We start from the raw sequence: 114,288 nt of genomic DNA on the forward strand, positions 1-114,288 counted from the left end.
TCGGAATGACGCGATGCTTCAGCAGCTCTTCAATCGTCATGGAGGCGTTATGAATGCGCTGGCGGTTCGAGAAGTCCGAGCGCGTCAGCAAAATTTGCGCGACGCCGACGCTGTGGGAAGCGAAGGCTTCGTGGTACGCCTGCATCAGCAGCGCCTGGCCGACGGAAGCGGAAGCCTGCTTTTCATGCAGCAGCTTCGGCCTGCTTATGTATCCCATCTCGCGAAAGCCCGCCGCTACCGCCCCGGATGTGACGAGCAGCACTTGATAGCCTTTATGATGCAGCTTCGATAGCTCCGAAGCGAAAAAAGCGATTTTATTGCGGTTCAGTCCGCCCTCGTCGGAGGTCAAGGAGCTGCTGCCGATTTTGATCACGATGGTTTGCTGCATGGATGAATCACTTCTTTCTCCCATTTTCAAAAATATTTCGCATGAAAGCACAAAAAGCTCCCGTCCTCTAAGGACGAAAGCTTTAATCTTCCGCGGTACCACCTTAATTGATGATAAACATCCAACTCAATCCAGACCTTATTAACGGCAAGGCAGAGCCGTCCAACTCGTCGTTGGCCGTTCCGGGGCGGGTTCGGACAGTGTTCGCGGTAAATTCTCGCAGCCGGTGGAATTTACTCTCTGAGCGCGTATGGACTTCCTACTGTTCCCATCATCACGTTTCGATTTCTTATTAGCATAGCACGGAAACGGCGGTTTTGTAAAGGTCGCGGCGCGCGGCGTCTAGCCGAATAAATTCAGCTTGGCTACGCGTTCCACCGCTTCCTGCAGGCGCGCTTCCGGCGTCAGCAGCCCGAGGCGCACGTAGCCTTCGCCATGCTCGCCGAAGCCGATCCCCGGCGCTACGACAATTTTCGCTTCCTCCAGCAGCAGGTCGGCCAGCGTCGCGGAGGTGTGTCCCTTGGGCACCGGAAGCCAAGTAAAGAAAGAGCCCTGGGAACGGTTCGCCTTCCACCCGATCCGGTCAAGCGCCGCAAAGAGGGCGTCCCGGCGGCCCTGATACATGGCGAGGAGCTCCTGCACGCAGTCCTGCGGTCCTGTCAGCGCGGCCGCGGCCGCCTCCTGGATGCCTCCGAACAAGCTGCAGTAGTAATGATCCTGAATCAGATTGATCATCCGCACGATTTCCTTGTTGCCGAGGGCGAAGCCGACGCGCCATCCGGCCATATTGTACGTCTTGGACAGCGTGTAAAACTCGACGCCGACTTCTTTGGCTCCCGGCTGCTGCAGGAAGCTGACCGGCTTCTGGCCGTCGAAGCCAAGGGCGCCGTATGCGAAGTCGCTCGCTACCACGATGCCGTTTTTGGCGGCGAAGCGGATCGTCTCTTCATAGAAAGAAGCCGGAGCCGAAACGGCGGTCGGATTGTTCGGATAATTGATGAACATCAGCTTGGCCTTGTTCAAGTCTTCCTGAGGGATGGAGCTGTAGTCGGGCAAAAACGCGTTCGCCTCCCGCAGCGGCATGAACGACATGCGCGCGCCGGCCAGCGCGACGCCGGACCAGTAATCCGGATAGCCCGGATCGGGGACGAGGCAGACGTCGCCCGGATTCAGCAGACATTGGCTGATTTCGACGAGCCCCGTTTTTCCCCCGAACAAGATGGCGACCTCGGTCTCGGGATCGAGATCCACATTGTAATCCTCCTTGTAACGCCGGGCTACGGCTTGTTTCAGAAACAAAAACCCGTTGAACGGAGGATAGCGATGATACAGCGGATTTTCGGCCGCTTCCTGCAGCTTCTTGACGATATGGGCAGGCGTAGGCTGATCGGGATTGCCTTGACCGAGGTTGATGACGTCATGTCCGGCGGCGATCTGCACGTTCGCTTTGCCTACCAGCTTGGCGAAAAATTGCGTCGGCAGCTCCTGCATACGCTCGGCAGGCTGAATGGGAAATGCGGAAATACTGGATGATGAAGCAGAACTCATCTATGTGTCACACTCCAATGATAGTTTGTAATAGCCGGGCAATCTCAAAACGGACTAGAATTAATGGTATCACGAATCGATTGGAGTGTATAGAACGCCGATCGTTTTACTTTTATTTATTGAAAAAGAATGGTAATATAAAGAAAGCAGGTTTCATTTAATGGTTCATGGTTTTATTGTATGAAACAAAAGAGCCGTTTAAATCTGGAACATCGTAAGCGTGAAAGAGGAGGCGTATTGCAATGACGATGAATTTTCACGCCCGCAGCAACCGGGAGATGTACACGGGACGGCAAGCGGACCCAGGCTGGGTGGAGCTTATCGGATCGCACGTGAAGCTGACGGGAGCAAGAGCGGCCGATATCGGCTGCGGAGGGGGCATCTACACGGCGGCGCTGTCGCTGCTTGGGGCGGAGTCGGTCGTCGGCATCGATTTCTCCGCGGCTATGCTGGAAGGAGCTTCGGCGGCTTGCGCAAAGCTGACGAATGTGCAGTTTCAACAAGGGAACGCGCTTGCTTTGGGCTTGCCGGATGCATCGTTGGACGTCGTGCTGGAACGTGCGCTGATTCACCATTTAACGAAGGAAGAGCTTGCGGACTGTTGTCGCGAGGCTTACCGGATTCTAGCGCCGGGCGGCACGCTGATCGTGCAAGACCGCACTCCGCAGGATAGTTTGATTGAGGGCAGTACGGAGCATGTCCGGGGCTATTTCTTTGAGAAATTTCCTAAGCTGATAGCCAAAGAAACCGGTCGTCGGCACGAATCGTCTGCCGTCGTTCAAGCGCTCGAAGCGGGAGGCTTCTCCGCCGTCCAAGAGCTTCCGTTGTGGGAGACGCGCCGGCGTTTCGAAAGGTTCGATCAGTTTGCCGCGGATATCCGCAAGAGAACGGGAAGAACGATCCTCCACGAGCTGTCGGACGAGGAATTGGTTCAACTGACGGATTACATCCGGGAGCGGACGGGTTGCGAGGACGAACAGCCGATAGAGGACAAGGATCGCTGGACGGTCTGGATCGCCCGGAAGCATTGAAGTTCACGCCCGCATCGTCTATGATTGGGATACCGAACTAATGAAAGGTGATTGGGTATGACGCAAAAACGTTGGCATATCGCGCTGCTGCAGATGGACATCGCCATCGGAGAGCCGGAGAACAATTTCGCCAAGCTGGAAACTTTATTGAACGAAGCGGTGGGAGGAACGGCGAAGCCCGATGTGATCGTGTTCCCCGAAATGTGGAATACGGGCTACGCGCTGGACCGCATTCACGAGTTGGCCGATCCCGCCGGAGAAAGGACGATTGAGCTGCTGTCCGCTTTCAGCCGCAAGCATGGCGTGAACATCGTCGGAGGCTCGATTGCCGAGAAGAAGGGCGACGCTATTTACAATACGATCTATGCCTTTGACCGCGAAGGCCGCCAAGTCGGAGACTACTCGAAAATCCATTTGTTCCGGTTGATGGATGAGGAGAAATATTTGAAGGAAGGCGGACATATCGGACAGCTGGAGCTGGACGGCGTGCCTGCCGGTATGATGATCTGTTACGACATCCGCTTCCCCGAGCTAAGCCGCAAGCTGGCGCTGGGCGGCGCGCAAATGCTGTTCGTTCCGGCGGAATGGCCGAACCCGCGTCTGCATCATTGGCGTACGCTGCTGACCGCGCGCGCTATCGAGAATCAGATGTTCGTCATCTCCTGCAACCGGGTCGGCGTCAGCGGGACGACGGAGTTTTTCGGCCATTCGATGGTGATCGATCCATGGGGAGAAGTGCTGGTGGAAGGCGATGAATCCGAAGCGATTCTTCGGGCCGAAATCGATTTGGACCTGGTGAGCCAGGTGCGCGGCAAAATTCCTGTGTTCGAAGACCGCAGGCCTGCGTTGTATTAACAAGTCAGGAAGCTACAATATCGGAAGCAGCTCTTAAAGGGCTGCTTTTTGGTTATCAAGGGGAGCGATATTCATCCGTTTCCAGCGAATGACCGATGACAGGGCTCCCTGTTTTCATTTTTTGCCGATTCCTGTTAATGTTACTTTATGACAACAAAGGAGGAGACGTCGCATGCGAATGGAGCTGCATCCGATATCTTATGAGGAGAAGTCGATACTGCAGCATTTGATGGAGCTGTATCAGCATGATATGAGCGAGTTCGAGGAAGGAGGCGATGTCAACGAGCACGGACTGTTTGGTTACCGCTATATCGATCATTACTGGACGGAAGAGGGGAGGCACGCTTATTTTCTGAAAGCGGACGGCAAGCTGGCGGGCTTCGCGCTGGTGCGAAAGCTGGAGGAAACGGCGGGTGAGGAGCTTCATAGCTCGATCGCCGAGTTTTTCGTCATGCGCGCTTACCGCGGCCGGGGAATCGGACGGTTTGCGGCGCATAAGCTGTTTACCGCGTTTCCGGGACGATGGAAGGTAGCTCATTTGGAGAAAAATCACGGAGCGGCGGCTTTTTGGCGGTCGGTCATCGAGGCTTCCGCTTCGGGAGAAGTAGCTTATGACATCCATGGCGGGATGCCGACCTTTACGTTTCGGACTTAAACGGGCCGCACTCGTCAGACGCAGTACCATTAAGCCGATTGGAGGATCAAATGAGCACCGCAGCTAACTTTTTCGCCACACTTTTCAGAAAGCAGGGAGATCTATGCGTCAAACCGATATCCGGCCGTGGACGCCGGAATGGGCGGCTCGTTATGCCGAGGCAGCCGAGTTTTTGAAGAGCGTACTGGGAGAGGAAGCGGTCGCCGTCTATCATATCGGCAGCACCTCCGTTCCCGACATCGGTTATGCCAAGCCGATCGTCGATATTCTGGTTGTCCTCCGGCGGATTGAAGCGGCGGATGCGTGTCATGAACGGCTGAAGGCTTACGGGTTCGAACCCAAAGGAGAGAACGGCATACCGGGAAGACGCTATTTTACGAAAGGCGGAGACCGGCGTACGCATCATGTGCATATGTTCGAGGAAGGACATCCGGCGGTGCAAGCGCATCTTGATTTCAAGGCTTACTTGTCGGCGCACCCGCAGGATGCGGCCGCGTACGGCGAGCTCAAGCTGCGGCTGGCCGAGCAATTTCCGCACGATACGAAGCTGTACCAGGAGGGAAAGCAGGAGTTCGTGAACGGGCTAGCGCAAAAAGCCGCCTCATGGGCGGCGCGCAGCCGGAAGTAGACCATGCGTCTTGTGCCGCATTCCGGAATGCGTATCGTATCGTGCACACGCAGGCCTGTCCGGAACCGGCGTCACTGCTGCTCCACCACCTCGCGGAACGTCCCCATGAACGCTTCGACCGCTTTGGAGATGTAACGCCCTTTGCGGTAAGCGATGACGAGCGTTCGGGTAGGCCGGTGCGACAGCTTCAAGTAGCCCGGCGCCAGCTGGCTCCATGCTCCCCGCGATACCATATGGGGCACGAACGCTATCCCCATGCCAGAGGCGACGAGCGACTGCACGGTTTCGATATTGCTGCTTTCGAAGACGATCCGCGGGGTGAACCCGGAGCGCTGGCACAGCTCCAGCGTGATCTGGCGAAAGCCCTGGCCTTTCTTCAACGCGATGAAAGGCTCGTTCTGCAGCTCCTCGATAGGCACGGTTCCATCGACTTCCTTCGCTGCCTTGGCCAGCCGATGCTGGGGCGGAACGGCCAGCACGATCTCCTCTTCGATCAACGGTTCATAGGTCAGCGCATCGTCCATTAGCGGCAGCGACAGCAGACTGATATCGATCTGGCCGCTCGCTGTCATATGCTCCAGATTCGCCGTCGTTTCCTCGACCAGCATAATCTCGATCTCGGGATATCGCGCCTGGAAGACGGGAAGCACCAGCGGCAGCACGTGAGCGCCCGTAATAGGGAGGCTGCCGACGACGAGCTTGCCCTTGCGCATTTGCGAGATATCCTCCATTTCGCGCTTGAGCTGCTCGACCATGTCGAGAATGGCCTGGGCCTTTTCGACGAACAGGGAGCCGGCATAGGTGACCTCGACCGAGTTGGTCGTCCGCTGAAAGAGCAGGATGCCGATTTCCTTTTCCAGCTTGGACAGCTGTTGGCTGAGCGAGGGCTGGGCGATATGCAGCTTTTCGGCCGCTCTCGAAAAATTTTTGTCAATGGCGATCTGCAGCGCGTATTGCAGCTGTCTGAGTTCCATTATTTTATGGCTCCTTTTCATATGGTGGCGAATGCTATAATAGAAGATAGAGTAAGATGAATTTATGTTTTCACAATTATAACATTTTCCTATCAAGCTTATAGATATTATATCTTGGATCAATGAATAAAGAAATGCTAGTATATGTAACATGAGATGAATTGATTCGCATTCATGACAATGAGGTGAAACTGATGGCAAAAACAATGTTTGAAAAAATTTGGGACAATCATGTCATTCATCAGGAAGCAGGCAAACCTAGCATCATCTATATCGACCTGCAGCTGGTGCATGAAGTGACATCCCCTCAGGCGTTCGAGGGTCTTCGTTTGACAGGCCGCAAAGTGCGCCGTCCTGATCTGACGTACGCTACAATGGACCACAACGTTCCTACCAAAGACCGCTACAATATTACGGACCCTATCTCCAAGCAGCAGATCGACACGTTGTCGCAAAACTGTAAAGATTTCGGCGTTACATTGTTTGATTTGGACAGCATCGATCAAGGCGTTGTTCACGTTATGGGCCCTGAGCTTGGTTTGACGCATCCCGGCAAAACGATCGTGTGCGGCGACAGCCATACTTCCACTCACGGCGCATTCGGCGCTTTGGCATTCGGTATCGGCACTAGCGAAGTAGAACACGTTCTGGCTACTCAATGCTTGCAGCAATCGAAAGCCAAAACGCTGGAAGTTCGCATCAACGGCAAGCTGAACCCAGGCATTACGGCTAAAGACTTGATTTTGGGCGTTATCGCCAAATACGGTACGGACTTTGCTACCGGTTATGTCATCGAGTATACAGGCGAAGCGATCCGCAACCTGTCTATGGAAGAGCGCATGACGGTTTGTAACATGTCCATCGAAGCAGGCGCCAGAGCAGGCTTGATCGCTCCGGATGAGACGACTTTCGAATACCTGCGCGGACGCGAATACGTTCCTCAAGGCGCTGCATTCGACGAAGCGGTTGCCGAGTGGAAGAAATTGACTACAGACGAAGGCGCTGTATACGACCGTGTGGTTGATTTCGACGCCGACAGCCTGATTCCGCAAGTAACCTGGGGAACTAGCCCTGGTATGGGTACCGATGTGACTGCGCTTGTTCCGGACCCACAAAGCTTCGCAACGGAGAACGAACGTAAAGCCGCTGAAAAAGCGATCGAATATATGGGCATCACTCCAGGTACTCCGATGACGGATTTGGCCGTTGATTATGTATTTATCGGTTCCTGTACGAACGGCCGCATCGAGGACCTTCGCGCTGCCGCAAAAGTAGCTCAAGGTCATCAAGTATCCTCGAATGTGACCGCAATCGTAGTTCCGGGCTCCGGACGCGTTAAAATTCAAGCGGAAAAAGAAGGCTTGGATAAAATCTTCACCGAAGCTGGCTTCGAGTGGCGCGATGCGGGCTGCAGCATGTGCCTGGCGATGAACCCGGACGTATTGAAACCAGGTCAACGCTGCGCATCGACATCCAACCGTAACTTTGAAGGACGTCAAGGCCGCGACGGACGTACGCACCTTGTATCCCCTGCTATGGCAGCGGCCGCAGCGATCAAAGGACATTTCTATGATGTTCGCGAGTGGGATTTCAAAGTGAAGCAGGAAGCTTAATTCAATTTATTTGAGTGAGGAGAATAACGACATGGAAGCTTTTAGCAAGCATACAGGCCTCGTAGGTCCGGTTGACCGCGTAAACGTAGATACAGATGCCATTATTCCTAAACAATTTTTGAAACGGATCGAGCGTTCCGGTTTCGGCCAATTTCTATTCTTTGAATGGCGTTTTGACAAGCAGGGCGAAGTGATCAAGGAGTTCTCCTTGAACCAGCCGCGCTACCAAGGCGCGTCCGTATTGATTTCCCGCGCCAACTTCGGTTGCGGATCTTCCCGCGAGCACGCTCCTTGGGCGATCCAGGATTACGGCTTCAAAGTCATTATCGCTCCGTCTTATGCGGACATTTTCTATAACAACTGCTTTAAGAACGGCATTTTGCCGATCAAGCTGAGCGAGGAGCAAGTGGAAGAGCTGTTCCAACGCACGGCCAAAACCGAAGGCTACCAACTGACCGTCGATCTGGAAAACAAAAAGATTACCGACGATCAAGGCCTGAGCATCGATTTCGATCTGGATGAGCACCGCCGCCAGTTCCTGCTGCAAGGCTTGGACGACATCGGTTTGACGCTGCAGCATGCGGATAAAATTGCAGCTTACGAGGAAGCACATAAAGCCCGTTTGGCTTACAAATAAGCATTGCGCGACGACTGTCCGGTTCATGGAACCGGGCAGTTTTTTCGTTGTTTAGGAAATGAAGCGCAGCCGTATCCTGTGGATATCCTGTGGCTCCCCCGAAAGGAAAGTCTACCCATAGAACGAACCCAGAGGAAGGGTTAGACGCCGATCCAGCTTAGGCTGGATGCGGACGGAATAAGCTTCAGAGCATCACGTCACTTTTGGGCGATTTGTTCTTGCTTGGGGCAGCGCAGCGCAGCCGTTTCCGGAGGCTGGAATGAACGGAAGCTCTCTTCCTATCGCCAGTTTATGGTAAAATGGTCTTAAACGGCTGGCAATGCTATGCTGCATAAGGGGGGGCTGCTCTCGTGGAAGGGCAACTGGAACAGGCGAAAGCGATATTAAGTCAATACGGGCAAGAACATCTGCTTCGCTATTACGACACGCTGCCGGATGAATCGAAGCGAAAGCTGCTGAAGCAAGTGCTGCAGATCGACTACGCTCGTCTGAATGCGATTCGGGGCGCGATCAAGCCGGTCACGGAGGAGGGGCTTGCCGGGGAGCATATGGCGCCGATGGACGGTTTGAGCCTGGAAGAGCTTACGCAGGAGCAGAGGCGGAATATCGAAGAGCTCGGCTGGACGCTGCTGCGCGAAGGGAAGGTCGGAGCCATTGTGGTGGCGGGCGGGCAGGGCAGCCGGCTCGGCTATGACGGTCCCAAGGGAACGTACGATATCGGATTGCCTTCCGGCAAATCGCTGTTTCAACTGCAGGCGGAACGGCTGCTCAATTTGTCCGGCCGTGCGGGCAGGACGATTCCTTGGTATATCATGACGAGTCCGGAAAATCATGAGGAGACGGTCCGCTTTTTTGAAGCGTCCCGCTATTTCGGATTTCCGCGGGAGCACTGCCGTTTTTTTCAGCAGGAAGCGCTGCCCGCCCTGGATGAGGAAGGCAAAATCGTGATGGCGGCCCAAGATGAGATCATCCTTGCTCCTAGCGGCAACGGCGATTGCTTCGCGGCGTTGAAGCGTTCGGGCCTGCTGGCGGAGATGAAGCTCCGCGGCCTCCGGTGGCTGTTTTATTACAATGTCGACAATGCGCTCGTCAGGGTGGCGGACCCGTTGTTCGTCGGCGCGGCGGAGCGCGGAGGGCACCCGCTTGCGGCCAAGGCGGTGGAGAAGTCGCATCCGGGAGAGAAGGTCGGCATTCTGTGCTGGCGCGGAGGGCACCCGGCCGTCGTTGAGTATACCGTGATTCCGGAGCGCGTCATGAACGAGCGGGATCGCAGCGGCAAGCTGGTCTACGGTATGGGTAACGTGTCTATGCAGCTGTTTCGGATCGACTTTATCGAGAAGGCGGCTGATGCGGAGCTGCCCTTTGATATGGCGCATAAAGCGATACCTTGTATCGGCGGCGACGGCGAGCGGATCGTGCCGGATCGGCCGAATGCCTATAAATTCGAACGGTTTATCTTCGATGCGTTTCCGTTAGCAGACCGGATCACGGTGCTTAAAGTAAACCGGGAAGAAGAATTCGCCCCCGTCAAAAATAAAGAAGGGGCCGATAGTCCGGCGACGGCCAGAGAGCTGACGCTGGCTTTGCACCGCAAATGGCTGCTTCGGGCAGGCGCGGCCGAAGAGCTTCTGGCTTCCCGCAGCGTCGAAATTTCGCCGCTCGTCTCCTATGCCGGAGAAGGGCTGACCCCGCAGGTTCTCCGCTCTCTCGGGCTGTAAAGTGTAAAGCGCTCCTGTGCGGCGGGGGCGCTCAGGCTGCACCCGCCTGGCGGCAAATCGGCAGCGGCCGGGGACAAAGCAAAGGCTGCCTGACGGGAAGAAGAGCTGCCGTTCCTCTCCGGGGATTACGGCGCTCATTTGCCTTAAGACAGCCTTTCGCCGCAGTCGGCGCTTATTTGCCGCGGTGCTTTCGCTTTGCCTTCTGCACCTTCAGCGCATATTTGCGCTCCTGCATTTCTTCTTTTTGGCGCTTGGATTCGGTTTTACGCTCCTGATTCAAGTATACGGCAAGGGGGCCGGCTCCTTCAATAACCTGCTGCCGTCTTCACGCTTTGCGGATATGCCGCAAGCACCATAGCAGCAGTACGATCAGCAGCGGAACCCAGAGCAGGAGCACCGTCTGAATCGCATGCGAAACGCCGCCGCGATCGGCCAAAACGCCGAGGATGAGGAAGGTAGCCATCATCCCCGTCGAGATCATCATGCTGAATACGGAGAGCATGGTGGCGCGCAGCGAAGCGGGAACGAGGTCGTTCAAATAAGCTTCCAAGAGCGGCTCCAGATAGCTGATAAAGACCGAAAGCATGAAGAAGGACAAGACGACGGGCCAGGCGCCCGAGCTTCCCGCGAGCACAATCAGAAACACGGTAAAGCCGATTCCCGATGTGATGAGCGAAGCGGTTTTGCCGATGCGCCGTTCCACGAGATAAGCTGCGGCGGTAATGGCGGCGGACACCCACGTTTCGATGCCGTTGAAGGTCCCGATCGTTTTATTGGGAAACCCGACGTTTTGGAACAAGACCTGGCTGTAGAACGTAATCGACCATGCCATCGAATAGAGCAGCCCTCCGAACAAACTTAGCGTAAGAAACGGACGGTTGGAGCGGATGAATGAATAGCCGACCTTCAGCTGACCGGCAAACGTTAATTCGGTGACCCCTTGCAGGCGAATTCGGGTGGAGCCGCCCGCGGGTGACGGTTTGTTGGATAAGGTGACGGGATCGATGACCGGCAGCAAAATAAGCAGCGTGAGCAAATGAACGAGCGCTTTGCCTCCGTACACCCATTCCCAATTCATATCCGAGAGGAAGCCCCCGAAGCTTCCGCTGATGCCCATCGAGATCAGCATAATGGCCGAACCGTAAGACATCCGCTGCTTAAACCGGTGTTCCTGGCCTTGGGCCTGCAGCGTTTCGTAGAGCAGCGCGTTTGTCGCTCCCGACTGCAGCGTGCCGACGAACCCTCCGAGCAGAAACCCTGCGATAATAAAAGGAGCGCCGGATGAAAGCATCAGGCAGCCGGCGGACAGCATGCCGAGCAGTTGGGCGATAAGCAGACTCGATTTTTTGCCGTAACGGTCGGCCAGGTAGCCGGTAGGAATTTCGAACAGGAAGACGACGCCGTGGTACAGCGCTTCGATGACGCCGATTTCCGCCAGGGAAAATCCGCAGGATACGAGATACAGCATCCAGATGCCGCGATCGAGAATGAAGGAATTGCAGAGCTGATATAGGTAAAATAGAGGAATATTTCTTGACAAGCCATGCCCCTTAGGGCTGTTCTTCGAGGTTTGGTTACGATCCATTTTTATCATCCTTTTTTCGGGGTTACCCCGATTCATACTCGGGAAAAGGACGCATGTCGGATTCCCGGCAATAAAAAAAGCCCCGGATCGTTGCTCCGCGGCCCAAGGATGACAAAGGTTCGCTCATTGCATGGCAATGAAGCTCGTCATGTCCGTCCTGCAGGCTGAAGAAGACGCCGATCCGCACAACCGTTTATAGGCAGACTGATCCCGTTTAGCGCTGCAGTAAATTTGATGACGCGGACATGGCCCAGAAAACGATTCCAATCGTACACGGCTTCTCACCCTTTCAAGGCATAATGAGCAATTTCCGTTTAAGCATAACATAACGCCCCGCCGGGCTCCAAGGAAAATTTCGTTATAATTCTTCGGAGAATAAGCCCTTGGCCTGACGGAATCGGAAATCTTTGGGCGTCATCCCGTATTTGTCGCGGAACACGCGGTGAAAGTACGAATAGCTGCCGAAGCCGGACGTTTCGGCGATCTGCTCCAGCGTCATATCCGTATAATTCATTCGCTCGATCGAGGTGGACAGCCGTATTTCCAAAGCGTATTGAATCATCGTTTTGCCGAAGCATTCTTTGAAGAGATGAACGGCCCGCGATACGCTGAGCCCGACATGAGCCGCCACATCCTCCACTTTGAACGGCAATATCGCGTGCTCCTCGATAAAGCTTTTCATGCGCGAAGCAAGAAACGAGCTTCCGTGCAGCGTCCGCGTTTCGACGATAGCCCGGTCGATATGCAGACAGAGCGCCCTCAGCAAATAATCGGAGAGCTCCGGATTCTCGTCCTCGATCCGCCGTTTTTCCAGAACGATCTGGCGCCATAAGGTCAGCAGCCGTTCGTAGGCGGCGATCCGCACCTTCTGCGGCTTCTTGCTTTTTCTCCACCAGGCGGCAAGCCATTCTCCCTTGCACATAATGTAATAATCGCCGCTGGAGACGATCGTTTGCCCGAGCTTGTTCGCATGCTCCTCCACCCGCAAATCGTACACATCCCCCGGTTGATAGAGCAGCAGGTCGCCCGTCTCGATCCGCGTCATCGTTCCGTTAACGAGCGCCTGGCAGCATCCTTCGGTTTGCAGGCGGAACAAATAATGACGCATACTTTCCTTGTAGCCGGTTTGAAACCGTTGAGAATGATAGGAATAGCCGCTCGATAAAATTTGCGAGTGCATCAGCGTGGCTCCTTTTATGTTTTTATAGCCAAATAGTTCATGTTACAAGCACATCGTTCATAGTCATTATAGGGGATTTGCGATTAAAATGGTATCAAATAGATCACTTATTTGGAGGATGAAAACGAATGAGAAGAATGGGCATTGGTTTACAGCTTTTTACGCTTCGCGACGATATGGCGAGCGATTTTACCGGAACGCTGCGCAAAGTGGCCGAGCTCGGTTATGAAGGCGTTGAATTTGCGGGATACGGCGGACTGTCCGCCGAGGAGATGAAGCAGCTGCTGGACGAGCTGAACTTAAAGCCGATCGGAGCGCACGTCAGCTTGCAAAATATGCGCGCCGACCTGGACAAGGAAATCGATTATTTGCTCGCTATCGGAGCGGAATATTTGATTTGTCCGTACGTTGCGGCCGAAGAACGCGAAGATGCGGAAGCTTGGAAAAGCTTGTTCGGCTTCCTCGGTCAAGCCGCCCGCCGCGCTAACGAGAAAGGCTTGAAGTTCGCTTATCATAACCATGCCTTCGAGTTCGAGCTGAAAATCGGCGATCAATATGTGTTCGATGCGCTGTATGCGTCGGCGCCGGAGCATATTCTGGTGGAGATGGATGCAGGATGGGTGCAATATGCGGGCCTTGACACGCTGCAATACATTGCCGATTATGCCGGCCGTTTGCCGCTCCTGCACTTGAAAGATTTCAAAGGCATGATTAACAACCAGATCAATACCGTCGAATTGGGGCAAGGAGAGATCAATCTGCCGTCCACGATTCAAGCGGGGTCCGATGCCGGCGTCGAATGGCTGATCGTCGAGCAGGACCGCTGCCAAAATCCTCCTCTCGAAAGCGTTGCCACCAGCTTGAAATGGCTGCAAACGAACTACTTGAATCAATTTTAATCATAGAAACCGTTGATAAAGGAGCCAGATGACCATGAGTAAAATTAGAGTAGCCGTTGTTGGATGCGGATCGATTTCCAAACACAGACATATTCCGGAGTATGCGGGCAATCCGAATGTCGAGCTCGTCGCTTTCTGCGACGTGATCATGGAGCGTGCGGAGCATTACGCCGGGCAGTACGGCGCCAAAGCCTATACCGATTATAACGAGATGCTGAAAGCCGAGAAGCCGGATGCGGTGAGCGTTTGCACACCGAACGTACTCCATGCTCCGGTAGCCATCGCCGCAGTCAATGCAGGAGCGCATGTGCTCGTAGAGAAGCCTATGGCGACGACGGAGGCCGAGGGATTGGCGATGATCGAAGCGGCCCGTAAGAACGGCGTTTACTTAATGGTGGGGCATAATCAGCGCTTGATGCCTCCTCACGTCAAAGCCAAACAATTGCTGGAGTCCGGCAAAATGGGCAAAGTGCTGACGTTCCGCACATCTTTCGGACATCCCGGACCTGAGGGCTGGAGCATCGACGGACGCGATAGCTGGTTTTTCCGCAAGGAAGAAGCCATTATGGGCGCCATGGGAGACCTCGGCGTTCACAAGTCCGACCTGATCCGCTGGCTGCTTGACGACGAGGTGGTCGATGTGGCCGCATTCGTCAATACACTGCACAAGGAAGGAACCGATGTCGACGATAACGCTACCTGCGTGCTGCGCATGAAGAGCGGGACGATCGGCACGCTGGTCGCCAGCTGGACATACTATAAAGGCGGCGACAACAGCACGGTGCTCTGGTGCGAGAACGGCGTCATGAAGATCGGGACGGACCCGGACGATCAAGTCATCGTCGAGCTGCGCGACGGATCGGTCGAGAAGTACAAGGTCGGCGCTATGGCGACGAACGAGAAACAAACGACGAGCGGCGTGATCGACGAGTTCGTACAATGTCTCGTGACGAAGACGCCGCCGAGAATATCGGGAGAAGAAGGCTTGAAATCGCTGAACGTCATTTTGGCTGCGTTCGAGTCGCAAGACACGAAGAAGGTTATTTCCCTGTCATAAGCATGATCCGGAAGGCTCGGACCGCTAGAATGCGGTATCGGGCCTTTTTTGCGTCACAACAATGCCACATGAATATTTTTTCTTTTCCGCTTCCGGTTGTGTATAATATTTCTAACAGGTTGATTGATCATTATAGAGTAATTAACCGTTGATATACTATATCTTTCTGCAGCGAAAGCGGTTAAGGGGGAGAACGGCATGCATTGCAGCAGAGTCGGCGTCGTCGGCGCAGGCACAATGGGGCAAGGAATCGCGGAAATGTTGGCATGGCAAGGATTGGATGTGGTGCTGATCGAACGCTCCGCCGAGAAACTGGAGCAGGCTTTCGAACATATCGAAGCCAGCCTCGACAAGCAAATGGAGAAGTGGGCGATAACCGCTTCGGAGAAGAAGCTGATCTTGTCGAGAATCCACAAGGAAACCGATATGAACCGGCTTGCCGTATGCGAGCTGGTGATCGAATCGATAAATGAAGACTTGGAATTGAAAAAGCAGCTGTTCATGCAGCTGGATGCGATTTGCCCGCCTCATGTCATTTTGGCGAGCAATACGTCGACGCTCAGCTTGACGGAAATCGCTGCGGTGACGGAGAGGCCGGAGCGGGTCATCGGGCTCCATTTTCTATACCCGGTATCGAAAATACATTTGGTGGAAATTGTAAGGGGTCTGAAGACATCCGAGGAGACTTTTGCTTTTACCAAACGGTTTGCGGAGGACACGATTCAGAAGCGGGGAATCCAGGTTTATGAATCTCCCGGCTTCGTGACGACTAGACTTATCTGCGTCTTAATTAACGAGGCGATGCATACGCTGTCGGAGCGGGTAGCCAGCGCAGAGGATATCGATACGGCGATGCGCATCGGTTATTCGTTCCATTACGGCCCGCTCGAAATGGCCGACCGTTTCGGGCTCGATTCCGTGCTTGCGGCGATGGAGCGCATGTTCCGCGAATTCGGCGATGTCAAGTACCGGCCTGCCGTGCTGCTGAAGCAGATGGTGCGCGCGGGACAGCTCGGGACAAAGACGGGGCATGGCTTTTTCCGCTATGATAGGGACGGTGATCGGGTATGAATATTTTGGTCATTAACGCGGGAAGCTCGTCGCTCAAATTCCAGCTGTTCAATATGAACGACGAGTCGGTGCTTGCCAAAGGCAAGGTCGAGCGAATCGGCATGGATTCCTCTTTGGTCTGCTATGAACCGGCGGGGAAGCCGGAGGAGCAGGAAGTGGCGGAAATTTTGGAGCATACGACGGCGGTTCGCAAGGTGCTGCAGATGCTCGTGCACAAGCGGCACGGCGTGCTGGAATCGATTGATGAAATCGATGCCGTAGGCCATCGGGTCGTCCATGGAGGGGAATCGTTCCCAAGCTCCGTTATCGTCGACGAGGATGTCAAGCGTGAAATCCGGCGGTTGTTCGATCTGGCTCCGCTGCATAATCCGGCTCATATGCTCGGCATCAATGCGGTGGAGGAAAATTTGCCGCAGACGCCGCAAGTCGTCGTGTTCGATACGGCGTTCCATCAGTCGATGCCGGCCGCATCGTATTTGTATCCGATTCCGATGGTGCTGTACAGGAAGCATAAAATCCGCCGCTACGGCTTCCACGGGACGTCCCACGCGTATGTCAGCGACAGGGCGGCCAAGCTGCTGCAGAAGCCGCTCGATCAGCTGAAGCTGATTACTTGCCATATCGGCAACGGGGCGAGCTGCACCGCCGTATGGAACGGCAAATCCTACGATACGAGCATGGGAATGACGCCGCTGGAAGGTCTTATGATGGGCACACGCAGCGGAGACATCGATCCGGCGATCGTGCCTTATGCCATGGGCAAAGAGGACTTGACGCTCGGGGAAGTGAACTCGATGCTGAATAAACATAGCGGTTTGATTGCGATATCAGGTATTAGCAGCGACATGAGGGAAATACTGGAGGCTATGGAAGCGGGCGACCGGGGTGCCAAGCTGGCGTTTGATATGTACGAATACCGGCTGCGCAAATATATCGGCGCTTATGCGGCGGCGATGAACGGGGTGGACGCGATCGTATTCACCGCCGGCGTCGGGGAAAATTCGGCTGCGCTTCGAGGCGCCGTATGCGGCAATTTGACGTTTCTCGGCATCGAGTTTGACGAGGCGGCCAATCTTAGCCGGGACCGGGGGGAGCGGCGCATTACAACCGAGGCTTCCCGCGTACAGGTGCTGGTCATTCCGACGAACGAAGAGCTGGTCATCGCCCGCGATACGCATGAGCTCATATTAGCTCGCACCAATGTAGTATAATCATTTAAGTCCAAATAGAGGAAGGATGGTCTTGCAATGAGCCGACAATTATCGATGATTCGCGATGTCGACCGGCATAAAGACGGTACGGTCACTATCGGCTGCTGGCTGCATAATAAACGGTCGAGCGGGAAAATCCAGTTTTTGCAGCTGCGGGACGGCTCCGGATTTATTCAGGCTGTCGTCGTCAAGAGCGAGGTAGCGCCGGAAGTATGGGAAGCGGCGGGCAAGCTGACGCAGGAAAGCTCGCTGTACGTAACCGGCACCGTGAGGGAGGATTCGCGCAGCAAGAGCGGGTACGAGCTGACGGTAACCGGGGTCGAGATTATCCAGATTTCCTCGGATTATCCGATCACTCCCAAAGAGCACGGCGTCGATTATTTGATGGACCATCGTCATCTGTGGATTCGTTCGCCGCGGCAGCGGGCCATTCTCGTCATTCGGGCGCAAATTATCCGGGCGATCCAGCAGTTTTTCGATGAGCGCGGCTTTCATCTGGTCGATCCGCCGATTTTGACGCCTTCCTCCTGCGAAGGCACGACCAATTTGTTTCATACCAAATATTTTGACGAAGACGCCTATTTGACGCAAAGCGGTCAGCTCTATATGGAAGCGGCGGCGATGGCTTTGGGTCGGGTGTATTCCTTCGGACCGACCTTCCGCGCGGAAAAGTCGAAGACGAGGCGTCACCTGATCGAATTTTGGATGATTGAGCCTGAGATGGCTTTCGTCACTCATGAAGAAAATTTGGAAATACAGGAGCAATTCGTATCCTCGATCGTGCAATCCGTGCTTGCCCACTGCCGTAGGGAGCTGGAGGTGCTGGAGCGCGATACGTCGAAACTTGAGAAAATCCAGGCTCCGTTCCCGCGGATCACTTACGACGAAGCGGTCGAGTTTCTCCAAAAGAACGGCCACGAATTCGAATGGGGCGAAGATTTCGGCGCGCCGCATGAAACGGCCATCGCGGAGCAGTACGAGACGCCGGTATTTATTACCTGCTATCCTACGGAAATAAAGGCGTTCTATATGAAGCCCGATCCGGATCGTCCGGAAGTGGTGCTGTGCGCCGATATGATCGCTCCCGAAGGATACGGGGAAATTATCGGGGGGAGCCAGCGGATCGACGATCCGGAGTTGATGGAAGAACGGTTCGCGCAGCATGAGCTGTCCAAAGAAGCTTATCAATGGTATATGGATTTGCGCAAGTACGGCAGCGTTCCGCATTCGGGGTTTGGTCTCGGGCTGGAGCGTACGGTGGCGTGGATTTGCGGGCTGGATCATGTGCGGGAGACGATTCCATTCCCGAGATTATTGTACCGCCTGTACCCATAAGAGACTTCCTCCCGGTATGCGGATAAGCCGTGTTCGGCAGGTAAGCCGGCACTCAGCGGCATAGAACATCATGAATAGCATAGAACGGTTTAAGCTGTTGTTGGGAGAGGTGAAACGGATGAAGCAATACGGCAATGAAGCGCTGGAGCTGCAGGCCGCTTTTATGGCCGGCTGGCGCGCAGGCAGTATAGGGATACCCTATTTATTGTTGAAGCATTATCATCAGCTGAAGCTGACGGAAGTCGACGTGTTGTTGATGATTCACGTCATGGCGTTTATGGAGAAGGAGCATAAGGAGTTTCCTACGCTGGAAGAGCTGCAGGAGCGGATGAGCGTGTCCGCGGAGAAGGTTATCGCCTCATTGCAAAAGCTGCTGAAGGACGGACTGCTGGCGATTGACGAGGCCGTCGATCACCAGAACGGAATTCATTATGAGAAATACAATTTTAATCCGCTGTTCGAAAAACTGGCCGCTTGCTGGTACGAGCAGGAACAGCAGCGCAAGAAGCCCGAGGAGCCGGCGGTCCGCAACGATATTTTCTCGGTGTTCGAGAAAGAATTCGGGCGGCCGTTAACTCCGATGGAGCTGGAGTCGATCACGGGCTGGCTGGATAAGGACCGCTATCCGGAAGAACTGATTATGGCTGGACTAAAGGAAGCGGTGTTTGCGGGCAAGGTTCACTTCCGCTACATCGACCGCATTCTACTGGAATGGAGCCGCAACCGCATTACGACGGTGGAACAGGCGAAGGAGCATTCGCAGAAGTTCAGATCGATGCGGTAGCGGATTACGGATGCCGTTCGAAGCCGGCCGGGCATCCAGAGGATTGAAACGACATTGAAAAAAACCTTTCGGGCTTGCAGGCTCGAAAGGTTTTTTGCTGTTGTTTTAAAAAAAAGGGGGGAACGCCGACTGCGCATGCGAAAGCATCTTTCGGATCGCTCTTGTTCCCGGATTTCTTGAATAGGTAAGCCCGTGAAACGGGGGAAATCCGGGAACAAAGGCGAACGCTAAAGCTTCTCCAGATTGCTCTCGCTTAGCGAAGCCCGCTTTTTACCGGGCTTTTAAAAGCATCCGGCTCAGCGGCCTTTATTGCAGACTGAGTGTGATCGTACCGTTTTCTTCGGTTGAGGAAGCTTTTAAAATTTCCGTAAAGAAGGAGGCGGGAACGAGCAGGCTGCCTTCCTGGCTAATATACGGAGCCGCTCCTAAAGCTGCGGGGTCCGCTTTATCGGCCGCATATTTATCTTCCCCGACCGTAATTACGGCCAGTTGGTTTCCGCGGATCAGCTCCGCCCTCTGGTATTGGTCATACCAAGTGACCGTATAGCCCAATGCTTCGGCTATGCCGCGAAGCGGAGCCATCGCGACGTCGTCGCTGCCGGTGACGAGAGCAAACTCCTGACCGTTCGCAGCAGCCTTTGTCGGCTTCGCGCTTCCGGGTTGGCCGCCGGGGACGGCGATACGGAATTCCGGCGCTCCGGCCGCATAAGGAGCGATTTCGTATTGGCCGAACACGATAACGGCTTCGCCGTTTTCAATGTAAAACGTCTGCGTATCCGTGATCCCTTTAAACGCGTCCGCAAAATAATTTTCCGGAGCTTTGGCGATTTCCGCCTGAATGATCGGGTTGATGACGTCCTGGTATTTGTCCCCGAACAGATCCTTAAGCCCGATGCTTGATGCCGTCTCTTTGTCGGAGACGTTGTAGGTATCGATGCGGGTGCCTCCGTGAGCTCCGCCGGTATACACATAAGTGGACAGCTTGAGCGAAAACCGGTCGTTATTGGCGCTTCCGCCGTCCGATTTGATCTCGTATGTAACCGTTATGTCGTAAGGGCGGAACTCGTAGCCGTTTTGTTTGGCGTCGGCCGCGCCTTCCTTCGCTTGCGATGCGATGCTGTCCAAATCCTTCATCGCGGTTTGCTCCAGCAAGTCATTGAACTTCGCCTCATATTGCTTATCCTTCAACCCGGAGATGACGGGAATGCTTAGATCGGCGGTATATTCATCGGTTTCTTGCTGAACTTTTTTGGAGGTCACGCGGATCAGCGAGTCCGTTAGTCCCGCTTCGGCCGGAATGGCGATGCGGAATTCGGGGCTTCCCGACGCGTAAGGCGCAATTTCGTATTGGCTGAACACGATGACCGCTTCCCCGTTCTCAATGTAAAACGTCTGGTCATCCGCGATCCCCTTGAAAGGCTCGGAGAAATATTTACCCGGATCTTTGGCGATATCGGCCTGGATGCGCTCATTGATGATCGACTTATACTGATCGCCGAACAATGCCTTCAATTCGATAGCGTCCGCTTGGCTGCGGTCCGACACATTATAAGTATCGATTCGGGTCAGCCCATGCGCCCCTCCCGTGAATACGTAGGTGGACATTTTAATGGAGAGAACGCCGCTGCTGTTCGTTTTCACTTCGTAGCTGACATACAGCTCGTACGGATGAAACTCGTAGCCGCTTTGTTTGCTGTTCGCAGCGTCCTCGTGCGCTTTGGCTTTCAAGTCTTCGAGCTCTTTCAGCGCGCTTGCGGAAATGTCGTTGTTCAGCTTGGTTTGATAGGCGGTGTCCTTCATCCCCTCGATGACCGGAACGCTCAGATCGGCGGTATACTCGCTCGTATGCTCTTGGGTTGCATTCGGCTTGACCTGAATATGGGAAGCATTCGCAGGAACGGATGCGGAGACAACCGCCGGAGCGGATACGGGTACCGCGGCAGCGGGAGCGGCCAGTACGCTGGACGAATACGATGCAAGCAAGCATCCGGCAATGCTTAAAGACAATAATTTAAATGGCGTTTTCATGGTATATACCTCCTGTATGAATGAGATCGTCATACGGCCATTATAGCCAAAGACATCCTATATTTGGTTACGCGGAAGTTACAATTCCGGCACATCGGTTTTTCGAAAAATAAACTTTTTCATCGGAAAGTGTAACCTTTTGCGGTTATCCTTCGTCTATAATTTGGAAGTATTGGGTTTGATAGATACATAGAGTCGAGTTGACAATTAGTAGGAGGGTCATCATGCTTGGTTGGCTTCGCCCCAAAAACAAAAGCTTGCCGGCCGACGGCAGCGGCGAGGAACAGCCTCGGGCCGCCGCCGATGGCGAGCCGGACGCGCGGTTGATACATACTGAAGCAATTGCCGAGTCATCGCCGTCTTCATTCGAACGCAGCTTTGCGGAAGCGGAGGACTCCGCCGATTTAACGATACCGCTGCTGACGGTAACCGGAGTCGAGCGTTCCTTTCCGGTGGGAGGGCAGCAACTGCACGTGCTGAAGGGCATTAACATGTCGCTTTATCCGCGAAAGCTGATTATGCTGAAAGGGCGTTCCGGTTCCGGGAAAACGACGCTGCTGAACTTGATCGGAGGACTCGATCAGCCGAACAAAGGCGAAATCGTGTTCAAGGAACACCCGTTTCATTTGTGCAGCGACGATCAGCGGACGCAAATTCGCCGCAAGGAAATTGGCTTTATTTTCCAATCATTTGCTTTGATGCCGCTGCTTTCCGCTTGGGAGAACGTGGAGCTGGCGCTCCGTATGGCGGACGTGCCGCGATCCGAGTGGAAGCAGCGGGCTGCGCACTGCCTTGAACTTGTCGGCTTAAGCAGACGGATGCATCACCGTCCGTTCGAGCTGTCCGGCGGAGAGCAGCAGCGCGTCGCCATCGCCAAGGCGATAGCGCATCGGCCGAGTCTGCTGCTCGCCGACGAGCCGACGGCAGAGCTCGATTCGCAAATGGGAGCCCAGGTTATGTCGGTGTTTCGCGACATCATTGAGACCGAGAAGGTGACCATATGCATGACAACACACGATCCGACAATTATGGAGGTTGCTGACCATGTATTCGAAATGGTGGATGGAAAGTTCATCAACACGTAGGAGGAGGAGCAAGACGAAGCCGCTGCTGGTCGCATGCATGGCCGCGGCTTTGGCGGTCAGCTCGGGCTGCTCTTTGCTGCCGAAGGAGGCGGAAGAGGAGACGCTGCCTGTCGTAACTCCCCCGAAGCTGTCCAAGAAGCCGGAGTACGCGGTGAAGACCGAAACGCTGGAGACGAAGGTACGCGGGTCGGGAAGACTGATGGGGACCAAAGAGGAAGATTTGTATTTTACCGACGAAGAGAGCAGAAGAATCAAAGCGATTAATGTCAAAACGGGCGATCACGTCGAGCAGGGCCAAGTAATTGCCGAGCTGGACGTCACCGAGCTGGAAAGCCAGCTGAAGCAGAAAAGGCTGCAAACCCGCCGGGATGAGCTGACGATGATCGAGACGCTGCGCAAAGCCGACGAGATGAGCGCCGAGGATATCGAGAAGGCGAAGATCGATTTCGAGCTGAAGCGCGAGGATCTGAGCAAGCTGGAGAACACCATAGCCAACGCCAAGCTGACGGCGCCTTATGCCGGCACGATCGTATCCCTCTATTTGCAAAAGGGCGATACCGCCAAAGCCTACGACGCGGTAGCCACGATAGCCGACTTGAATCAGCTGACCGTGGTCGCGAGCTTGAGTGCGGACGACTTGAAGAAGGTCGCCATCGGCATGGAGGCGGTCGTCGATATCAACTCGGCTGGCCAGCATAAAGGCAAGGTGCTGCAGCTGCCGAATCCGAAGACGGACGACAACAACAATAACGGAAACAACGGGTATTACGGCGGGCAGAACGGCAGCGGTCAGCAAAAACAGCCGGATTCCATCGACAACTATTTGGTCGTTCAGCTCGATCCGTTTCCTGAAGGCCTGAACCGGGGGACGCCGCTCAGCGTGTCCATTATTACTCAACGCAAGGAAAATGCGGTCGTTATTCCGCTCTCGACCCTGCGATCGTACTCGGGCAGAAATTACGTGCAGGTTGTGGACGATCAAGGGAACAAGAAGGAAGTGGATGTCGAGATCGGCCAGCAAACGTCGACGGAAGTGGAAATCCTGAAAGGACTAACGCCGGGGCAGAAGGTTGTGGGACGCTAATGCCGATGCTGCGATTTTTATACCGGAAAATGTGGAATACGCGCTGGCTGACGTTAAGCTCCCTGATCGGGCTGATTATGGCCGTGGCGTTTACGACGAGCATCCCGATGTATTCCGACGGCTCCTTAAAGCGCGTCGTCTCCAAGTCATTGGAGGAGAAGAGCGGCGGACTGCCGGCAGGCTCCGTATTAATCCGGTACCAGGCGACCGGTTCGGATCGGGCCGATCTCGAATCGCTCAAGGATGCGGACCAATACATAACGAACGATTTACCCAAAGATATTGCATTCCCTTATGACGCATACGTAAGAAGCTATTCGATCCGCGCTTCCCAACTGACGCCCGAAGATCCGACGAAGGTCGACCCGAGCAAAAAACGGCAGATGACGCTGCTCGCGCAAAACGAGCTGAAGGAGCGAACGGAGCTGAAGCAGGGCGAGTGGTTTTCCGATAAGGTGCAAAGCGGCGTCGTCGAGGCGGTCATTTTGGAAGAAGCGATGTACCGCAACGACATTCATGTCGGGGACGTGTTCAATTATCCGATCTCCGGTGGGCTCGGCATTGCGCCGCTGAAGATCAAAGTGGTAGGTACCGTCGTTCCCAAGGACGATCAGGACCCTTACTGGTTTCAAGGGATGGAAGGCATTATTAATTCCTTTTTCATGAGCGAGACCGGATTTCAGGATTACATATTGAAGCAAAAAAATATTCCGCTTAATTTAGGCAACTGGTATTACGCCTTCGATTTGAAGGAAATACAAACGAGTCAGCTTTCTCCGCTCGAATCGAAGCTGGAGAGGCTGGACATTATTTTATATCAGAAGCTGAAAAACACGCGCGTGGATTTGTCGTTTATTCCGATTTTGCAGGAATTCAAAACGCAAAGCCTGCAGCTGCAAATTTTGCTGTTTACGCTGGCGGCGCCGATGATTGCGATGGTATTCTACTATATCGTTATGAATGCGCGGCAATCGCTGGAGCGGCAGCGAAGCGTCATCGCAGTGCTGCGCAGCCGGGGAGGCAGCACGAAGCAGATTATTTTCATCTACATATTGGAGGGCTTGCTGCTCGGCGCCATCGCCTTGGTCGTCGGCCCGATGCTCGGATGGTTTATGGCCAAAAGCATCGGTTCCTCCAGCGGCTTTCTGACTTTCGTCGACCGCAAGTCCGTTCCGGTAGGCGTTTCGGCCGAAGCGCTGATCTATGGAGGCGTTGCGGTGCTGATCGCGCTGATGGCCAGCGTCATCCCGGCCGTCGTGTACGCCAAGTCGTCGATCGTAAGCTACAAGCAGAAGCTTGCGCGCGCGGACCGCGCCCCGTTTTGGCAAAAATGGTTTTTGGATGTGCTGCTGCTCGGCGTCGTCGCTTACGGCTACTATTTGTTCGATCAGCGGCAGGTACTGTCCGTGCAAACCGGACTGACGACGGATCAGCTGCAGGTGCATCCGCTGCTGTTTTTCGTCCCGGCGCTGTCGATCATTGCGCTCGGCTTGTTCTTTCTGCGCTTGTTCCCATGGCTGCTGCGGCTGTGGAACTGGATAGGCAAACGATTTTTGCCGGTGCCGGTTTACTTGACGCTCACCCAGCTGTCCCGTTCGGCCATGGCTTATTATCCGCTCATGCTGCTGCTTATTCTTACGCTCGGTCTCGGAGTATATAATTCATCCGCGGCAAGAACGATCGATCTTAACTCAACGGACCGCATTCTTTACAGCTATGGTACGGACGTGATCATGCAGCCGGTATGGACTGCGGTGTCCGACGATTTGCCGCAAGATCAAACCGGAGGGCAAGGAGGCGGCAACGGCTCCGGCGCTGGCGGCAATACGGGAGGCGGCGGCTCCGGAAGCGGCGCAGGGGGAGGAGCTCAGGGCGGCGGACTCCCGGGCGGAGGCCAAGGCAGCGGCATGGAAGAGCCTCCGGGAAAGCAGCGGTATATCGAGCCTCCGTTCATCATTTTTCAACAGCTCGAAGGGGTTGAACAGGCGGCCCGCGTGCTGAAGACCAAAGGCAATGTGGTCATGTCCGGCAAATCGTTAGGGCAAGGCATGCTAATGGGGGTCGATAATGCCGACTTTTCCAAAGTGTTCTGGTACAGGAAGGATTTGTTTAAGATCCACCCGAATTATTATTTAAACCTGCTGGGCACGTATGAGCAAGCCGTTATTATCCCGACTTCGTTTGCCGAAAAGAATCATATCAAGGAAGGGGACATTATCAGCATATCCGTACAGCAGCAGCTGGTCGAGTTTGTCGTTGTGGCGACGGTGCCGTATTGGCCCAGTCAATATCCGGATCAGATGCCGTTTTTCATCGCGAATCTCGATTATATTTACGATCAGGCGCCGGTCACTCCTTACGAAGTATGGCTGAAGATGAAGGAAGGAGCCAAGGTCGCTCCGCTGCTCGAAGCGCTGAATCAAAAGCAGATCGACATCGCCAGCGTCAAGGACGTTCGCAACGAACTGATCATCCAGAAGAAGCATCCGGCCCGGGGCGGCGTATTCGGCATCTTAAGCTTGGGCTTCCTCGTATCCGTCTTTGTTTCGTTGATCGGTTATATCTTATATTGGTTCTTTAATTTATCCAGCCGCGTCGTTCAGTTCGGCGTCTTGCGGGCGATGGGACTGTCCCGCAGACAGCTGACGGGGATGCTGCTGCTGGAGCAGGGCTTTACCGCCGGATTATCGATCGCTCTGGGGATCGGAATCGGCAAGCTGACCAGCTACGTGTTTTTGCCTTTTCTGCAGACCGCGGAAAATGTGAAAACCCAGGTGCCTCCGTTCCGTGTCGTGTTCAATGCGCGGGATACGGATCAGCTCTACATTGTCGTAGCTTTTATGATGCTGACCGGGGCGACGCTGTTATTCCTGCATATCCGCAGATTGCGCGTCCATCAGGCCGTGAAGCTCGGAGAGGAGAAATAAACGATGATTTCATGCGAAGAGCTCGTCAAAATATACAAAACCGACGATATCGAGGTTGTCGCATTGAAGGGTCTCAATATCTCCGTCGCCCAAGGGGAAATGATGGCTATCATCGGCAACAGCGGAAGCGGGAAATCGACATTTCTTAACATTCTCGGAGGACTCGACAGGCCTTCGGCCGGTCAGGTCCGAGTCGGGGAATGGAACCTGCTCAAAATTACCGATGAGGAGCTGGTTCAATACAAACGCAATACGGTCGGCTTCATATGGCAAAATAACGCGCGCAATCTGGTGCCATATTTGACCGCGCTGGAAAATGTGGAAATGCCGATGATGCTGAGCGGACGGTACGACCGCGCTTACGCCAAGCAGCTGTTGGAATGGGTCGGTCTGAAGGAGCGCATGGGCAATAAGCTTCAGCAGCTGTCCGGCGGGGAGCAGCAGCGCGTGGCGATCGCGATCTCGCTGGCCAACCGGCCGTCGCTGCTGCTTGCCGACGAACCGACCGGTTCGGTCGACACGAAGACGTCCGACATGATCATGGACATCTTCCGCAAGCTGAACCGCGAGCTCGGCGTCACGATTGTGATCGTCACCCACGATATGGCGCTGGCCGCCAAGGTGGACCGGGTCGTTGCGATACGCGACGGAATGACGAGCACCGAATTCATTAAGCGCAATCCGAATTTGGACGGCGGCGAGGAGGAAGCGGCTGCAGGGCTTGCGAGGATGAGCGACGTCCATGAAGAGTACGTCGTTTTGGACCGGGCGGGTCGGCTGCAGATTCCGAAGGCTTATCTCCAGGCGCTGCAGATCGAATCCAAGGCTTCGATGGAATTCGACGGCGAGAAGATTATTATCCGTCCGCCGAAGGCGATCGATTGACCGGAGCGCGGCAGATCCGATAGCGGGAACCGGGGGGAGACCGTGATTGGAAGACGAACAGCAAGATATTATTTGGAGGGGTGCCACAATGAAACCATGGATGAAGAAAACGATGCTGCTTTCCGTCAGCGCGGGGCTGATAATCCCGACGCTGGCGGGGTGCACGAAAGCGAAAAGCGCAGATACGAATACGGAGCGGGTGTTGAGAATCGCTACCAGCATGGGCTACGGACCGGACGATGAATACTTCCGCCAGCAGTTCACCGAAATATTCGAATTTGCCAACCCGAATATTAAGATTGAAATTATCCCTACGATGGACGACAGCTACTATTACGGAAGAAGAGACCCGAATGAGAAGCCGGTCGACCCGATGGATAAGCTGAAGGAAGCGATGCAGGGGGATAATCCTCCCGACGTCGTGATGGTCGGCTACGAGCAGCTGCCCGACCTGATCAGCAACAATTTGCTGACCCAGCTCGACCCGATGATTACCAAGGATAAATTCGATACGTCGGATATGGTGCCGGCTGTTATCGAGGGCTTGAAGAAAGTCGGCGACGGCAAGCTGTATGCGATGACCCCGACCTTCAATTCATCGGCGCTCATTTATAATAAAGCGATGTTCGACGAAGCCGGGGTTCCTTATCCTACGGATAAGATGACTTGGGAGGAGGCGTTCGACCTGGGCAGAAGGCTTGCCAAGGGCGAGGGAGAAAACCGGAAATACGGGTTTTCCTTCAGCACGCAGTCGATGGGGGATATTTATTATTCGATGCAGATGTACACTGCGCCGCTGCAGCTCACCATGTTTGACGATAAGGGCGAGAAAATGACCGTTGACTCCGATCAATGGGAAAGAGTGTGGAAGACGATGCTCCAGCTGAAGCAGGATAAGATCATCCCCGAGCAGCAGGACCCCGCTGCGATGAAGAGCCGGATGATGGGAGGCGGAGAGGACTTTAATCCGTTTTCCTACGACGATTTCCTGTCCAGCCGCGTAGCGATGTCCATCATCAATTACGGGCAGATCAACCAAATTACGAACGCCAACAAAAACGCGCAAAATTACAAGGGCTTCACTCCGATCGACTGGGATGTCGTCACCCTTCCCGTTCATCCGGAAGCTCCGGACGTCGGCGGCTATATCGGAATGAACGGTATTATGGGCATTAACGCGAAGGCGCAAAATGTGGAAGATGCATGGAAGTTCATCAAATTCGTCAACGGCGAGGATTGGGCCCGTTTGAAGTCGAGCAGCTCCTACAATATCGTGACCCGCAAAAAGTTCATTAAACCGAAAGACGGCGTGCAGTTCCATATTGACGCTTTCACGACGTTGACGCCGGCTCCGCAGCAGGATTACCGCATTTACCGCGAGAAGCCGGACATCGGGCAGGTCCAAGAGATCGGTCATCAGTTGTTCAATGATGTAACGCAGGGCAAGATGCAGGTGAGGGATGCCCTCAAAAAATGGCAAACCGACGGCGACGCTTTACTGCAGAAAATCAAAGAAAGCCCTAACGGGCAGATCAACGGCAACGGCGGAGTCATTCAAGCCGTTCCGGCAGGCTAACGCCAAGCCGGGGGCGGCGCCGATTCCATAAGAGAGCATTTCTATAATTCTTCAGGAGGTTATAAGTCATCATGTTATTAAACAAGAAAACAACCCATATCCTGTTGCTCAGCGCTGCTTTGACCTGGAGTACGGCGGTTCCGGCCTTCGCCGACGACGGCAGTACCCCGTCCGCCAGCGTGCTATCGATGGGCTCGGCCCCTTCGCTGGGCGAGGTAAAGGTAACCGACAGCAGCTATTTCGAACTGAAAAATGTGACCATATTGCCGGAGAAAGGCAGCAAAACGGTTACCTTTACCGTCAGCGTCCATAACGAGGGCAGCAGCGATTTGCTGTTTATCGATTACTGGCCGCGCTTGAAGACGAAATCCGGCAACCAGATTTCCGTGAGGGTGCTTCCCCAGGATAAGGATAAAAACCGGATTACGCCGAAATCCGTCCAGGACATCAGCTTTTACGCTACGGTTAACGATACGACCAATTTGACGGACCTTATTTTTGAATTTATCAAATGGGATTTCAGCCAGCCTAATTTCGAGCGGAGCATCGGAGAAATCGCCGTTCCGGACGATTACACCGTTGTGACTCCGAAAGACGATTCCCATATTATCGATATGGACGGCACCGAGATCAAAACGACGATCAAGAAGGTGCTTTTGACTAAAAACGATAAAAATTACACGCCTACAGTCGTGCTGAAGATGGAAAATGTCGGCAATCGAAGCGCGGCCGTGCCTTCGTACCAATATTTAATCCGGACCAGCGAAGGGTATATGTATCCCCTCGACGCCAAAAATGTGAAGGATTTGACGATCAATCCGCAGGTCGACAAAGAGGTGCAGCTGACCGGCTCCGTGCCGATAGAAGTATCGCGCGAAGGCTGGCAGCTGGTCATTACGCAGAACGCTGCCGACTTGAAGCTGAACCTGCCGATCGCCTACTTCGAGCTGCCGCAGGTGACCGATCCGGATACGGTGGACACGGGCAAGGAGTATGAGTTCTCGAACAAGGAAGGCACTTATACGTCCAAGCTGCTGTCGTTCCAGAGGCTGCCGATGGAAGATCAGGATATTTTATCGGCGAACTTGATGCTCCTCAATAAAGGCTCCGATTCTTTGCCTCTTCCTGACTTGACGGGCTATTTTATGCTGGACGACAAGGTCAAGGTGGAAGCGAAGCTGATCCAGACCGATAAAGTAATCGGACTTCCGAGCGGGGGCTCGGCGAATTATCAATTTATCGGGAAAATGCCGTATACGTACCAGTTTTCAACCGTAAAGCTGGTGCTGCAAGAGAAGAAGGGCGAGAATGAGGCGGAGGATCTGCTTGAATTTCTGCATCGTTCCGAGCTGTTGAACATGACTTTCCTTAACGTAGGCGAGACGTACAAAAATATGAACATCGGCCGTAATACCAGCTACGCCGTTCGCGACGTAAAAACATATTCGGGCGATACCGCCGATATATTCACGGTACAGTTGGAAGCTACGAATCTGGAGAAGCGTTATACCGACGTGACGAAGCTGGTAGCCCAGTTCAAAACGTTCGACGGCGACGTGTACCCGGCTGCGGTGTCCGAAATCAAAAACAAAATCACTCCCGGCGGCAAGGCGCTGCTGATTTTGTCCAGCACATTGCCCAAAGGGTTCCCGACATCGAATATGAGCGCGATGATCGGAGAAGCGGTAACGGATAACAAGTTCTCGGCAAGCGCCGATACGCCTGACGCCTACGTCAACGCGGCGGGCTTCTGGCTTCCGCAGGAAAATTACCAAGTGAAGGATAAGCTGGCCGATATCGATTTGCTTCCTTACACGCTTTCGATCAGCAAGATCAATACATGGCTGGATAGCGAAAAATTAAAGCTGACGTTCAACTATGAATTGACCAAAAATCTGTTGATGGAAACAAATACGGAGGGCCGCAAGCTGGTCATCGGACTTGAAGACGAGAGCGGCAACAAGACGTTTATGAAGGAATTCGACTTCAAGGATTTCGATATCGTCGATTCCACGACATCCGATGCGTCGAAGGATACGAAAATTCGTCTGGGCAAGCGGGACGGCTTCGTCATCGAAGAGCAGGATCGCGATTTGATCTATCATCTGGAGACATTGAAGACGTATAAATTGAGTGTATACGATTCCTACCAAGGACAGAAGAAGCTGCTGGCTTCGCAAAAGATCGACTGGTTCTCGACAACGGACTAATTTATTTTATGCCCGCATACGAAACCGCCCGCGCAATGGTGCGTAATGCATCATGGAATAAGCCGGGCGGTTTTTTCTTCTTCGTACAGTAAGGCAGAAATGAATATTTGGTTAAATTTGTTTTGGGGCTATTGACATAATTTACAAAACATTTTATGTTATTATCGTTAACAACATTCTTAACGATAATAATCTACATATAGAGGAGAACGTTATGAAGCCACTGCAATCGCCTTTTGCCGACTTGAAACAAAACGTTACCGATCATATGTCCCTTTCCTTCGAGGCGGAAGGGTTCAGTCCTCTGGTCGGTAAAATCTTCGCTCATTTGTTATTTTCGCCCCAGCCTGTAAGCCTTCAAGAAATGGCGGAAGAGCTTGGCGTAACGAAAGCGGCGATTAGCGTGCAGGCGCGTACGCTTGAGAAGCATATGATGTGCCAGAAGCTTCCGACGAGCAACGACCGCAAAGATTATTATTACATATCCGATGATATCAGTATGACGGCTATGAGGAATAACATCCAGAAGATGAAACGCATTCAGCAGAAGGTCGAGCATACTTTGCAAATACTTAATCAATTGGAAGAGGTAAGGGACGAAGAGAGGACGTCCCGCGACGCTTTCCGCCGAAGATTCACCGAGATGCACGCGATGTACGATATGTTTTTAAGCCGCTTAGACGGGCTGGAGGAGGAGTGGAACCGAAGGAAGGCGCAATTGTTTCCTCAGAATGACGAGGATGCCTGATTGAAAAAAATGCCCGTAATTTTTCGGAAAATTGAAGGGGTATTTTCATGAGCCCCGTCTAAATGGTCAGTTAATGTGATGGAGGAGTAGAGAGATGAAACAATTAACCGATTTTTCGATGAAAAACATCACGGCTGTGATCATTATCATCTTGTTGCTGTTCGGCGCGGGAAGCTACGCCGCCACGACGCTGAAGGTGGAGAGTATGCCGGATATTTCGTTTCCGGTCGTCCTTGTCAACACGCAGTATACGGCGCCGCCCAAAGATGTGCTTGAGGATGTTACGAAACCGCTGGAGAAGGCGATCGCCGGGCTGGAGGGCATGAAGAATTTAACCTCCACCTCAAGCGACAACTTCTCATCCATCGTCATCGAGCTGGAGCAGGATAAGAAGCCCGACGATGTGAAGAAAGATGTGGAGAGCCTCATCGGCAATGTCGCCCTGCCCCAAAGCTCGGAGAAACCGAAGGTGCAGACATTCGGCTTCGCGTCCGAACCGGTCTATTATTTGTCGGCCTACGGAACGAACGGCATGAGTCAAGAGGAGCTCGACAAGGTTTATAAAGACGTCATTCTCCCCGGCTTCAACTCCTTGAAAGGGATCGATCACGTAGATTCCATCGGCAACCAGGAAGCGGTCCTTACCATGAAGATGGACATCAACGCCATCAACAACTACGGCCTGACTCCGGCCAGCGTATCCTCCAGCATTAAAGCTGCGCTGCTCACGAGCCCTGCAGGCTCCGTCGATTTCAACGGCAACACGCAGATGGTTCGCGTCAAGAGCGATTTGAACTCCGTCTACAATCTGGAAAATATGAAAATAACGACGGAGAACGGAGATACGCTGCTGCTGAAGCAAGTTGCCAAGGTTGAGGCGATCACCGAATCAACCTTCCTCTCCCGTTTGAACGGTCAGCCTGCCATCGGGATCAACTTGTACAAGACGAAAAACGCCAATGCGGTTGAATTCGGCGCCGACGCCGACAAAATGATGGCGCAATGGAAAGTCGATTTTCCCAACATTACCTTCCACACGATTTATAACAGCGCGACGGATATTAAGGAATCCGTCAACGGCATGGTCCGCGAAGGCGGACTCGGAGCGATTCTTGCTTCGATTATGATTTTGCTTTTCTTGCGAAATGTTCGTATGACGCTTATCGTATTGGTTTCCATTCCCTTATCGATATTAATTACATTACTTGTTATGGCGCCATTGGGCATATCGCTGAACATTATGACCTTGGGCGGTATGGCGATCGCCGTCGGGCGCGTCGTGGACGACAGTATCGTCGTTATCGAGAATATATACAGCCAGCTGCAGAGAGCGCAGGAACGCAGCGAATCGGTCATCAAGCTGGCAACGAGTCAGGTGGCCTCCGCCATTACTTCTTCGACGATTACGACCGTCGGCGTGTTCGGTCCGATCGCTTTCGTGAGCGGGGTGCTCGGAGAGGTTTTCCGGCCGTTCGCCATCACGCTCGTCGTGGCGCTCATGTCCTCGCTGCTGGTGGCACTGACAGTCATCCCGATGCTCGCCAAGCTGCTCGTTTTGCGAAGCAAGCAGTTTAAGCATCATGAAGAGGAACAGTTAGGCAGATTTTCTAAAATATATCGCAAAACATTGCTGTGGTCGCTCATTCACCGTAAAAAAACCGTATTGATGGCCATATTGCTGCTGATCGCCACGCTGATCGGCACGGTCCCGTTCCTGGCGGTTTCATTTATGCCGGAAAGCGAAACGGATAAATTGATGCAAATTACAATCAAGATGCCTCGCGAAACGACGATCGAAAGTATGGATGCCAAGGTCAAAGAAATCGAAGCGATGATGAAAGCTTCCAAAGATCCGGCGGGTCAGCCTACGTTCAAATATTTCGATGCGCTGATCGGCTACAACCAAAGTGAAGACCGCATTCCTTACCGCAGCTCCATGTTCGCCGAAGCTTCCGAAGCGACGGATGCGAAGCAGCTGGTCAAAGATTTGAAGCAAGACATTTTGTATATGCTGCCCAGAGGCTCCGAAGCGGAAGTGCAGCTTATTTCCGGGGGACCGCCGTCCGGAGGCGACGATTTCTCCTATATGCTGAAGGGAGACGATCTGGCGACCTTGACGCAAGGGGCGCAGCTGGTCAAAGACAAGATGAAGGAATTCCCGATGCTCTCGGACATTAAGGATTCGTTGAGCGAGTCGAAGACCGAGGTCGAGATTAGCGTAGATCAGAATAAAGCACGGATTTACGGACTGTCCTCCGCTCAAATTAACGATTCGGTCCGCAGCTGGCTGGCTGAGGAGAAAATCGGCGATTTGAAGTTCGACAACACGACGTTCAAAACGAAGGTGATGCTGGATTCGGCCTTCAAGGATTCCATCGATAAAGTCGGCCATTTCCTGATCAAAACGCCGACAGGAGCGACGATTAACTTGAATGAAGTGGCCAAAGTGCGGCAGATCGACGCTCCGGTTGCCATTACAAGAGAAATGCAGGAGCAATACGTCAAAGTAACCGCCAAAATCGACAGTGCGGATAAGGCGGGAGTCAGCAAGCAAGTATCCGATGCGCTCAAAACCGTCGAGCTGCCTTCGGGCGTAAGAACCCAGGTCAAAGGGGTTACCGACGATATTCAAGAAAGCTTCTCGCAAATGTTCGTGGCGATGGGCGCATCCATCTTCATCGTTTATCTGGTCATGGTTCTGGCATTCGGCAACGGCAGCGCGCCGTTTGCGATCTTGTTCTCCTTGCCGCTTGCAGCGATCGGCGGACTTCTGGGCCTTCTGGTCACTCACGAGTCCGTCAACATCACATCTCTGATCGGCTTCCTGATGCTGATCGGCGTCGTCGTCACGAATGCGATCGTACTGGTCGACCGCGTGCAGCAGCTGCGCGAGGCGGGGCATGACGTCAAAGAGGCTTTGGTGGAAGCGGGGATGACGCGTCTGAGACCGATCATCATGACGGCGGGCGCGACGATCATCGCGCTCCTGCCCCTGGGGCTGGGCTTATCCAAAGGCACCTTGATTTCCAAAGGACTGGCGGTCGTCGTCATCGGCGGGTTGACAACATCGACCCTGCTGACGCTGCTCGTCGTGCCGGTCGTGTACATGATGATCGACAATGTGAAAAAACGGGTAGGACGCATGTTTAAAAAAGAGAAAACGACGGTGGAAGCCGCTCCGGCGTCCGCGTCCAATTAATACAGGGTTAGGGGAAAAGGAGAATGGTCCAATGAATCCGACAATTGCAAAAACGATGAAACAGAGTACGAAAGTGATGGGTGCCGTAGTCATCAGCTCGGCGCTCATCGCCGGATGCAGCTCCCAGCCGGCGGCTCAGCCGCAAAATGCGGCGGAAGCGCAGATCAAAGCCGTCAAGGTGGCGAAAATCGAGAAAAATAAAATCGGCGACCCGCTGGAGCAGGTGGCGGATGTGGCCTCTTCCATCCAGCTTGATGTCATCACCAAAGCAGGCGGAGACGTAAAGGAAATATTGAAGAAACGCGGCGATCAAGTGGAGAAGGGGGAAGTCATCTTCCGTTTGGACCCTACCGACGTCCTGCTGCAGAAAGAAAAAGCGCAAATTGCGTTGACAGGCTCGCAGCAGCAGCTAACGAAGTCCAAGGAAGATTTGGCCAATTCCAGACAAGATTTGGAAAATGGAATTGCCAAGTTGGAAACTTCCATTAAAGACACGGAGAAAAATTATAATAAAATGCGCAACGACTATGATCTAGGCTTGGTCACCAAGTTCCAGCTGGAGCAGATGGAGAGCCAATTGAGCAATTTGAAGCTCGACTTGGAAAGCTCCAAAGCGAAGCTGAAGACGCTCGATACGACGAATTCGCTGTCGCAGGTGGAGCAGGCGCTGCAAAGCTCCGATCTGTCGATCCGCGAGGCGGACCGCACGCTGGAGAATATGGAAGTGAAAGCGCCGGTAAGCGGTGTGCTGACCGATCTGCCGATCGAGACGGGGATGACGCTGCAGGCCGGGTTCAGAGCGGCTCAGCTTCAGCAGCTGGACCCGATCAAGATTAAGGCGGAACTGACCGAGGATGCGGCGAAGATGATTCGCGGCAAAGAGGAGCTGACCTTCTACGTGCCGGGCGCCGTCGAAAACCAAAAAGCCAAAGTGAGCTACCTGGCCGATGTAATGAGCGGGCAGTCCAAATCGTACTCGCTGGAGCTGGAGGTGGCGAACCCCGACCGGAAGCTGAAGCCGGGGATGAAGGCGCAAATATTGCTTACCGAGGACAGCGATCAGAACGTCGTAACGGTACCTACACTCAGCGTCGTTCGCGAAGGCGGAGACACGTTCGTCTTCGTTCTGACGGGAGATACGGTCGAGAAGCGCAAAGTGCAGCTGGGCCGCTTGAACGAAACGATTCAGGAAGTGTTATCGGGAGTTAAAGAAGGAGAGCAGTTGGTCGTCTCCGGCCAAAATCAGTTAAAGGACAAAGAAAAAGTGCAGCTGGCGAAATAAACGGCTAACAGGAGGAGAACCCAGTGAAAATGAAATGGAAAAAGACCGTAACATCCGTCGTCATTACAACCTCTCTTATAACGACAACAGGCTATGCCGTCCTGGCTGCCGATCCGGTGCAGACAAGCGTGCAGCCCGCTTCGGCGGCCGTCTCCTATCCGTTGACGGATACGCTGCAGGTGGAAATCAAGAGCGTGCTGAACGAGCGGGTGGCGGAGGGCACGCGAATCGGCGTCGTCGTCCGCATGAAAAATTCCGGAGCAGGCATAACCCGTGTTCCGGAATATGAGCTTCGCGTCAAGACAAGCGACGGCATCGAATATACGCTGCAGCCGAGCGCATCGAATCCGAAGGCGATTCAGCCGCTGGCCAACACGGAGCTAAGTTATATGGCCGTCATCGACCGCACCGATAATGTAGCGCTGTCGGAAGTCAATTGGACGGATGTCGATTATTACGTCTATCCGAAGAAAGAGACGCTGATCGTAGCCGTACCTGTCAGCGGGCAATCTTGGAAGGGCAGCGATATGGCGATTACCGATCCGACTGCGGTGAAAAAATGGGGCGAGACGTTTACCATTCCGTCCCTCATTTCCCCGCTCGAATATACGCCGGTTAATATTGAAAAAGAATTGAGCGATAAAGGAACTGTACAGGTCGTTCAACTGCTGGTGACGAACCCGACCGATCAGCGGGAAACGCTGCCCGATTTCACGTTGGACGGCAAATCGGAGACGCAGGTATACGCAGGGAAACTTGTCGAGAACGGCGGACTTATCCTCGAAGCGAAGGAGCAGAAGTATATTCATTTCGCCATCCCGACCGATAACGATACCGTTCTGTCCAGTCTGAACGTACTCACTCCGGAGAAGTTCGCCGAGGGTGGAGCCGCAGCGGCCGCTGCGACGGTCAATTATAATGTAGGGCGATTGAATGTGCTGCTTCCGGCAGCCCAAGCTTCGCAAAGCTATCCGGTGTACGAGCTGAAATCTCCGATGAAGTTCGACAGCCTGAGCGATTTGATTCATCCGAATATGCAAGTATCTATGGTCGAATTCCATATGAACGATAATGAAGAGGAAGGCTCCAAGAACGTGACGGCCAAATTCAAGCTGTCCAACAAGAGCGATATGCCGATTGCGGTTCCGGCTTTCCAGACGGATTTGGTAAGCGCCGATGGCTACACATATAGCGGCAGCCGTCAAAATATTACGACGCCGACCGTTCTGCCGAACTCCAGCCTGGTCGTGAGCTATTCCTTCACGCTGCCAGTTTCCGAGACCGGATCGGGTCTGGCGCTGAAAATTCAGGACACGCAAAAAGCGGCTCCTTACAAAACGACGATTGCCGGCTATAAAGTCGCTTTGCAAGAGTCCGAACCGGGCGAGCAATTCGACCTGTATCCATTCAACGTTAAAGTGTCGTACTGGACGATTTCGCCGCTGTATAATCGTACGGGCAATAATACTTATTCATACAAAGCAAGATTCGATCTGGAGATTACCCGCGACGAGCAGGTACAGATCGATCAAAGCTTCTCGAAGCTGCAGTTTGAACTGTACGATTCGCTTGGCCGTCTGATCGGCACCACATCCGGGAAATTCATCGGTAACGGACGCTTGGTGACCGGCGAGAACAATATGTACTTCGATGCAACCACAGAGCAGCTTGACCGTCCTCTGACGATCAAAGCTTTCGAGGTATTCACGACACAGGCCGGAGATTCCAAACGATTGCTCGGCGTATTCAAACAATAATACCGGATACCGGACTTATTTTAACTTATAAGAAAATGGAACGGTAACGATTTAAGGACCTCTCCCCTGCTATATGGCAGAGTGGAGGTCCTTTTTGCGATTTTTCCCTTGAGCATCCAAGTGGAAAACATTTTATGCATGTTCGACATATGATATTCAATAGGACATTGTTTTCACGAAGGGGCGATTTCATATGAAGCGTCAGGTTCACAGTCATGAAGTGAGAGCCGCCGTACTCCGTAAGTTGGCGGAACGCGGCGTGCAAATGGAAGAGATCGCCGATATCGTCTATCAAATGCAAAGCCCCTATAATCCGGATTTACAGCTTGCGGCATGCGAGGAAGCGATACGCGCCGTCTTGCAAAAACGAGAGCTGCAGCACGCGATTTTAGTCGGTATCGAGCTGGATGAACTGGCCGAGAAAGGAATGTTATCCGAGCCTATCCAGTCCATCATCGAGTCGGATGAAGGATTGTTCGGCTGCGACGAAACGTTGGCTTTGGGGTCGGTATTCGGTTACGGAAGCATAGGAGTTACCACCTTCGGATATTTGGACAAACATAAGATCGGCGTCATTAAGCGGCTCGACACGAAGGCGGGATCGGGAGTTCATACGTTCTTGGATGATTTGGTGGCGAGCATAGCGGCGTCGGCTTCCAGCCGCATTGCCCATCATCAGAGGGACGACGACGAGCGCAGCGACGAAGCCTCTTTGCGCCCTTTGGAAGAGGACCATGAGGGCTGAACTTCCAATAAATCGGCAAGAAGCTTTCCTGGATCAAATAAGGAAGCTTCTTTTTGGTTATGCTACAAAGAGAAGATTGGAAGCAGCAACAATTTATAGTAATTTTATTAATCGGGGTGTGAGCGCAATGAACTGGATCTACTGGGCAAAATTATACGAAAGCAAGTTTCAAGCCGGCTGTCTGGCGAAACGGATGGAAGAAGACTGGTGGATATACGGGTACGAATGCCCGCAGGAAGTGGAAGTGTTTCGTTCCAAAAAGGGGCGGTTCGGGGTCCGGTATATCGTCTGAAAAATTTTTGTTATTTTTTTCTTGACAATTCTTAAAGGATTATTGTATTATTGAGTTCGTCGCTAAGACAAGTTAATCAACTGACGCGGGGTGGAGCAGCCCGGTAGCTCGTCGGGCTCATAACCCGAAGGCCGCAGGTTCAAATCCTGCCCCCGCAACCAAACACATAATTGTGGGCCCTTAGCTCAGTTGGTTAGAGCGGTCGGCTCATAACCGATTGGTCGGGGGTTCGAGTCCCTCAGGGCCCACCATATATGCACTACTGTGCAATTGCCGGAGTGGCGGAATTGGCAGACGCACAGGACTTAAAATCCTGCGGTAGGTGACTACCGTACCGGTTCGAGTCCGGTCTTCGGCACCATAACTATACAACATACAACAGTAAATCCTGTGAAGCTCATGAAGATCATGCTGCTTCACAGGATTTTTTGCTACTCCCGCATGGCCGGAATTGAAGGAATGCGGGAGCTGCGAAGATTATACTTTTTCGTTGCTGTAGGCCATTCTGGAGTCGACATGAAGCGTGCAGCGCCGGTTACCGGCATCATACTCGATGCGGGGTCTGTCTTTGTCGTAAAACCATGCCTTCTGTATCGGCTCCCCCGGCTGCTGTATGAAATAAAATAAATTGAGGTCCTGAGCGTTTTCCTCCAATAAAGCGGCGGTCGCCGAATCGACATCCTCGATTTGAAATGTCCATCCTGCCGAAGCTTCCTCCAGCGTAAACGGCTTGCCGTCTCCGCTTACGTCGAACAGCATGCGGCTCCCGACGGCGTGTTTAATGTACAGATGAGCTTGGCTGCTAGCAGTCATCATGCGTTCACTCTCCCAGATTACAAAATGGTAATAAAGCTTAAGGCAAATCCATTATCAGCAGCGTAGCCCCTTGCTCAGCGGATAGCGAGAGCTTCGACAGTCCGTGAATTCTCGCGGCATCCCGCCGCTGCAAAATATCGCCGCCGTTCAGCGCGACGGAGCCTTCAATAACGAATACATAAATTTTACGGCCTTCCTCTTGCCGGAAGTCAAGCGATTGTCCGGCCTCAAGCTCGGATAAGTACAAGGTAAGGTCCTGATGGATGTGAGCGATATTCGGGCCGGAATGATTGGACACAATCGGAAGCAGGCTGTTTTTCATTAAAGACGGATCGTAGCTGGTCGTTTCATAGGAGGGAGGGAGCTGGCGCTGATCGGGTTTAAACCAGATTTGCAGTAAGGCAACCTCTTCGTCCCCGGGATTGACTTCGGAGTGAATGATGCCCGTTCCTGCCGACATCCGCTGAATAGCTCCAAATCCGGAAACCGCTTTGTGGCCTGTGCTGTCTTCGTGCTGCAGCTGGCCTCTAAGCACGATCGAGACGATCTCCATTTCGCGGTGAGGATGGGCTCCGAAGCCGCGGTGTCCGGCTATGACGTCATCGTTAAACACAACGAGCGGTCCGAATTCGGTATTGTCCGGGTCGTAATAATCGCCGAACGAAAAGCTGAAATTGCTTTGGAGCCAGCCGTGGTCGGCCGAGTACCGGGAGGAAGCGGGATATACTTGAATCATGGCGGATCACTCCTTAATAAAATATAGTAGCTTATCTTTAGTATATAGAACAAGGGAGTTATTTTCAATCATTGTATTTCATTCTATTTTTCGTTAAGATGGACGATGGTATACATTACACTATATTCATAGAATCGGCATAATAAGTTGATGAAATGAGGAGGAAGCGGCGGATGGCTGTGAGGAAAATCGAGCACGTAGGCATTATGGTTTCGAACTTGGAGAATTCCATCGCCTTTTATGAAAAAGTGATCGGGTTGACATTAAAAGGGACACTGACGCATACGAACGGCGTCATGCGGCTCGCTTTTCTCGGCTTCAATGAAAGCGCGGAAACCGAGCTGGAGCTGATCGAAGGCTACAACGACGGCCTGCCGGTCGAGGGCAAGGTGCATCATATCGCATTTACGGTAGATCATGTCGAAGCGGAATTTGCCCGCATTCAAGCGCTGGACGTGAAGCTGATCGATAACGAAATTACGACGCTGCCTAACGGCTCCCGTTATTTCTTCTTCCACGGTCCGGACGGCGAATGGATCGAGATGTTCGAATCGACCCGCAGGAACGGATAAGCGGGATGAGGAGTGAACATTCTGGCTAAACGGGAACGAATAGAAGAGATTCAGTATTTGCGCGGTTTCGCTTTTCTGGCCGTAGTGTTGCAGCATGCGATCGGCCATTACGCTTATTTGCCGGAGGCGGGCGTTCAAGACGGCGCTATGCTGGGCATTTTGCTTATTGCAGCTAAGTTTGCCGTGCCTATGTTTATTTTTATAACGGGATTGGTGCTTTTTTATAACTATACGAGCGAAGTGAGTTTTTGGTCTTTCATCGGAAAGCGCTGTAAAGATATTCTTGTTCCTTATATTTTATGGTCAACGGTCTATGCGCTGTGGTTCCAGACGGGAGGAGAGGGGCTATGGTCAGGGCTTAAGATCGTCGTTGCGGATTGGTTTACGGGCAAAGCTTCGTATCATTTATGGTATGTCGTCATGAGCATACAGCTGTACTTATTGTTTCCGCCGATTCAAAGAGCGGTTCTGCCGCTGTGGAGACGATCCAAGCCTTGGACGCTGCGCGCCGGCTTTGCTCTGCTGTGCCTCGTTTACGTGCTGCTGACGACCAAAGTCGGAGTCATCGGCGAAGCGGCGTCCAAGCTGCACATACCGGTGCTGACTCCTTTATTTACGGAATATGCGGATCGTAATGCGCTGTATTTCTTTATTTACTTTGTTATGGGCGCGGCGGCCGGATTGAATCTGCAAGCGTGGAAACAATGGATGCTCAAGCGGCAGGGCGTCTTCCTAAGCCTCTACGCGATTTTATCGTGCATCTTGTTTTACAAGATCATGGCCAGCTTCCGGACGAAGGACGGGTACGTTATTCAATATAACGATACGCTGCTCGTGCAGCCGTTTATGGCGGTATTTCTGCTGCTGTCCGTTGTCACCATGTGTATTGCGGCCGTATGGCTGCACCAGTACGGGAACGGGCGGCTGAAGAAGCTGTTCAACCTCCTCGGCCAATATTCCTACGGGGCTTACCTGGCGCATGCGCTGATGCTGACGGCAGGAACCTTTGCGGCGGATGCTTTGCTCCCGGGCTGGAACGTATCGCTGCGCACGGTGATTGCTTTTATATTTTGCGCACTGCTGTCTGTACTGACTGCCGCGGCATTAGGCAAGTTTCGCCTGGGCCGGTTTATGACGGGAGCGCCTGCACCGCGTAAGCGCGACGTCTGATCGGGAGAGATGAACGCGGAGCGGTAACAAGTGCCGGGTCCTTGAGGGATCGCGGCTTTTTTTATCAGAGTTTATAAATTTCGGGGTTCCCCGCAAAGTACCTGAATCAGCTTCGAAGCCAAGGCCCCATTTTGTGGGGTTATTTTATACTATTTGTGCCCTCCAGATTATGGTACGATGAGAGGGCGATTCATAGAGAGGGGATGAAATGATGAGTCAGACTCAAGTGTTGTTGACCAAGCAAAGCGAACGTACCCGGATAGAGGTGCTGTGCTATGAGCAATTGGCGGGGAGCGACGATATCGGCAGCTCGGAAATGCTTTATTTTCTGCAGCAGAGCGGGAGCCGGCTGAAGCAGGTGAAAATAACGCTTCAAAACAGCAGCGTGCTGCTGGAATCCGGGGCGCTGCATTTTATGAAAGGGCGCATCGATGTGCAAAACAATGCGGGCGGCGTAGGCGGCATGCTCAAAAAATTCATCTCCAGCGGTTTAACGGGAGAATCGATGTTCAAGCCGGTATACAGCGGCAGCGGAGACATTTATTTGGAGCCCAGCTTCGGCCATTATTTGCTCGTGGAGCTGCATGATGAGGAGCTAGTCGCGGACAAAGGGATGTTCTACGCATGCGAAGCGTCCGTTAGCGTAGGCGTGGAGCGAATGAAAAACTTATCCTCTGCGATTGCAGGCGGCGAAGGCCTGTTTCAGACCAAGCTGTCGGGCAGCGGGTTATGCGTGCTATCGAGTCCTGTTCCGGACCATGAGATTGTGAAAATAAAGCTGAACAACGAGAAGCTTCAGGTCGACGGCAATTTTGCTTTGCTGCGTAAAGGAAATATTCAATATAGCGTGGAGAAATCGAGCAAATCGATCTTCGGTTCCTTAACGAGCGGCGAAGGGCTCTTGCAGACCTTTACCGGAACGGGAGAGGTATGGGTCGCGCCGACGCAATCCGTCTATGAGCAGCTAAAAACGCATCGCTTGGGCGGCCTGACCAAGGCAGGAGGATCGTCCAACACGAAAACGACATAGTTTTTTTCAAAAGGAAGTTATTCCCTCTTGAATAAAGAACATTTGTTCTGTATATAATAATTATAAGAACGAATGTTTGGTCGGGAGGCGACGATATGCTCAAGGAATTGGAACGATATGCAGGGCGGCAAGCGGAAATGATCTATATGGATAAAAGCGGCAAAATCACCCGGCGTAAAATTTTCATCCGTACGATCGGCGAAGCGAAGATTACGGCTTACTGCTATGAAAGACGGGCTCCCCGAGTATTCGACGCGAATCGGATTTTGGCCGTATTCCCTGTTTCCCAAGCAGGTGTCCAAGCCGGCAAATAATCTGCGAAAAGCGAGGCTTAGCGGCCTCTTGAGCAGGTACAATCGGGTCTTTGGCTACATAGTATACATCACCCTATTTCGTTGAGGTGAGAGCTATGAGTGGCAAAAAGGCTAAGAAGAAAACAACCCCGACTTCCAATGTGGACAAAAACCGGTTTAACATGAAAATGGTCACCTCTGATGTGTGCAGCCGCTGCAGAAAATGCGAGCGGGGCTTGCAATATTTGGAAAAAATGTCCCAACCCGGCGCTGTAGGCAAAGGGGTTCCGTGCATTTTGACGAGAGGCAAGGCGTATGTCTAGTCAGTCGTAAGTCGAGGAAGGTTCGCAAAGGGGCGGACCTTTTTTGTCGTTTAGGAAATGATGCGCAGCCATATCCTGTGGATATCCGTGGGCTCCCCCGAAAGTAATGTCTACCCATAGAACGATTCCAGCGGAATGGTTAGACGCCGATCCAGCTGAAGCCGGATGCGGACGGAATAAGCTTCAGAGCATTACGTCACTTTGGGGGGGGACTTGTTCCTGCTTAGGCTTCAAGTCGTTGACATGATTTAACAAGAGCAGGAGAGAGCATAATGATGAAAGGAAGGATGGATGTGCAGTGGAGCTGTTTTTAGGCATATTGGTGCTGTTGGCGCTGCTTGGCTTATCCAATGTCGTCAACCGGATCGTTCCGTTTGTGCCGGTGCCTCTGATTCAAATTGCGCTTGGGGTTTGTGTGGCCTTGCTTCCCGCGGGGGTGCATATTCCGCTAAATCCCGAATTGTTCTTCGTATTGTTCGTAGCGCCGCTTCTGTTTAACGACGGCAAGAGGACGCCGCTGAAGGAACTGTGGAAGCTGCGCGCTCCGATTTTGCTGCTCGCCGTGGGGCTTGTTTTCGTTACCGTCGCGGCGGCAGGCTATGTCATTCATTGGATGATTCCGGCGATTCCTCTGCCTGCCGCGTTCGCGCTGGCTGCAATTTTGTCGCCGACGGATGCGGTTTCCGTCAGCGCATTATCCGCGCGGATTCATCTGCCCAAACGGATATTGCGCCTGCTGGAAGGGGAGGCTCTGATGAACGACGCATCGGGTCTCGTCGCCTTTAAATTCGCTATTGCCGCTGCGGTGACGGGCGTGTTTTCGCTGCCGCAGGCGGCGCTGAGCTTCATGGTCATTGCTCTTGGAGGCCTGCTGCTCGGCGTGCTGCTGTCCTTGTTGATCGTAGGGCTGCAGCTGCTGCTCCGCCGATTCGGAATGGAAGATATTACGGTACATATGATCATCCAGATTCTGACGCCTTTTTTGCTGTACTTGATTGCGGAAGAATGCGGGGTTTCCGGCATTTTGGCCGCGGTAGCGGGAGGGATCGTACATGCGGTCAAGCAGGAATTGAACCAATCGGTGATGATCGAGCTGCAGATGGTTTCGACCCATACTTGGTCGGTCGTATTGTTCGTATTAAACGGGTTGGTTTTCGTCATACTCGGGCTGCAGATTCCCGCCGTAAGCAGCGTTATATTCCGGGATGCCGCCTACAGCAACTATGAGGCGCTAGGGTACATCGCGGTCATTTCGGTGCTGTTGATCGCGCTGCGCTTTGCGTGGATTCTCGCCTTTACGCGAGGGGCGGGTCTATTCTCCTCCGGCAAGGACACGCGCATCCTGAAGGACGTTCCCGGGATGAAATCGATTGTGCTGACCTCGCTGTCCGGAGTCCGCGGTACGGTCACATTGGCCGGCGCGTTTTCCATCCCGCTCGCGCTTAAGGACGGTAGTCCGTTTCCGGAGCGCAATTTGATCATCTTCCTGGCAGCCGGCGTCATTTTATTTTCATTGCTTGTGGCCAGCATTGTTCTTCCGCTGCTTACCAAGAGAAAGGAAGCGGACGTCAATATGCAAGAGGAAGAAAACGATACGCAAATCCGGACTATGACGGCTGCGCTGCACGCGATCAATCAGGAGAGGACGGAGCATAATGCGAAGGCGGCGGCCGCGGCGGCGGGGGATTATAAAAAGTGGATTCATCAAGTCCGTTCGGAAAAAATAAACCGGAAGCTCGGCCCGGGTGCGCGGGAGGTTGAAACGGAGCTGCGCCTCACCGCCTTGCGAAAAGAACGGGAGACGGTGGAGGAGATGGCCCAAAATCAAGAAATCAGCCCCGACATGGCGACGCTGATCGGCCAGCGGTTCGGGCAAACGGAACTGATCCTTGCCAACAGGCTTCATCTGTGGAGGATTATGCTGATGCTGCTGGTACAACGCATTCAAATGCTGATTCAATCGAAAGCGGACCCGGCGAAAGCGCCGATGAAGCTGGATGCAAAGGAGATCGACTCGTTAAGGGAAATGAAAATTCGTACATCGGAGGCGGCCGTAGACGAAATCAAACGGCGGATTCAAGACGATAACCGGGAAGTGGCTCTGGAAGTGATCTCCCACTACAACCATGTCATAGCCCGAATACGGCTGCAGAAGTCCGGAGGCTATCCGCATGACGAACGGTTCGGCGAACAAAAAAAGGAGCTTCATACGGTCGCCGTCCAGGCGGAGCGCGATGAAGTTCAAAAGCTGTACGAGCAGGGAACGATCTCGCGGCGAACCGCCAACAAAATAAGGCAGTATATCAGCTACCGTGAAGCGCTTATGTTCGAACAGGACGAGCTTGAATAAGGATGCTGCGCGAAATTCCGAAGTGTTCATAAATCCGGACTTTTTATTTTTTTGTAATCGTGAAGGAAGACGATCTTATCGTTTTTCTTGCGGCGGGAAAAGAGGAAATTGCCGATGTAAAAAAGCAAGGATAGCAAGCTTATGAAGCCGAGCACGGCCAAATCCTGATTCATTCTGACCACCTGCCGTTATCGTAATAGAATTAGTTCTCATCATAGCATAGCCTTGTTTATAAGTGAAATGCATAATGGAAATAAAATCATATGCATTTTTAGCATAAGATGAACTCTATGAAACTGTTGTTAATGATTGACTGCGAACAAATGTTTGGTATAATAGAAACAAGAACAAACGTTCCTAAATTGAGAGAGGGGTGCAAGCTATGAATTCGACGAAAGTTAGGTTTATTGAACGTGACTATTACAGAATGATGATGGTTAATAACAGCGATCATTTGACGGATAGCCAGATTGATAAAATACTGGATGCGGCTGATACGACCTGGTCGGATCTGACCTTCAAATTTTACGATAACGGTTCGCTAGTTATTATCGACAATCATACGGAGCTTAGCATCCCTCTCCATTCGCTGAAGGGGGCGGCTTACGATTTTTATGTAAAGCAACGAATCCGGATGATCAGATCCAATCTCGAGTCGAAGAATTTGCAGAGCGCCTAATCTATTTCCTTTCACGCGTGATGAACGATAAACGATGCGCGGCTTTTGTTGCAGGGAGCGTTATGAAGGCAGGAGCATGGGTGGCAGGCACTTCCGTTTTTGATGATCAGCGGCCGGATGTGCCCGGAAATATTGGGGAACAGGAGAACATTCATCTATGGAATTTCACGTTAAATTAAAGCAACTGCGCCAGCAACAAGATATTTCACTGCGGAAGCTAGGCGAGAAAGCCGGCGTCAGCTACTCGATTATGAATTCAATAGAAAACGGCAGATTTCATCCCACAAGGGAAGCGGTAATTTCTATTGCGAATGCTTTGAAGTATGAAGCGGTTGAAGAACTGCTATTCCTCGCAGGATATGGGCCGGAAATCTAAAATAAAATTTAGGTCAAATTACCTACATCATTCGACAAAATATACCAATGTATAGTATAATAGTATTACAAGGATAGAGAGGGAGTGTTACTATGTTACTGGTTTGGAATAGTATTGGCTTCATTCTATTATGTACGATTCTTTATTTGTCCATAAAGACACTCCTGCAAAAGGTGGAGTAGAGGCAGGATGCACACTGAGTTATACAAACAGCTTAAGAAGCCTGACGATCAGGAATCCAGAAGACTGCAAGAGCTTATGGTTGAAATCAAAAAAATTATGAGCGAAAAGCAAAATACAGGCATGTTCAAACGGCTCTTCAAATATAAGCAAAGACCTAAAACGAAGCCGAGGGCTTGGTAATCCGGCGATTTTTCCGAATAACCGGCGTTTACAGTGACTCAGTAGTTACGTTTATAGAAGCTTCCTGTTCTTGGGTATCGGCTGTCATATTTGTAAGCGGATGCTGAATAAGGCAAGTCGCTTTCCACAATTCAAAGGTTTCTTTTGGGATACCCAATTGAAGAATAATTTGTTCGCATTCTAAGTGATTCTTCATTTTCGACCTCCTGATTTGGTTAGATTGTCCTTATAAAAATAAAGACCACCTTTCAATAGAAGGGTGGTCGGGTTGCACTACTAGCTCCATCGAATCCAAGTGCCCACATACGGATTCGATATCATCGCTTACCATATTCCAATAATAACAAGTACTGTGATATGTTTCTGTTTGTTTTCACACACAATTAACAAAAAAAGACCACTCTTTTTCAAGAGAATGGTCTGTTTGGCGTTGAAACCTATGTACAGCCCCCGCATCGAGCGGGGGCCAAGTTATCTGAATCAGATAATCAAGGCAAAACCGACAATGATTAACAGGATAAAAAGAACCAGTATTGAAGCGGAAGAGCCGAACCCAAAACCGTCTACACCACCCATTTGATATGCCTCCTTCCATGGTCACATGACTATTGTATGTGGATAAACGCCAATGTGTATGGACTATGACCTATACGGCAGCTTAATCGGACGCCGCGCAAATGTAATGTACGGAATGAAACCTGCGCATCTTGTTTTTCGTATAAAGAATAGCGAAACCGGGGCGTAGGATTGTCATGAAAATTTGCCGGATGAGGGAGTTTTCTTCGGATGGAATTTTTGAAAAGTTTGTTTGCGCATGTTACTGTAAGAAGATTCTCTATTTTGTTTTTAATCGGGTTGGCCTTGTTTTTCCTCAAAGGAATGCTAAATTTAGTTCTCCTCACTTTCCTGCTCACCTACATTATTAACAGCCTCCAAACGTATATAACGAGCAGGTTAAACCGTTTTTTTCGATTAAATTACAGAGTTGTCGTAATTATTATTTATGTGTTTCTGATCGTGCTGATGAGCGCGGGAATATCTAATCTGTGGCCTAAGATTATCGGGCAGGCCAAGGAAGTATCGGAAAAAATCATTACGCTGTACTACTATCCTGACGACAATATCATATCCCAGTACGTTTCCTATGCGATCGACAGTTTGGATCTTCAAGCTTATACTAAAAATGGATTCGGTTATTTGCTCAAGCTGAGCGATTGGGGGAAAACGCTCTTTTTGTCCGTTTTGTTCAGTTTATTTTTTCTTTTGGAAAAAACGAGAATTATGCAATTTACGTCCAAATTTAAGACGAGTAAAATATCGTGGTTTTACAACGAGGTTGAATATTTCAGCAAAAAATTTATCGTATCGTTCGGAAAAGTCATTGAAGCTCAGTTTCTTATCGCTATCCTTAATACGGCATTGACGACGATCGGGTTATGGCTTTTAGGGTTTCCTTACTTATTTGCGCTTGCCATCATGGTCTTTGTGCTCAGTCTCATCCCTGTGGCGGGGGTTATCATTTCATTGATTCCCTTATGCTTGATTGCGCTGCAGATCGGCGGCTTGCTGATGATAGCGTATGTAATTATTATGATCATCCTGATTCATCTGGTAGAAAGCTACTTTTTGAATCCGAGGCTGATGTCGTCCAAGACAAAACTGCCGATGTTTTATTCGTTTCTTGTTCTTATTTTCTCAGAGCATTATTTGGGGATTTGGGGACTGATCATCGGGATTCCGATCTTCGTATTCATGCTGGATATATTGGGCGTTACGACCGAACCCGAAACGGATCAGACCGGTGCTTCGCCCAAATAAAAAGAGTCGGGAGGAGAGCGCCGCTCCCGCTCCCGGAACGGTTATTATCTGCCAGGAGCGACATCGGTGCGTACAACGCCGACGTCAGAAGCATTGATGGCAAACGCGTTGCCTCCTTGACCTGTTCTGGCGCTGGAGTGTTGTTTGACGACGACTGTGTTTTTACCTTCTTTTTTGGTTTTATGATGTCTTTTGTGCAAGGAACACACCTCCCGTTATTCATTTGTTTTTTGCCTGCTTATAGATCTTCACATTGACAGCGTTGCTTGCCAGGACATTCCCCGATTCGGCTTTAGCAACGGCGGATTGAAAAATTTGGATGACGAGGTATCGGTTTTTGCCGATTCGTTGCCTGAACGTTTTTATTTTGGTATGAAGCACAATGTCGTACCTCCCTTGGAATGTGAATTCCTATATCATATTATGCGAACCGTCGGACGAGACGGCGAATCATCTTGGCAAAACGCTTGTTTTACCCCATCACAATGTTTAATAACTACCGCTGAACGCGACTTTATGGAGGCGATCGATTATGAATACAGCTACGCTTGTTATCATCATCGTCGGTTTTTCGCTTTTGACGACGGCGATTACGTTGTTCACCGTTTTCTTAACGCTAAGGAATGCGCGCGGCGAAAGACAAAAGAAAAAGGATATCCTTGCAAACGGCATCTCCGCTTCGGCGATCATCCGGTCGATAGAACAAACGTCGTCGCAGCTGGATGACCAGCCAATCGTTCTGTTAAGCTTGACAGTGACTAGAGAAAATGGGGATACGTTCGATACGGTTATCAAAACGGCGATTCCTATCATTAGCATCCCGCAGTTTCAGCCTGGCCGGACGATTGAAGTAAAGTACATTACAGAGGAGGGGCGTTTACTGGTGGAGGCCGTAGGGGCTTATATCCCTTAAAGCGAGCTTAAGGGAAGCGCGATTTGCCATGGAAAGCTCCCGCAGTTTACTAGCCGTCCGATCGTAACGAACCCGGTGATTCGACACAAGGTTATCGATCCAGTGTAGATCATAGCTCTCTAGCAAATGAATCAGCAGCCTGAGCTGTGCCAAGTACTGATTATCGGTTTCCAAATCCGCTTTCCGTCCTTGGAGCCGCTTGAGCACGGAAGTGCGAAAGAAGCAGGGCCAAATGCACGGGTCGGCCAACAACAGCTCCCATGGATCGGAAAAACGGTCGCCCTTGATGATTTCTTTATGGTCGGCTTTGTCAATCCATATACGAACATTGCCGCAAAAACCGGCAACATGGTCGGGAAGCATGAGAGCCTTCCCCAGCATGTACTGCACTGCATCGGCTTCCAGCCATTCTTCGGCGTCATGCAGCAAAAAATACGGCGTTTTCGTTTTGGCAATCATCGTGTCAAGGCATTTGCCGTATCCTTGTCTTTCTTCGTTGCTGATCAGCCGGACCCGGCTATCTCTTAGATAGGGCCTAATTATGGCTTCGGTATGATCTGTTGAAGCGTCGTTAACAATGAACAGCTTCCAATTGGGAATGGTTTGCGTAATCACATTGTCGATCGCCTGTTTGATGGTGTGGGCTTGATTGTGCGCTACTATCGCTATCGTTACAATGCTCCTTTGCGCCGGACTTCTTTGGACTTGAGCGAAGGCTGAAGAGGAAGGCGGGCGTTCGAATGCCTCTCTTATACATGCTCTAAATTGATCCAGCCGGTGTTTGCGCATAACCTTTTGTTTCCCCGCTATGCCTAATTTCGTTTTTCTTAGTGGATCGGCCAGCAAATGTTGGATGGCTAGCGCAAATTGCTCCTCCTCAACCGAGGATCGGGGAATTAGGATGCCATCTTTTCCGTTCTGAATAAGCTCTTGCCATCCGGGAACGTCAAAGGCTATAACCGGCACTCCGGTCGCCATCGCTTCTAACCCGGTAATGGGTATTCCTTCGCTCGGGGAAGTCGAGATCAGAACATCCGATATTTTCAACATGTCAGGAATATCGTTGCGATACCCTAGGAATTTGACATTATGATCCAGGTTTTGCCGCCGGATCTCGTCGGCAAGTTCTTTTTTGCGTACACCGTCTCCGACGATCATACAGCAAACGCGGCGTTCAGGATCATAGCGCATCAAGTGTTTGACGATGGAAATCAATTTGAGCGGTTCTTTGTCATAGTCCAGACGGCTAATGAAGCTCACAATTTGCATATTTTCCTCCAGCTGCAGCTGGCGCTTAATTTTCGCGATTTTTTCCGCGTTTCCCGGGGCAAACAAAGCCGTATCGACGCCGCTGACAAAAACTTGTATTTTTTTCGGATTGACGCTGAAGATGGTTTCCATCGTCGCTTTTAATGATTGCTTGCTGACCAGATACTGATCAATGCAGGAGTCCGTTTCTACCGATTTTCGAACAAAATCCCAGGGAAGCTCGGGTACGTAACTGTGAAGTATTGCAAGGGCTTTAATATGCGGGAACAGCTCCTTTACGGTTGGGAGCATGTTGTATCCGACTAAGCTGTTGTTGATAAGGATAACCTCAATGTCCCGCGTCTGGATAATATGAAGCAGCAAGGCATCGATATGTTCAGGCTTGCTGAAGTAATTGGGCAAATAAAAAATATCGCGAATCAGCTCCAGCGAATATTCGAACCTGGGGGCCGGTGAGTCCAAGGTTGTAACGACCGTCACTTCAAATTGTTGGTCGGGCAGAGCTTGAACGAGTTCGCCGGTTATTTTCTCAGCCCCTCCAAATTCCAGCCAGCTGGTGACGATCAACACTTTTCTTTTAGCAGCGTCGCGCGGTTTTAAGGTATATGCGTCTGGGCCGTGAGGCCAGGCAAGCTCCAAAGGTAAATCCGGATCTCCGTCGGCATACTTGCATTTGAGCAGCTCCAGCTGCTTTTCTTCAAAAAGATGCGCATGATTGTTGCGGATAGCTTGTACGGTTTGATGATGCCGTTTGTTCGTTTGGCTGAGCAGCGACTCCCCGTGCTTGCGATAGTAAAACAGCGGTTCCTTTATTTGATGCGGCTTCCAACCGTGATCGAACAGCTTGATCCAGAAATCCCAATCCTCATACCCCTGAACCTCCTTGCTCTCGCTATATCCTCCGACCTGCTCCCATGCCATTTTCCGAAATAAAGAGTTTCCCACGACCATATTATTGAACAGCAGCTCGTAAAAATTGCAAGGAGGCAGCTCCGACACCTCTCTATATTCGCCAAAGGTTTGGAGCCAAGTCGTTACAAAGCCGACTTCCGGTCTAGTTTCTAGCACCCATATCCCTTTTTCGAGTAAAGTCGGATGAATCCGGTCGTCCGAATCAAGCGGGAATATATATTTACCGCGGGCTTCCCGTATGGCGCGATTTCTCGCCGCAGCGGGCCCTTGGTTGGCTTGGTGGATCACTCTCGTTCGCGGCTTGCGCAAGTTGCTCAATATATTTGTCGTACCGGCATCTGTAGAACCGTCGTTGACGACAATGATTTCAAAATCTTGAAAGCTGGAAGCCAGACAGGAATCAATCGCTTCTTCAATAAACTCACCGTAATTGTAACAAGGAATAACTATCGAAACCCACGGCTCTTTATACAAAGGGCTACAACTCCTTTTCATAAAAATAGCAGACCTCATGGGGGCGATCGCGAAGAGGGCTGCGGAAATCGTAGATCCGTAAATCGAATCTACCAATGAAAGCTTTCATATTCTATTGAATGTGAATGGGATGGATTTGGTGCAGGCGCTGTGCGCAAGAAATTAAAAATGCGCCGATGAATTTTGTTACGGAGGGGGAGGGAGGGCGGCGTGCGGATCCTGCGTTCGGCACCCAAACGGCACCCAATCACGCTCATTTCAAGTTGGAAAACGGCTCTTTAAACAGCAAAAAACCCTTGATTATCAAGGGTTTTTCTTTATGACCTGTGCTGGGTTCGAACCAGCGACCCCTACCCTGTCAAGATAGTGCTCTCCCGCTGAGCTAACAAGTCATGTTATGAAGTTCGTTCGTCGTTTTTGTTACTTCGTTCAGCGACAAGTAATAATATACCAAGCTCCAAGACATTTGTCAACAAAGTTTTTGAAAAAAGTTTTGTTATCCAAAGAATGAACTCTTTTCTCCGTCTCCAAAAGCTTTTTATGAAGATTCAACCTTCACTACTAGCGGCCATATGCTATAATACTAGCATATCAACCGAGCGAAAGAAGGTACAGGATGAAGGAGTTTCAGCGGTCTTTTCAACCTATTCAATTTCAGGTGCAGCAGGAACAGCAGGCCGGACGGGAAGAAACGGTAGATTGGGGAAGCGCGGAATGGGGGACTCATCGTCACCTGGTGCGCCAGCTAATGGAGCATTCCATGGAGCTGCTGTCTGTGAAAGATAAGGCCGTCGTATTGGGAGCAGGAACTCATGGGGATGTCGATTTGCCGGATTTGGCGAACCGGTTTGTCGAGGTTACGGTCCTCGACACGGAGGCCAACGCGATTGAGGAAGTGCTGGGTCCGGGCAGCAGCGCTCCGATTTCCGGCAAGCTGAATTCGTTAACGAATGTGGATTATACTTGTCTGGATCAAATTCAATTTTACGAGACGTGGGAGGAAATGCTGCTGAACGAGGCGCCTGCGGAGGAAGTGGCGGCGTATATTAAAGACTGCGCATTCCGCGTAAGGCATCGCGATGCGCTGCCGCAATGGAAGCGGAGCTTCTCGCTGGCGGTTTCCTCCTCTGTACATACACAGTTGTTTTATATCCATGCCTTGTCGCAATTTGCGGGGTATGCGGACCAGTACGGTCCGGACGGCGTTCCGCAGATCATCGGAGCGCTCCAGTTTCTGCGAAACAGCCTGGTGACCGGTTATAACCGGATGCTGACGTCTCTATTGAAGCCGGACGGCCGATTGGTAGTGTGGACGGATATGATCCGTCTCGAGGAGCACAACCGGGCGCTGCTGGAGCAATTGTACGGCATGCGCAGCGAAGAAGAGCGAACCCGATTTTTGTTCCGCGCTTTCGGGCAGTATGGCACGGAGGCGGCGGTGCTGGGAATGAAGGATCTTCAGGAGAAACTGAACCCGTTCGGACAGTTGTTCAAATGCTGGGTATGGTCGACCGAGACGGATAAACAGTATATAGCGGCGGGCTTTTCCAGCGGGATACGGGCATAAGCCGCAGCGTTTGCAGTTAGGCATATATAAGGAGTCGGTTGAATGACATCAGAGTTGGATTTACTTATCAATGAACTTTTGGCTCATTATTTCGAAGACGGGCAATGGCGGACAGAGGCCAAGGAGAGCGGGGTCAACAATACGACGCGATTCGTATACCGCGCTTCAGGCACTTATGTACTGCGAATTTACGACAATCATACGGATATGAACAAGATCGTCTACGAAACGGCGGTGCTGCAGCAACTGCAGCGCGTCAAGCTGAGCTATCAGGTGCCGAAGCCCGTAGCTACGATGAAGGGGGCTTCTTACGCCGTGGCCGCTTCCGGCAAAGTGGCCGTTCTCTTCGAATATATCGAAGGAGAACGGGCGGAGCTGGCGAGCCTCATCCATGCGGAAGCGGTCGGGCGCGCAATGGGAGAGCTGACGGAAGCGCTGGCTAAGGTGCAGGTCGATATGGAGGCGGCTTATGAGCCTTACTACGAGCTGTACGAGGTACATCCGCTAGTGACGAGGGATAAGCTGGACAATTGGCTGGAGGAGATGGCCGAAGGCCCCTTGTATGCGGAAATTCGGCTGCTGCGCGATGCGATCGACCGGCTGCTGGACGATATTACCTCGCTATGCCGTTTGCCTGTCCAGCTAACGCATTCCGATATTGTAGCCAGCAATGTGCTGGTAGCGTCGGACCGGGTGACGGGGATTCTCGATTTCGAATTCGTCACCCCGGATTTGCGGGCGATGGACGCAGCCGTATACATGTGCGAGCTGATTCGCTTCTACCCTGAAGAAGGAATGGAGCTGGCGCAGGCGTTTATTGCCGGCTACGGGCAATCCGTTCGCTTGGAGGACGATGAAATCGATACGCTGCCTCAGCTCATTTTGCTGCGCAGCATGGTGCTTGTGATTCATTTCCTGGGACGCTGCTGGGACGGAATTGACGCGGAGCAGGGGATCGATCGTTACATTATCAGCTTTGCGCAGGTTACCGTGTGGCTGGAGCAGCATGAAGAAGAACTGTTGGGACTGCTTCGCAAGCAATGGGAGGTGAGCTGATGAAGAAGCTGTACAGCCAAATGTCTCCGGTCGAGCTTGAAGCGGAAATGACGGAAATTGTGGCGGCCATGGAACATATTGAATTTCCGAGCCAGAAGGAGCTGCTAACGCGCAAGTATTATACGGCCAAAGCCTATTTGCTGGACCCCGCCGATTTCAAGCCGGGCCGCTACAAGGTCGAAGACTTCGAAGAGGAGTTCGAGCTGAAGTATATTAACGGCATTATGGGCTGGGGCCAAATGGGAAAAGACCCGGAAGCCAGCTTTCCTCTTTCGATGCTGACTTGGGTCTAAATACGGCACATATCTTTGGGGCAGTTTTCGCATTGGCAAATGTTGCGAAGGTAGTCGATATTTTCGATCACGATATTATTGTTTTCCATAGAAATGACGTTAAGCTTCTTTAAGTCGCTGAGCATCCGGTTGACGCTTTCGCGGGTTGCGCCGATCATGTCGGCCAGCTCGCTGTTCGTCAGCTTTTTGGTAATGAAAATCTGATTGTCCTGCCGAACCCCGTAGGAGTTGCTTAAACGGATCAAGGTGGAGCATAGAGCCCCCGGCTTGCCGAACATCATCAGATCGCGGAACTTGGTCTGCGTCATCCGATGCATCAGCCCCATCCATTTCATAAACTCGATTGCCAGATCGCCATGCTGCCACAGCAGCGTCTCCAGGTCTCTCTGCTGAATGATTCCGATGCTGCTGTCTTCCATCACTTCCGCGTTGAAGTTGTGCACCGATTGCTGGAACGGGTCGAGCTGCCCGAATAAATCCCCTTGTCCGTACATATACAAAATGAAGCTTTTTCCCTCATCGCTTGTTTTCGTAATTTTGACGCGTCCCTGATTCATAAAGTAAAGCTTATCCGCAGAATCTCCTTCCCAGAACAAGTAAGAACCCGCACTCACTTTATGATCGTACATAATTTCCTTTAATTTGGATAAATTCTCTTCCGAAAAACAATCCGTATTATGAACTCCTTCCATGCTTTTCCAACAACTGCGCATCAGGCGTTCCTCCTTTGTATCGTCCGTACCATGGCCGATTGCTTTGATATAACCATAATGGAAAGCGATGCGAAGCGATGTGATAAAAATCACGCCGGCGGTAAAATATCGCCTAAATCTGTGATTTTTGTAACATGCACGGCACACTTAAACCGTTATAGTAGAAATATAAGGATACGTTGTGCAGAAAGGAAGTGAAAGACCCATGATGAGCGGAGTCATATTAGCCGGAGGAGAGAAGGCGATCGCCCGGGCGCTGCGTCGAATCGATGGGGAAAGGGCAATTGAAGGAATGATTCGCGAAATGCAAACGGTATGCCAAGAGATTATCATTGTGACCGACGCACCTAAGCTATTATTGCCGATTGTGCCGCGTTCCACTAGAATTCTTACGGAGTATTTGCCCGGCTGCGGAACGATCAGCAGCTTGCATGCGGCGTTCGCCTTGAGCCGTAAGAATGCGCTTTGGGTGGTTGACAGCGAAGCGGAGACGGTGCAATTGCCGGCGGCCGCGGCGGTTACCTTGAATGAACGCAGGCGGATGCAAGGCGCCGATGCGGCCGTCGTATTGCGGAATAACGAGCCCTGTCCGCTATTCGGAGTTTATCGTCAAGGATGTCTGGAAGCGATTAACGAGCTCATACGAGCAGGGGAGAGCCGGGTTTCCGAGCTGCTGAATAAGATCGCGTGGGTAGGCATGGATGAAGCGGAATTGACCGCCTCGCAGCAAGTGCACGCCTATGAGCGCTCCATTCGGCATGATGATTGGAGTCACGGCTAACGGAGGCGACGGGCGCGGCATCCGGAAGTGAAAGGAAGCTACATGCGGCAAATATCGGGCGGGCAGTCCGGACACTGAACGATGGAACGCAGGTAAGCCAAATCGCGAATGATCAAATAACCGTCCTCATAAGCGATGGCGCCCCGGTCCTGATAAGCGCTTAGCGTTCGGCTGACGCCTTCCCGCGTCGTTCCGATCATATGAGCCAGCTCGGTTTTTGTGAATTTGACCTGAAGCCGAATGCCGCTCTCGCAGGGCTCCCCGTAAGTATTGCCCATCCGGATCAGAGTCGAGGCGATGGCGCCGCTTTTGCCGAATAACATAAGATCGCGAAACTTGGATTGCGTCGTCCGGTGCATGAGTCCCATCCATTTCATGAATTCAATGGCAAAGTCGCCGCGGCTTGAGATCAGCTCCTCCAGGGCGGTCGCAGGGATAACGCCGATTACGCTGTCCGCGGTCACTTCCGCATTGTAGCTGAACCGGGCGTCTACGGCTCCGAACTCGGTGTAGAAGTCGCCGGCTTGCAGCAAATGAAGAATAAGCTCCTGCCCGTCTTCGGTAATCTTATAAATTTTAAGGCCGCCTTTTTTTATATAGTAGCAGTTAGCTGCCGGATCTCCTTCCCAGAACAGATGCATTCCGGTTTCTTTGGATTCTGTCGTCATTTTTCGCTCCATCAGCGAGAAGTTAGTTTCGGACAAATAAGCCGCAATTTGCGCATGGCGATGAATTTCCCTAGTCATAGAAGATCAAAACCTTTCTTCAAAAATGGCCTTCACTTATTGTATCGGAAATGACGGGCAAATGATATATAAAAACTTTATACACGGGTCAAATAAATTGTGATATGATTATTTCCAAAGAACTTTGTAAGCGTTATCATGTTGCGATGGGGTTGATTGTACTGAAGAAATTTGCTGTGTTAGGGACTTTTATCGCAATCTGGTTGATCGGAGCAAGCATCGTCGGGGCACGAGAGGAGGAGCAGCCGAAGGCGGTGTATATTAGTTCCGAAGGGATTCAGTTTGAAAGCTATAGCCCGATGTGGGATACGGATAGGCTGAGAAGCCTCTATGAGCTGCTGATCCAATGCGAGCACGGTGAAGAGCTGCAGCATTTAAACAAGGTCTTGCTGTATCCGGAGAAGAGCGTGGGAAAAAGCGGCTCGCGGGTAGGTCTTTACGATCGGGAATCCGCCTCCATCAGCTTATACGAAGTGGAAAGCTTGCCCGTCGAACGCACGCTTATTCATGAGTACGGCCATCATTTTACCTATTACTGGCTTTATCGAAAAGATGGCGTCTATCCTAACCAGCTGACGGAGCATTCCGAATGGGCGGAGCTGAGGGAGCTGGACGGTTATCCTGTCCGGTGGGCCGGTTCGAAGCTGCCTTTTATTCATAAATGGGACCCCGATGAAATCATGGCAGAGGATTATGTGCAGCTATTCGGCGTCGGTGCGAAGCCGATTCCCGATGATCCTAAGGATGTCGTCTATTTGCTGCGTCATGAAAACGAATATATCCCTGCGGTGCAGACGCTGCCCGAAGTACGCCGCTACTGGGAGTCGGCGGCGGGGCTGGCCCCCCGGACGCCGCTGAAGCTGCCGCAAATTGAGCGTTGGGAGCCTATGGACGCTTCCGACGGCGAAGGCGAAGGCGGCTTATACCGTCTGGTATTCACATCTGCTGCCGCGGACGATGCTCAAACGGTGCAATACGGCATTCGCGTCGCAGGCTTCAGCGAGCAGGGAGGAATGCCTGTCATCCTCACCGCCGGGCTTGCCGTCCAAGGAAGCGGCTCCGTCGAAACGGTGTTGGATTTACAAGCTTTACAACAGCTGAACCGTTTCTATGCGCATATTCAAATATGGGCTTTGGAGCCCGAAAGCCATCAGCTTATGTATACGCCGTTTTATATGAATTGGTATGCGTACCATCCGGAATCGGGCGCATTGAGCGCGACGGGAATGCCTTTGGAAAAGCAGGGGCTGCCGCGGATGCTGAAGAGCGAAGGAATGGACCGATGGCCCATGGCCGTCGTGATTATGAACGGAAAGCCGGCTGCAGCCGTCAGAAAGTATGACGAGAACGGGATCGTCTACGTGCCGTTAAAAGTATTTTCCGACGATGCACCTCCGGATAGTTCGCTTGACCGGTCGCTTGATGGCGACGGCAAGCCGGTGCATCTCCGGTTTCACCGGCGAACCGTGCAGCTGCAGCTGAATGCCGAAGAGGCCGATGTAGACGGGCAAACCATCAAGCTCCGCCATCCCGCCAAAAAAATGGGCAAAGAGCCTGCCGTGCCGGTCGACGATCTGCCTGAGCTGTTCGGCGTAGCCGTCGGCTGGGACGAAGACGGAAGCGGCATGTACGTCCAAGCCGAGTAGACTTACGATGCATAAGACGGCCCTCGATTTAGGATGCTATAGCTAGGGGGGATAAGATGAACCGAGCGTTAACAACCGCCGTCTTTACGATCGGGCTGGCCCAGCTTGCGAAGGTTCCGCTGGCTTATCAGCAAACCGGGCGTTGGGATTGGTCGAATGCCTTTAGAACGGGAGGGATGCCGAGCTCTCATTCCGCAGGCGTCGCTTCGTTGGCCGCTTATGTCGGCTTGAAACGAGGGATCACCTCCGTTCATTTTGCTACGGCCAGCATGCTGGGCTTGATCGTCATGTTCGACGCAATGGGCATTCGCAGGCAGGCCGGTATTATTGCAACCGAAGTCAACGAGCTTGGCAATACGGTTGCGCAGTTAGCGGAAAGCGCTCCGCCTTATATTCAAGCGAAGCGGCAGAAGCGGCTGGAGGAACGATTGGGCCATCTGCCCGAGGAAGTTTTGGGAGGGGCGCTCATGGGGATGTTTACCGGCGCGTTCAGCTATGTGATGGAACCGCGTCCCCCTAAACGAAGATGGCTGCCATGGCCTTAGGGCAGACGCAAAAACAACCCTGCAGCGCTTTGCGCCAAGCGGCAGGGTTGTTTGCGTCCGGATTTTATACCGTCATCCGGTTGCTTCCCGGCATCATGGCGGAGGAGGATTCCGGCTGGGAAACGGGAACGGTGATCGTAAATTTGGTGCCTTTGCCCGCTTCGCTCTCCACTTCCATAGTCCCTTCATGATCTTGAACGATTTTATGGCAAATCGACAGTCCCAGTCCAGTCCCCGATTCTTTGGTCGTGTAGAAGGGCAGAAAGATTTTATCCAGCTCCGTTTCGGGAATGCCTTCTCCCGTATCGGAAATTTCGATTACCGCCTGCTGATCGGCCTGATATAACCGGATGCGCACCTGACCCTGCTCCGTCATGGCTTCGAATGCATTCTTGATAAGGTTTAGCAGCAGCTGAAGCATCTTATCTTGATCCATTAGCATATGTATCGGGGTCGGGGAAGCGTTAAACTCAATATGATGTCCAAGCCGCGCAGTCTCCGAATCCAGTAGCGAGATGACTCTATGTATACAGTCGTTAATCGAGTGTACTTTGAATTGAGAGGCGTGAGGCTTGGAGAATTGAAGAAACTCCGCGGTCAACATGCTCATGCGGGTAATTTCATCCATGATTAAATCGTACCAGGGACGGATATTATAATTATCCGACTTCGATATTTGCAGAAAGCCTTTGATCGTCGTCAGCGGATTGCGGATTTCATGCGCCATGCCGGAAGCAAGCTCGCCCACGACGCGCAGCTTTTCCGATCGGAGCATATGTTCCTCGCGCTTGAGCCACGATTCTCTCTTCATCGTGTACAGATTGCGCTCCGCATTAAAAAACAAATCGTCCTTGGACGTCCCGTCATCCGGATAAAACGCCATGCCGTAATTGATTTCGATGCCCGTTAGCTTGGGAAATTCCGAAGCAAGCATCTGAGTAATCGTATTCATCGCATGCTGAGAATTATCGTATTCCAGCACGATGGCGAATTCGTCGCCGCCGTAGCGGGAGATGGCCAGAGCTTCGGGAAACATGATCCGCAGCAGCTGCGCGGCCTGTTTCAAAATCCGGTTGACGCCGTGAAACCCGTTGATCGTATTAAGCGATTTCAAGTCTTTGCAATCGATCAGCACGATAACGACCGATTTGCCCGCCTGGACAAGCTGCTCCAGCTGCCGGTGACATTCCTCGTAGTTATACAGTCCGGTCAGCGCGTCGTGCGTGGTCAAACGTTTCTTTTCGTTGTCCAATGCCTGCGTTTGGTGCTCCATTACATGAATAAAGCGGTTGAATAGAAAAGCAAAGACGAGACAGCTGAACGTGCTGAACACCAGAGTGAAGATGCCGTATTCGGAGTAAGGAATGTAAGTGGCGGCCACCAGCGCGCAAGACACCGCGTACAGCAGGCTGATTGCCGTAACTGAGCGCATGTTATGGTTTTTCATCAGCTGCTTGCCCATCTGGGCAAGATAAAGCGGCAAGCATAAATCCATTTCGCTGACATAGTGAAAGGCGATAAGCAGCCCTATTTGCAGCAGCGAAGCGCCGGCAATTTTGTTCTCGATAACATGAACGCCGAAATAAGCAATTGCGATAACTATGAGCAGCAATGGATTTGACGTCGTCTCAAAAATGATGGAAGAGGTACAAATAACGGATGCGTATAGTAGCAGGATCCAATTATAGCTCATGCTTTCATACTCCTTATCACAATGTAGGAATGAAAGGTTATTAATGGAATTCTCTATCTTCCTTACAAATCCTGCTGCTTTAGGCGGAAAAACTGCTTTTCTTGCATAAATTCTTTTTAATGGACGCAAAATAGGAGATAAGCCTTTCCGAAAAAGCGGAGGGGTGCTTGAAACCAACGAATAGAGGAGGAAGAGAAGCATGCAGCGCGAGAGTTTTGTAGCTGTTCAGAAAAACGGCGACGGCGACATTACCGCCTTCAAAACGTCGAGTGGCCGTGTCCTGCAATACGAGCAGGCTCTTCATGAAGTCCGCGGCGGAAATATCGAAGGGGTAAACGTATTTAAAGGAAAAGACGGCGATTTCTATATTCGAGGCGATGCCGACGGCGATCCGACGAACAATTTGGATCAGCTCCCGATGTTTTAAAGCATAAAAACCTGACCTCCACAGTGAGGCCAGGTTTTTTGGTTGCTGCTTCAGCAATGCGGCGTGCCGGCTCTAGCGAATTAACGGGGTTTCTTCGAAACGGGGATGGTTCCATGCTCTTATGAAAATGTGTACCATTTATGCTGCTCTACGAACGTCATTTCCCCGGTCTTCCCTATGAATTGTTCCATCGTATCGTCATAGTGCATCAGGTGCACCGTTCGCTGCAGCTCGGGAGGCAGCGTCAGCAGTTCGTCCAAACTGGCGTGGACAAGACCGGGGGAGGAAAGCTGGCAATCGTGCATAATGTAGCGGCAGCCCCTATGTTCGTACAGCCGGGTCAACAATTCGGCGTCAAACTTGCAGTCGGCGCTGTAGAACAGCATGTCGTTAATAAACAAGGAGTAGCTGGGTTTCGCGGGAATATGCTCCGTACGAATCAGCTCCACTTGGAGATTGGGGAAGACGGCCGAAGCTTCGCCTTCGTCCAGAAGCACGACGTCAAAATAATCGTCCAAGCCGGACATGCCTTCGGCCAAATTTTCCAATCCGCCGCGAAGCGAATGATTCCATAAGGAATCTGCGATTGCGGAAGGCACGTACAGCCTTGTTTTCTTTTTATAAGCGTATTTGAGGCGAAAGGCGAACTCTTCCATCCCTCCGACATGATCCGCATGAATATGAGTAATCAGGATGGCGTCTATCCGATCCAAGGGTATATTCAGCTTATGTAAGGCTTGCGGAGCAGTCGCTCCGCAGTCGACCAGCAGCATGCTTCCGTCGACGGTTATCAAGGCATTGTTATTATAATACTTTTTGGAAAAAGCACTTCCCGTGCCGATCATCTGGATTTGCAGAGCCACGAACGATCCTCCACTCATTGTTGGAAAAGCACATGTGTCTTTTTTTAGACTACCATGCGGCGGAGCCTCATTACAAGGAAAAATTAACCTCGTAAAATGTTAATTATTTCACCTTTTTCTGCATCATTTGCTGCAAAATAACGCGATCCAGTGTCTGGCTGAGCGCAAGAACTTCAGGATGTCCGAAGTTATATTGATGTTTTAACGCGATTTGCTCCAGAAGTTGTTTGAGTCTCTCGATTTCCGATTCGATACGGATTGCGTCGGACATGCAGCCATCTCCTTAGGGAAGAATTCATGCCATAGATGAAATATACCATGTTTATTCGGATAAACCAAGCTTTACCAGCTTGATATGGGAACAAATGTTCTGTATAATCGAGTTAATACATTATCTTTTCGAGGTGCGGGTAAATGGGTATGCTGAATCCTTCTATAGAACATGGGGTCTATCAATATGTGGTGACGCTGCATCTGCTCAAAGCGCTGGAGCTGGATCGACGGCAGGCGGAGGGAATGAAGCTCTCCCGGATCTGGAACGGCGTGTTCGAGCATTTGTCGAAGGCGGCGGAGCGGGAGCATAGGGAAGCAAAGCGCAGCTTGAAGAAGCAAGGCTGCCGGATCGTTCTGGAGGAGTTAACGCCGGAGCGTAACTATCATGTTATGTATGTGGTTCGTGGTTACGAATTTCACTGCTCCATCATGCCTGTCGTCCTCAAGGGCAAGTGCGAGGAGAAGCTTCAAGAGCTGCTAAGCGGAGGAAGAGCGCAGCCGATCGGCCCGTAACCAATATCGGGCATCGATTGTTCCGTTAACGTCTCCGGTTGTCGAAGAAAGCTATATGTTGGCATATTTTGAGCAATGATCTTGTTTTTTTAATATATCTAGTAAATTCCGGTAAGCGAGTTTATGTTTTTTTAGGAAATGAGCGCAACTCTTTCCATTCGCCGGAGTATAAGCATATGAACAAAGTACAGGACACGATGGAGGTTGCAGGAATGTTTAAAGTGCCACGGATGTTAACGCTGGTGCTCTCGCTTTCGTTGTTTGGAGCTACGGGGGCAATGGCCAGCTCTGTTTGGGGCGAGTTTGAAGGCTACAGTAAAGTAAAAACGGTGATCAATGATGTGGAGAAGCAGTTCACGGATAGTGAAGTGCCTGCATTTTTAGTTAAAGGCAGTGCGGTACTCCCTGTACGCGCATTGTCGGAGTCGCTTCAAGCGCTCGTTCGCTGGGATAACAATACCAAGACGGTATCGGTTTACAAGCCGAACGTTCATATGTTCGTGGCGGAGAAGGTGAATGATGACTATTCGATCAAATCTCCTTTCGGAAGGGTGCCCAAAGGGAAGAAGATCGATTTTGCCGTATTTGCTCAGGTAGACAGTATGAAGACGCCTTTCTATTCTTTTAAAATCTCGATTGAAACGCCAAGCGGAGAGCAGGCGGTAGCGCCGCATGAGAAGGTCGTCAACGGACAGAAAGAAAACTTCTGGTATCCGTGGCCGTTCTCCGTATCGTTCGACGAGGCGGGAGACTACGTGATCAAGTTCTCTATTAAGCTGGACGAAGACGGAGACTATACGGTCGTATCGCAAAAAGTGATCGTTTCCGAATAATGGATATCCGGGCGCCGCGCTGCATTTGCGTTGACCTGTGTTCATGAAAATGTTACGATACGAGGGATGACTATTAAATTTAGGAAATGAGGTTTTCCCATGAGCGATCACGTACATGACGAATCATGTAATCATGACCACGACCACGAAGACGATATTTTTATTGTTACAGATAAAGATGGTGTTGAGCACGAAATGGTGATGGTATACACATTCGAAGCAGGCGAACAGCCTTATGCGGTTTTGCTGGATCGTAACGATCCTGAAGCTGACGGCGTTATTTTCCGGATTGAAGAAGAAGATGACGAAGCGTTCTTGGCCAGCATCGAGGACGAAGAAGAATGGGACCGCGTCGTTCAAATCTACAATCAAATCGTAGAAGAACAAGAGGCTGAATAAGCTAGCGGCGAACAAAAAAACCTTCCTGCAGGAAGGTTTTTTTATTGTACCGCCATAGGCAGAACCCTCTTATTTACGAGGATTAAAGTACATAATCCGGCCGTTGAACAAATGCAGCTCCGCCTTCCAAAGCTTGGCCAAATATTTGCAGAACTCGTTGCCTTTGGCCTTGTCCCCGTGCGTACAATCGTCGGGAAGCACCACTTGCACATAATTTCGCTCGATATCGCCGCTTTGTTCCTTGCCGGCCCCCATAACGATATATTTGTACAATGCGTTTTTACCTTTGAGGTAAAACCATGAGCCATCGGCTCCCGGTTTGGTTTCGATAGTATAGGGGAAACCTGCGTCGCCGTAATCCCAGCCTAACTGTTTGCCCGTGAGGTTCAGCTGTTCCTCGTAATGCAGCAGCTGTTCTTTGAGTTCATCCAAGGTCAAGGAAGAAAGAGTAGAGCCGTCAACAAACTTGATATAAGCGCTTTGAGCCATTACCTATACACCTGCCTGTATTGTGGACTGGAAAGGTTTTCATATACCGTATGACCATCATAGCATTTCGGGTATGGATTGACAATATGATGAGCGGTTGTATCATTATGGAGGGATGGTCTTCCGCGTTAACCGTCGGAAGAGTCAGGAGAGGGGAAGAGACGATGAACAAAAGATTCGCAGGATATATGCTCGTTACCGATATGGACGGAACGTTATTGAACAGCGGTAAAATGATTAGTCCGGAAAATAAGCGGGCTATCGAACGGTTTGTCGAGCAGGGGGGGATGTTTACCCTTGCGACCGGGAGAATCGCCGGTTCCGTAAGGCGTTTTGCGGACGTGCTGCCGCTGACCGCTCCGGCCATTTTATATAATGGGGCGATGATGTACGATTTTGCCAACAATGAGGTGGTGTGGCAGAGAACGCTGCCCGAAGCGGCGCGTCGTGCGCTGCAGCAGGTCATGGACCGCTTTCCCGGGCTGGGCGTGGAAATTTACTGCGGCAGCGAGCCGTATTATTTGCGCGAGAACGAAGTGACGGATCATCACCGCAGCATGGAAAATTTCAAAAGGCCGGCGACCGAGAGCATGGAACTGCTGCCGGAGCCTTGGATTAAAGTGCTGCTGGCCTGGAATCCGGCGAAGTTAGATGAGGTGGAGGCTTTTACCGAACAGTTCAAGGAGAAGCTGACATGGGTTCGCTCGGACGATAAATATTTGGAAATATTGCCGGAGAACGCGACGAAAGGGCATGCGTTGGAGGAATTGATGGCGGCGAAAGGAATTGAGCGGGCGAAGTGCATCGCGATGGGCGATCACCTCAATGATCTGGAAATGCTGCGCAGAGCCGGCGTCGGCATCGCCGTAGCCAATGCGCACGCCTCGCTAACGGATGTATGCGATCGCACATGCAAGCATCATGACGACCATGCGGTGGCCGATGTTATCGAATGGCTGGAGAGAGAAGCAAATTAATAAGGAAGAAGCCTCCCAGTCGCCTTGCCGGCGGATTTGAGAGGCTTTTTCATTGAAGGAAGCCGCCGTTTAGAAGATAGCGGGCGTCTCCACGATCACTTTCACATTCTCGATGCTGCGGTCTTCAGGGCCTTTCACCGGAAGGCCTACCTCGACATGCTCGGTAATGTAGTCGATCAAATCTTGCGAGATGACTTCCCCGGGAAGCAGAATCGGAATGCCCGGAGGATAGACGTAAATAAACTCGGCGATGATCCGGTCGGCCGATTCCTTGAAAGGAATGATTTCCGTATCTCCATAGAACGCGTCACGCGGTGTCAGCGTAAGCTGCGGAATTTTCGGAATTTTAATGACCAGTTCGTTCGCCTGACGGATATTGTAATTTTGCCGAGACAGCTCGCGCAGCGCCTCAAGCAATGTGTCCACATTCTCTTTCGTATCCCCGGGGGTAATCAGGCAAAGAATATTGTACAAATCGCTGAGCTCCACTTCGATGTTGTAATGCTCGCGCAGCCAGTTCTCCGCGTCGTACCCGGTAATGCCGAGATGACGCACATGGACGTTGATCTTGGTCGGATCATAATCGTAGGTAGCTTCCTTGCCGAGAATCTCTTCTCCGAAGCAGCTCATCCCGGCAATTTCGTTAATGGATCTGCGGGCGTAATGAGCCAGCTCGATCGCCTGTTCGGCCATCTGCTTGCCGTTTAAAGCCAGATGTCTCCTGGCCGTATCGAGGGAAGCGAGCAAAATATACGAGGTGGACGTCGTCGTCAGCATGCTGATGATCGTCTTCACCCGGCGCGCGTTGATGCGTCCTTCCTTCACATTCAAGACGGAGCTCTGCGTCATCGAGCCGCCGAGCTTGTGGACGCTGGTTGCGGCCATATCGGCGCCCGCTTCCATGGCGGACATCGGCAGCTTGTCGCTGAAATGAATCAGCACGCCGTGCGCTTCGTCTACGAGCACAGGCATGTTGTAGCTGTGAACCAGCTCGACGATTTCTTTCAGGTTGGCGCATACGCCGTAATAGGTCGGATTAATGACCAGCACGGCTTTGGCATCCGGATGTCTCTCCAGCGCCCTTCTTACGGAGCGGGTCGTAATCCCGTGATCGATCCCCAGATTCTCGTCGCGGACAGGAGAGATGAAGACTGGCTTCGCTCCGGCAAAAATAATGGCGGCCATAACCGATTTATGCACATTGCGGGGAACGATGATCTTATCGCCCTGGGAGCAGACGGTCAATATCATCGTCATGATCGCGCCGCTCGTGCCTTGAACGGAGAAGAACGTATGATCGGCGCCGAAGGCGTCGGCGGCCAGCCGCTGGGATTCCTCGATGACGCCGGTCGGCTGATGCAGATCATCGAGCGGTGCTATATTGATAAGGTCGATGGACAGTGCGTTGTCACCGATAAACTGCCGGTACTCCGGGTCCATCCCGACTCCTTTTTTATGGCCTGGAATATGGAATTGAATTGGATTGCGCTCTGCGTGCTGCTTCAGAGCAGAGAACAGAGGAGTGCGACTATGATCCACTGTCATGCCTACCTTTCATAGTAAAATAAAGATAATCAGGGTCAAAATTTGACCCCAATCTTAGATATACTAAACCATACGGGGGGCGGATGCAAGCGGATTTTGCAATACCGGGAAAAACGCTGCCGCGAAAGCCGTTTTGCAGGCGCAAATGCCCCCGGATTTGTCCATTTTGTTAATCTTGCGACCGCTCATTTCCTTATAGAAAAAAGTTATGATACGATAGCTATATACTTTGGACTGGGAGGCTTTGGATACACTATGAAAAAACAGCTGGCCATTATTATGGTGCTGCTGATGACGATATTTATCGGCTTCGGCATCATTATTCCGGTGCTTCCCGACGCGGTGACGGGATCAGGAGCCAGCAGCTTTCACCTAGGCATGCTGCTGTCGATCTATTCTCTGGCTTCATTTCTGATGTCTCCGATCTGGGGAGGCATCTCGGACCGGATCGGCAGAAGGCCCATTATTATGATCGGAACGCTCGGCTTCAGCGCCAGCTTCTTTGTGTTCGGCATCGCCGACGGAAACCTGGCGCTAATGTACGCTTCAAGAATTCTCGGGGGGCTGTTCTCCGGAGCGGCAACCGCCTGCGCCGTCGCTTACGTCGCCGACATTACGACGGAGGAAAACCGGACTAAAGGAATGGGACTCGTCGGCATGTCCATCGGTCTCGGCTTCATCTTCGGGCCGGCGGTCGGCGGCATTTTGAGCCAGTGGGGCTTCCAGGTGCCGTTCTTTGCTTCCTCGCTGCTGGCGCTGGCTACGTTCTTCTTCGCGCTGGTCATGCTGCCCGAATCGCTCAGCCGCGACAAGCGGCGTCAGCCTCAGGCGGACAAGCCGTCGCGCTGGAGCGCTTTTGTCGGCTCGCTCAAATACTTGTATACCCTTTCGTTCTTCGTATCGTTTACACTGGCGGGCCTGGAGGCAACGCTGCTGCTGTTCGAGAAGGACAAGATCGGGGCCAGCTCGCTGGATCTCGGCATCATGTTCGCCGTTAGCGGCGTTGTCGGCGCCTTAATTCAAGGGGGCGTCGTTCGCCGGTTCATCAAGAGGGGGGATGAAGCCAAGGTCGTCGGCCTCGGCCTCGTATTGTCGGCGGTCGGCTTCGTGCTCATTTTGTTCTCGATGAACCTCACCACGGCATCGATTTATTTGTCCGTATTCGGGGCGGGCAATGCGCTGATTCGTCCTTGCGTAACCTCGCTGATCACGCAGAAAACGAAGGTAGGACAAGGCGTAGCGTCGGGCCTCAGCTCGTCGATGGATAGCCTCGGGCGGATTACAGGGCCGCTGCTCGGAGCGGGCATCTATCAATACAGCCAGCAGCTGCCGTTTTATATCGGCGCCGTACTGTCGCTCGCTGCGTTGTACTTGCTGTACCGTTTCATCGTCGTCGACCGGGAAACGAATCCATTGTCGCAGCGAGCCTAAGCCATAGAAACGAGAGTAAGCCGTTCAAGCTCACATGATGAGCCTGGACGGCTTTTTCATTGTTTTTCCATCGGGAGGATTAACCGCTCGTGTCCGGCTGCTCGCGACTGAACAATCGGTAGATGACGGCGACCGCTTCGGCCCGCGTCATCTTCTGGTCCGGCCGGAACATCGCGGAACGCCGTTTCCTTGCCGGATTTCAGCATTTCGCTGCGCTCCAGAATGGCGGCGATTTCCGCCCGGCTGATCGTGGAATCGGGTCGGAACGTATGATCCGGATACCCGTTGACCAATCCGTAATCTACGGCCGTCATGATATAGGCTAGATCTTCCTTGTTCTTCCCGATGTCGGTTAGATCCGATTCGGTGCTGCCTGACAACGGGAGTTCCTTGGCTTTGACGAGATACCGCACGAATTCAGCTCTCGTAATCGGCTGATCCGGCTTGAAATCCAGTTGGCCCGTCGTTTCGTCACGATAGCCGTCAATGTAATTTTTGCGGAGCAGAGCGGTAATTTCCGCTTTCGCCCAATGGCTTGCGATATCGCGAAATTCGGGCAAAACGGCCGGACGGCCCGCAGCCTCCGTTGGAGAAGCGGCCTCCGCCGGAAGCGAGAGAGCGCCTAACCATACCGCAGCGCCTGTCAGAAGAGCAAAGATTAAATTGAAAGAGCGTTTCAAGGACATGAAAGCCGGCACCGCCTTAACATAGGTCGCTTTTTTTTCATTATAAACGAAAATAATGACGGAAGTGTGAAATATTTCGCATTTTTTGGCCGTATTTGCAGAAAAAAAGCCGTTCCCGTTTGAGCGGCGGAACGGCTACTGCATCTGTATCGTAAGCATCGGGCTTACTTGGCTTCCTTCTTCTTGTCCGGCGCCTCGCCGCGCTTATGTTCGACCATTTTCTCGATCCATGGCGTCATCTCATCCTTGATCTTGACGATAAGCTGATCTTTGCTGATCCCTTTGGCCGCGGCGATTTCTGCCAATGACTTACCTTCGTGGAGCTGGGTCTTGAGCTGCTCCTCCGTTATGCCCAGAATGGCCGCGATCTTCGCGGGTTCGGGCAGCGCGCGGTGCTTCATCCGGTGATGACCGTGCCAGAAACCGCCCTTATGATTGACCATAAACGCGAGATGCTTGTCCATGCTCGCTTTGATCTTCTCCGCTTGGTCCGCCTGCAGTTTGCCTGCTTTAACCGCTTCGTCGATCTTTTGGATGCGGACGGCTTTCAGCTTGGCGATAAGATCCGCTTCGCTGATTCCTTTTTCCTTCGCGATGTCGGCGAGCGTTTTCTCTTTAAGCGCCGCGGAGAGGGCGGACGGCTCCATCCCGAGAATCGTCGCCGCTTCATCCAGAATCGGCAGCGCTTTATGCGAGCCTTTCTCGCCGGGCTGCAGCTTCTCGCTGCGCTGGTCGGACGGAGCCTGCTGCTTCGCCGGAGCGTCGGCATATACCTGCAGCTTGGAGCCGTACAGCGCCATACCGCCGAGCAGCATCGTGAAGGTCAAACCGGTGACGATCACTTTTTTCGTAGGAAAGCTTCTCATACTCGTGTTCACCCTTTCGCAAATAAGATAGGTCAGCCTCAAATGAGATGGGCTAACTACCTATAGCCTGTGCCGGATGTCTTAAAGTTAGTTTAACGCAACCTTAGAATTACATAAATTTTCCGGCTCGCTGTGTCGCGCTACAAAGTTAATCGTGCGCAGTTTTGGCCGGGATTATACAAAAAGGAACTATATGGAAGCATTTCGGGCCGTTTGATACAAAGGCATTAGCGTTCGAATCGTTTGTCTGACCAGGTCGAGAAACTGCTCTCCATCCGCCAGTACGGGATCGGAAGACAAGAGGGTGCGGCCGATCAGCAGCTCGGCTTTCTTCACATCGCGGAACCTCTCCAGCTCAGCTTGCAGCTCGTTGTCGCTAAGCTCGCCGAAGGCGACGGCGTCTTTCTTCATATGATCGAACGACAGCTTATAATCGCTTGGAATAATGTCGCGGAGCCGATCCAGCTCGTTCAAATAAGCCCGCGCGATCGCCTGCTTCTCCGGCAGCTCGTAGATGAGAGCGAGCCAGACGAACACTCTATCGTCGAAGAGGCCGACTTGAAAATGCGGATGCTGCTTGTAGCCGCGTTTATTATGGCAAAGCGCCATCCATGTATCGACCGGCGCGTTGACGGTTCTTCTCGCGTGCTTGGCGATATGCAGGAACATTTCATCCCCGGCGAGCACGGCCGTTTCATCGCACAGCGCGTCGCCTATCGCCTTGAATTTCGGTTGAATGAGACCTTGAATGCCCTCCATTCGAGCCTCCAGCCCCGGAGTCGTAAATACGTCGAAATCTGCTTGAGTAAAGCCTTGGAATGCCATGGGAGGTCCTCCTGAACGTATGAAAAATAGTTGCTCTATGTATATGCATTTACTATACCATATGAGGATCGGAAGAGGCGAACGGGCTCATGCGGGCGACCTAAAAAAAACACAATTGCGATAAAAGGGATTCCATTGTTGAAAGCGGTTAAACACGGTAGGATAAAGCTGCACGATCGATCGCATCTGAAGAAACACTAAAAGGAGGGGCCGTATGGCTAGCAAAATTCAGGCGTCCGACAGGATCAGCTACAAGGCAATGACGCGGGCAAGCTTATCCAGCTACATGTGGAAGTATAAAACGCTGTATTTCATTACATTGCCGGCAATCGCTTACTTTATTATTTTCAAGTATATCCCGTTATTCGGATCGGTGATCGCTTTTCAGAACTACAATATTTTTCAAGGCATTTCCGGGAGCAAGTGGGTGGGACTGGCCCATTTCAAGCGGATGTTCGAGCATTACGATTTTTTGAACATTTTGAACAACACCTTGTTAATCGGCCTTTACGACCTGGTATTCGCCTTCCCGGCACCGATTATTTTGGCGCTGCTGCTCAATGAATTGCGAATCGTTTTTTACAAAAGAATACTGCAGACGATCGTGTACATGCCGCATTTTTTGTCTTGGGTTATCGTCAGCGGCATAGCGATCGGCATCTTGTCGCCGTCGACGGGGATCGTGAACCAGTTCATCTCATGGCTGGGCCATGAACCGGTTTACTTTCTCGGGGAGGAGTCCTACATCCGCTTGGTGCTGATAGGCTCGGGCATTTGGCGGGATTCGGGCTACGGCACGATCATTTATCTCGCTGCGCTCGCCGGCATTAATCCCGATCTGTACGAAGCGGCCGAGGTGGACGGGGCGAGCCGCTGGCGTCAGACGCTGTCCATTACGCTGCCTTCGCTGATGCCTACCATTATGATCATGTTTTTGCTGCATATCGGTAAATTCCTCGATTTCGGCTTTGAGCGCGTATACGTATTTTTGAATCCGCTGAATATCAACAACGGGGAAATACTGGATACGTACATTTATAAAGCGGGTCTGCAAAGCCAGCAGTACAGCTATACGACGGCAATCGGTCTGTTCAAATCGGTCGTAGGGCTGCTGCTTATCGTCATCGGAAACGTGCTCAGCAAAAAAACGACAGGCGAGAGCCTCTATTGATCCGCTAGGCGGATCGGCAAACAAGCGACGCTTACAGGTGAGGAGATGTTGGATATGAAAAAGACGGGCGTTGGCATGCAGCTGTTCGGCGGAGCCAATCTATTGTTTTTGACCGCGCTCGGTTTGGTAATGTTTCTTCCGTTTTTAAATGTGCTCGCACAATCGTTCAGCAGTTCCGAAGCGATTATTAGCGGGAAAGTCGTTTTTACTCCCGTCGATTTTACTTGGATTAACTATCAATATGTATTCAGCGACGCTTCGATCTGGAGATCGCTCGGCATTACCGTCTATATTACGGTCGCCGGAACGCTTATTAATTTGATCGCAACCGCTTCGCTCGCCTACCCGTTGTCGAGACAGGAATATGTGGGACGCAAATATGTCGTCTTCTTCGTGCTCATCACGATGGTGTTCTCGGCGCCGCTCATTCCGAATTTCATTTTGATGAAAAGCTTGAATTTGACGAATTCGCTGTGGGCGCTGCTGCTCCCGGGGGCGATCAACGCTTTTAATTTCTTCGTCATGCGCGCTTTCTTCATGCAAATACCCGTGGAAATTATCGATTCGGGGCGAATCGACGGCTGTTCGGAGCTGCGGATGATTTCCAGCATCGTGCTTCCGTTATCCAAGCCCGTTATGGCTTCGCTCGGCATCTTTTATGCCGTCAACCATTGGAACACGTACATGGCGGCGCTGTATTACGTGAACAAGCCGGCCTTGTGGCCGCTGCAGGTCAAGCTGCGTCAGCTTATCGAAGCCGACGATATCAATATCGATCCTTCGGCGTCCCAGTTCAGCGGGCTGGCCCATTCGAACCCGGAAGGGATCAAGATGGCGACGATTATGATCGCTACCATTCCGATCGTGCTCATTTATCCGTTTTTGCAGAAGCATTTCGTCAAAGGGATGATGATCGGCTCGATCAAGTCCTGATCGTTTCCGAAGAGCCGTTTCTAAAAAAATGACAATAGAAGCCAAAGCGATTCCATTGTTCGCTCGTGGCCGCTGCTTCTACAATGTAGCTATATTGAAAGCGCTGTTACAAAAGTTTCCGGCGCTGAATGTATACATCCTGACAGAAAAGGGGCAAACACAATGAAAACATGGATCAAGGCCGGAATGGCCTCCGTACTTGCGGCATCGGCATTGGCCGGCTGCGCGGGCAATAACGAACAAGCGCCGGCGGCGGAAGGCGGCCAACCGGCGGGAAAGGCGAAGTTCTCCATCTCGATGCGGACGCTCGCTTTTAACTACGTAGAGAAATCGCCCAATATTAACGAAGACAAGTGGGTCAAACGGCTGGAGGAGAAGACGAATACCGACCTGGACATCATTCTCGTCCCTCATAAGGAATTCGAAACGAAAATGACGCAAATGTTCGCGACCAACGATATTCCTGACGTCGTGCAAGGCAGCGGGGGCGTATCCGGGAAAGAAATGGCCGGTTCCGTACAGGCCGGCGTGTTCATGCCGCTCGACGATCTGCTGCAAAAATACGGTCAAAACCTGCTGAAAAAAATTCCGAAGGAAGCGTGGCAAAAGGAAACGTATCAAGGGAAAATTTATGCGATACCCGAATTTCTGTCCAATCCTTCTCGCCGGGCTACGGCGATCCGCAAAGATTTGCTCGACAAGGCCGGTCTGCCGATCCCGAAAACGGTGGACGACTATTTGAACGTCCTGCGCAAATTTAAGGAGATGGGAGTCGAGAATCCGTATCAAGGACGGGAAAACTTCAAATACGCCGATACGTTCTTCGGACCTTTCGACGCTTATCCGTATTTGTCGATGATGATGCAGCAGGGCGACCAGATCGTTCCGAAGTTTTTCAACAGCGACAACATGATGAAGGCTCTGCAAACGTACAAGACGATGTACGACGAAGGGTTGATCAACAAGGAGTTCGCTACGATTAACCCGACGACGTATAAAAACTCGATTTTGGCGGGCAAATCCGGCATCTGGACGATGAACGCCAATGAAGTGCTGCAATGGGAGCAGCAGCTTAAAGCGAACGTGCCGGACGCCAAGGTGGAATTGATTCCTTCCCCTGTCGGCCCTGACGGCAAGGGTGGGTATTACTTGTACAACTCCGTCACGAGGGCTTGGTTCATCAATAAAAATGTGAAAAATCCCGAGAGCATCATCAAGTTTTTCGATTGGATGTTGTCCGATGAAGCGGAGCAGTTTTTCACCTTCGGCGTAGAGGGCGAGAATTACACGATGGAGAACGGCAAAATCAACTATAAGGCGCCGACCGATCCGCAGGCTGTCGATGAAGAGCGCTACCGCCAAGCATTTCTGTGGATGGTGCAGGATACGACGTATAATAAGGGAACGCTCAGCTTGACCGAAGAAGGCAAGAAACTGATGAACATCTATGATACAATGTTGTCCAAGGAAGGCCGGGACGGCATCCAGTTCGAGCCGCGTCTCGACGCTTATATCGCCAATCCGGACATTTCTCCGGAATCCGACTATGCGGCGCCTATCGTGCTTCAGCATATGGTGAAGATGGTATACGGCAAGGAGCCTATCTCCGATTGGCCTAAAGTGATCGAGGAATGGAAGAGCAAGGGCGGCAAAGACGTCGTCAAGGAAGCGACCGAGAAGTTTAATAGCAAAGACCCGAACGTAACAATCAGCATGCCGCGCCGTTAATTCGGGCGGACATAGGCCGGCAGGCCATGCGATTCGGGCGCGATGCTCCTCACGCCGGCCGGCGCGGGGAGCATGCTTGTACGTCGAGATGTACGCTGCAGACGGTAACAGCCGCAGATTGAAACATAAGGGGGCGCCTCATGTACAGAATATTGATTGCAGATGATGAACCGGTGATCCGTAAAGGGCTGCAAAAGCTGATCGAGCAATCGGGCCAGCCTATCGCCAGCTTGCGGCTTGCCGAGCACGGATGCGATGCGCTGCAGCAAATTCGGGAGGAACGGCCCCATTTTTTATTTACGGACATTCGGATGCCGAAGATGGACGGGCTCGAATTGTGCAGGCGTACGGCGGAATGGGATTCGGACATACAAATCGTCGTCGTGTCGGGATACAATGATTTTGAATATGCGCAAAAGTGTTTGTCTTACGGCGTAAAGGAATATTTGCTTAAGCCGATCAGCAAAAAATCGGTGGAGGCGGCCTTGGAGAAGCTGGCCAAAGCTTATGCGAAGCAAGCCTCGCAGCCGTTCGTTTCCGTCTCCCGATTGGAGCAGTGGGTCAGCGCGGCGGAAGAAGCCGTGTGGAACCTGCAGCACGATCGGCTGCTGGAAATTATCGGATTCGTCAGGCAGGAGCTGGCCTCCTGCGGGTTGAAGTTATATCAGACGATCGAGGTGCTCGCGGAGTTCTCGGCGCTCTTGATCAAAAGATTGAACGTCAGGGATGTGTTCGTCTTCACCGATAAGCTCCGGCTGGATCAGGTGCAGTCGGAGAGCGAGGCCGTAAGCCTCTTTCAGAGCGATCTGGAGCTGATGCTGCAGGAGCTTAAGGCAAGGCGCAGAGGGAAGCTGCGGGATCATGTGGAGGAAGCGAAGCTTTATATTGAAGAGCATTTGAACGAGGAGGTGTCGCTGGAAGAGGTTGCCGACCGGATCGGGCTGAATCCGTCCTATTTCAGCCAACTGTTCAAGCAGTCGACCCAGGAGACGTTCGTGCAGTACCGCACCCGCCGGCGGATGGAAAAGGCCAAGAAGCTGCTTGCTCTGCCGCACTACCGGATCACGGACATATCCGGCGAGGTCGGCTACGCCGATCATCCGCATTTTACCAAGACGTTCAAGAAATATACCGGCGAGCTGCCTTCCGAATACCGAAGCAGGTTGGGGATTGACTAACATGAAAAAGCGAACGCTTTCAGGTCAAATGTACGTTTATTTTTCCATCATCATCGTATTGTCTCTGGCTACTCTCGGCATCGTGTCGTACTTGCAGTCATCCCGGGCGCTGGACCGCCAGGTGGAGCAGTACATGGAGCAAATGATCGAAAGCGCCGCTTATCAGACCGATATTTATTTGCAAACGTATGAGCTGTTGAACAACGCGTTCTCGTCGAACCCCGATGTCCGGGCGTTTTTCGATATCGGGCGCAACGATTCATACGAATATTACTACTATTCGGAGCGAATTAAGAAATTCGCCTCCCAGTCGGTACAGTCGATCGTGACGCTGTACAAACAGCTGAATTCGATTTATGTCGTAGGCTTGCAGGGAAGGGCGGTCATTTACGACAACCAGAACTTTCTCATTCAGGAGACAGGCCTTAGCGACCGCACGTATCAAATGCTTATGCAATCGATTCCAAGCGACGGCAGCATCGTGCTGCTCGACATGAGCATCCGGCCCGAGGATCAGGGAACGGTGGTGACGCTGGCGCGGAAAGTTCGGGGAGCCGCTTACGAACCCGAATTTAAAGGGATCGTAGCCATCGAATTCAAGCTGCAGGAGCTTGCCAAAATTTGGGACCGCGTCAATATCGGCAAGGACGGTTACTTCTTTATTATGGACGACAAAGGAAGCCCGATCTATCATCCGCCGTTTGTCACTCCCGATGAGTCCGTGCTGGGCGCGATTTCCCGGCATCTTGCCGACAGCGCCGACAAAGTGTTCGTCGAGCCGTACAACGGCGAGCAGCGGATGTTCGTCGCCCGCAAGTCGGACTACTCCAAGTGGACGCTTGTCGTCTCCATGCCGGTCAAGGAGCTGCGCAAGCCGATTTCGACGATCCGCAGCACGACGCTGCTCGTCGGCATGATCACGCTGCTGCTGGCGTTGTTTCTGGCGTTCCGCTTCGGGCAATCGATGCTCGCTCCGATCCGCGAGCTGAAGGAGAGTATGCGCGAGACGGAGAAGGGCAATTGGCAGCACATCGAAGAAATCGACCGCACCGACGAGCTCGGCGGGCTGATTCACAGCTACAATCTGATGGTTACCCGGCTGTCGGAAATGATCGACAAGGTGTATGCGGCCGAGCTTCAGCAGCAGAAGGACGCGCTGCAGATTCAGGAGAGCGAGCTGGAGCGGCACCGGGCGGAGTTCCAGGCGCTGCAGCTGCAGATCAATCCGCATTTTCTGTACAACACGCTGGAGACGATCAACTGCTACGCTATCGTCCAGGATTCCCACGAAATTACCGAGATGGTCGAGGCGATGGCCTTCATGCTGCGTTATTCGATCCAGACGAATCTGGAAGAAATAACGGTGGCGAACGAGCTGAATCATGTCCGCAATTATATGATTATTTTACAGCACAGAATCGACCGCGAGTTCGAGATCGAAGTGGTTATTTCTCCGTCGCTGCTGCTGGAGAAGATGGTGCGGCTGACTTTGCAGCCCGTTGTGGAAAATATTTTCCAGCATGCCTTCGGCAATGGCATCGAGCCGCATCATTTCATCCGGATCGACGCCCGGAAAGAAAACGGTTACTTCCTGGTCACCGTCGAAGATAACGGCGCCGGCATTCCGCCGGAGCAGCTTAGCAAGCTGCAGGAGCAGCTCAGCCTGAACCGGCTATCGGAAGATCAGCCCAACTCCGGCGGACGCAGGGGAGGCATCGGATTGATGAATGTGCACCGGCGCATTCAGATGGTGTTCGGAGAGCAGTACGGGTTGCAGGTGGAGAGCGAATGGGGCAAAGGCAGCCGCTTTATTTTGACGATGCCCGATTTGCCCGATAAGATGCAAATCTAACAAATTAATTTTTTTAATTAGGGAGGAATGAAGATGAATACGCAGTTAAACGGACTCATCGCACTGGTGACAGGCTCGAATACGGGCATAGGGAGGGCTATCGCCCTGCTGCTCGCCGCTAACGGCGCCAAGGTCGGGGTGACTTACTTGAACAATAAAGAGCAGGGAGAGGAGACCGTCGCGATGATTCGCGAAGCGGGCGGACAAGCGGCGCTGTTCCAGGCCGACGTGTCGGATACGGAGCAGATCGACAGGCTGGTCGCAGGCGTTGAGGAGGCGCTGGGCGGCACGGTCGATATTTTGGTGAATAATGCCGGGCATTTGGTCAGACGCTGCCCGAATACCGAGATGACCGAAGAGCTGTACGACCAAATCATGAACGTCAACCTGAAAAGCACCGTGTTCATGTGCAAGCGCGTGCTGCCGGGCATGAAGGCCAAAGGCTTCGGCCGCATCGTCAACATGTCCTCGGTTGCCGCGCATAACGGCGGCGGTCCGGGCTCGAGCATCTACGCCGCGAGCAAGGCGGCGATTGCCAGCTACTCCAAGGGCTTGGCGAAGGAAGCAGCCGCAGACGGCATTACGGTCAATATCGTCTCGCCCGGGTTTATCGGACAGACGGCGTTCCACGCTACGTTCACGACGGATGAAGCCCGCAAAGCGACGGTAAGCGGCCTGCCGCTCAAGCGGGAAGGAACGCCGGAGGATGTCGCCGGCGCCGTGCTCTATCTCGTATCCGATCTGGCGTCCTACTTGACCGGGGAAACGATCGAAATTAACGGCGGCATGCTGATGAGATAACGCTTCTGGGAAGCGAGCAGATGCAAGAGACAGACATCCGGCCCGGGAGGCCGGAGCATGGAGGGAGATATACAACCGTGACTCAACCGTTATATCAGCCGCAGAGCGGCGTTCTGACCGTACAATATTCGCCCGACGAGCATACCCGGCTGATCGAGAATCCGCCGCGCTTCACCTGGATTCCCGCGCAGCTGGAGAATGACCGCTACACGCTGCAAATTTCCCGGTCGCCGCAATTTGCGCCGGAGGAGACCGAGACGGTACGCTCCGTACCGTACAATCTGTATACGCCGGATCATGCGCTTGCGCCCGGCGATTATTATTGGCGCTATGCGCTGCTGCTTAGCGGCGATGAGGAAGCGGCGGCGCATGGCGATGCCGGCGGCGAAGACGCGCCGCGCAGCGAGTGGAGCGCGGTGCGCCGCTTCACGGTGCCGGCAGGGCTGCCCGAGACGCCGCTTGCCGGGCGCGAGGAGCGCTACGCGCAGGCTGCCCCGGCGCATCCGCGCCTGTGGCTGCAGGCGGAGGAGCTGCCGGCGTTCCGCCGCAAGGTGCAGACCGATCCTGCCGGGACGGGCTGGGACGCGTTCTACGAGCGCTCCGTCGCTCCTTGGATCGGCCGCGAGCTAATCGCCGAACCGCTTCCTTATCCGGGCAATAAGCGCGTAGCCGGCTTGTGGCGTCAAATGTATATAGACTGCCAGGAAGCGCTGTATGCGATCCGCCACCTCAGCGTCGCCGGAGTCGTGCTGGAAGATCCGGCGCTGATCGCGCGCGCCAAAGAGTGGCTGCTGCATGTAGCCTCCTGGGATGTGCAGGGGCCTACCAGCAGAGATTATAACGACGAGGCGGCCTTCCGGGTTGCCGGCGCGCTGGCGTGGGGCTATGACTGGCTCTACGGCCATCTGACGGAGACGGAGCGGGAGGAGGTGCGCGGCAGGCTGCGGCGGCGCACCGAGCAGGTCGCGTTCCATGTAATCGAGCGCTCCAAGATCCATCATGTGCCGTTCGACAGCCATGCGGTGCGTTCGCTGTCCTCGGTGCTCGCCCCTTGCGGCATCGCCATGTTCGGCGAGGAGGACAAGGCCAAAGAATGGCTCAATTATACGCTTGAATATTACGCTTGCCTGTATACGCCGTGGGGAGGCGCCGACGGGGGATGGGCGGAAGGGCCGATGTATTGGACGACCGGGATGGCCTTTGTGACCGAAGCGCTGAACTTGCTGAAAAAATATACGGGGATCGATTTTTATGCTCGCCCGTTTTTTCAAAAAACCGGCGATTTCCCGCTGTACTGCTTCTCGCCGGACACGCTGCGCGCCAGCTTCGGCGACCAGTCCACGCTCGGCGATCCGGTCAGCCTGAAAACCGGCTTCAATATTCGCCAGTTCGCAGGCATTACGGGCAACGGCATGTATCAATGGTATTACGAGCAAACGCGCGCCATCGATACGGACTCGGAGATGAAATTTTATAACTACGGCTGGTGGGATTTCCGGTTTGACGAGATGATGTACCGCCACGACTATCCGGCCGTTGAAGCCGCGGCTCCCGAGCGGATCGAGCCGGTCAAATGGTTCCGCGATATCGGCTGGGTCGCGTTCCACGCCCATATGGACCGGCCGGACGACCATATTATGCTGCTGGCCAAAAGCAGCCCTTACGGCTCGATCAGCCACAGCCACGGCGACCAGAACGGCTTCCTGCTGCATGCCTACGGCGAGCCGTTAGCCATCGAGAGCGGCTATTACATCGCCTTCGGCAGCACGATGCATCGGAATTGGCGCAGGCAGACCCGTTCGACGAACAATATTTTGATCGACGGACAGGGTCAGTACGCGGGGACGAACAAGGTGCTCAATATGGCCGCTTCGGGCGCCGTAGAAGCTGTGGAGCGGCATTCCGGATACAGCTACTCCCGCTGCAACGCGACGGCCGCCTACAAGGAGAACGTGCCTTATCTGGACCGCTATGTCAGGGAGCTGTATTTCTTCAACGAATCGTATGTCGTCGTCGTCGATACGATCGACCTGTCCGAGCCGGGCAGCGTCGACTGGCTGCTGCATACGCTGCATCCGATGAAGCTCGGCGCGCAATCGTTCCTGATGCGGGGGACGAAGGCGGATCTGGACGGACGGTTCGTGTATTGCTCCTCCGGCGATATGCGGCTCACGCAAAGCGACGAATTCCCGGACGTCGACCCGGCGGAGATCGAAGGGCTTGCCAAGCAGTGGCATTTGCAAGCTTCGACGCCGGCGGCGCGGAGCCATCGGATCGCCGCTCTGCTGGTGCCGCTGCGCAAAGGGGAACCGAAGTACGTATCGTATTTTATGGACGATCAGGATCACGGCGTTCATCTGTATTTTACGGAGGATGGCGTCACGCATAAAGTGGAAGTGTCCAAAGCGTATTGACGGGAAAGAAGGGAAGCGGGGGCTTTCTCATACAGAGGGCGCTAATCTAAACAAAAGAGGAACGGATCTTGGCATCCGCTCCTCTTTTGCGATTCGTCCGTTGTTGGCAACCGGCCGGTTATTCGGCCATGACAGCCGTTCTTATTTGCCGGCTTTGACTTCTTCCAGCAGGCTGAGGTCGACAAACTTGCTCAAGTCAAGCTCTTCTTTCTTCACGTCTTTAATATAGCCGGCATCGATCGATACTTTGGCCATTTCTTCAATCGCTTCCTTGCTGACGTCGGTCGTCAAGTTCAATCGGGACAGCGCGGCTTTGATCAGCGCAATGTCCATGCCTTTGCCGCTCAACGCTTTCAGGCGGTTGTTGATCAGCTCGTAGGACTCGTCCGGATTTTTCTTGATGTACTCGATCGCATCGGCGTTCGCTTGGATCGCCTGCTTCGCCATATCGCGGTGCTCTTTGAGGAACTTATCGCCCGCTACGAGAATGGTCAAAGGATAGTTGCCGTTGTTCGGCGGAATTTTATCCCAGTCGACGATGATTTTGCCGATGCCTTCCTGTTCCATTTGCGTGCCCCACGGTTCGGGGATGAGCGTAGCGTCGATTTCTTTTTGACGCATAGCGACCAGCGTATCGGCCGGAGCGCGGGCAATGATCTGCACGCCGGATTTGTCGGTGGTGACGTTCAGGTTGTTTTGCTTCAGCAGCAGGCGCAGCGAAATTTCATTCGTGCTGCCTTTGGTCGGAATCGCTACGGTTTTGCCGACCAGATCTTTCGGGCTGGAGATGCCGGAATCCTTGCCCGCTACGAGCACCGCGCCGCCGTTGTTGGAGCCGGAGATGACGCGGAAGTTTTTGCTTTTGATGAATTGGTTGGTGGAAGGGCCGGGACCGACGAAGCCGAGATCGATTTCGCCCGTTGCGAGCGCCGTCGAGAAATCGGAGCCGTTATCGAACGGCGTCACTTCGATTTTGACGTTGTCGCCCCAATATTTTTGGAACAAGCCTTTTTCCAGAGCGACGTAGCCGGCAGCGTGCGTGACGTTCTTGAAGATGCCGAGCTTGACGGTCGAAGCCGGTGCGGACTTGCCTCCGGCGGCTGCGCCGTCCTTGGCCGCTTCGTCTTTTTTGCCGCAAGCGGACAGTACCAGAACGGCGACCATAAGGATGGCGATAAGGACGGATACTTGTTTTTTCATTGTATAACTCCCCTTTTTCTTATGCGAATAGTTTGAATAAAGGCTTCGGAAAAGGAGCGGATTCCGCCGGTTAGCCCGGCGCCGCCCGTCTTGTTCAAGTTACTTCTGCTTGCCCGATAAACCGTAGCGAATCAGAATCGTGTCCTCCAGCCGCTTGAAGCAAAAATGGTCGGACAGCGTGCCGAGCACCGCGATAATGATGACGATCGACAGCATGAGCGCCGTGTCGGCCAAGTTCCGGCCGTCCTGCAGCAGCTGGCCGAGCCCGACGCCTTTGGCGATCAATTCGCCTGCGACGAGCGCGCGCCACGCGAAAGCCCAAGCGACGCGTACTCCCGTAATCATATGCGGGAACGCCGCGGGCACCATAACCTGATAGAACATTTTGAACCCGTTGCCGGTTCCCATCGTCTGCGCCGCCTTCAGGTAGAGCGGGGGGATGTTCATAATGCCCGTCCGGCTCGACATCGCCATCGTCCAGGTAGCCCCTAACGCCGTGATGAACACGACGGAGAAATCGTTCATCCCGAACCAGATGATGGCAAACGGCAGCCAGGCAATGCTCGGAATCGTCTGCAGGGCGACGACCAGGAAGCCGAGCGTATCGTCCAGGAAACGGTATCTGGCGAACAGGAAGCCGAGCACCGTGCCGAGTGCGATAGAAATAATGAAGGCGGTAAGCAGCCTGCGAATACTCTCGATCGTCGCCTCCAGCAGCTGGCCGTGGACGAAGCCGTCGTAGAACGCCTGGAAGGTCTGGGTGACGGAAGGGAATTTCCAGCCCCAATCGAAGATTCTAAATCCCGCTTCCCATGCTATCAACAGCAGAACCAGAAAGATCGTTCTTCTTAATGCTGTACTCATCGCCCATTTCCTCCTTTACCACTTTTTCCAGCTCGTCGGCCAGCGCGTCCATAATGCTGCTTTCGACGTGGTGGAGCACCGGGTCGGACAAGTCGCGCGGTCTGGCGGCCCGGACGGCGAACTCCTTCTTGATCGTTCCGGGACGCGTCGACATCACAAGCACTCTGTCGGAGAGGATAACCGCCTCGCGGATGTTATGGGTGATGAACAGTATCGTCTTGCGGGTGCGCATCCAGATTTCTTCCAGCTCTTTGTGCAAAATAAGCCGCGTTTGTTCGTCGAGCGCCGCGAACGGCTCATCCATCAGCAGTATTTCCGGGTCCATCGCCAGCGCTCTGGCAATGGCCGCTCTCTGCTTCATGCCGCCGGACAATTCATGCGGGTAGCGGTCGGCGAACCGGCTTAGGTGCACGGCTTTGATCTGCTCCATGGCCATCGCTTCTCGCTCTTTTTTGCCGATGCCCTTCTGCTTCAGTCCGAACGCGACGTTGTCGAGCACGGTCAGCCACGGGAACAGCGCATGCTCCTGAAAGACCACGACCCGATCCGGTCCCGGCGTGCTGCAAGGCTTGCCGCCAACCAGAATCTTTCCTTGCTCGGCTTGCTCCAGTCCAGCAACCAGATTGAGCAGCGTTGACTTGCCGCAGCCCGACGGGCCGAGCAGCGAGACGAATTCCCCTTTTTGAATCGTAAGCGATACGTTGTCGATGGCCGTAAACGACCCGCCCGTACGCTGATGAAACGTCTTGCTCACCTCTTTAATTTCGATCAATGACGTTCACTCCCCCTGAGATCCAGCTTCTGGTTCCAATGTCCTATAACAATGTAGGCCTTTTTATTCGATAAAATAGATAAGGTATGCCGATAAATGTATAATCCATCATTCCGACCGGCTTTGTGTGAGATGTTGCGAATAGTAAGCTGTAACAAGCGGACGCCGCATTCTTCCTATCGTGCGGAGCCGGGAATGGATCAACTTATACCAACCTATTTTATCGGAATTGAAATGTTTGTCAATATAAAGTTTTCATAAAAAGGAGAAATGTCGTTTCGTGGCGAATAAGTGGCGGATCGCTTGCGGCATTTTACCATGAATTTACCAATTTCGAGAAAGGTTTGACTGCAATGAAACGATGGAAACGAGTGCTGATCATGGGGGCGGTTTTGGGAGGTACGTTTACCGCGGGCGTCTATGCGGAGGATGTGCTGCAGAGAGTGGAAGCCTATTTGCGGCCGGACTTCAGCATTGTGCTCGACGGCAAAGCGATCCAGCTTGAAGGGCCGACTCTCGTGTATCAGGACAAGAGCTACTTACCGCTCAAAGAGCTGGGCAATATGCTCGGAGTGAATATTTTGTGGAAGGGCGATAACAAGACGATTTACATTAACAGCCGGATTAATCCCGAGCAGCCCGCGGAGGATGCCAATACAACTTATGAGGAATTTACGCTGCGCTCGCCTTCTTCGCAGATGGTCACTTATTTGGGATCCGACTACCCGTTGTTAACGGTATATGCCGCCGAAGGCAGCACGGGTCCGTATTACCGGCTGTCCGATATCCGGAGGATGGGAATCGATACGGAAGGGCTGAAGAAATCCAAGGAGAAGCTGACCGGCGAGTTGTATGTCAGCGACGGCGAGGCCAGGAAGCGTTGGGGCAAGGGAGTGACGCCGAGCCGCACGAATAGGGACAACTATGTGATCGCGGGAGAGCTGAATTCCGATAAGACCGCCAAGCTGAAGGACTACGTGAAGAGCACAGCCAGCTTCAAAATCAAAGATTTCAGCTACACGACAAGGCCGATTATGATTGAAAAGATCGACGGCGAAAACCGCTACGAATATTTGGTGTACCAGACAATGTACGGCCGGGGCAACGGCTACAGCATTACGCAGAGCCATTATTTCCGCGCCATTCTGCGGCTGGATACATCCGGCTTCGGCGACAATCTGACGTATACGGTCAATGTGGAGTCGCGGACGGATTTGAACGACGAATTAGAGAAGAAAGAGAACCAGAAGGCCGAGGATTCGGCCAATCCGTAAAAATCCCTGCGAGAAATCGGCCTAAGAGCCGATAGGGGGTCGGAGCGGCGTCAGCGTTCGCCTGTTTCGCCTATGCAGACGAATTGTATCCGGAAATCCCTATCGGCCGCAGGCAGCGCATAAATCGCCACGGCGTCCCCGCAAAGCCCCTGAATCCGCTTCAAAGCTTAGGCCCGATATTGCGGGTTTTTTTTGCATGAAAAAAATGGATTAAAATAAACGAAAAAAAGTCAATAATCCAAGTTGCTAAATCATATGATTCATAATAAGATAGAATTAAGTAACTGAATTGTCTGAAAATTCTATCAACATTTGGAACGATCCGAAGAACAGAGGGTGAACCCGAGAAGGAGCGGATGGTTCGCGGGGGCTTACGTATCAATTGGGAGGGGATTGCCGTGAGTAAAAGTCATGAAGTGGAATACTGCAACCTTGAGTTACGATTTGACCGTCGGCTAATCCGTAACTTCATTAAAGCCTTAATTCAGGAAGGGTATTCGTTATATTGGAACGAGAGCGACCAGCAGTTCATTGTCTCGATCCGCACCGGGAGAAAGCTGGTGAAGCTGAAATTCCAGCGCATCGGCGAACGATATAAGATCGTCGGCAACTACTCGTTCAAGGACGAAAAACTGGCGGAATTAATGGAGAAAATGATCGGAGATACGCGAGGTCATGCGGTGGTGAAACGGTTTAAGGACAGACAAATTTTAATTGAAAATATTATGTTCGGTGAAATTATACGGATGGTCGAAATATCGGGTGTCGAGCACAAAGTACTGTTTCAGAAGGAGCCGGTGGTCACGGTGGAGGAAATGATGCAGGCGTTTCGGTCCAAGCGGCCCGACGATCGGATTCCCGTGCTTCGGTTAGAGCTCGACTACGAGCTGGCTACATTGCATGACGCTCTGAAGACGGGAGATGCTCAGGCAGTGAAAACATGCAAGGAAAGGTTGATGGAACTCAGGCATGAAATGCTTCAGCTGGAAATGTGAATACGCTTTTAACATGGTCTGTGTTTCATGCACAGGCCATTTTTGTTGCCGGTTCGGATGAAGCCATCCTCCGCGGAGGGGCTTGCGTGACCATGAGGCGCGCTGCCGGCAAAGCCGCAAAGCGGCGCGGCTGCTGGGAAAAAACGCAAAACAAATCAATGTAACGCAAAAAAAGTTCGTTGTTAACGTGTGCAGCTGTATGATATGATAAAACGGAGGTGGTAGGATTGAGCGTTACGATCAAAGACATTGCCAAGCTTGCGAATGTCTCGCATACGACGGTCTCCAGAGCGCTAAACGACAGCCCGCTGATCAACCAGGAGACGAAGGAGCGAATCCAGCAGCTGGCGGCCAGCTTGCATTACACCCCTAACTACAGCGCCAAAAGTTTGGTCCTTGATCGATCATACAACTTGGGATTGTTTTTTTCAACACTTCATACCGGTACGTCGGCCGGCTTTTTATACGAGGCGGTCAAAGGCGTTAACGAAGTGATCGAAGATCGGTATAATTTGATCGTAAGGGGTATTGACGATTATAAGAGCTTCCACAAGATCAACCGGAAAAGCTACGACGGCATCATCGTCATGAGCCAGAGCGCAACGGACCAGCCGTTCATCGATTACGTGACGGAACGGGAAATCCCGCTCGTGGTGCTCAACCGGCAGATCGAGCATGGGCAAGTGATGAATTTGATTCCCGACGACCAGCGGGGAGCCTACCGCGTCGTGGAATATTTGATTAGCCAGGGTCACACCAACATCGCGATCATCGAAGGGAAAGAAAATTTCAAATCGACGCAGGCGCGGCGCGAAGGCTACAGGCAAGCGATGGAGAAGCATCAAGTAACCGTAAGGGACGAGTACAGGGAACGTGGAAATTACGACGTGGAGAGCGGGTATGCCGCCATGTCGCGCCTTCTTACGCTGAAGCAGCGTCCGACGGCTGTTTTTTGCTGCAACGATGAGATGGCCCTCGGCGCGATTAAAGCGATCAACGAGAAGCAGCTCGCCGTGCCCGGAGACATATCCGTCGTCGGCTTCGACGATCAGCTGTTCTCGGCGTTCGTGACGCCGGCGCTGACGACCGTTCGCAGGCCCATCGAAGAAATCAGCAAAGAGGGAGCGGCCAAGCTGCTCACTTTTATAGAAAACAAGCATATCGAGAAAGAAACCATCTTCATCCATACGGAGCTCGTTATACGGGATTCCGTTAAAACGATCGCAGGAGGCGTGTAAGAAGCATGAGTATTTTGAGACAGGTTCTTGAAGAAATTCCGATTCCGCAAATGGTGCGCATCCGTCAAAAGTTCGACGACACGAAGATCGATAACTTGACCGAGGTGCTGGAGCAGGAACTGCAGAAGCCGGGCACGATCGACCGCATCAAGCCGGGCCAGCAGGTCGCCGTTGCCGTCGGCAGCCGCGGCGTGGCCAACATCGCCTTGTTCACCAAAGTCACCATCGACGCCATCAAGCGCGCGGGCGGCGAGCCGTTCATCGTTCCTTGCATGGGCAGCCACGGCGGAGCGACGGCGGAAGGACAGAAGGAAGTGCTCCATCATCTCGGCGTGTCCGAAGAGACGATGGGGGCCCCGATCCGCTCCTCCATGGAAGTCGTCAAGCTCGACGAGCTGCCTAACGGGTTGCCCGTCTACGTGGACAAGATTGCTTCGACCGCCGATGCGATCGTAGTCATCAACCGTGTCAAGCCTCATACCGCTTTCCGCGGCCGTATCGAGAGCGGGATTATGAAGATGATATCCATCGGGCTCGGCAAGCAAAAAGGCGCGGAAGCATGCCATCAGCTCGGCTTTAAGTACATGGCGGAGAACGTTCCGGCCATGGCCAATATTATGCTCAAAAAGCTGCCGATTATTTTCGGCGTCGCGCTTGTGGAAAACGCCTATGATCAGACCTGCCGCATCGAGGTGCTCCCGGCCGAACAAATCGAATCCCGCGAAATGGTGCTGCTGGAGGAAGCGAAAGCTCGCCTGCCGAAAATTTTGTTCGATCAAATCGACGTGCTCGTCATCGATTATATCGGCAAAAACATCAGCGGCGACGGGATGGACCCGAACATTACGGGCCGTTATCCGACGCCTTACGCTCACGGCGGTCCCGACGTGTCGAAGATGATCGTGCTCGATTTGACCCCGGAAACGAAGGGCAACGCGAACGGCGTCGGTACGGCCGATTTCACGACGCAGCGCTTGGTCGACAAGATGGACCGCGCCGCTACCTTCGTCAACGGCTTAACGTCCACCGTGTGCGCGCCGACTAAGATTGCGACTACGCTCGATAACGACTTCTATGCGATTAAAGCGGGAGTCAAAACTTGCAACATTTTGGATTACACCAAATGCAGGCTCGTGCGGATTCAAGATACGCTCCATTTGGGCGAAATCGAAATTTCGGTCAACTTGCTGGAGGAAGCGAAGCTTCATGCGGATATCGAGATTTTGAGCGAGCCTTACGACTTGCAATTTGACAGCGAAGGGAATTTGGCGAAATGAGTTTGACTTTACAAAAGCCTTATATCATTGCGGCCGACCTCGGCACGACCAGCGCCAAAACGCTGGTCATCGACCGGGACGGCCGGGTTCTAGCTTCGAATTCCAACGAATACCCCCTGCATACGCCGAGACCCGATATGGCGGAGCAGGACCCGGATGAAATTTTTCAAGCGGTTGTCAGCGGCATTCAGGCCGTCGTCGCCAAAGCGCGGATTTTGCCGAGCCAGGTGCTGTGCGTGTCGTTCAGCTCGGCCATGCACAGCCTGATCGCCGTAGACCGCGACTTGAACTTGCTGACGCCGTGCATTACGTTCGCGGATAACCGCAGCGTAGCCTACGTCAAAACGCTTAAGGAAGAACTGAACGGGCATCAGATTTATATGAATACCGGAACGCCGCTGCATCCGATGTCTCCGCTGCTTAAGCTGATGTGGTTCCGCGATCATCGTCCCGACATTTTCGAACAGGCTTATAAGTTTATCGGTATTAAAGAATACGTTTTTGCCAAGCTGTTCGGCCAATTTGTCGTCGATTATTCGATCGCGAGCGCAACCGGGCTCTTCAACCTGCGCAATTTGCGCTGGGACGAGCAGGCGCTTGAAGCTTGCGGCGTGCGCGAAGAGCAGCTCTCCGAGCCGGTATCGACCGTGCATCATCTCTCGGGAATGAAGCCGCAGTATGCCGAGGCGATGGGGCTGCATGCCGATACGCCGTTTGTCGTCGGCGCGTCCGACGGCGTGCTGGCGAATTTGGGCGTCGGCGCCTTCGAGCCCGGCGTGTATGCCGTAACGATCGGCACGAGCGGCGCGGTGCGCGGCGTCGTGCGCGAACCGGTGACCGATCCGAAAGGCCGTTTGTTCTGCTACGCGCTGAAGGAAGATTTCTGGGTTGTGGGCGGAGCCATCAACAACGGCGGCATCATGTTCCGCTGGGTGCGCGACCAGCTCGCCACCGCGGAAGCCGAGGAAGGTCGCCGCAGAGGGCTTGATCCTTACGACTACCTGACCTCGCTGGCCGAGGAAGTAGCAGCCGGCTCGGACGGGCTTATTTTCCTTCCGCTGCTTGCCGGCGAGCGCGCTCCGTATTGGAACGCGAACGCGCGCGGCGTATTTTTCGGGCTGTCGCTGTACCATCAGAAGAAACATATGATCCGCGCGGTGCTGGAAGGCGTCGTATACCGGATTCATTCGGTACTGGGGGCGCTTGAGGAGCTATCCGGCCCGACGAGGGAAATCCGCGCATCCGGCGGGTTCGCGAGATCCCCGTTCTGGCTGCAGTGTATGGCCGACGTCACCGGGAGCTCGGTAGCCGTACCGAACTCCATCGAAAGCTCGGGGCTTGGCGCCGCTCAGCTCGGCATGCTGGCCATGGGCGAGATCAAAGACTTCTCCTCCGTGCACAACTGGATGCAAATTCAGCACAGTCACCGGACGGACGACGGGAATTATCAGTTGTATAAGCAGTTGACAAATATTTATAATCGTGTGTACCATCAGTTGAAGGATGAATTTGATGCGATTGCTGCGTATCAGCAGGAGCACGCGAAGTAATCCGCTCCAAGGAGTTGCGGCTGCTGCGTCGGGACTTGCCGATGTCGGTTGTCAACCGATGGTACATATGGATTACCTATACCTTGAGGAGGCTCATCATGAATTTATTCGATTTGACAGGAAAAACAGCGGTAATTATCGGGGGAAACAGTACGCTTGGCGGAGCTATGGCGGTTGCGCTCGGCGGACATGGAGCCGACGTGGCTGTTGTCGGCCGCAATGCGGAGAAATCCGAAGCGGTCGCTAAAAGAATTGAAGAAGCGGGCGGCAAGGCCAAATGTTTCACGGCGGATGCGACCAAAGCAGAGGATTTGCAAAAGGTGCTTGAGGACGTTCTCGCTTGGACAGGCCGCTGCGACATCTTGATGAATTGTCCGGGGATGAACAGCACGACGCCGTTCTTCGAGCTGAAGATGGAAGAGTGGGACACCATTATGGAAGTCAACTTGAAGAGCGTCGTGTTAGCTTGCCAAGTATTTGGGAAACATATGGTGGACAAAGGCGAAGGCGGCAGCATTATCAACATTTCGTCGGTATCTTCCGAGCCTCCGCTGTCCAAGGTGTTTACTTACTCCGCTTCCAAAGCGGCCGTAAACAACGTAACCAAGTTCCTTGCGCGTGAATTCGCTCCTGCCCGCGTACGCGTCAATGCCATCATTCCGGGCTTTTTCCCGGCTGAGCAAAACCGTAAAATCTTGTCTCCGGAGCGTACGGAGTCGATCCTGCGCCACACTCCGATGAACCGTTTCGGTGAAGCGGAAGAACTGCAAGGCGCAGCGGTATACCTTGCCTCCGACAAAGCTTCGAGCTTCGTTACCGGTTCGCTGCTTCGCGTAGACGGCGGTTACGGGTCGATGACGATTTAATAAACGTTGGAACGGACCGCCGCCGCAAGGGAGCTCTCATTTCCTTCTTGGCGGGCCGGTTCGGGCCGCTTTAGCGAGTCGTACACTATATCATTATCAGGAAGGAAGAGAAACCAAATGTCCAAACAACAAGTCGGCGTTATTGGATTGGCTGTCATGGGTAAAAACCTGGCATTGAATATCGAGAGCAGAGGCTTTACGGTTTCTGTGTTTAACCGTTCCCGCGAGAAGACGGATGCGCTGATTGAGGAAGCCAAAGGCAAAAACCTCGTTGGTACATACAGCATCGAAGAATTCGTTGCATCGCTGGAAAAACCGCGCAAAATCCTGATCATGGTGCAAGCAGGAGCTGGCACCGACGCAACGATCAATTCTCTTGTTCCGCATCTGGAACAAGGCGACATCATCATCGACGGCGGCAATGCTTACTTCCCTGATACCCAGCGCAGAAATAAAGAGCTGTCCGCTCACGGTCTCCGCTTTATCGGCACGGGCGTATCCGGCGGCGAAGAAGGCGCGCTGAAAGGCCCTGCAATTATGCCGGGCGGACAAAAGGACGCTTATGAACTGGTGGAGCCGATCTTGACGGCGATTTCCGCCAAAGTGGGCGGCGATCCTTGCTGCACGTACATCGGACCGGACGGAGCGGGACATTACGTAAAAATGGTGCATAACGGCATCGAGTACGGCGACATGCAGCTGATCTGCGAAGCATATCAACTGTTGAAGGACGTACTGAACGTCAGCACCGACGAATTGCATGAAATTTTCGCTGAATGGAATAAAGGCGAGCTCGACAGCTACTTGATCGAGATCACAACCGATATCTTCACGAAGAAAGATCCTGAGACGGGCAAAGCGATGGTTGACGTCATTCTTGACTCCGCCGGACAAAAAGGCACGGGTAAATGGACAAGCCAAAGCTCACTGGATCTCGGCGTTCCGCTTTCGATCATCACCGAGTCCGTATTCTCCCGCTTCCTGTCCGCTATGAAGCAAGAACGCGTAGCGGCAAGCAAAGTGCTGAGCGGCCCTAAAGCGTCCGCTTTCGACGGAGACCGCAAGCAGTTCATCGAGGCTGTGCGCCAAGCGCTGTACGCGAGCAAAATTTGCTCCTACGCTCAAGGCTTCGCTCAAATGAGAGCCGCTTCCGAAGAGTACAACTGGGGATTGGACTACGGCAGCATCGCGATGATTTTCCGCGGCGGCTGCATTATCCGCGCCCGCTTCCTGCAAAACATCAAGGATGCTTACGACCGCAATCCGGAGCTGAGAAACCTGCTTCTGGACGAATATTTCAAAGGCATCGTTGAAAACTATCAGGATGCATGGAGAACGGTTGTAGCCGCTGCGGTTACGCGCGGCGTTCCGGTTCCTGCTTTCGCATCGGCGCTGGCTTACTATGACAGCTACCGTACGGAGCGTCTGCCGGCTAACCTGCTGCAAGCGCAAAGAGACTATTTCGGAGCGCATACGTTCCAGCGTTTGGATAAAGAAGGCACATTCCACTTCAACTGGATGGAGAACTAATCTTTTCTTGTTCTCCGGCTCGGCTTGGGAGGATGCAGGCCGAAGGATGCTTCGTAGATCCAGTCTTTCAGGCGGTCCGCCTCCTGATCGAAGCCGTTGCGCCGCTGGATCAGCATTAGAGATATTTCGGCGAAATAACGAAAGTTTTGCAATAAGCGTGGTTGAGAAAGGTCCGCTAATGCCGGATCTTCTTCAGCCACCTTTTTTTTAATAAATTCCAATATCCATACGACATCGTCCCTGCAGAGCGGATGGGCGGGATCGAGGATTTGTTCGAGCTTCCGCTGCGCGGCGTTGGGAACGGGATTCTGCGACTGAGATAAGGCCGAATGCATCAACGATTCATCTCTCCTTATAATCAATTCATAGTACCATGATAGCAGAAACGTCTGGAATTTATTCACAATCCATCATATGATTTTGTCGAAGTTTCTATTCATTAAGTTGAAATAATGATATGATGATAAGGTTAGAAATGAGCTGTCAAGAGGTGTGAACGTATTGGAACCATCGAATATTGTGCTGGTAGGTTTTATGGGCACGGGAAAATCTACGGTAGGCAAGACGCTGGCGTCCCGGCTGGGATGGAAGTTTGTCGACACGGACGCTTTGATTGAGGAGCGGCAGGGCATGTCGATCAGCGATATTTTTGCGACTGCGGGAGAGAAGGCATTTCGGGACATCGAGAGCGAGACGATCGCCATAACGCTGGACGGAACCCGTCAGGTTATCGCCACCGGAGGCGGTGCGGTTTTGGCGGAGCAAAACCGCAAGGTCATGCAAGCAAGAGGATGGGTCGTCGCTTTGACAGCGGATGCCGAGACGATTATCAGCCGGGTCAGCCAGGACCAGAACCGCCCTTTAGTTCAGGGCGATGTGAAGGAGCGCGTGCATACGCTGCTGGAAACCCGTAAGCACGCATACGATTTCGCAGGAAAGCGGATCGATACCGGCTCTTTGTCCGTAGAAGAGATTGTGGCTGAAATCGTCGCGGCTATGCCGAATTAAAGCTTGTCCCACTCCAGCATGCCGCCGCTCATATTTTTCAGATTGGCGAATCCCTGCGCCGTTAAGAAGTCGTAGGCTCTTCCGCTGCGATTGCCGCTTCGGCAGACGAGGATCGTTTCCCTGTCTTTGGGAATGTCGGCGAGCCGGTCGGGAATTTGCATCAAAGGAATGTGGACGGCTCCTGGAATGATGCCTTGAGCGACTTCCTCGTCTTCGCGAACGTCGATAATATCGAGCTTTTCGCCTTGCTCCAGACGTTTTTTCAGTTGTTCGGGGGTAATGGTTTGCATTGAAATAAACCTCCATCAGGCTTCAAGTTTGATGTGTGGGCATCTGTATCCATCATATAGAGAAACCGGTTTCGGTGTCAAACTTGCGGTTTTCATCCTTTGCTAAGGTATGGTAAACTGGCAGTATTTCCGAAAAGCAACCTATTGATTTCTTCACTTTTTATGCGGAACAGGAGAGATACATATTCATGAAAGCTATTGTGAAACCGACCAATCAATTAGAGGGTACGATTAATGCGCTCTCTTCAAAAAACTATACGACCCGTTATCTGCTGATCGGCGCATTGGCGGAAGGGACAAGCACGATCTATTACCCTGCCCACAGCGAAGACAGCGATGCGATGCGCCGCTGCATCCGCGATTTGGGGGCCGTCGTGGAAGAAGACGACGAGAAGATGACGATTCAAGGCTTCGGAAGACATCCGAAGCATGTCAAGGAGCTTAACGTAGGCAATGCCGGGGCGGTACTCCGCTTTCTGATGTCGATTGCGGCTTTCTGTCCGGAGCTTACGTTCGTCAATACATATCCCGATTCTTTGGGCAAACGTCCGCATGACGATTTGATCGACGCGCTTCAGCAGATGGGAGTGGAGGTCGAGCATCGGGAGGGCAAGCTGCCCATTACGATCCGCGGCGGCCGTCCGCGGGGCGGAAAGATCCGGGTATCCGGCAATGTGAGTTCGCAATTTTTGAGCTCGCTGCTCTTTATGACGCCGCTGCTTGAAGAAGACAGCGAAATAGAGGTGCTGCACGACCTGAAATCGAAAGTGATCGTCGGGCAAACATTGGAGGTTATCGCGCAGGCCGGCATCAAGATCGAGGCTTCCGACGATTTGATGCATTATAAAATCCCGGGCCGGCAAAAGTATCAGCCGCAAAAGTACGTCGTTCAGGGCGATTACCCGGGCTCCGCGGCTATTTTGGCCGCTGCGGCCGTTACGAACTCCGACGTAAAAGTGCTCCGGCTCGAAGAGCAGAGCAAGCAGGGCGAGAAAGCCGTCGTCGACGTGCTGCGCGCGATGGACGTCAATCTGACGCATGAAAACGGCGTTGTGCATGTTAAAGGCAATCAGAAGCTGAAAGCCGGGGAGTTCGACGGAGACCACTTTACGGATGCCGTGCTGGCTATGGTGGCTGCGGCGGTGTTCGCCGAAGGCACGTCCCGCTTCTATAATGTCGAGAACTTGCGATACAAGGAATGTGACCGCATTACCGATTTCTTGAACGAGCTGCGTAAGGCCGGAGCGGATGTCGAAGAAAGACAAAGCGAGATCATCGTTCACGGCCGTCCGCAAGGAGTGCAGGGGGGAGTAGAGATCAACGCTCATTACGATCACCGGGTCATTATGGCGCTTACCGTCGTGGGGCTGCGTTCCGAGCAGGGCTTGATCATCAACGACGCTCATCATGTGGCCAAATCGTATCCTCATTATTTTGAGCATTTGCTCTCGCTGGGCGCGCACATCGAATTGGTTAAGGAATAATCGGAGCCGGTTTGGTCCAGCGGTAGTTATCGCTTGTCTTTGCTTCAAAAGGCGGCGACACGAGTTTTTTCATCATACACAAGCGGGTTGATTTCCTCATGAAGGTACTGAAGGTACTATGGAAGGGCCTCCAGGTTACGTTCGGCTTTTTCTTGGTCGGAGGACTTGTTTTTGCCAGCGGAGTATTCGGCGTGCTGCTCTATGCCAAAATAACGGGGCAGGCTTGGTTCGAAGACGAGGTGGCCGTCGTCTATGCCGAGACGGGCGCGAATAAGCCTTCCCAGAACGTCCATGCTCCGGCAGTTGCGGCTGTTGCTCCAGAGACGCCGCCTCCGGCCGCAACGGCGATGCTGGATGCTCCGGCGGTGAAGCAGTATCCGGAGCTGCCGTCAGGCTGCGAAGTGACCAGTCTCACGATGCTGCTGCAATTTGCCGGCATTCAGAAGGATAAGATGGAGCTTGCCTCCGAAATGCCTAAGGACCCGACGCCTTTCAAAACGAATTCGGACGGCTCCATCGCATATTGGGGCAATCCGAACACGGGCTTTGTAGGCGAAGTTACGGGAGCCGCCAAAGGCTTCGGCATTTATCATAGCGCCTTGTACGGGCTGCTCGCCCAATATGTTCCCGGGGCGCAGGATTTTACGGGCAAACCGTTCGAGAAGCTGGAACAGCAGCTGAGGGAAGGCATTCCTTCGGTAGTATGGACCACGATCGATTACAGGGTGCCGAGCAAATGGGTCGTCTGGGATACGCCGATCGGTCCTATTCAAACGACGTTTATGGAGCATGCCGTCCTGTTGGTCGGATTTGACGAGCAGAACGTGTATGTCAACGACCCTTATAACGGCAAAAGCAAAGTGAAAATAGATAAAGAACAATTTATACAAACTTGGGAAGCGATGGGTCGTCAGGCGCTTTCTTACACTCAATCTTAAATCAAGGAGCTGGTTGTCATGGCATTCGAAAATCCTTCCCGCGAGCGTATTAAAGAACTGCTGATCGGCGCGGGCAACGTGGCGGTCGTCGGCTTGTCGGATAAGCCGGACCGCGTTTCGTATATGGTGGCTGAAGCGATGCAGAAGAAAGGATACCGGATTATCCCGGTAAATCCCAATGCCGACAGCATTTTGGGCGAAACCTGCTATCCGTCGTTGTCGGATATCCCCGAGCCCGTAGATATCGTGAACGTATTCCGCCGCAGCGAGACGGTCGTCCCGGTTGCGGAAGAAGCGGTTAAGATCAAGGCGAAGGTGTTCTGGCTGCAGCAAGGCATCTTTAATGAAGAAGCGGCAGATATTGCCAAAGCCGGCGGGTTGGAAGTCATCATGGACCGCTGCATTAAAGTGGAAGACTCCATCCTGCTGCCCGGAGGAAGATAAACGTGTACCGCGAACATATTTCCGCTTATATGCCCGTTTATCTCGTTATGGGACTGGAAGGCCATGGCGGACGAACGGCGCTTGAGATTGCCCGCGAGGCGCTTGAAGGCGGGGTGACGATCCTCCAGCTGCGTGAAAAGAACGCTCCATTGAAGCAGGTTTTGGAGCAGGGCGCCAAATTGCGCGATTTATGCCGCGAGTACCGCGTTCCTTTTCTCGTCAACGACCGCGTCGATGTGGCCGTGCTGCTGAACGCCGACGGCGTGCATGTCGGGCAGGACGATATTCCCGGGCTTGCGGCCAGGCAGCTGCTCGGCGGCGATAAGATCGTCGGCATTTCCGCCGGATCGATGGAAGAAGCCGAATGGGCTATGGCTCAAGGAGCCGATTATTTGGGAGTAGGTCCCGTCTATGCGACCTCGACCAAGCCGGATGCCGGAGAGGCGATCGGTACCGGCTTAATCGGCGACATTGCCCGGCGCTGGAGCGTTCCTACCGTCGGTATCGGCGGCATCCATAGCGGCAACGCCGCCTCCGTCATTCAGGCCGGAGCGGGAGGCGTCGCCGTCGTATCCGCCATTACCAAGCAATCGAATCCGCTGCAGGCCGCAGCGGAATTGAAACGTATCGTGCTTCAGTCGACCGGCGGAAGACGTTAGAAAAGCCAAGAGCTTCCATAAATAAAATAAATCCTCCTTAGAGACAATAATAAAGGCTTCTGGAAGAGCAACGGTTACATGAACCGATCCCGGAAGACTTTAACAACTTCCTAAGGAGGATTTTTCACATGTATCAAAGCTATCAGCAAAATTCCTTTCAGCCACAAATGGGTGCCGGGAACGTAATGTCCCAATACCGCGGGCTTGAGACGAAATACCAACCGATCGGTTTTGTGCAATCGCAGTACAACCAATCTTTAAACAGCGGCATGGGCGGTCAATTCCAAAATCAACAACATCAAAACCAGGCGCAATTCTCCAGCTTCCAAAGCCAAAGCCCGCAGTCGTATCATACGGCAAGCTATCGCGGCAATCAACAAGGCCATGACGCTTACTTGAGAAGCGACTCGGCACAACCGGCGCAAAGCCAATTTGGCGGCAGCTACATGAATCAAGCTCCTTCTTACAGCAGCTTCAATTCGTTCTCCGGCCAACAACAGTTCAATCAACAACAACACCCGGAATCGTATCATACGGCAAGCTACCGCGGCAATCAACAAGGCCACGACGCTTACCTGAGAAGCGATTCTTCCCAACCGGCGCAAAACCAATACGGTATCGGCGCTTCCGCTATGCATTCTTATAACACGGGAATGAACAGCAACTCGTTTGCATCTTCCCAGCAATTTAACCAATTCCAAGCTCCGCAGTCGTATCATACGGCGAACTACCGCGGAGATCAGCAAGGTCACGACGCCTACTTGAGAAGCGATTCGGCGCAGCCTGCGCAAAGCCAATTCGGTTCTTCCGGCATGAACATTAACAGATACCAATTCTAAAATAGCTGCTTTAGCAAATGGCGGGCCTCACGGCCCGCTTTACACATGGAGGAGGTATGTACAGGTGAACAATCAGCAAAATATGACGTCCGACCGCAGCTTGCTATCGGAAAAGGAGTTCAGCTACATTAAGGACTTCTTGTCCTGGGAGCTTCTGGCGATGAAAAAATGCAAAGAATCGGCTGAGCAATGCCAGGATGCCGAAATTAAGCAGCTAATTGAAAAAACGGGCCGCCAACATCTCGATCATTACCAAACATTGCTTAACCATTTGCAATAAATAAGGAGGGAACATCCATTATGCCTACGATGGAAATTGCTAAACCGCAATCCGGCGAGCTCCCGCAAGTGAAAGGCCCGGAGATGAACGACCGGGATCGCGTAAATGACATATTGTCGATGCAAAAATATTTGACGACCGGCTTCAATACGGGACTGAGCGAAGTGCAAAATCCGCAGCTGCGCAAGAGCGTCGCGTCGATTTTGACCGCCCAGCAGGAGGCGCAATGGGAGCTGTTCAATCTCATGTTCGAAAAAGGCTGGTACAAGATGAAAGCGGCCGATAAGCAGGAAATTTCCCAAGCAAAGCAGCAGTTCAGCGGCTATTCCTCCCAATTCCCAAGCTTTTCATAAATCATGCGAAGCAGCCCCGAACAATTGGTTTGGGGTTGTTTGACAAAAAGGGACATTGGCCTTACCATCGAGATAGAAAGGAGGGTGCGGTTGGTTTGAACTGGATGGGGAATTTGCAGCAATTGGGCCGGTCACTCATGCTTCCGACCATTACCATCCCGGTTGCGGCGGTATTGCTGCGGCTCGGCACGCTGCCTTGGCAAGACGTACATATGTCCCGTTTCGGGGAGCTCATGCTGTTTTTCGGCAACACGATATTTACTTATTTGCCTATGATCTTTGCCGTCGGCGTCGCCTTGGGCTTGACGGAGAGCGCAGGGATCGCCGGCATGTCGGCGCTGATCGGGCAAATCATGTTCAATCAGGCGACCCGGCATTATATGGGGGACGAGTTCCATCTGGGAATCCCCGGGGGATACTCATCGGGCTGATTGCCGCGATTTTGTATCATCGCGTCAAAGATATTCAATTGCCGGAATCGATTCAATTTTTTGGCGGGCCCCGCATGGTTCCGCTGCTTATGGGATTATCCATTCTGGCGCTTAGTTTGATCACGATCCAATTTGGCCCTTATATGGAATTATTCATGCAAACGCTCTCTAATGCCGTTCTCGGATTAGGGGGATTCGGCACGTTCGTGTACGGAGTCATCCATCGTCTGCTAGTTCCTTCAGGGCTTCATCACGTGTTCAACAACTTTTTCTGGTTCCAGCTGGGCGCATACGAGAAACCGAGCGGAGAGATGGTGTTCGGGGATTTGCCGCGCTATTTTGCCGGAGACCCGAAAGCGGGCATCTATATGGCCGGGCTTTATCCGATTATGATGTTTGCTCTGCCCGCCATCGCGATGGCGATCATTCACGAGGCGAGGGAGGACTTGAAGCCAAAAATCCGCGCCACGTTCTTGACTGCGGCGCTCGCTTCCTTTCTGACCGGAGTTACGGAGCCCATAGAGTTCGCCTTCTTGTTCGTCGCTCCTTATCTTTTCATCGTTCACGCCATTTTGTCGGGATTGTCGATGTGGATCGCGTATGCGCTGGACATTCATCACGGCTTCTCCTATTCGGCGGGAGCCATCGATTATTTGATCAACTTCCATCTGTCGCATAACGGCTGGATGCTGATTCCTATCGGACTCGGCTATTTCCTTGTCTATTATTTTCTGTTCCGCTGGGCGATACGCCGTTTCCGGATTCCGACTCCCGGCAGGGAGGAAGGCTCGCAGCTCGAAGAATGGGCGGGAGATATTCCATACCGTTCGCCGCTGATTTTGCAGGCGCTGGGAGGCAAGAACAACATCAAGAAGCTGGAAGCCTGCATTACGCGGCTCCGATTGACGCTCGAGAACGACCGTCTGATGGACATTGCGGCGCTGAAACATCTTGGGGCCGCCGGAGTCATCCGCCTGGGAGGCGGGAACGTTCAAGTCGTTTTCGGCACGTACTCGGAGCTGATTCGCGAGGAGATCAAGAAGGTGCTGGTGAAGGATGTCCATCCCGTGCTGTTCAGCGCTCCGATGCAGGGCAGGATGATTCCGCTGGAGGAGGTCCCCGATCCGATCTTCGCCGGAAGGCTGGTCGGCAACGGCGTGGCGTTCATGCCGGAGAAAGGCGAGCTCGTCGCTCCGGTATCCGGCAAGATTATGATTCTGTATCCGTCGCTGCATGCGGTAGGCATTCAAACGGAGGAAGGGCTTGAGGTGCTGCTGCACATCGGCATAGACACTTCGCAATTGCAGGGAAAATGGTTTACAGCGCTTGTGAAGGAAGGCGATCAGGTAGAGGCGGGGCAGCTGCTCATTCGCTTCAACCTGCAGAAGGTGAAAAAGAATTGCAAGTCTTTGGCTACGCCGATGATTATAACCAATGTGGACAAAGTGAAGTCTTGGAGCTTCGCGCCGTTCAAAACGGTTAAAAAAGGACAGGCGTCCGTCATGTCTGTCGTCTTGAAGGATGCTACAGGGGGAGGGAACACTTTTGGCTGAGGGGATCGGAGCTTCATCAGGGATCGCGATGGGAAAAGCTTTCGTCATTCCGACCTGGGAATGGGACTTTCCGGAGAAGCTGATCGATGTCACCGATTTGGCTTATGAATTCGAAAGGCTGTACGATGGCATTCGTTCGTCCAAGGATGAAATTGAAACGATAAAGCAAGAATTCGTCTCGGTATTAGGGGAAGAACAGACATCGATTTTCGATGCGCATTTGGCGATTTTGGAGGACCCGATCTTTATGAACGAGGTTCAGGGCATTATGCAGCGCCAATATAAAGCGGCCGAGGTCGCAGTCAAAGAGGCGATAGAGAAATTCGTCAATATGTTCGATCTGCTGGACGATCAGTATATGAAAGAGCGGGCGCTCGACATCAAGGACGTCGGCAACCGCCTTCTGAAGCATTTGCTGGGGGCGCTTGAGGAGACATTCCCTCCGAAGGACCAGCCCTACATTCTGGTCGCCAAAGAGCTGTCTCCGTCGCAAATGGTCCATCTGGACATCAACCTGGCGCTAGGACTCGTGACGATGCTCGGAGGGAAAACCTCGCACGTGGCCATCATGGCCCGCGCGATGGGCGTCCCCTATGTGCTGGGGCTCGAAGGCAAGCTGAATACGCCGATTCAAAACGGCGATTACCTCATCATCGACGGGGACGAAGGCAAAGTCTATATCAATCCGTCCGAAGCGCTGATCGAGGAGTATAAGACGCGCAAGGCGATACTGCAAAAGCTCAAAGACAAGCTGCAAACGCTCGCTCATCTGCCCGCGCAAACGTCGGACGGCGTCGATTTTCAATTGGCGGCCAATATCAGCTCCGTCAAGGAGCTCGATCAGGTGCTGAAAAACGGGGCCTCCAGCGTCGGCCTGTTCCGGACCGAATTCGTGTACATGGACCGGGACAGTCTGCCTCTCGAAGAAGAGCAGTTCGAGATTTACCGTCAGGTCGCCGAAAAGATGGCAGGCAACCGGGTCGTCATCCGAACGCTCGATATCGGCGGGGACAAGAGCCTCGACTATATCGAGCTGCCGGAGGAAGACAATCCCTCGCTCGGCTACAGGGCGATCCGCATCTCGCTTGACCGCACCGACTTGTTCAAGACGCAGCTTAGAGCCATTCTGCGCGCCAGCCATTACGGGAATATCAAAATATTGTACCCGATGATCTCGTCGCTGGAGGAGCTGCGCAAGGCGAACGATGTGCTGGAGACGGCCAAACGGGAGCTGAGAGAGCAAGGGATGCCCTTTCAGGAGGAGATTGAGGTGGGCATCATGATCGAGGTTCCCGCCGCGGTCATCATTGCGGATTTGCTCGCCGAGAAGGTCGACTTTTTCAGTATCGGAACCAACGATCTGGTTCAGTACATACTGGCCGTAGACCGGATGAATGAAACGGTCGCCCATTTGTACGATCCTTTCCACCCTGCGGTGCTGCGGATGCTGAAGTCGACGGTGGAGGCCGCCAGGTCGGCCAATATTCATGTGAGCGTCTGCGGGGAGCTCGCGGGCGACATCCGCGCGCTGCCGATATGGATCGGACTCGGCATTACGGAGCTGAGCATGTCGGTCCAATCGATCCTGCGCGTCAAGAACAGCCTGCTGCAAAGCCGCTTCAGCGAAGGAGCGGGAATATGGAGCGAGCTGCTGCGCTGCGCGAACAGCAAGGACGTCATGGAAGTGCTCAACCGCCATTTGCGGCAGGACGTGCTGACGAAATAAAGAGAATTTTATAAGGATGGAGTGAAGGCAATGGAATTGAAAGGCTATAAAGTGCTTGCTTTCGTAGATGAAGAATTCGAGGATTTGGAGATGTGGTATCCCGTGCTTCGGCTGCGCGAGTCGGGGGCCGAGGTGCATTTGGCGGGGCCCAAGTCGGGGACCGTCTATCACGGGAAATACGGCGTTCCGTTAACGACGGAATACGCGATAGAAGACGTCCGATCGGAGGATTATATCGGTTTGTATGTTCCTGGCGGCTGGGCGCCGGACAAGCTGCGCCGCTATGCCGACGTGCTGCGCTTGACAAGAGAATTCCACGAGGCTGAGAAGCCGATTGCTCATATATGCCATGCAGGCTGGGTGCTCGCTTCGGCCAAAATTTGCGCCGGATACACGATGACGTCCACTCCGGGCATCAAGGATGATTTGGAAAATGCGGGCGCCGTTTGGGTCGATCAGGAGGTCGTAGTGGACCGCAATATCGTCTCCGGGCGCAGACCGCCCGACCTGCCTGCTTTCACCAAGGAGTTCGTGAGAGTGCTTGCCGAATTTACGAAGCGTTAAAAGCCCGGCGAAAGCTCGCGGCTCTCTCATGCGCTTCCTGCCCGCCAGCTGCCCGCCGAGCCAAGAGGCAGCGGTGTGGTTAATATTACTAGCCTCGTTCCAGCAGGAGAATGCATCCGTAAGTAGAATTTGTACTCTAAAGAGCATTAGTCTAATGATCCCGGACCTAATCGTCAATATCCGAAACGAAGTCGCTTGACGGGGGCTACGGCCGTATAAAGCAGCGTATGGAGCCTGATGATGCCGGTTCCAGACGGGGTCGTTATAATGCCGCTACAATGCGTTGTTGTTGGAATGAAGGAGTGGTAAGGTTGCAGAAGCAGTGCAAGTGTGGCAGCGCGATGAGCATAAAGCTGCGTACTGTCATCTATCAGAACAAAGTGGAAATCGAGAACGTTCCTGTTTATTCATGCGAATCTTGTCAGCGAAGCGAAGTATTCGCAGAAGTGAAGCCGGAGCTCACCGGCATCATCGGGAAACTGGGACATCTGCCGGAAAAGCAGCAGCTGTCATTTAACGACATTAGCGAAATCGCCTATTTGTTGAAGAAGGTGACGGAAAAAGAGCATGCGGCAGATCCGGTAGAAAAAATTATAGAGAATCGGATCAACGAGCTGCTGGATCTGTTATTGCTTGCTCAATCCTTGAAGGATGAAGCCTGGACCGAGGAGATCCGCACCCGGCTCGGCCAAATCGCCAAGCACGCCGTCTCGGTCAACGACTTGCCCTGACACTCCATACATACGGAGCCTTAGCGAGGCACCCGCCTGTGCCGAAGAGGCACGGTTTTATTGCGCTTGCTTTCAGGGAAAAACGTAACTGTCGTATGCCGTAAATTTCCTGTAAAAAACGTTGATAAACGGTTTTTTCTAAGCCTTCTGCGCCGCAGTTGGCTTTTTTTGCTTTTTTTTGTTACTATAGCAGGTAAGACGATGCCTAATTCATTGCGTAAAACCGTATTTTGTCGTATGATAAGGCTTAATAGTATATGATCGCAGCATTATACATTTTAATATAATGGAGAGAATGACCGTGACTGTAACTATTTATGATGTAGCCAGAGAAGCAGGCGTTTCCATGGCAACCGTTTCACGGGTTGTCAATAATAATCCTAACGTGAAGCCACAAACCCGGAAGAAGGTATTCGAAGCCATTGAACGGCTGGGATACCGGCCGAACGCTGTCGCCAGAGGCTTGGCCAGCAAGAAAACCACTACGGTCGGCGTAGTTATTCCGGATATCTCGAACTCGATATTTTCCGAAGTCGCCCGGGGCATCGAAGATATCGCGAATATGTACCATTACAACATCATTTTGTGTAATGCGGACAAGAAGAAAGAAAAGGAAATCCGGGTCATCAACACGCTCCTGGAGAAGCAAGTCGACGGGCTGCTGTTTATGGGCGGCGTTGTAACGGACGAGCATATTCAAGCGTTTAAAACTTCCGCCGTGCCGATTGTTCTTTGCGCCACAACCGACGAGAACAACACGATCGCGTCGGTCGATATCGATCATGAGAAAGCGGCGTTCGACGCCGTCAACCATCTGATCGCGAACGGCCATCGCGATATCGCGATGATCTCGGGAACTTTGCAGGACCCGGCCAACGGCTTCGCCCGTTATCAAGGATATAAGAAGGCGCTGGAAGCGGCCGGTATTCCGCTGCGCGAAGAATATGTCAGAATCGGCAACTACCGTTACGAATCCGGGCTGGAAGTAACGAAGCATTTCCTCGAGCTGAGCGAGCGGCCAACGGCTATTTTCGCGGCTACGGACGAGATGGCTATCGGAGCGATCCATACGTTGCAGGATAACGGCTTGAAGGTGCCGGAAGATATGTCCGTCATTAGCGTAGACAACATTCGCATGGCGTCGATGGTTCGCCCTCAATTAACGACGGTGGCGATGCCGATGTACGATATCGGAGCCGTTGCGATGAGACTCTTGACGAAGCTGATGAATAAAGAAACCAAGGATGCATCGGAGCAAATGCAGGTGATTTTACCGCATGAGGTCATTCATAGAAACTCGGTGGCTCATCGTTAATGAGCCTCTTTCTTTTGTAGTCCATGGTCCGCATGCTCTGATCAAGGATGTTATTAGGGGGAAGCGAATTTGTCTTATCAGAAAATTGGCGTGATCGGCGCCATGAAAGAAGAGATCGAGCTGTTTGTCCAACACATGCAGCAGGTTCGCGACTCGGAGAAAGCGAAGATTCATTTCCGTGAAGGAAGCTTTCACGGAAAAACGATCGTACTGTGCAAGTCGGGAGTAGGCAAAGTGAACGCCGCCGTGACGACGCAGGTACTGATCGATACATATGGCGTGGACGCTATCATTTTTACGGGCGTAGCGGGAGCGGTCGATCCCGAGCTGAATGTCGGGGACATCGTCGTAGGCTCCGAATCCATGCAGCATGATATGGACGTAACGGCGCTCGGCTTTCCGCGGGGGACGATCCCTTACGAGGAAACGTCGCTGTTCGCGTCGGACAATAAACTGCGCGAGCTGGCGGTTCATGCGGGTCAGGAGCTGTTTGACGGGCGCGTGAAGGTCGGCAGGGTATTGTCGGGCGATCAGTTCATCGCGAGCCGCGAAACCGTTTCACGGCTGTATACGGAGCTTCAGGGAGCCTGCACGGAGATGGAAGGGGCGGCCGTAGCGCAGGTTTGCTCAATGAACGGCATTCCGCATGTCGTCATCCGTTCGATGTCCGATAAGGCGGACGGTTCCGCGCACGTGAATTTCGCCGAATTTACCGTCCAAGCATCGGAGAATTCGTACGCAATCGTTGAGCATATGCTTAAGCATCTGTAGAACATAGAAGGAGAGAACATTCAATGACAGTAACTATGGATCAAGTTGTAGCGTTAGCGAAGCATCGGGGATTTATTTTCCCGGGCTCTGAAATATACGGCGGTTTGGCCAATACGTGGGATTACGGTCCTCTCGGCGTTGAATTGAAAAACAATATTAAGCGCGCCTGGTGGAAAAAGTTCATTCAGCAGTCTCCGTACAACGTCGGATTGGACGCGGCCATTCTGATGAACCCGCAAGCGTGGGTCGCTTCCGGCCATGTCGGAAACTTCAACGATCCGATGATCGACTGCAAGCAGTGCAAATCGCGTCATCGCGCGGATAAAATTATCGAAAACGCGCTTGCCGAAAAAGGCATTGAGATTGTCGTTGACGGCATGACTTTCGACCAAATGATGGATTTGATCAAAGAGCATCACATCGTTTGTCCCGACTGTGGAGCGTTCGATTACACGGACATCCGCCAATTCAACCTGATGTTCAAGACGTTCCAAGGCGTAACGGAATCGAGCTCCAATGTCGTTTATATGCGTCCGGAGACGGCGCAAGGCATTTTCGTCAACTTTAAAAACGTCCAACGGGCGATGAGAAAGAAGCTGCCGTTCGGGATCGGCCAAATCGGCAAAAGCTTCCGCAATGAAATTACGCCGGGCAACTTCACGTTCCGTACGCGCGAATTCGAACAGATGGAGCTTGAGTTTTTCTGCAAGCCGGGAGAGGATCTGCAGTGGTTTGAATATTGGAGAAGCTTCTGCTATCAATGGCTGCTTAGCTTGGGACTGAAGGAAGCGAATATCCGCCTGCGCGATCATTCCGAAGACGAGCTGTCCCACTACAGCAACGCGACGACCGATATCGAGTTCAAATTCCCGTTCGGCTGGGGCGAGCTGTGGGGGATTGCGGACCGTACCGATTACGACTTGAAGCAGCATATGGAGCATTCCGGCGAAGATTTCAATTATATCGACCAGGAAGGAAACGAACGCTACGTTCCTTACTGCATCGAGCCATCGCTTGGCGCAGACCGCGTTACGCTGGCATTCCTGATTGACGCGTACGAGGAGCAGCAGCTGGAAGGGGACGACAAGCGGACGGTGATGCATTTTCACCCGGCGCTGGCGCCGATCAAGGCTGCGATCTTCCCGCTGTCCAAGAAGCTGGCTGAAGGCGCGCAAAACATCTTCGCGGACTTGTCTCAGCACTTTATGGTCGATTACGACGATACCGGTTCGATCGGTAAAAGATACCGCCGCCACGATGAGATTGGCACGCCGTTCTGCATTACGTACGATTTCGAGTCCGAGCAGGACGGTCAAGTTACGGTGCGCCACCGCGATACGATGGAGCAAACGCGGATGCCGATCAGCGAGCTGAAATCGTTTATCGAAGCGAATATTCAATTCTAATAAGCACGAAACATAAAAAAGCCCGCGGTAAGGGGAAGCGCAAGAGCGTTCCCTTTGCCGCGGGTTTTTGGCATGAAGTCCCGCCGAGTTAAGGCAGCTTGCTGCCGGCCAAGATGCGGTTAGCCGGGGCGGATGTGTCCCGGCAATGACTTCCTCGTTTCTTGTTTACGTGACTGACGATCGCCCAGACCGAAGCGTGAATGCGGTGGTTATACGTGTTGCGCCAAACCGATTAGAAGTCCTTCATTTCCGCGAATGTAGCAGAGCCGATACGAGTCCCCGTACTGAACGATTTCGCCAACGAGCTGAGCACCATACTTAGTGAGTCTGGATACCATTTCATCAATGTCTTCAACGGTGAACATGACGCGTAAATAACCGAGAGCATTTACAGGAGCAGTTCGGTGATCTGATATGGCAGGCGGGGTGAGAAATCGCGAAAGTTCAAGTCGGCTGTGGCCATCCGGGGTAACCATCATAGCAATCTCTACGCACTGCGAACCCAGCCCGGTTACGCGACCCGCCCATTCACCTTCGACAGTAGTTCGCCCTTCGAGTTTCAAGCCAATCTCCTCAAAGAAAGAGATTGCGTCATCAAGAGATTCTACAACGATGCCAACATTATCCATTCGTAGTAATTTGTTTTTTGCCATAGCTTTAATCTCCTCGTATGTACAAATTTTTATTACCTGTTCCTCTTCATATTTTATTCTATCAACAATTACTGCTTCCCTCCAAATGATGAACAAGGGCAGGAAAGTTGAACCATACTGACGAAATTAATTAGGAGAAGTTTGCCTTTAATCGCTTGCTCCTTAAAACCCAAATTTTAAGGAGCGGAGCTATAAATGAAGTATATGAACGCAGTTACCGTCCTTTCTGAAGAGCTGGTAAAGGAAATACAGAAGTATATAAAAGGCGGCATACTGTATATTCCCTTCCCCGAAGAAACGCATAAAAAGTGGGGCCAAAATTCAGGAAGCAGAAAATATTTGCATAAGAAAAATCATTTACTCCAAAAAGTAAAGTAGGATCAAGTCGCATCATGTTAACAAATAATTCAAGGCAGGTATCGACATGGATAATGTAAAAAGAATATGGAATGAATGGTCTGAAACGTGGTATCAAAGGTACAGGACAGACAAGGCGATAGCAAAAATAATACAAAACCCCGAATCGGCGTTTCACCGCACGACATTCTCCATGATCAAAGCGGCTTTGCCGGATTTGAAGGGAAAGAAAGTACTTGTTCCTTCAAGCGGGGATAACCATGCCGTGTTCGCTCTTCATATGATGGGGGCGAAAGTAACGTCGTGCGACATATCGGAAAAACAAATTGAACACAGCTCGAATTTAGCTGGCAAATATGGTTGGGACATTGAATTTATTTGCGATGATACCATGCGGCTAAGCAGCGTGAAAAGCGATGAATACGATTTTGTATATACATCCAATGGAGTCCATGTATGGATTACCGATTTGAATTCCATGTACAGCAGCATTAGAAGAATTCTTAAAAAGGGCGGCGCTTATATCATGTTCGATATACACCCGTTCCTTCGCCCTTTTGAGCTGGATAAAGGGAAGCTAACGTTAGTCAAGCCATATGATGCAGCGGGACCTTTTCTTAATGATGAAGTTCCAAGACTCCATTGGCGTATGCAAGATATAGTCAATGCTATAATTTCATCAGGTCTAAGTGTCAAGCATATCGAAGAAATGTTTGCGGAAGATGGCTCATTTTGGGTCGATGAGTCAACGAGTGAAGGGGATTCGCTCTCAGCACAAGAACTGGAGGATTTGCGCAATTGGAAATTGAATTCGATGGCAGGCCTTCCTCAATGGGTTTCGATACATGCAGTTAAGTAAAAGCGAAGGAGATATTAACTCGTTCCGCTCTCATCCTATGGGGAAACGGCGGCTCGACAAGCTTTTATTATGTTAGAATAAAACGGCGAGAGGCGCAGCGGTAAAAGCGGCGCCTCTCGCGCGGTTAAGATAAATAGAGCATCGCCAGTTCCTTCGTTTGGCGATTTTTGGCCGTGATCTCGGTGCGCCGCGGCATCGGCGTCCAGCTGTTGTCGTCGAGCCACGTCTTCGGCAGCTCGACCGGGCTGTGGGGCTGCCAGCGCGCGAGCCACGCAGCGGGCAGCTCAAGCGCCGGCTCGCGCTCGAGACGGGCGACCATCGGATGGTCGCTCATCTCGAGCCAGAGCAGGCTCCAGGCGCGCGGTACGACGCGCCAGAAGTCGTAGCCGCCGCCGCCGAGCGCGACCCAGCGCCCGCCGCTGTACCGGTGGGCCAGGCGGTGGATCAGCCGCGGCATCGCTTGGTAAATGTCCATGCTGCAATGGACATGGGACAACGGATCGTAAGCATGCGCGTCGCAGCCATGCTGCGATACGATGAGGTCCGGCCGGAAATGGGCCGCCGCTTTATCGAGCACTTCTTCCAGACATTCCAGCCAAGACGCATCCTCGGTGTACGGCTCGACCGGAATGTTAATACAGGTGCCGAAGGCGCTGCCTTCGCCGCGCTCGTTGACCGCGCCCGTGCCCGGAAACAAATATTTTCCGGTCTCGTGAATGGACAGCGTGCACACTTCGGGCTCGCTGTAGAAGCTCCATTGGACGCCGTCCCCGTGGTGCACGTCCGTATCGATATACAGCACGCGCGCACCGTATTGGTTGTTAGCGTGTTGAATCGCCACGGAGGCGTCGTTATAGATGCAGAAGCCGGCTGCTTTATTGCGCAGCGCATGATGCAGCCCGCCGCCCATATGCAGCGCATGCTGGGTGCGGCCGCTCATCACTTCGTCGACAGCGCGGATCGAGGCGCCGACCAGCAGCGAAGTAACTTCGTGCATTCCCTTGAACATCGGCGTATCTTCGTCGTCGAAGCCGTACTTGGCGGCCTGCTTCAGCCACGCCTCTTGAGGGGCCTCCTGGCTAAGCGCTTTCACGGCTTCGATGTAGTCGGTACTGTGCGCAAGCCGCAGCTGCTCCTCGGAGGCGGCTGCCGGACGGCGCAGCGCCGTCTCCGGCAGCGCTCCGAGCTTGCGAAGCAGGTCTACGGTAAGCAGCAATCGTTCTTGATTAAAAGGATGCTCGTTATGAAACCGATAGCCGGTTTCATGTTCGTCATAAACGAAGAGTGATGACTTTGTCATAATTTCCGCCCCCATGGCTCGTTCCTCTCAAACGGTGTTGGAATTGGCTGCAGCCGGCTCAATACATGAACCGCTGCCGAAAACGAACACGGTCGAACTGTTCGACCGAAGAAAGCGGAACCTGTTTGCCGATTTTCACCATCAGGCAGTTGGCGGGATGAGAGCAAATCTCCGGATCATCCGTCGCAAACCAGACCATATCCACGCTTTTCATCAGCTTTTCCATCATCTGTCGATAATCCCATACGCTTAGACCGCTTTTCTCCAAATCCCAATGCCAGTAATATTCGGTCGTAAAAGTAATCATATTTTCCAATTGGCCGTCTTCGAAGGCGAGCTGGATCATCCGCTTGCCGAGCCCGAGCCCGCGGTAGTCGTCGGCCACTTCTATGGCGCCGAGCTCTATGAGGTCCTCCATATTGCCCTGGGACCACTGCTCCATTTCGTCAGGGTAATGAAATGTGACATAGCCGACGATTTCATCGTCCAGCCGGGATAAAATGATGCGGCCTTCCGGCAGCTCGGCTATTTCAACCAGCGCTTCGAACTGGTCTTTGGGACGCCGGAACGCGTCCAGATCGCGGTGCATCCGGTACGTTTTGAGCTGCGCAGGAGGTACGGGGCCTTCCACTATAATCTGCGAATCGCGATAGGGGACGCGGCGGGAATGATATATTTTATGATGCTCCATAGCTAGTTGTCTCCCTTCTTGCGGATCGAGCGGAGGTACTGTTGTCCATTGTTTTTTTGAGTTATCCTGCGCACCCATGCTTGTCTGATACTATACCAAAAAATCGGCGGCAAGAAAAGAAATAGTCTAATAAGCGGAGTCTGTGGTATAATATTCGTTGTGGAAATCGAAGACTGCTTACTTCGGATGTAAGCGTTTCAATGAAAATGGGAATTATTGATAGCACATATTAGGAGGTAGTAGCAAATGGATCACGCAAACGTTGAGAGTATTGAAGCCGTTTCCAAAACATCGAACATGAAAAATTACGAAGAAGAGCGCGCCCAGTTTAGCTGGGAAGCCATAGAAAAGCAATTTTCCTGGTCTACTACCGGCAAAGTCAATATGGCCCATGAGGCGATTGACCGTCATGCCGATTCGCAGAGACGGGATAAAGTCGCCCTTTATTACAGCGACGACAAGCGGGATGAGCAATATACGTATCAAGAGATGAAGCTGCAGTCGAATCGCTTCGGCAACGTGCTGCGCAAGCTGGGCATTGCCAAAGGCGACCGTGTGTTCATCTTCATGCCGCGCACGCCGGAGCTGTATTTCTCCTTGCTTGGATCGATTAAGATCGGCGCCGTCGTGGGTCCGCTGTTCGAAGCGTTTATGGAAACGGCCGTCAGAGACCGACTGCAGGACAGCAGCGCGGTAGCGATCATTACGACGCCGGCTCTCGTACATCGCGTACCTGTGAGCGAACTGCCCGACTTGAAGCATGTGATTCTCGTCGGCGATAATATTGATCTGGCCGAAGGCCAAGTCGATTATCATAAAGAAATGGCGCAGTCCTCGGATGAGCTGGAGCTGGAATGGGTGGACCGCGAAGACGGCATGCTGATTCATTACACTTCGGGATCGACGGGTAAACCGAAGGGTGTCTTCCATGTCCATAACGCGATGCTTCAGCATTATTATACGGGTCGCGTCGTGCTCGACCTGCAGGATAACGACGTATATTGGTGTACGGCGGACCCGGGTTGGGTAACGGGCACATCGTACGGTATATTCGCTCCTTGGCTCAACGGAGTTACCAACGTGATCCGCGGCGGTCGTTTCAGCCCGCAGGACTGGTACGCAACGCTGGAGAAGTACAAGGTGACCGTTTGGTACAGCGCTCCGACCGCATTTCGCATGCTGATGGGCGCTGGAGACGACGTATCGAAGCAGTTCGATCTATCCGCGCTGCGCCATGTGCTTAGCGTAGGGGAGCCGCTGAATCCGGAGGTTGTCCGCTGGGGATTGAAGGTATACAATCAGCGCATTCACGATACATGGTGGATGACCGAAACCGGCGGACAATTGATCTGTAACTATCCTTGCATGGCGATTCGTCCGGGCTCGATGGGCAAGCCGCTTCCCGGCGTGGAAGCCGCCATTATCGACGACGCGGGCAACATTTTGCCGCCGTACCGGATGGGGAACCTGGCGATCAAGACGCCATGGCCGTCGATGATGCGCAAAATTTGGAACAACCCGGCCAAATACGAGGAATACTTCCGCATCAGCGGGTGGTATATTTCCGGTGACTCGGCTTACTGTGACGAGGACGGTTACTTCTGGTTCCAAGGACGTATCGACGACGTAATTAATACGGCCGGCGAACGCGTAGGCCCGTTCGAGGTCGAGAGCAAACTGGTCGAGCATCCTGCCGTAGCGGAAGCCGGGGTTATCGGCAAACCGGACCCGATGCGCGGCGAGAT

Annotated in this window: 113 protein-coding genes, 4 tRNA genes and 1 riboswitch (2 of these 118 running past the window's edge); of the genes, 84 read left to right on the plus strand and 33 right to left on the minus strand. The window is 52.6% G+C overall.

The window, feature by feature from the left end; translation table 11 throughout:
* Both proB and SK3146_RS31960 read right to left on the minus strand, forming a co-directional pair.
* Positions 1–388, minus strand: partial view of a glutamate 5-kinase gene (proB, locus tag SK3146_RS31955; RefSeq protein WP_249862587.1) — the beginning only. Its footprint begins 728 nt before the window's first position; 388 of the gene's 1,116 nt are visible here — the first part of the coding sequence; the start codon lies at positions 386–388; the stop codon falls past the left edge of the window.
* A gap of 342 nt (positions 389–730) precedes the next feature.
* Complete coding sequence (locus tag SK3146_RS31960) at positions 731–1,936, minus strand: pyridoxal phosphate-dependent aminotransferase (protein WP_249862588.1); 1,206 nt, start codon at positions 1,934–1,936, stop codon at positions 731–733.
* A 242-nt stretch (positions 1,937–2,178) separates the two neighbouring features.
* Here SK3146_RS31960 and SK3146_RS31965 point away from each other — a divergent pair, with 242 nt between their 5' ends.
* From SK3146_RS31965 to SK3146_RS31980, 4 genes are all read left to right on the plus strand, one after another.
* Positions 2,179–2,967, plus strand: a complete 789-nt coding sequence (locus SK3146_RS31965) for a class I SAM-dependent methyltransferase (RefSeq protein ID WP_249862589.1) — start codon at positions 2,179–2,181, stop codon at positions 2,965–2,967.
* A 57-nt stretch (positions 2,968–3,024) separates the two neighbouring features.
* The gene (locus SK3146_RS31970; RefSeq protein ID WP_249862590.1) at positions 3,025–3,822 is read left to right on the plus strand and encodes a carbon-nitrogen family hydrolase; all 798 of its coding nucleotides are present in this window, start codon (positions 3,025–3,027) and stop codon (positions 3,820–3,822) included.
* A 172-nt stretch (positions 3,823–3,994) separates the two neighbouring features.
* Positions 3,995–4,477 carry a GNAT family N-acetyltransferase gene (locus SK3146_RS31975; protein ID WP_249862591.1) on the plus strand — a complete coding sequence of 161 codons (483 nt, stop codon included), beginning with the start codon at positions 3,995–3,997 and terminating at the stop codon, positions 4,475–4,477.
* Positions 4,478–4,580: 103 nt separating this feature from the next.
* Positions 4,581–5,105, plus strand: a complete 525-nt coding sequence (locus SK3146_RS31980) for a GrpB family protein (RefSeq protein ID WP_249862592.1) — start codon at positions 4,581–4,583, stop codon at positions 5,103–5,105.
* Positions 5,106–5,176: 71 nt separating this feature from the next.
* On the opposite strand, the gene SK3146_RS31985 is transcribed toward SK3146_RS31980, so the two are convergent.
* Positions 5,177–6,079, minus strand: coding sequence for a LysR family transcriptional regulator (locus tag SK3146_RS31985; protein ID WP_249862593.1), 903 nt, complete (start codon positions 6,077–6,079; stop codon positions 5,177–5,179).
* A 194-nt stretch (positions 6,080–6,273) separates the two neighbouring features.
* Here SK3146_RS31985 and leuC point away from each other — a divergent pair, with 194 nt between their 5' ends.
* The 3 genes from leuC to SK3146_RS32000 all read left to right on the plus strand — a co-directional run bounded on the left by leuC (position 6,274) and on the right by SK3146_RS32000 (position 10,047).
* On the plus strand, positions 6,274–7,692 hold the full coding sequence (gene leuC / locus SK3146_RS31990) for a 3-isopropylmalate dehydratase large subunit (RefSeq protein WP_249862594.1): 1,419 nt from the start codon (positions 6,274–6,276) through the stop codon (positions 7,690–7,692).
* A gap of 31 nt (positions 7,693–7,723) precedes the next feature.
* Positions 7,724–8,329, plus strand: a complete 606-nt coding sequence (leuD, locus tag SK3146_RS31995) for a 3-isopropylmalate dehydratase small subunit (protein ID WP_249862595.1) — start codon at positions 7,724–7,726, stop codon at positions 8,327–8,329.
* Between the two features lie 350 nt (positions 8,330–8,679).
* Complete coding sequence (locus SK3146_RS32000) at positions 8,680–10,047, plus strand: UTP--glucose-1-phosphate uridylyltransferase (RefSeq protein WP_249862596.1); 1,368 nt, start codon at positions 8,680–8,682, stop codon at positions 10,045–10,047.
* A 172-nt stretch (positions 10,048–10,219) separates the two neighbouring features.
* Here the strand turns inward: SK3146_RS32000 and SK3146_RS32005 are convergent, their stop codons facing one another.
* The 3 genes from SK3146_RS32005 to SK3146_RS32015 form a co-directional block, all read right to left on the minus strand.
* The gene (locus SK3146_RS32005; protein WP_249862597.1) at positions 10,220–10,327 is read right to left on the minus strand and encodes a DUF2992 family protein; all 108 of its coding nucleotides are present in this window, start codon (positions 10,325–10,327) and stop codon (positions 10,220–10,222) included.
* A 45-nt stretch (positions 10,328–10,372) separates the two neighbouring features.
* Positions 10,373–11,632: an MFS transporter gene (locus tag SK3146_RS32010; RefSeq protein WP_249862598.1), complete on the minus strand. Its 1,260-nt coding sequence runs from the start codon at positions 11,630–11,632 to the stop codon at positions 10,373–10,375.
* Between the two features lie 358 nt (positions 11,633–11,990).
* Positions 11,991–12,812: a helix-turn-helix domain-containing protein gene (locus tag SK3146_RS32015; RefSeq protein ID WP_249862599.1), complete on the minus strand. Its 822-nt coding sequence runs from the start codon at positions 12,810–12,812 to the stop codon at positions 11,991–11,993.
* Positions 12,813–12,940: 128 nt separating this feature from the next.
* On the opposite strand from SK3146_RS32015, the gene SK3146_RS32020 reads away from it, so the two are divergent.
* The 6 genes from SK3146_RS32020 to SK3146_RS32045 all read left to right on the plus strand — a co-directional run bounded on the left by SK3146_RS32020 (position 12,941) and on the right by SK3146_RS32045 (position 19,169).
* Entirely contained in the window at positions 12,941–13,711 is a 771-nt protein-coding gene (locus tag SK3146_RS32020; protein WP_249862600.1) for a sugar phosphate isomerase/epimerase family protein, read from the plus strand.
* Between the two features lie 34 nt (positions 13,712–13,745).
* Positions 13,746–14,768: a Gfo/Idh/MocA family protein gene (locus SK3146_RS32025; protein WP_249862601.1), complete on the plus strand. Its 1,023-nt coding sequence runs from the start codon at positions 13,746–13,748 to the stop codon at positions 14,766–14,768.
* 198 nt (positions 14,769–14,966) lie between these two features.
* Positions 14,967–15,839: a 3-hydroxyacyl-CoA dehydrogenase family protein gene (locus SK3146_RS32030; RefSeq protein WP_249862602.1), complete on the plus strand. Its 873-nt coding sequence runs from the start codon at positions 14,967–14,969 to the stop codon at positions 15,837–15,839.
* Entirely contained in the window at positions 15,836–17,050 is a 1,215-nt protein-coding gene (locus tag SK3146_RS32035) for an acetate/propionate family kinase (protein WP_249862603.1), read from the plus strand. The genes SK3146_RS32030 and SK3146_RS32035 overlap by 4 nt, the downstream gene beginning before the upstream one ends.
* 36 nt (positions 17,051–17,086) lie before the next feature.
* Positions 17,087–18,385 carry an asparagine--tRNA ligase gene (asnS, locus tag SK3146_RS32040; protein ID WP_249862604.1) on the plus strand — a complete coding sequence of 433 codons (1,299 nt, stop codon included), beginning with the start codon at positions 17,087–17,089 and terminating at the stop codon, positions 18,383–18,385.
* Between the two features lie 118 nt (positions 18,386–18,503).
* The gene (locus tag SK3146_RS32045) at positions 18,504–19,169 is read left to right on the plus strand and encodes a DnaD domain-containing protein (RefSeq protein WP_249866506.1); all 666 of its coding nucleotides are present in this window, start codon (positions 18,504–18,506) and stop codon (positions 19,167–19,169) included.
* Positions 19,170–19,475: 306 nt separating this feature from the next.
* Here SK3146_RS32045 and SK3146_RS32050 read toward each other — a convergent pair whose 3' ends face one another.
* Entirely contained in the window at positions 19,476–21,197 is a 1,722-nt protein-coding gene (locus tag SK3146_RS32050) for a PdaC/SigV domain-containing protein (RefSeq protein ID WP_249862605.1), read from the minus strand.
* A 224-nt stretch (positions 21,198–21,421) separates the two neighbouring features.
* On the opposite strand from SK3146_RS32050, the gene SK3146_RS32055 reads away from it, so the two are divergent.
* From SK3146_RS32055 to SK3146_RS32125, 15 genes are all read left to right on the plus strand, one after another.
* A complete protein-coding gene (locus tag SK3146_RS32055; protein WP_249862606.1) occupies positions 21,422–22,282 on the plus strand; it encodes an ABC transporter ATP-binding protein in 861 nt (286 codons plus the stop codon).
* Entirely contained in the window at positions 22,242–23,366 is a 1,125-nt protein-coding gene (locus SK3146_RS32060) for a permuted SH3 domain-containing protein (protein ID WP_249862607.1), read from the plus strand. The genes SK3146_RS32055 and SK3146_RS32060 overlap by 41 nt, the downstream gene beginning before the upstream one ends.
* Positions 23,366–26,293, plus strand: coding sequence for an ABC transporter permease (locus SK3146_RS32065; protein ID WP_249862608.1), 2,928 nt, complete (start codon positions 23,366–23,368; stop codon positions 26,291–26,293). The genes SK3146_RS32060 and SK3146_RS32065 overlap by 1 nt, the downstream gene beginning before the upstream one ends.
* 3 nt (positions 26,294–26,296) lie before the next feature.
* Positions 26,297–27,178, plus strand: a complete 882-nt coding sequence (locus SK3146_RS32070) for an ABC transporter ATP-binding protein (protein ID WP_249862609.1) — start codon at positions 26,297–26,299, stop codon at positions 27,176–27,178.
* Positions 27,179–27,266: 88 nt separating this feature from the next.
* Positions 27,267–28,754, plus strand: coding sequence for an ABC transporter substrate-binding protein (locus SK3146_RS32075; RefSeq protein ID WP_249862610.1), 1,488 nt, complete (start codon positions 27,267–27,269; stop codon positions 28,752–28,754).
* Between the two features lie 71 nt (positions 28,755–28,825).
* Positions 28,826–30,964, plus strand: coding sequence for a hypothetical protein (locus tag SK3146_RS32080; protein ID WP_249862611.1), 2,139 nt, complete (start codon positions 28,826–28,828; stop codon positions 30,962–30,964).
* Positions 30,965–31,178: 214 nt separating this feature from the next.
* Positions 31,179–31,712, plus strand: coding sequence for a GbsR/MarR family transcriptional regulator (locus SK3146_RS32085; protein ID WP_249862612.1), 534 nt, complete (start codon positions 31,179–31,181; stop codon positions 31,710–31,712).
* A gap of 94 nt (positions 31,713–31,806) precedes the next feature.
* Complete coding sequence (locus SK3146_RS32090) at positions 31,807–34,911, plus strand: efflux RND transporter permease subunit (RefSeq protein ID WP_249862613.1); 3,105 nt, start codon at positions 31,807–31,809, stop codon at positions 34,909–34,911.
* Positions 34,912–34,942: 31 nt separating this feature from the next.
* A complete protein-coding gene (locus SK3146_RS32095) occupies positions 34,943–36,193 on the plus strand; it encodes an efflux RND transporter periplasmic adaptor subunit (RefSeq protein ID WP_249862614.1) in 1,251 nt (416 codons plus the stop codon).
* 29 nt (positions 36,194–36,222) lie between these two features.
* Positions 36,223–37,950, plus strand: coding sequence for a hypothetical protein (locus tag SK3146_RS32100; RefSeq protein ID WP_249866507.1), 1,728 nt, complete (start codon positions 36,223–36,225; stop codon positions 37,948–37,950).
* A gap of 193 nt (positions 37,951–38,143) precedes the next feature.
* Positions 38,144–38,695 carry a phosphatidylglycerophosphatase A family protein gene (locus tag SK3146_RS32105; protein ID WP_249862615.1) on the plus strand — a complete coding sequence of 184 codons (552 nt, stop codon included), beginning with the start codon at positions 38,144–38,146 and terminating at the stop codon, positions 38,693–38,695.
* A gap of 127 nt (positions 38,696–38,822) precedes the next feature.
* On the plus strand, positions 38,823–38,987 hold the full coding sequence (locus tag SK3146_RS32110) for a hypothetical protein (protein ID WP_249862616.1): 165 nt from the start codon (positions 38,823–38,825) through the stop codon (positions 38,985–38,987).
* An 84-nt stretch (positions 38,988–39,071) separates the two neighbouring features.
* A tRNA-Met gene (locus SK3146_RS32115) sits at positions 39,072–39,148 on the plus strand.
* A 13-nt stretch (positions 39,149–39,161) separates the two neighbouring features.
* Positions 39,162–39,238, plus strand: a tRNA-Ile gene (locus tag SK3146_RS32120).
* Between the two features lie 21 nt (positions 39,239–39,259).
* Positions 39,260–39,348, plus strand: a tRNA-Leu gene (locus tag SK3146_RS32125).
* A 116-nt stretch (positions 39,349–39,464) separates the two neighbouring features.
* Here the strand turns inward: SK3146_RS32125 and SK3146_RS32130 are convergent.
* Positions 39,465–39,803: a hypothetical protein gene (locus tag SK3146_RS32130; RefSeq protein WP_249862617.1), complete on the minus strand. Its 339-nt coding sequence runs from the start codon at positions 39,801–39,803 to the stop codon at positions 39,465–39,467.
* Positions 39,804–39,840: 37 nt separating this feature from the next.
* Positions 39,841–40,539, minus strand: coding sequence for a pirin family protein (locus tag SK3146_RS32135; protein ID WP_249862618.1), 699 nt, complete (start codon positions 40,537–40,539; stop codon positions 39,841–39,843).
* A gap of 173 nt (positions 40,540–40,712) precedes the next feature.
* Here SK3146_RS32135 and SK3146_RS32140 point away from each other — a divergent pair, with 173 nt between their 5' ends.
* The 6 genes from SK3146_RS32140 (at position 40,713) to SK3146_RS32165 (ending at position 46,277) form a co-directional block, all read left to right on the plus strand.
* Positions 40,713–41,111, plus strand: coding sequence for a VOC family protein (locus SK3146_RS32140; RefSeq protein ID WP_249862619.1), 399 nt, complete (start codon positions 40,713–40,715; stop codon positions 41,109–41,111).
* A gap of 12 nt (positions 41,112–41,123) precedes the next feature.
* Positions 41,124–42,281, plus strand: a complete 1,158-nt coding sequence (locus SK3146_RS32145) for an acyltransferase (protein ID WP_249862620.1) — start codon at positions 41,124–41,126, stop codon at positions 42,279–42,281.
* Positions 42,282–42,489: 208 nt separating this feature from the next.
* Positions 42,490–43,311: an AIM24 family protein gene (locus SK3146_RS32150; RefSeq protein WP_249862621.1), complete on the plus strand. Its 822-nt coding sequence runs from the start codon at positions 42,490–42,492 to the stop codon at positions 43,309–43,311.
* Positions 43,312–43,406: 95 nt separating this feature from the next.
* Positions 43,407–43,625 (plus strand): hypothetical protein, encoded by a 219-nt coding sequence (locus SK3146_RS32155; protein ID WP_249862622.1) that lies wholly within the window; start codon positions 43,407–43,409, stop codon positions 43,623–43,625.
* Between the two features lie 95 nt (positions 43,626–43,720).
* Positions 43,721–43,927: a hypothetical protein gene (locus SK3146_RS32160; RefSeq protein ID WP_249862623.1), complete on the plus strand. Its 207-nt coding sequence runs from the start codon at positions 43,721–43,723 to the stop codon at positions 43,925–43,927.
* A 298-nt stretch (positions 43,928–44,225) separates the two neighbouring features.
* Positions 44,226–46,277, plus strand: a complete 2,052-nt coding sequence (locus SK3146_RS32165) for a Na+/H+ antiporter (RefSeq protein WP_249862624.1) — start codon at positions 44,226–44,228, stop codon at positions 46,275–46,277.
* Between the two features lie 26 nt (positions 46,278–46,303).
* On the opposite strand, the gene SK3146_RS32170 is transcribed toward SK3146_RS32165, so the two are convergent.
* The gene (locus SK3146_RS32170) at positions 46,304–46,450 is read right to left on the minus strand and encodes a hypothetical protein (protein ID WP_249862625.1); all 147 of its coding nucleotides are present in this window, start codon (positions 46,448–46,450) and stop codon (positions 46,304–46,306) included.
* A gap of 209 nt (positions 46,451–46,659) precedes the next feature.
* On the opposite strand from SK3146_RS32170, the gene SK3146_RS32175 reads away from it, so the two are divergent.
* The 3 genes from SK3146_RS32175 (at position 46,660) to SK3146_RS32185 (ending at position 47,695) form a co-directional block, all read left to right on the plus strand.
* Entirely contained in the window at positions 46,660–46,956 is a 297-nt protein-coding gene (locus SK3146_RS32175; RefSeq protein ID WP_249862626.1) for a hypothetical protein, read from the plus strand.
* 157 nt (positions 46,957–47,113) lie between these two features.
* Complete coding sequence (locus SK3146_RS32180; RefSeq protein ID WP_249862627.1) at positions 47,114–47,332, plus strand: helix-turn-helix domain-containing protein; 219 nt, start codon at positions 47,114–47,116, stop codon at positions 47,330–47,332.
* 189 nt (positions 47,333–47,521) lie between these two features.
* Positions 47,522–47,695 (plus strand): hypothetical protein, encoded by a 174-nt coding sequence (locus tag SK3146_RS32185; RefSeq protein ID WP_249862628.1) that lies wholly within the window; start codon positions 47,522–47,524, stop codon positions 47,693–47,695.
* Positions 47,696–47,723: 28 nt separating this feature from the next.
* On the opposite strand, the gene SK3146_RS32190 is transcribed toward SK3146_RS32185, so the two are convergent.
* Together SK3146_RS32190 and SK3146_RS32195 are read right to left on the minus strand one after the other, a co-directional pair.
* Positions 47,724–47,891, minus strand: coding sequence for a hypothetical protein (locus tag SK3146_RS32190; protein ID WP_249862629.1), 168 nt, complete (start codon positions 47,889–47,891; stop codon positions 47,724–47,726).
* 57 nt (positions 47,892–47,948) lie between these two features.
* A riboswitch (cyclic di-GMP riboswitch) is annotated at positions 47,949–48,032 on the minus strand.
* Between the two features lie 143 nt (positions 48,033–48,175).
* A complete protein-coding gene (locus tag SK3146_RS32195; protein WP_249862630.1) occupies positions 48,176–48,271 on the minus strand; it encodes a sporulation protein YjcZ in 96 nt (31 codons plus the stop codon).
* A 303-nt stretch (positions 48,272–48,574) separates the two neighbouring features.
* On the opposite strand from SK3146_RS32195, the gene SK3146_RS32200 reads away from it, so the two are divergent.
* Positions 48,575–49,513, plus strand: coding sequence for an AI-2E family transporter (locus SK3146_RS32200; RefSeq protein ID WP_249862631.1), 939 nt, complete (start codon positions 48,575–48,577; stop codon positions 49,511–49,513).
* Positions 49,514–49,557: 44 nt separating this feature from the next.
* On the opposite strand, the gene SK3146_RS32205 is transcribed toward SK3146_RS32200, so the two are convergent.
* A complete protein-coding gene (locus SK3146_RS32205; protein ID WP_249862632.1) occupies positions 49,558–49,713 on the minus strand; it encodes a hypothetical protein in 156 nt (51 codons plus the stop codon).
* Positions 49,714–50,045: 332 nt separating this feature from the next.
* Here SK3146_RS32205 and SK3146_RS32210 point away from each other — a divergent pair, with 332 nt between their 5' ends.
* Entirely contained in the window at positions 50,046–50,426 is a 381-nt protein-coding gene (locus SK3146_RS32210) for a hypothetical protein (protein ID WP_249862633.1), read from the plus strand.
* On the opposite strand, the gene SK3146_RS32215 is transcribed toward SK3146_RS32210, so the two are convergent.
* Positions 50,391–53,081 carry a glycosyltransferase gene (locus SK3146_RS32215; RefSeq protein ID WP_249862634.1) on the minus strand — a complete coding sequence of 897 codons (2,691 nt, stop codon included), beginning with the start codon at positions 53,079–53,081 and terminating at the stop codon, positions 50,391–50,393. The two genes, SK3146_RS32210 and SK3146_RS32215, sit on opposite strands and share 36 nt — an antisense overlap.
* Before the next feature lie 320 nt (positions 53,082–53,401).
* Positions 53,402–53,473, minus strand: a tRNA-Val gene (locus tag SK3146_RS32220).
* Positions 53,474–53,697: 224 nt separating this feature from the next.
* Here SK3146_RS32220 and SK3146_RS32225 point away from each other — a divergent pair.
* Genes SK3146_RS32225 through SK3146_RS32235 form a run of 3 tightly spaced genes read left to right on the plus strand, consistent with a single transcriptional unit; the run spans position 53,698 to position 55,997 of the window.
* The gene (locus SK3146_RS32225) at positions 53,698–54,648 is read left to right on the plus strand and encodes a hypothetical protein (RefSeq protein ID WP_249862635.1); all 951 of its coding nucleotides are present in this window, start codon (positions 53,698–53,700) and stop codon (positions 54,646–54,648) included.
* Between the two features lie 42 nt (positions 54,649–54,690).
* A complete protein-coding gene (locus tag SK3146_RS32230; RefSeq protein ID WP_249862636.1) occupies positions 54,691–55,704 on the plus strand; it encodes a phosphotransferase in 1,014 nt (337 codons plus the stop codon).
* Positions 55,704–55,997, plus strand: coding sequence for a DUF1811 family protein (locus tag SK3146_RS32235; RefSeq protein ID WP_249862637.1), 294 nt, complete (start codon positions 55,704–55,706; stop codon positions 55,995–55,997). The genes SK3146_RS32230 and SK3146_RS32235 overlap by 1 nt, the downstream gene beginning before the upstream one ends.
* On the opposite strand, the gene SK3146_RS32240 is transcribed toward SK3146_RS32235, so the two are convergent.
* Positions 55,994–56,689, minus strand: coding sequence for a Crp/Fnr family transcriptional regulator (locus SK3146_RS32240; RefSeq protein WP_249862638.1), 696 nt, complete (start codon positions 56,687–56,689; stop codon positions 55,994–55,996). The genes SK3146_RS32235 and SK3146_RS32240 overlap by 4 nt on opposite strands.
* Positions 56,690–56,915: 226 nt before the next feature.
* Between SK3146_RS32240 and mobA the strand changes: the two genes are divergently transcribed.
* Positions 56,916–57,491 carry a molybdenum cofactor guanylyltransferase gene (gene mobA, locus SK3146_RS32245; RefSeq protein ID WP_249862639.1) on the plus strand — a complete coding sequence of 192 codons (576 nt, stop codon included), beginning with the start codon at positions 56,916–56,918 and terminating at the stop codon, positions 57,489–57,491.
* 38 nt (positions 57,492–57,529) lie between these two features.
* On the opposite strand, the gene SK3146_RS32250 is transcribed toward mobA, so the two are convergent.
* Positions 57,530–58,237, minus strand: coding sequence for a Crp/Fnr family transcriptional regulator (locus tag SK3146_RS32250; protein WP_249862640.1), 708 nt, complete (start codon positions 58,235–58,237; stop codon positions 57,530–57,532).
* Between the two features lie 176 nt (positions 58,238–58,413).
* Between SK3146_RS32250 and SK3146_RS32255 the strand changes: the two genes are divergently transcribed.
* Together SK3146_RS32255 and SK3146_RS32260 are read left to right on the plus strand one after the other, a co-directional pair.
* Positions 58,414–59,883: a stalk domain-containing protein gene (locus tag SK3146_RS32255; RefSeq protein ID WP_249862641.1), complete on the plus strand. Its 1,470-nt coding sequence runs from the start codon at positions 58,414–58,416 to the stop codon at positions 59,881–59,883.
* Between the two features lie 56 nt (positions 59,884–59,939).
* Positions 59,940–60,428: a divergent PAP2 family protein gene (locus tag SK3146_RS32260; RefSeq protein ID WP_249862642.1), complete on the plus strand. Its 489-nt coding sequence runs from the start codon at positions 59,940–59,942 to the stop codon at positions 60,426–60,428.
* 64 nt (positions 60,429–60,492) lie between these two features.
* On the opposite strand, the gene SK3146_RS32265 is transcribed toward SK3146_RS32260, so the two are convergent.
* Positions 60,493–62,121 (minus strand): ATP-binding protein, encoded by a 1,629-nt coding sequence (locus tag SK3146_RS32265; protein WP_249862643.1) that lies wholly within the window; start codon positions 62,119–62,121, stop codon positions 60,493–60,495.
* A gap of 199 nt (positions 62,122–62,320) precedes the next feature.
* Here SK3146_RS32265 and SK3146_RS32270 point away from each other — a divergent pair, with 199 nt between their 5' ends.
* Positions 62,321–62,548 (plus strand): DUF3892 domain-containing protein, encoded by a 228-nt coding sequence (locus SK3146_RS32270; RefSeq protein ID WP_249862644.1) that lies wholly within the window; start codon positions 62,321–62,323, stop codon positions 62,546–62,548.
* Positions 62,549–62,667: 119 nt separating this feature from the next.
* On the opposite strand, the gene SK3146_RS32275 is transcribed toward SK3146_RS32270, so the two are convergent.
* Positions 62,668–63,411: an MBL fold metallo-hydrolase gene (locus SK3146_RS32275; RefSeq protein ID WP_249862645.1), complete on the minus strand. Its 744-nt coding sequence runs from the start codon at positions 63,409–63,411 to the stop codon at positions 62,668–62,670.
* Positions 63,412–63,514: 103 nt separating this feature from the next.
* The gene (locus SK3146_RS32280) at positions 63,515–63,682 is read right to left on the minus strand and encodes an aspartyl-phosphate phosphatase Spo0E family protein (RefSeq protein WP_249862646.1); all 168 of its coding nucleotides are present in this window, start codon (positions 63,680–63,682) and stop codon (positions 63,515–63,517) included.
* A 143-nt stretch (positions 63,683–63,825) separates the two neighbouring features.
* Here SK3146_RS32280 and SK3146_RS32285 point away from each other — a divergent pair, with 143 nt between their 5' ends.
* The 3 genes from SK3146_RS32285 (at position 63,826) to SK3146_RS32295 (ending at position 65,429) form a co-directional block, all read left to right on the plus strand.
* On the plus strand, positions 63,826–64,197 hold the full coding sequence (locus SK3146_RS32285; protein WP_249862647.1) for a YhjD family protein: 372 nt from the start codon (positions 63,826–63,828) through the stop codon (positions 64,195–64,197).
* Between the two features lie 176 nt (positions 64,198–64,373).
* Positions 64,374–65,030 carry a stalk domain-containing protein gene (locus SK3146_RS32290; protein WP_249862648.1) on the plus strand — a complete coding sequence of 219 codons (657 nt, stop codon included), beginning with the start codon at positions 64,374–64,376 and terminating at the stop codon, positions 65,028–65,030.
* 99 nt (positions 65,031–65,129) lie between these two features.
* Complete coding sequence (locus tag SK3146_RS32295) at positions 65,130–65,429, plus strand: DUF1292 domain-containing protein (RefSeq protein WP_249862649.1); 300 nt, start codon at positions 65,130–65,132, stop codon at positions 65,427–65,429.
* Between the two features lie 69 nt (positions 65,430–65,498).
* Here the strand turns inward: SK3146_RS32295 and SK3146_RS32300 are convergent, their stop codons facing one another.
* A complete protein-coding gene (locus SK3146_RS32300) occupies positions 65,499–65,918 on the minus strand; it encodes a DUF1885 family protein (RefSeq protein ID WP_249862650.1) in 420 nt (139 codons plus the stop codon).
* A 164-nt stretch (positions 65,919–66,082) separates the two neighbouring features.
* Between SK3146_RS32300 and SK3146_RS32305 the strand changes: the two genes are divergently transcribed.
* Positions 66,083–66,895, plus strand: coding sequence for an HAD family hydrolase (locus SK3146_RS32305; RefSeq protein ID WP_249862651.1), 813 nt, complete (start codon positions 66,083–66,085; stop codon positions 66,893–66,895).
* 69 nt (positions 66,896–66,964) lie between these two features.
* Here the strand turns inward: SK3146_RS32305 and SK3146_RS32310 are convergent, their stop codons facing one another.
* Complete coding sequence (locus SK3146_RS32310; RefSeq protein ID WP_249862652.1) at positions 66,965–68,440, minus strand: aminotransferase class I/II-fold pyridoxal phosphate-dependent enzyme; 1,476 nt, start codon at positions 68,438–68,440, stop codon at positions 66,965–66,967.
* A 255-nt stretch (positions 68,441–68,695) separates the two neighbouring features.
* On the opposite strand from SK3146_RS32310, the gene SK3146_RS32315 reads away from it, so the two are divergent.
* Positions 68,696–69,871 (plus strand): MFS transporter, encoded by a 1,176-nt coding sequence (locus tag SK3146_RS32315; protein ID WP_249862653.1) that lies wholly within the window; start codon positions 68,696–68,698, stop codon positions 69,869–69,871.
* Between the two features lie 56 nt (positions 69,872–69,927).
* Here SK3146_RS32315 and SK3146_RS32320 read toward each other — a convergent pair whose 3' ends face one another.
* From SK3146_RS32320 to SK3146_RS32330, 3 genes are all read right to left on the minus strand, one after another.
* Positions 69,928–70,557, minus strand: coding sequence for an S-layer homology domain-containing protein (locus SK3146_RS32320; RefSeq protein ID WP_249862654.1), 630 nt, complete (start codon positions 70,555–70,557; stop codon positions 69,928–69,930).
* Between the two features lie 164 nt (positions 70,558–70,721).
* A complete protein-coding gene (locus SK3146_RS32325; RefSeq protein ID WP_249862655.1) occupies positions 70,722–71,423 on the minus strand; it encodes a hypothetical protein in 702 nt (233 codons plus the stop codon).
* A 189-nt stretch (positions 71,424–71,612) separates the two neighbouring features.
* Entirely contained in the window at positions 71,613–72,248 is a 636-nt protein-coding gene (locus SK3146_RS32330) for a YktB family protein (protein WP_249862656.1), read from the minus strand.
* Between the two features lie 214 nt (positions 72,249–72,462).
* Between SK3146_RS32330 and SK3146_RS32335 the strand changes: the two genes are divergently transcribed.
* From SK3146_RS32335 to SK3146_RS32365, 7 genes are all read left to right on the plus strand, one after another.
* Positions 72,463–73,419, plus strand: a complete 957-nt coding sequence (locus SK3146_RS32335; protein WP_249862657.1) for an ABC transporter permease — start codon at positions 72,463–72,465, stop codon at positions 73,417–73,419.
* Between the two features lie 54 nt (positions 73,420–73,473).
* Positions 73,474–74,352 carry a carbohydrate ABC transporter permease gene (locus tag SK3146_RS32340; RefSeq protein ID WP_249862658.1) on the plus strand — a complete coding sequence of 293 codons (879 nt, stop codon included), beginning with the start codon at positions 73,474–73,476 and terminating at the stop codon, positions 74,350–74,352.
* Positions 74,353–74,514: 162 nt separating this feature from the next.
* Positions 74,515–76,080 (plus strand): extracellular solute-binding protein, encoded by a 1,566-nt coding sequence (locus tag SK3146_RS32345; RefSeq protein ID WP_249862659.1) that lies wholly within the window; start codon positions 74,515–74,517, stop codon positions 76,078–76,080.
* Between the two features lie 140 nt (positions 76,081–76,220).
* Positions 76,221–77,258 carry a response regulator transcription factor gene (locus SK3146_RS32350; RefSeq protein ID WP_249862660.1) on the plus strand — a complete coding sequence of 346 codons (1,038 nt, stop codon included), beginning with the start codon at positions 76,221–76,223 and terminating at the stop codon, positions 77,256–77,258.
* Position 77,259: 1 nt separating this feature from the next.
* A complete protein-coding gene (locus tag SK3146_RS32355) occupies positions 77,260–79,110 on the plus strand; it encodes a cache domain-containing sensor histidine kinase (RefSeq protein WP_249862661.1) in 1,851 nt (616 codons plus the stop codon).
* 33 nt (positions 79,111–79,143) lie between these two features.
* Positions 79,144–79,911 (plus strand): SDR family NAD(P)-dependent oxidoreductase, encoded by a 768-nt coding sequence (locus SK3146_RS32360; protein WP_249862662.1) that lies wholly within the window; start codon positions 79,144–79,146, stop codon positions 79,909–79,911.
* Positions 79,912–79,931: 20 nt separating this feature from the next.
* On the plus strand, positions 79,932–82,325 hold the full coding sequence (locus tag SK3146_RS32365; RefSeq protein ID WP_434006837.1) for a DUF4962 domain-containing protein: 2,394 nt from the start codon (positions 79,932–79,934) through the stop codon (positions 82,323–82,325).
* A 141-nt stretch (positions 82,326–82,466) separates the two neighbouring features.
* Here SK3146_RS32365 and SK3146_RS32370 read toward each other — a convergent pair whose 3' ends face one another.
* The 3 genes from SK3146_RS32370 to SK3146_RS32380 form a co-directional block, all read right to left on the minus strand.
* Positions 82,467–83,525, minus strand: coding sequence for an ABC transporter substrate-binding protein (locus SK3146_RS32370; RefSeq protein WP_249862664.1), 1,059 nt, complete (start codon positions 83,523–83,525; stop codon positions 82,467–82,469).
* Positions 83,526–83,624: 99 nt separating this feature from the next.
* Entirely contained in the window at positions 83,625–84,389 is a 765-nt protein-coding gene (locus SK3146_RS32375; RefSeq protein WP_249862665.1) for an ABC transporter permease, read from the minus strand.
* Positions 84,322–85,161, minus strand: a complete 840-nt coding sequence (locus SK3146_RS32380; RefSeq protein WP_249862666.1) for an ABC transporter ATP-binding protein — start codon at positions 85,159–85,161, stop codon at positions 84,322–84,324. Before SK3146_RS32380 ends, SK3146_RS32375 begins: the two co-directional genes overlap by 68 nt.
* A gap of 353 nt (positions 85,162–85,514) precedes the next feature.
* Here SK3146_RS32380 and SK3146_RS32385 point away from each other — a divergent pair, with 353 nt between their 5' ends.
* The 7 genes from SK3146_RS32385 (at position 85,515) to gndA (ending at position 93,891) form a co-directional block, all read left to right on the plus strand.
* A complete protein-coding gene (locus SK3146_RS32385; RefSeq protein WP_249862667.1) occupies positions 85,515–86,435 on the plus strand; it encodes a copper amine oxidase N-terminal domain-containing protein in 921 nt (306 codons plus the stop codon).
* Positions 86,436–86,833: 398 nt separating this feature from the next.
* The gene (locus SK3146_RS32390; RefSeq protein WP_249862668.1) at positions 86,834–87,430 is read left to right on the plus strand and encodes a hypothetical protein; all 597 of its coding nucleotides are present in this window, start codon (positions 86,834–86,836) and stop codon (positions 87,428–87,430) included.
* A gap of 227 nt (positions 87,431–87,657) precedes the next feature.
* Positions 87,658–88,668, plus strand: a complete 1,011-nt coding sequence (locus SK3146_RS32395) for a LacI family DNA-binding transcriptional regulator (protein ID WP_249862669.1) — start codon at positions 87,658–87,660, stop codon at positions 88,666–88,668.
* Positions 88,669–88,673: 5 nt separating this feature from the next.
* Positions 88,674–89,945 (plus strand): nickel pincer cofactor-dependent isomerase, group 22, encoded by a 1,272-nt coding sequence (locus SK3146_RS32400; protein WP_249862670.1) that lies wholly within the window; start codon positions 88,674–88,676, stop codon positions 89,943–89,945.
* On the plus strand, positions 89,942–91,495 hold the full coding sequence (locus SK3146_RS32405) for a gluconokinase (protein ID WP_249862671.1): 1,554 nt from the start codon (positions 89,942–89,944) through the stop codon (positions 91,493–91,495). Before SK3146_RS32400 ends, SK3146_RS32405 begins: the two co-directional genes overlap by 4 nt.
* Before the next feature lie 98 nt (positions 91,496–91,593).
* On the plus strand, positions 91,594–92,361 hold the full coding sequence (locus tag SK3146_RS32410) for an SDR family oxidoreductase (RefSeq protein WP_249862672.1): 768 nt from the start codon (positions 91,594–91,596) through the stop codon (positions 92,359–92,361).
* 117 nt (positions 92,362–92,478) lie between these two features.
* Entirely contained in the window at positions 92,479–93,891 is a 1,413-nt protein-coding gene (gene gndA, locus SK3146_RS32415; RefSeq protein WP_249862673.1) for an NADP-dependent phosphogluconate dehydrogenase, read from the plus strand.
* Here gndA and SK3146_RS32420 read toward each other — a convergent pair.
* Positions 93,888–94,226, minus strand: a complete 339-nt coding sequence (locus SK3146_RS32420) for a hypothetical protein (RefSeq protein ID WP_249866508.1) — start codon at positions 94,224–94,226, stop codon at positions 93,888–93,890. The two genes, gndA and SK3146_RS32420, sit on opposite strands and share 4 nt — an antisense overlap.
* 157 nt (positions 94,227–94,383) lie before the next feature.
* On the opposite strand from SK3146_RS32420, the gene SK3146_RS32425 reads away from it, so the two are divergent.
* Positions 94,384–94,899: a shikimate kinase gene (locus tag SK3146_RS32425; protein ID WP_310943096.1), complete on the plus strand. Its 516-nt coding sequence runs from the start codon at positions 94,384–94,386 to the stop codon at positions 94,897–94,899.
* Here SK3146_RS32425 and SK3146_RS32430 read toward each other — a convergent pair.
* A complete protein-coding gene (locus tag SK3146_RS32430) occupies positions 94,896–95,189 on the minus strand; it encodes a rhodanese-like domain-containing protein (RefSeq protein ID WP_249862675.1) in 294 nt (97 codons plus the stop codon). The two genes, SK3146_RS32425 and SK3146_RS32430, sit on opposite strands and share 4 nt — an antisense overlap.
* A gap of 188 nt (positions 95,190–95,377) precedes the next feature.
* On the opposite strand from SK3146_RS32430, the gene aroA reads away from it, so the two are divergent.
* The 15 genes from aroA (at position 95,378) to SK3146_RS32500 (ending at position 108,683) form a co-directional block, all read left to right on the plus strand.
* The gene (gene aroA / locus SK3146_RS32435) at positions 95,378–96,673 is read left to right on the plus strand and encodes a 3-phosphoshikimate 1-carboxyvinyltransferase (RefSeq protein WP_249862676.1); all 1,296 of its coding nucleotides are present in this window, start codon (positions 95,378–95,380) and stop codon (positions 96,671–96,673) included.
* Positions 96,674–96,771: 98 nt separating this feature from the next.
* Positions 96,772–97,611, plus strand: a complete 840-nt coding sequence (locus tag SK3146_RS32440) for a C39 family peptidase (protein ID WP_249862677.1) — start codon at positions 96,772–96,774, stop codon at positions 97,609–97,611.
* Positions 97,612–97,629: 18 nt separating this feature from the next.
* Positions 97,630–98,055, plus strand: coding sequence for a CoA-binding protein (locus SK3146_RS32445; protein ID WP_249862678.1), 426 nt, complete (start codon positions 97,630–97,632; stop codon positions 98,053–98,055).
* Between the two features lie 2 nt (positions 98,056–98,057).
* Entirely contained in the window at positions 98,058–98,714 is a 657-nt protein-coding gene (thiE, locus tag SK3146_RS32450; protein ID WP_249862679.1) for a thiamine phosphate synthase, read from the plus strand.
* 128 nt (positions 98,715–98,842) lie between these two features.
* Positions 98,843–99,553 (plus strand): hypothetical protein, encoded by a 711-nt coding sequence (locus SK3146_RS32455; protein ID WP_249862680.1) that lies wholly within the window; start codon positions 98,843–98,845, stop codon positions 99,551–99,553.
* 64 nt (positions 99,554–99,617) lie between these two features.
* Positions 99,618–99,833, plus strand: coding sequence for a hypothetical protein (locus SK3146_RS32460; RefSeq protein ID WP_249862681.1), 216 nt, complete (start codon positions 99,618–99,620; stop codon positions 99,831–99,833).
* A gap of 20 nt (positions 99,834–99,853) precedes the next feature.
* Positions 99,854–100,186, plus strand: coding sequence for a spore coat protein (locus SK3146_RS32465; protein WP_249862682.1), 333 nt, complete (start codon positions 99,854–99,856; stop codon positions 100,184–100,186).
* 104 nt (positions 100,187–100,290) lie between these two features.
* Entirely contained in the window at positions 100,291–100,617 is a 327-nt protein-coding gene (locus SK3146_RS35380; protein WP_434006922.1) for a PTS transporter subunit EIIC, read from the plus strand.
* Between the two features lie 11 nt (positions 100,618–100,628).
* A complete protein-coding gene (locus tag SK3146_RS32470; RefSeq protein WP_434006838.1) occupies positions 100,629–102,170 on the plus strand; it encodes a glucose PTS transporter subunit IIA in 1,542 nt (513 codons plus the stop codon).
* Positions 102,163–103,896: a phosphoenolpyruvate--protein phosphotransferase gene (ptsP, locus tag SK3146_RS32475; protein WP_249862683.1), complete on the plus strand. Its 1,734-nt coding sequence runs from the start codon at positions 102,163–102,165 to the stop codon at positions 103,894–103,896. Before SK3146_RS32470 ends, ptsP begins: the two co-directional genes overlap by 8 nt.
* Positions 103,897–103,926: 30 nt before the next feature.
* Positions 103,927–104,460 (plus strand): type 1 glutamine amidotransferase domain-containing protein, encoded by a 534-nt coding sequence (locus SK3146_RS32480; protein ID WP_249866509.1) that lies wholly within the window; start codon positions 103,927–103,929, stop codon positions 104,458–104,460.
* Between the two features lie 311 nt (positions 104,461–104,771).
* Positions 104,772–105,191, plus strand: coding sequence for a hypothetical protein (locus tag SK3146_RS32485; protein WP_249862684.1), 420 nt, complete (start codon positions 104,772–104,774; stop codon positions 105,189–105,191).
* 286 nt (positions 105,192–105,477) lie between these two features.
* Entirely contained in the window at positions 105,478–106,506 is a 1,029-nt protein-coding gene (gene ccpA / locus SK3146_RS32490; RefSeq protein WP_249862685.1) for a catabolite control protein A, read from the plus strand.
* A 69-nt stretch (positions 106,507–106,575) separates the two neighbouring features.
* Positions 106,576–107,277: a 5'-methylthioadenosine/adenosylhomocysteine nucleosidase gene (locus tag SK3146_RS32495; protein WP_249862686.1), complete on the plus strand. Its 702-nt coding sequence runs from the start codon at positions 106,576–106,578 to the stop codon at positions 107,275–107,277.
* Positions 107,278–107,300: 23 nt separating this feature from the next.
* A complete protein-coding gene (locus SK3146_RS32500; protein WP_249862687.1) occupies positions 107,301–108,683 on the plus strand; it encodes a glycine--tRNA ligase in 1,383 nt (460 codons plus the stop codon).
* Between the two features lie 209 nt (positions 108,684–108,892).
* Here the strand turns inward: SK3146_RS32500 and SK3146_RS32505 are convergent, their stop codons facing one another.
* Positions 108,893–109,336, minus strand: coding sequence for a VOC family protein (locus SK3146_RS32505; protein ID WP_249862688.1), 444 nt, complete (start codon positions 109,334–109,336; stop codon positions 108,893–108,895).
* A gap of 195 nt (positions 109,337–109,531) precedes the next feature.
* Here SK3146_RS32505 and SK3146_RS32510 point away from each other — a divergent pair, with 195 nt between their 5' ends.
* Together SK3146_RS32510 and SK3146_RS32515 are read left to right on the plus strand one after the other, a co-directional pair.
* Positions 109,532–109,714, plus strand: coding sequence for a CD3324 family protein (locus tag SK3146_RS32510; RefSeq protein ID WP_249862689.1), 183 nt, complete (start codon positions 109,532–109,534; stop codon positions 109,712–109,714).
* A gap of 46 nt (positions 109,715–109,760) precedes the next feature.
* Positions 109,761–110,552: a class I SAM-dependent methyltransferase gene (locus tag SK3146_RS32515; RefSeq protein WP_249862690.1), complete on the plus strand. Its 792-nt coding sequence runs from the start codon at positions 109,761–109,763 to the stop codon at positions 110,550–110,552.
* A gap of 124 nt (positions 110,553–110,676) precedes the next feature.
* On the opposite strand, the gene SK3146_RS32520 is transcribed toward SK3146_RS32515, so the two are convergent.
* Positions 110,677–111,852 carry an acetoin utilization protein AcuC gene (locus SK3146_RS32520; RefSeq protein ID WP_249862691.1) on the minus strand — a complete coding sequence of 392 codons (1,176 nt, stop codon included), beginning with the start codon at positions 111,850–111,852 and terminating at the stop codon, positions 110,677–110,679.
* A gap of 58 nt (positions 111,853–111,910) precedes the next feature.
* A complete protein-coding gene (locus SK3146_RS32525; protein ID WP_249862692.1) occupies positions 111,911–112,543 on the minus strand; it encodes a GNAT family N-acetyltransferase in 633 nt (210 codons plus the stop codon).
* Between the two features lie 246 nt (positions 112,544–112,789).
* On the opposite strand from SK3146_RS32525, the gene acsA reads away from it, so the two are divergent.
* A protein-coding gene (acsA, locus tag SK3146_RS32530; protein WP_249862693.1) for an acetate--CoA ligase crosses the window boundary here: on the plus strand, positions 112,790–114,288 show its 5' portion. It continues 226 nt past the right edge of the window; 1,499 of the gene's 1,725 nt are visible here — the first part of the coding sequence; its start codon is at positions 112,790–112,792; the stop codon falls past the right edge of the window.

Source organism: Paenibacillus konkukensis, from assembly GCF_023523925.1.
In the GTDB taxonomy this organism is placed as follows: domain Bacteria; phylum Bacillota; class Bacilli; order Paenibacillales; family NBRC-103111; genus Paenibacillus_S; species Paenibacillus_S doosanensis.

What these genes read in the sequence shown, in the direction of transcription:
- SK3146_RS31960 (WP_249862588.1), bottom strand. Translation starts at nt 1,936, where the DNA reads ATGAGTTCTGCTTCATCATCCAGTATTTCCGCATTTCCCATTCAGCCT.
- SK3146_RS31965 (WP_249862589.1), top strand. Translation starts at nt 2,179, where the DNA reads ATGACGATGAATTTTCACGCCCGCAGCAACCGGGAGATGTACACGGGA.
- SK3146_RS31970 (WP_249862590.1), top strand. Translation starts at nt 3,025, where the DNA reads ATGACGCAAAAACGTTGGCATATCGCGCTGCTGCAGATGGACATCGCC.
- SK3146_RS31975 (WP_249862591.1), top strand. Translation starts at nt 3,995, where the DNA reads ATGCGAATGGAGCTGCATCCGATATCTTATGAGGAGAAGTCGATACTG.
- SK3146_RS31980 (WP_249862592.1), top strand. Translation starts at nt 4,581, where the DNA reads ATGCGTCAAACCGATATCCGGCCGTGGACGCCGGAATGGGCGGCTCGT.
- SK3146_RS31985 (WP_249862593.1), bottom strand. Translation starts at nt 6,079, where the DNA reads ATGGAACTCAGACAGCTGCAATACGCGCTGCAGATCGCCATTGACAAA.
- leuC (WP_249862594.1), top strand. Translation starts at nt 6,274, where the DNA reads ATGGCAAAAACAATGTTTGAAAAAATTTGGGACAATCATGTCATTCAT.
- leuD (WP_249862595.1), top strand. Translation starts at nt 7,724, where the DNA reads ATGGAAGCTTTTAGCAAGCATACAGGCCTCGTAGGTCCGGTTGACCGC.
- SK3146_RS32010 (WP_249862598.1), bottom strand. Translation starts at nt 11,632, where the DNA reads ATGGATCGTAACCAAACCTCGAAGAACAGCCCTAAGGGGCATGGCTTG.
- SK3146_RS32015 (WP_249862599.1), bottom strand. Translation starts at nt 12,812, where the DNA reads ATGCACTCGCAAATTTTATCGAGCGGCTATTCCTATCATTCTCAACGG.
- SK3146_RS32020 (WP_249862600.1), top strand. Translation starts at nt 12,941, where the DNA reads ATGAGAAGAATGGGCATTGGTTTACAGCTTTTTACGCTTCGCGACGAT.
- SK3146_RS32025 (WP_249862601.1), top strand. Translation starts at nt 13,746, where the DNA reads ATGAGTAAAATTAGAGTAGCCGTTGTTGGATGCGGATCGATTTCCAAA.
- SK3146_RS32030 (WP_249862602.1), top strand. Translation starts at nt 14,967, where the DNA reads ATGCATTGCAGCAGAGTCGGCGTCGTCGGCGCAGGCACAATGGGGCAA.
- SK3146_RS32035 (WP_249862603.1), top strand. Translation starts at nt 15,836, where the DNA reads ATGAATATTTTGGTCATTAACGCGGGAAGCTCGTCGCTCAAATTCCAG.
- asnS (WP_249862604.1), top strand. Translation starts at nt 17,087, where the DNA reads ATGAGCCGACAATTATCGATGATTCGCGATGTCGACCGGCATAAAGAC.
- SK3146_RS32045 (WP_249866506.1), top strand. Translation starts at nt 18,504, where the DNA reads ATGAAGCAATACGGCAATGAAGCGCTGGAGCTGCAGGCCGCTTTTATG.
- SK3146_RS32050 (WP_249862605.1), bottom strand. Translation starts at nt 21,197, where the DNA reads ATGAAAACGCCATTTAAATTATTGTCTTTAAGCATTGCCGGATGCTTG.
- SK3146_RS32055 (WP_249862606.1), top strand. Translation starts at nt 21,422, where the DNA reads ATGCTTGGTTGGCTTCGCCCCAAAAACAAAAGCTTGCCGGCCGACGGC.
- SK3146_RS32060 (WP_249862607.1), top strand. Translation starts at nt 22,242, where the DNA reads ATGTATTCGAAATGGTGGATGGAAAGTTCATCAACACGTAGGAGGAGG.
- SK3146_RS32065 (WP_249862608.1), top strand. Translation starts at nt 23,366, where the DNA reads ATGCCGATGCTGCGATTTTTATACCGGAAAATGTGGAATACGCGCTGG.
- SK3146_RS32070 (WP_249862609.1), top strand. Translation starts at nt 26,297, where the DNA reads ATGATTTCATGCGAAGAGCTCGTCAAAATATACAAAACCGACGATATC.
- SK3146_RS32075 (WP_249862610.1), top strand. Translation starts at nt 27,267, where the DNA reads ATGAAACCATGGATGAAGAAAACGATGCTGCTTTCCGTCAGCGCGGGG.
- SK3146_RS32080 (WP_249862611.1), top strand. Translation starts at nt 28,826, where the DNA reads ATGTTATTAAACAAGAAAACAACCCATATCCTGTTGCTCAGCGCTGCT.
- SK3146_RS32085 (WP_249862612.1), top strand. Translation starts at nt 31,179, where the DNA reads ATGAAGCCACTGCAATCGCCTTTTGCCGACTTGAAACAAAACGTTACC.
- SK3146_RS32090 (WP_249862613.1), top strand. Translation starts at nt 31,807, where the DNA reads ATGAAACAATTAACCGATTTTTCGATGAAAAACATCACGGCTGTGATC.
- SK3146_RS32095 (WP_249862614.1), top strand. Translation starts at nt 34,943, where the DNA reads ATGAATCCGACAATTGCAAAAACGATGAAACAGAGTACGAAAGTGATG.
- SK3146_RS32100 (WP_249866507.1), top strand. Translation starts at nt 36,223, where the DNA reads ATGAAATGGAAAAAGACCGTAACATCCGTCGTCATTACAACCTCTCTT.
- SK3146_RS32105 (WP_249862615.1), top strand. Translation starts at nt 38,144, where the DNA reads ATGAAGCGTCAGGTTCACAGTCATGAAGTGAGAGCCGCCGTACTCCGT.
- SK3146_RS32110 (WP_249862616.1), top strand. Translation starts at nt 38,823, where the DNA reads ATGAACTGGATCTACTGGGCAAAATTATACGAAAGCAAGTTTCAAGCC.
- SK3146_RS32130 (WP_249862617.1), bottom strand. Translation starts at nt 39,803, where the DNA reads ATGATGACTGCTAGCAGCCAAGCTCATCTGTACATTAAACACGCCGTC.
- SK3146_RS32135 (WP_249862618.1), bottom strand. Translation starts at nt 40,539, where the DNA reads ATGATTCAAGTATATCCCGCTTCCTCCCGGTACTCGGCCGACCACGGC.
- SK3146_RS32140 (WP_249862619.1), top strand. Translation starts at nt 40,713, where the DNA reads ATGGCTGTGAGGAAAATCGAGCACGTAGGCATTATGGTTTCGAACTTG.
- SK3146_RS32150 (WP_249862621.1), top strand. Translation starts at nt 42,490, where the DNA reads ATGATGAGTCAGACTCAAGTGTTGTTGACCAAGCAAAGCGAACGTACC.
- SK3146_RS32155 (WP_249862622.1), top strand. Translation starts at nt 43,407, where the DNA reads ATGCTCAAGGAATTGGAACGATATGCAGGGCGGCAAGCGGAAATGATC.
- SK3146_RS32160 (WP_249862623.1), top strand. Translation starts at nt 43,721, where the DNA reads ATGAGTGGCAAAAAGGCTAAGAAGAAAACAACCCCGACTTCCAATGTG.
- SK3146_RS32170 (WP_249862625.1), bottom strand. Translation starts at nt 46,450, where the DNA reads ATGAATCAGGATTTGGCCGTGCTCGGCTTCATAAGCTTGCTATCCTTG.
- SK3146_RS32175 (WP_249862626.1), top strand. Translation starts at nt 46,660, where the DNA reads ATGAATTCGACGAAAGTTAGGTTTATTGAACGTGACTATTACAGAATG.
- SK3146_RS32180 (WP_249862627.1), top strand. Translation starts at nt 47,114, where the DNA reads ATGGAATTTCACGTTAAATTAAAGCAACTGCGCCAGCAACAAGATATT.
- SK3146_RS32185 (WP_249862628.1), top strand. Translation starts at nt 47,522, where the DNA reads ATGCACACTGAGTTATACAAACAGCTTAAGAAGCCTGACGATCAGGAA.
- SK3146_RS32190 (WP_249862629.1), bottom strand. Translation starts at nt 47,891, where the DNA reads ATGAAGAATCACTTAGAATGCGAACAAATTATTCTTCAATTGGGTATC.
- SK3146_RS32195 (WP_249862630.1), bottom strand. Translation starts at nt 48,271, where the DNA reads ATGGGTGGTGTAGACGGTTTTGGGTTCGGCTCTTCCGCTTCAATACTG.
- SK3146_RS32200 (WP_249862631.1), top strand. Translation starts at nt 48,575, where the DNA reads ATGCTAAATTTAGTTCTCCTCACTTTCCTGCTCACCTACATTATTAAC.
- SK3146_RS32210 (WP_249862633.1), top strand. Translation starts at nt 50,046, where the DNA reads ATGAATACAGCTACGCTTGTTATCATCATCGTCGGTTTTTCGCTTTTG.
- SK3146_RS32225 (WP_249862635.1), top strand. Translation starts at nt 53,698, where the DNA reads ATGAAGGAGTTTCAGCGGTCTTTTCAACCTATTCAATTTCAGGTGCAG.
- SK3146_RS32230 (WP_249862636.1), top strand. Translation starts at nt 54,691, where the DNA reads ATGACATCAGAGTTGGATTTACTTATCAATGAACTTTTGGCTCATTAT.
- SK3146_RS32235 (WP_249862637.1), top strand. Translation starts at nt 55,704, where the DNA reads ATGAAGAAGCTGTACAGCCAAATGTCTCCGGTCGAGCTTGAAGCGGAA.
- SK3146_RS32240 (WP_249862638.1), bottom strand. Translation starts at nt 56,689, where the DNA reads ATGGAAGGAGTTCATAATACGGATTGTTTTTCGGAAGAGAATTTATCC.
- mobA (WP_249862639.1), top strand. Translation starts at nt 56,916, where the DNA reads ATGATGAGCGGAGTCATATTAGCCGGAGGAGAGAAGGCGATCGCCCGG.
- SK3146_RS32250 (WP_249862640.1), bottom strand. Translation starts at nt 58,237, where the DNA reads ATGACTAGGGAAATTCATCGCCATGCGCAAATTGCGGCTTATTTGTCC.
- SK3146_RS32260 (WP_249862642.1), top strand. Translation starts at nt 59,940, where the DNA reads ATGAACCGAGCGTTAACAACCGCCGTCTTTACGATCGGGCTGGCCCAG.
- SK3146_RS32265 (WP_249862643.1), bottom strand. Translation starts at nt 62,121, where the DNA reads ATGAGCTATAATTGGATCCTGCTACTATACGCATCCGTTATTTGTACC.
- SK3146_RS32270 (WP_249862644.1), top strand. Translation starts at nt 62,321, where the DNA reads ATGCAGCGCGAGAGTTTTGTAGCTGTTCAGAAAAACGGCGACGGCGAC.
- SK3146_RS32280 (WP_249862646.1), bottom strand. Translation starts at nt 63,682, where the DNA reads ATGTCCGACGCAATCCGTATCGAATCGGAAATCGAGAGACTCAAACAA.
- SK3146_RS32285 (WP_249862647.1), top strand. Translation starts at nt 63,826, where the DNA reads ATGGGTATGCTGAATCCTTCTATAGAACATGGGGTCTATCAATATGTG.
- SK3146_RS32290 (WP_249862648.1), top strand. Translation starts at nt 64,374, where the DNA reads ATGAACAAAGTACAGGACACGATGGAGGTTGCAGGAATGTTTAAAGTG.
- SK3146_RS32295 (WP_249862649.1), top strand. Translation starts at nt 65,130, where the DNA reads ATGAGCGATCACGTACATGACGAATCATGTAATCATGACCACGACCAC.
- SK3146_RS32300 (WP_249862650.1), bottom strand. Translation starts at nt 65,918, where the DNA reads ATGGCTCAAAGCGCTTATATCAAGTTTGTTGACGGCTCTACTCTTTCT.
- SK3146_RS32305 (WP_249862651.1), top strand. Translation starts at nt 66,083, where the DNA reads ATGAACAAAAGATTCGCAGGATATATGCTCGTTACCGATATGGACGGA.
- SK3146_RS32310 (WP_249862652.1), bottom strand. Translation starts at nt 68,440, where the DNA reads ATGACAGTGGATCATAGTCGCACTCCTCTGTTCTCTGCTCTGAAGCAG.
- SK3146_RS32315 (WP_249862653.1), top strand. Translation starts at nt 68,696, where the DNA reads ATGAAAAAACAGCTGGCCATTATTATGGTGCTGCTGATGACGATATTT.
- SK3146_RS32320 (WP_249862654.1), bottom strand. Translation starts at nt 70,557, where the DNA reads ATGTCCTTGAAACGCTCTTTCAATTTAATCTTTGCTCTTCTGACAGGC.
- SK3146_RS32325 (WP_249862655.1), bottom strand. Translation starts at nt 71,423, where the DNA reads ATGAGAAGCTTTCCTACGAAAAAAGTGATCGTCACCGGTTTGACCTTC.
- SK3146_RS32330 (WP_249862656.1), bottom strand. Translation starts at nt 72,248, where the DNA reads ATGGCATTCCAAGGCTTTACTCAAGCAGATTTCGACGTATTTACGACT.
- SK3146_RS32335 (WP_249862657.1), top strand. Translation starts at nt 72,463, where the DNA reads ATGGCTAGCAAAATTCAGGCGTCCGACAGGATCAGCTACAAGGCAATG.
- SK3146_RS32340 (WP_249862658.1), top strand. Translation starts at nt 73,474, where the DNA reads ATGAAAAAGACGGGCGTTGGCATGCAGCTGTTCGGCGGAGCCAATCTA.
- SK3146_RS32345 (WP_249862659.1), top strand. Translation starts at nt 74,515, where the DNA reads ATGAAAACATGGATCAAGGCCGGAATGGCCTCCGTACTTGCGGCATCG.
- SK3146_RS32350 (WP_249862660.1), top strand. Translation starts at nt 76,221, where the DNA reads ATGTACAGAATATTGATTGCAGATGATGAACCGGTGATCCGTAAAGGG.
- SK3146_RS32355 (WP_249862661.1), top strand. Translation starts at nt 77,260, where the DNA reads ATGAAAAAGCGAACGCTTTCAGGTCAAATGTACGTTTATTTTTCCATC.
- SK3146_RS32360 (WP_249862662.1), top strand. Translation starts at nt 79,144, where the DNA reads ATGAATACGCAGTTAAACGGACTCATCGCACTGGTGACAGGCTCGAAT.
- SK3146_RS32365 (WP_434006837.1), top strand. Translation starts at nt 79,932, where the DNA reads ATGCAAGAGACAGACATCCGGCCCGGGAGGCCGGAGCATGGAGGGAGA.
- SK3146_RS32370 (WP_249862664.1), bottom strand. Translation starts at nt 83,525, where the DNA reads ATGAAAAAACAAGTATCCGTCCTTATCGCCATCCTTATGGTCGCCGTT.
- SK3146_RS32375 (WP_249862665.1), bottom strand. Translation starts at nt 84,389, where the DNA reads ATGAGTACAGCATTAAGAAGAACGATCTTTCTGGTTCTGCTGTTGATA.
- SK3146_RS32385 (WP_249862667.1), top strand. Translation starts at nt 85,515, where the DNA reads ATGAAACGATGGAAACGAGTGCTGATCATGGGGGCGGTTTTGGGAGGT.
- SK3146_RS32400 (WP_249862670.1), top strand. Translation starts at nt 88,674, where the DNA reads ATGAGTATTTTGAGACAGGTTCTTGAAGAAATTCCGATTCCGCAAATG.
- SK3146_RS32405 (WP_249862671.1), top strand. Translation starts at nt 89,942, where the DNA reads ATGAGTTTGACTTTACAAAAGCCTTATATCATTGCGGCCGACCTCGGC.
- SK3146_RS32410 (WP_249862672.1), top strand. Translation starts at nt 91,594, where the DNA reads ATGAATTTATTCGATTTGACAGGAAAAACAGCGGTAATTATCGGGGGA.
- gndA (WP_249862673.1), top strand. Translation starts at nt 92,479, where the DNA reads ATGTCCAAACAACAAGTCGGCGTTATTGGATTGGCTGTCATGGGTAAA.
- SK3146_RS32420 (WP_249866508.1), bottom strand. Translation starts at nt 94,226, where the DNA reads ATGCATTCGGCCTTATCTCAGTCGCAGAATCCCGTTCCCAACGCCGCG.
- SK3146_RS32430 (WP_249862675.1), bottom strand. Translation starts at nt 95,189, where the DNA reads ATGCAAACCATTACCCCCGAACAACTGAAAAAACGTCTGGAGCAAGGC.
- aroA (WP_249862676.1), top strand. Translation starts at nt 95,378, where the DNA reads ATGAAAGCTATTGTGAAACCGACCAATCAATTAGAGGGTACGATTAAT.
- SK3146_RS32440 (WP_249862677.1), top strand. Translation starts at nt 96,772, where the DNA reads ATGAAGGTACTGAAGGTACTATGGAAGGGCCTCCAGGTTACGTTCGGC.
- SK3146_RS32445 (WP_249862678.1), top strand. Translation starts at nt 97,630, where the DNA reads ATGGCATTCGAAAATCCTTCCCGCGAGCGTATTAAAGAACTGCTGATC.
- SK3146_RS32455 (WP_249862680.1), top strand. Translation starts at nt 98,843, where the DNA reads ATGTATCAAAGCTATCAGCAAAATTCCTTTCAGCCACAAATGGGTGCC.
- SK3146_RS32465 (WP_249862682.1), top strand. Translation starts at nt 99,854, where the DNA reads ATGCCTACGATGGAAATTGCTAAACCGCAATCCGGCGAGCTCCCGCAA.
- SK3146_RS35380 (WP_434006922.1), top strand. Translation starts at nt 100,291, where the DNA reads ATGGGGAATTTGCAGCAATTGGGCCGGTCACTCATGCTTCCGACCATT.
- SK3146_RS32480 (WP_249866509.1), top strand. Translation starts at nt 103,927, where the DNA reads ATGGAATTGAAAGGCTATAAAGTGCTTGCTTTCGTAGATGAAGAATTC.
- ccpA (WP_249862685.1), top strand. Translation starts at nt 105,478, where the DNA reads ATGGAGAGAATGACCGTGACTGTAACTATTTATGATGTAGCCAGAGAA.
- SK3146_RS32500 (WP_249862687.1), top strand. Translation starts at nt 107,301, where the DNA reads ATGACAGTAACTATGGATCAAGTTGTAGCGTTAGCGAAGCATCGGGGA.
- SK3146_RS32505 (WP_249862688.1), bottom strand. Translation starts at nt 109,336, where the DNA reads ATGGCAAAAAACAAATTACTACGAATGGATAATGTTGGCATCGTTGTA.
- SK3146_RS32510 (WP_249862689.1), top strand. Translation starts at nt 109,532, where the DNA reads ATGAAGTATATGAACGCAGTTACCGTCCTTTCTGAAGAGCTGGTAAAG.
- SK3146_RS32515 (WP_249862690.1), top strand. Translation starts at nt 109,761, where the DNA reads ATGGATAATGTAAAAAGAATATGGAATGAATGGTCTGAAACGTGGTAT.
- SK3146_RS32520 (WP_249862691.1), bottom strand. Translation starts at nt 111,852, where the DNA reads ATGACAAAGTCATCACTCTTCGTTTATGACGAACATGAAACCGGCTAT.
- SK3146_RS32525 (WP_249862692.1), bottom strand. Translation starts at nt 112,543, where the DNA reads ATGGAGCATCATAAAATATATCATTCCCGCCGCGTCCCCTATCGCGAT.